Origin of the sequence: Streptomyces sp. A0958 (assembly GCF_004795035.1) — a bacterium.
Taxonomy (GTDB): Bacteria; Actinomycetota; Actinomycetes; order Streptomycetales; family Streptomycetaceae; genus Streptomyces.
In genome coordinates this window covers 173015-286086 of record NZ_SSBK01000002.1, presented here as the reverse complement: position 1 = coordinate 286086, position 113072 = coordinate 173015, and the positions used below count along the sequence as shown (strand labels likewise).

The window sequence follows — 113072 nt, the reverse complement described above, 5'->3', positions numbered from 1 at the left end:
GAAACCGCGGATGACGCCATTCGACTGAAGGCGGTCAAGACGCGCCTGCACCGTCCCGCGCGCCACGCCCAGCCTGCGCGACGCCTCCAGGACCCCGATCCTGGGTTCACGCGCCAGCAGCACGATGAGCCGCCCGTCCAGTCGGTCGATCGCCATGCACGGCCTCCGAGGGGTCAGTGTGATGGGCACCATGTACAGATAGCCCGCTCATCATGGGCAGGTGCTGGGCAGATTGACCAGTGATCGCGCGAACTGTTGCGCACCTTGCGGAGCGGCGGGAACCTTCGGACATGACAGAGACGATGCACAGCACCCCCGAGACGTCCCGGCAGGCCGATCCCTTCCCGGTCAAGGGAATGGACGCCGTCGTCTTCGCCGTCGGCAACGCCAAGCAGGCCGCCCACTACTACTCGACGGCCTTCGGCATGAAGCTGGTCGCCTACTCCGGACCGGAGAACGGCAGCCGCGAGACCGCCAGTTACGTCCTGACCAGCGGCTCCGCCCGCTTCGTGTTCACCTCCGTCATCAAGGCGTCCACGGACCACGGCCGCTTCCTCGCCGAGCACGTGGCGGAGCACGGCGACGGCGTGGTCGACCTGGCCATCGAGGTCCCCGACGCCCGTGCCGCGTACGCCTACGCCGTCGAGCACGGCGCGACCGGCCTGGACGAGCCGTACGAGGTGAAGGACGAGCACGGCACCGTCGTCCTCGCCGCCATCGCCACGTACGGCAAGACCCGCCACACCCTCGTCGAGCGCGGCGGCTACGAAGGCCCCTACCTGCCCGGCTTCGGGGCCGCCGACCCGATCGTCGAGCCGCCGGCCAAGCGGTTCTTCCAGGCCATCGACCACTGCGTCGGCAACGTCGAGCTCGGCCGGATGAACGAGTGGGTCGCGTTCTACAACAAGGTCATGGGCTTCACCAACATGAAGGAGTTCGTGGGCGACGACATCGCCACCGAGTACTCCGCGCTCATGTCCAAGGTCGTCGCCGACGGCACGCTCAAGGTCAAGTTCCCGATCAACGAGCCGGCCGTCGCCAAGAAGAAGTCCCAGATCGACGAGTACCTGGAGTTCTACGGCGCCGCCGGTGTCCAGCACATGGCGCTCGCCACGAACGACATCGTCGCCTCGGTGAAGGCGATGCGCGCGGCCGGTGTGCAGTTCCTCGACACCCCCGACTCGTACTACGACACGCTGGGCGAGTGGGCGGGCGAGACCCGGGTGCCCGTGGAGACCCTGCGCGAGCTGAAGATCCTGGTCGACCGCGACGAGGACGGCTACCTGCTCCAGATCTTCACCAAGCCGGTCCAGGACCGGCCGACCGTCTTCTTCGAGATGATCGAGCGACACGGCTCGATGGGCTTCGGCAAGGGCAACTTCAAGGCCCTGTTCGAGGCGATCGAGCGCGAGCAGGAGAGGCGCGGCAACCTCTGACGGCTGCGGAACGAGCGAAGGGCGGCCCGGAATCGGCCCGCCCTTCGCCCTGTGCCGTGCGCCCTGTCCGTGCTGCGCCCCGCGCCCTGTGCCGTGGGTCAGCCGCCTGCGGCCGACGGTCCGGCGGACGGCTGCGCGGCTGCCGTCGGCTGCGCCTGCTGTCCCGTCTGCTGCCCGGCCCGGGGCCCGGCTTGGGGCGCGGCCTGGGGCCCCGCCGCCGGGGCCGGGGCGCCACCGGGGGCCTGCGCCGCGTCCCCGCCGGGCCCGGCCGGCTCCGGCTCGGGTGCCGGTGGCTCCGGGGCCGGGGCCGGTTGCATGTCCCGCGGGCCGCCCGCCGGGGGCTGCCCCAGCGTGTCCAGGGCCTCCTGCGCCAGCGGCGCGTCCAGCGGGGAGAACTTCGGGTTCGTCCGCAGCGCCCCCTCCAGATGGCGGCGGGCCGGCCCGAAATCGTTCAACGCGCGCTGGACCATGCCCAGGTGGTACGCGTACGAGGCGTTCTGGCCGCCCGTGTCGACCGCCCGCTCCGCGTACTCCAGCGCCCCGTCCGAGTCACCCGACCGGTGCAGCGCCCAGCCCAGCGCATCGGCCACCGCCGCGCTGCGGTGCCCCCGGCCCCACTCGGCCCGCAGCAGCTCCACCGCCGCGTCCGCGTCCCCGTGCGCGGCCTCGAACCGGCCGAGCAGCAGCGACTCGTCCACTCCCCGCGCCTCGCCCAGGTCCAGCGCCGCGCGGAGCTTCTTGTACTGGTCCACCGAGTCGCCGTCGAGCCCCAGCGACTCGTACAGCTCGCCCAGCTCCAGCAGGTACGCCGGGCGCGGCGACTTGGCCAGCGCCGCCTGGTAGTCCCGCAGCGCCTCGTCGGTGCGGCCGAGGGCCGCCAGCGCACGCGCCCGCCCCGCGAGCGAGGGGTGGTGGCCCTTGTCGATCCGCAGCGCCGCCCCGTACTGGGCCACGGCCTCCTTCGGCTCGCCCCGTTCCCAGGCGAGTTCGCCCAGCCGTGCCAGGCAGGCGGCCTTCTCGGCGGGCGCCGTCGCCCGGTTGGCCGCGTCCTGGGCCGTGGCCAGCGCGTCCTCGCGCCACCCCCGGTCCCGGTACATCTCCGCCGCCCGGCCCAGCGCCGGCACCCCGGCCCGCAGCGCGGTGAACTTCTCCACCGCCGTGATCGCCGACTTCTGGTCGCCGAGGCCGTTGTACGCGTCGATCAGCTCCGGGTAGACCGTCCACTCCTTCGGCTGCCGCGCCCGTACCGTCTCGCCCCACTTCTTCGCCGTCACGAAGTCGTGCCGGGCGTTGGCCAGCGAGGCGAGGCCCACCCAGGCCGCCGTGTTGCCGCTCTCGCCGGGCCGCACGTCCAGCGACCGCTTCAGCGCCTGCTCCGCCCGGGTGTAGTACGCCGGGTCGGCGGCCCGCCGCCCCCACTCCACGTACGCCGTCCCGAGCACCGCCCACGAGCCCGAGTCCGACGGATGCGTGCCCACCCACTTCTGCCGGTCCCCGATGAGCGCGGTCAGATCGGAGAGCGAGGCGGGGGAGCCGGCGGCCGTCGCGGTCATCGCGCGCGAGACCGGGCCCGGCACGGGCGGCGCCGCGTCCTTGTCCTCGTCCGGCACCGCGACCACCGCACCCGTCACCAGCACCGCGCCCGCCACCATGCCGAACGCGGCCCTGCGCAGCGTCGTACGCATCGATGCGGGCGGCGGCTCGGCCAGGGACACGGGGTCCGGCGGCGGCCCCGGCGGGGATTCGTCGGGCAGGGGCCAGTCGGCGTCGGGGGCGTACTCCGGCCCAAGGGCCGTCGGTGGCTGCTGAGGCGTGACGTCCATGCCGATCACTGTGCGTCAGTACGAAGAACACACCGCGCCTTGGGAACGCCGCGGCAGACGGGTTCACACCAATGGGCCCGGGTGCCACGCTTGGATCATGGACGATCTCCTCGAACTCCTGCGGGCGGGCCTCCCGGCCGACGCCCTGATCACCGATCCGGACGTCACCGCCTCCTACGCCCACGACATGGCGAGCTTCTGCGAGGCGGGCACCCCCGCCGTCGTCGCGCTCCCGCGCACCGTCGAGCAGGTCCAGCACGTCATGCGCACCGCCACCGCGCTGCGCGTCCCGGTCGTCCCCCAGGGCGCCCGTACGGGCCTGTCGGGCGCGGCCAACGCCACCGACGGCTGCATCGTGCTCTCCCTGGTGAAGATGGACCGCATCCTGGAGATCAGCCCCGTCGACCGCATCGCCGTCGTCGAGCCCGGCGTCATCAACGCCGTGCTGTCCCGCGCGGTCGACGAGCACGGCCTGTACTACCCGCCGGACCCCTCCAGCTGGGAGATGTGCACCATCGGCGGCAACGTCGGCACCGCGTCCGGCGGCCTGTGCTGCGTGAAGTACGGGGTCACCGCCGAGTACGTCCTCGGCCTCGACGTCGTCCTCGCGGACGGGCGCCTGCTCACCACCGGCCGCCGCACCGCCAAGGGCGTCGCCGGGTACGACCTGACCCGGCTCTTCGTCGGCTCCGAGGGCAGCCTCGGCATCGTCGTGAAGGCCGTGCTGGCACTCAAGCCGCGGCCGCCCCGGCAGCTCGTCCTGGCCGCCGAGTTCCCCAGCGCGTCGAGCGCCTGCGACGCCGTCTGCCGGATCATGGAACGCGGACACACCCCGTCACTCCTCGAACTGATGGACCGTACAACCGTCCAGGCGGTCAACCGCATGGCGAACATGGGCCTCCCGGAGACCACCGAGGCCCTGCTCCTCGCCGCCTTCGACACGCCGGACCCCTCCGCCGACCTCGCCGCCGTCGGCGAGCTGTGCACGGCCGCGGGCGCCACCGGGGTCGTCCCGGCGGACGACGCGGCCGAGTCCGAGATGCTGCTCCAGGCCCGGCGGATGTCGCTGACCGCGCTGGAGACCGTCAAGCCGGCGACGATGATCGACGACGTGTGCGTCCCGCGCTCGCGGCTCGGCGCCATGCTGGAGGGCACGGCGGCCGTCGCCGAGAAGTACGGCCTCACCATCGGCGTCTGCGCCCACGCCGGCGACGGCAACACCCACCCCGTCGTCTGCTTCGACCCGGCCGACGCCGACGAGTCCCGGCGGGCCCGGGAGTCCTTCGACGAGATCATGGCGCTCGGCCTCGCCCTCGGCGGCACGATCACCGGCGAACACGGCGTCGGCGTACTGAAGAAGGAGTGGCTCGCCCGCGAACTCGGCGAGGTGAGCGTGGAACTGCACCGGGGCATCAAGCAGGCCTTCGACCCGCTGGGGCTGCTCAACCCGGGCAAGGTGTTCTGACCGGGCCCCGGCCACGCCCCTCAACCCTCCCCGTCCTGCGACTCGTCCGAGGGCCACGGGTCGCTCATCCACAGATCGTCGGCCGGCAGCGGCGCGAGCAGCTCCGCCAGGCCCTCGTCGATGCCGAGCCGCTCGGTCTCCGTACCCGGAGGCACCACACGCAGCGTCCGCTCCACCCACACGGCCACCGCCGCGGACGGTACTTCGAGCAGGGCGTTGCCGTCGGGAGACGTCAGCGCCACGCAGATGACGCTGCTCCCGTCGAACTTCGTCGGCCAGATCCGCACGTCCCCCTGCCCGCACGGCCGGAACACCCCTTCCACCAGCAGATCGCGGGCGAACGTCCAGTGCACCGGCGAGTCGGAGCCGATGTGGAAGGTGATGTGTACGGCGTACGGGTCCTCGGTCCGGTACGTCAGCCGGGCCGGTACGGGGATGCTGCGCTCGGGCGACAGAACCAGCTTGAGCTCCAGCTCGCGTTCCACGACGGTGTGCATGAGGCGTCCTTTCGTTGCCTGGGTCCGGTCCCACGACCGGCCCGCACAGGCAGAGAGCGCCTACCCCGTCATCCATTACGCGACTTCGCGAAAAAAATCCGCGTGACCGGAAAGTGGTCCAAACACCAGGACCGGCCCGGGGGTACGCGGCTGTCTGATAGATGTGGACCCTTGTATTGAGACCGACCCAACCCCGATGGCCCGTCGGTCTGAGGCCTCGAAGAGATACGGGACCACGGTGATGAGCGCCCCAACCCCGGCACCCGGTGACGAAAGCCCCCGCGAGGGGTACTACCCCGACCCGTCCATCCCCGGATACGTCCGGTACTGGAACGGCGCCTCCTGGGTGCCCGGCACGAGCCGACCGGCCCCGGCGCAGGGCGAGACGCAGGGCGAGGCTCGGCCCGCGGCCGCCGCCGGCGGGACGGCGCAGGCACCCGCTCCCCCTCCCACCCCCGCCCCCGCGTCCGTGGAGGAGACCGGTCCGGTCTTCCTCGACGAGGAGCCGTACGAGGCCGGCCGCCCCGAACCCGCCACCGCCTGGCAGGCCGACGCCTCCCGCCAGGCCGGCTTCGGCGGCGACCACGACCGCCGGGTCTCCTGGGGCGGCAGGGGCGACGAAGCGGACGCGGACGCGACTGCGGACAGGGACGCCGGTACAGGCGCGGGTGCGGGTACCGGTTCCGCGCCGGGCGCCGCCTCCGCCACCCCGTCCGCCCCCTCCGCCGAGCTCGCCCCCCGGGGCCCGGCCTCCGCCGAGGTGGCCCGCCGCGCCCCGGCGGGCGGCGAACCGGCCGACCGCGCCCCCACGGACCCGCGCCGACCCTCCGCGCCCTCGGCACCCTCCGCGCTCTCCGCACCTTCCGCCCCCTCCGCGCCCGAGCCGGCCGGTGGTGTGGTGCCGGGCATGCGGGAGGGCGGGGCCCCGCAGCCCGAGAACACCGTCGCCATCCGCGTCAACCGGCCCGGCCGCGCCGGCGCCCCGAGCGGGGACACCGCGCGGCCGCCCGCCGAGAACACCGTCGCGCTCAGGCCCCTGCGCCGCCCAGGTGGCGGTCAGCAGCCGCCCGGAGCTGGTCAGCGGCCGCCCGCCGAGGGCACGATGACCATCCGTGCGATCGGTGCGGGCATCGCCCCCGCCGCCGATCCGCAGGCCCCGCCCGCCCCCACACCCCCGCGGCAGGCCGCCGAGCCCGCCGCCCGCCCCTCCCGGCAGGCCGGACCGGGTGCCGGCGCCGGCCTCTCCGTACGCCCGGCGCCCGCGCAGCCCGCCTTCCCGCAGCAGGGCAGGCCCGACGAGCCGGTCGTGCCGTGGAAGCCCCCGGTCGACGACCACTTCCAGCAGCTCGCCGCGGCCCGGACGGCCGGGCGCCCCGCCCCGCTCGGCAAGCGGTTCGCCGCCCGGCTCATCGACACCGTCGTCCTCGGCGCGCTCACCGGCGCGGCCTCCGCGCCGCTCGTCGGCCGGGCCGCCGACCACGTCAACGACAAGATCGACGCGGCCAAGCTGTCCGGCGAGACGGTCACCGTATGGCTGCTGGACTCCACGACGGCCGCACTGGCGGGCGCGGTGCTGGGTGTCTTCCTGGTGCTGGGCGTCCTCCTGGAGGCGCTGCCCACCGCGAAGTGGGGCCGTACGCTCGGCAAGAAGCTGTGCGGGCTCGACGTACGGGACATCGAGTCCCACGAGGCGCCCGGCTTCGGCGCCGCGCTGCGCCGGTGGTTGGTGTACGGGGTGCTGGGCATCCTGGTGGTCGGGGTGGCCGATGTGCTGTGGTGCCTGATCGACCGGCCGTGGCGCCAGTGCTGGCACGACAAGGCGGCGCGCACCTTCGTGGCGGGCTGAAGGCCGTCCCCCGAACGCACCCGAGCCGTTGCGGGGGCCCGGACAGCAGGATGCACTGGCCTCCATGAGCAACGATCAGCCGCCGTCCGGTCCGCCGCCCGATGACGACCCGTTCCGCAAGAGGCCGCCCGGTGACCAGCCGCCGCCCTCGGGCTCGCCCTACGACGCCGCACCGCCTCCGCCGCCGTACGGTCCGGGCCCCTACGGGGGCGGCGGGCCGTACGGCGGGGCGGACCCGCTGGCGGGGATGCCGCCGCTCGCGGAACCCGGCAAGCGCGTCCTGGCCCGGCTGATCGACTTCCTGATCATCTCGATCCCGCTGTACCTGATCTCGCTGCCCTGGGGCGGGGCGGTCGGCGGGTCGGACAGCAACGGCAACGACGACAACGTCGGCGACATCTTCGCCCAGACCTACAGCGGGCATCAGCTGCTCTGGTCGCTGATCGGCCTGGTGCTCTACGTCGCGTACGACACGTACTTCACGCACAAGGACGGCCGCACCCTCGGCAAGCGGCTGCTGAAGATGCGGGTCGCGATGCTCAACGACGGCCGGGTGCCGGACACCGGGGCCGCGTTCCTGCGGGCGGTGGTGCTGTGGCTGCCGGCGCTGTTGTGCTGCCCGTGCCTGTGGTGGCTGATCAACATCGTGCTGATGTTTACGGACAAGCCCTATCGCCAGGGGCTCCAGGACAAGGCGGCCAAGACGGTGGTGGTGACCGTCAACTGAGGCCGCACGGCCGGGGCGGCCGGCCGGTCAGTGCCTCAGCGAGTGCTCCCCGACCCGCCGCGCGGCGGCGCGTGCGGCGGGAATCCTGCTCTGTACGGGGGCGGGGGCGCGGCCCTCGTCCCCGGCGGCGGGGGCGGTGCCACGGTGTGCGGACGCCGGGGCGCCCGGCGCCGCCGATTTGGCCGTGTGCCGGCGGGCCGGCGCGGGTACGGTGACGGACACCAGCAGCCCGAGAGCGAGCGCGGCCGTGCCGACGGCGGCGATTCCGATGCCCGAACCGGTGCGGAACAGCAGCAACATGGCCAGGGTCGAGAAGACGACGGTGACCGAACCGTAGGAGAGCTGTGCGGCAGTGGGACGCGGCATGGCGTTTTCCAGTCCTCGGGACGTCGGATGGGCGGTCTCTCAACACGGTCGCGCTGTCGAACGACTCTACGACGGTGGATGCCCGCGAGGAACGGCCAGTAAGCGTAACCTAACCCACAGTGCCGATGCATGGGGGGCGCACGGAGTCATCTCACGCGCCCCCGCGGGAGTCTGACGCGCCGGTGGGTCGCGGACGCCTCGTCCGGATACCGGAATGGTGCTCCTGCATAGTGCACTTGCTCTGTTCAAGTCAAGGTCTGTCTTTTCTTCCGTAACTCCGGTCGAATGTCGTCACTTGTGACGCGTTTCCGCGCGCGGCCTCTCCACACTCCCGGGCCGTCGCCGCGGGCGCCGGGGAGGACTGCATCACGTGATCATTAAGAGACGGGCGCTTCGCACCGGAGCGGTTGTCGTGGCCATGGCCGCGACCGCCGCTGCCGCATCCGCCTTCGCAACCGCTCAGGCGGATGACCAGGCGTCAGGCACCCCTGCCTCCATCGACCGCCGGGACCCGGGGTCGGCCGAGGGCAACGCACATAACCTGGAGGGCCCGTTCAGCAAGCAGCAGGACGCTCAGCGTCAGGCAGCTCTGGAACAGGTCATATCCGGCGACAAGAAGGTGTCGTCGCGCGGTGGCTCCAACGTCGTCAAGCTCGACGACAACAAGTACGTCGAGCTCGGCCGCGAGAAGACCGACAAGATCTTCACCATCCTGGTGGAGTTCGGTGACCAGGTCGACAACACGACCATGTACGACCCGGACGGCGAGGGGCCCAAGCCCCCCGTCAAGAAGTACGGCGGCACGCCGGGACCGGCGCACAACAAGATAGCCAAGCCGGACCCCAAGAAGGACAACAGCACCGCCTGGCAGGCCGATTACAACCAGGCCCACTTCCAGGACCTGTACTTCGGTAAGGGCGCGGGCAAGAACTCCCTCAAGACGTACTACGAGAAGACCTCCTCCGGCCGCTACTCGGTCGACGGAGAGGTCTCCGACTGGGTCAAGGTCCCCTACAACGAGGCGCGTTACGGCTCGAACTACTGCGGTTCGAGCAACTGCGCAAACGCCTGGGACATGATCAAGGACGGCGTGAACGCCTGGGCCGCCGACCAGAAGGCCAAGGGCCGCACCGCCGAGCAGATCAAGGCGGACCTCGCCGAGTACGACCAGTGGGACCGCTACGACTACGACAACGACGGCGACTTCAACGAGCCCGACGGCTACATCGATCACTTCCAGATCGTGCACGCGGGTGAGGACGAGTCCGCCGGCGGCGGCGTCGAGGGCACCGACGCCATCTGGGCGCACCGCTGGTACGCGTACGGCACCAACGCCGGCGCCACCGGCCCGGCCGACAACAAGGCCGGCGGTACCGAGATCGGTGACACCGGCATCTGGGTCGGCGACTACACCGCGCAGCCCGAGAACGGCGGCCTGGGCGTCTTCGCCCACGAGTACGGCCACGACCTCGGTCTCCCGGACCTCTACGACACCACCAACACCGCCGAGAACTCGGTCGGTTTCTGGTCCCTGATGTCGGCGGGCTCCTGGCTCGGCACCGGCAAGGACAGCATCGGGGACATGCCCGGTGACATGACCGCCTGGGACAAGCTCCAGCTGGGCTGGCTCAACTACGCCGAGGCCAAGGCCGCGACGAAGTCCACCCACAAGCTGGGCGTGTCCGAGTACAACACCAAGGACAAGCAGGCGCTCGTCGTCAAGCTGCCCGAGAAGCCCGTCACCACCCCCGTCACGACGCCCGCCGAGGGCGCCAAGCAGTGGTGGAGCGACATGGGCGACAACCTCAGCAACACGCTGTCCCGCCCGGTCGACCTGACCGGCAAGTCCAAGGCGACCCTGGACCTCCAGGGCTGGTGGGACATCGAGGCCGACTACGACTACCTCTACACCGAGGTGTCCACCAACGGCGGCACCAGCTGGACCGCGATCGACGGCACCGCCGACGGCAAGGCCATCCCGCGCGACGCCAGTGACAAGCCGGCCCTGACCGACGTCTCCGGCAAGTACAAGAAGCTCTCGTACTCGCTGGACGCCTACGCGGGCAAGAAGATCGACATCCGCTTCCGCTACGCCACCGACGGCGGCGCGGGCGGCGTGGGCTTCACGGCCGACACCATCTCGGTCACCGCCGACGGTGCCGCGCTCTTCACGGACAACGCCGAGGGCGACGACAACGGCTGGACCAGCAAGGGCTTCTCGCGGGTCGGCAAGTCGTTCACCAAGGACTACCCGCAGTACTACATCGCGGAGAACCGCCAGTACGTCAGCTACGACGAGACCCTCAAGGTCGGCCCGTACAACTTCGGCTTCTCCACGACCCGTCCGGACTGGGTCGAGCACTTCCCGTACCAGAACGGTCTGCTCGTCTGGCTCTGGGACACCTCGCAGAAGAACAACAACGTCTCGCAGCACCCGGGCCAGGGCCTGATCCTGCCGGTCGACGCGCACGCCAAGCCGCTGACGTGGTCGAACGGCACGATCATCCGCAACAAGATCCAGCCCTTCGACGCCCCGTTCAGCTGGTACCCGACGGACGGCTTCACGCTGCACAACGCCGACGTTGCCACGAAGATCAAGCCGCAGCTCGGCGTGCCGGCCTTCGACGACCACAAGGGCACCTACTGGTACAAGGAGAACCCGACCGGAAGCGTCAAGGTTCCTGACACCAACACCAAGATCACGATCGTCAGCGAGCCGCTCAACGGCTCCACGATGACCGTCCAGGTGGGGACCTCGCACAAGTAATCCAGTATCACCGCAGGTCACAGCATGATCGGCCGTCGCCCTCTAGCGGGCGACGGCCGATCGTGTTTAGGTGCCTCTTGTTCACTTTCTTATTGACACGATGTCTCACGGGGGAGCGCGGAAGCATGGCAGGCGGAGGATTCAGCAAGTTGCCGAACGGCAGCGTGGTCGTCGCGATCACCCTGCCGAGCCCGGCGGAGAGCGCGGGACCGGGCACCCCGGTCCGCGTCCTGGTCCACGCGGGCAACCGGGCCCGGGCCCTGACCCGGCTGCGCAACCTGGGCCTGCGCGCCGTGTACCTGCGCGGCAACGCCGAGCCGCCGACCCCGGACGAGATCACCGCCGTCCTGCACCACCCGGACGGCCTCCTGTGGCGCGCGAGACCGGAGCGGGCCCAGGAGCTCTGGCACCCCATCCGCGCCCTGCTGAGGCCCGCCGTGGCGGCCGGACAGGGCTGAGGAGGCCCCGAGGGGCCGTACAGGGCTGAGGGGGCCCGAGGGGCCGTACAGGGCTGAGAGGGCCCCAGGGGCCGGGCAGGGCCGAGGGGCCCCGGGGGTCGGGCAGGGCTGAAGGGGCCCGGGCGCCGGTGCGGGCCTCGGGGGTGCTCAGACCACCGGCTTGCCCGTCAGCGCCACGCCCGCGCCGCGCATCTCGGCCAGCGCCCGGTCCGTCGTCGCCTCGGCGACGCCCGCGGTCAGGTCGAGCAGCACCTGCGTGGCGAAGCCCTCACGGGCGGCGTCCAGCGCGGTGGCCCGCACGCAGTGGTCGGTCGCGATGCCGACCACGTCGACCTCGCTGACCTCACGTTCGCGCAGCCACGCGGCGAGCCCCGTGCCGTTCTCGTCCAGCCCCTCGAAACCGCTGTACGCGGCCGCGTGCGCGCCCTTGTCGAAGACCGTGTCGATCGCCCCCGAGGCGACCGCCGGGGCGAAATTGGGGTGGAAGCCCACGCCCTCCGTACCGGCCACGCAGTGCGGCGGCCAGGAGTGCTCGAAGTCCGGCGCCGACGAGAAGTGGTCACCGGGATCGATGTGGTGGTCCCGGGTGGCAACCACGTACCGGTAACCGGGCCGGCTCTCGCCGATCAGGTCCGTGATGGCGGCGGCGACATCGGCACCCCCCGCCACGGCGAGGCTCCCGCCCTCGCAGAAGTCGTTCTGAACGTCCACGACGATCAAGGCGCGGTGCATGCTGGGTGTCCTTCGGTGGGGGAGTGAGCGGTGGTCACTGCGTGACGGGGGTGGCACCGAGCCTAGAGACTCGGCTCGGCGTTAGGGAGGGGGTGCCCACGCGAATCAAGCCCGTCCGGGCAAAATCAAGCGCGTCCGGGCAAATCGAGCCCGTCCGGCGATTGAGGGCGGAACGGCACCTCGGACGCACCCGGCAGCCGCTCGCCGCCTCACACGTACTCCGTGGGAATAACCGCCTCGCCCCGCGACAACTGCATCGCCGACAACGGCAGCCCCGCCCGCGCCGCGATGTGCCGCTCCCGGGCCGCGTCCAGCGGCTCGCGCGCGACGACCTCGCCGCCCCGGACCAGCTCGACCAGCAGCTGCCGGCCGGCCAGCTCCTCCGGCACCGGGCCGGTGCCGATCACCTCGGCCTCCGCCACCCCCTCCTCGTCCAGCCGGCGCGCCGCCCACTTGCGGCCGCCCTTCGAGGACTTCGCGCCCATCGACTTCTTCGCCACCGGCCGCAGCTCGTCCGCCGGATCGGCCGAGGCCGCGCGGGCGACCAGCTTGTAGACCATCGAGCAGGTGGGGTGCCCGCTGCCGGTCACCAGCTGGGTGCCCACCCCGTACGCGTCCACCGGCGCGGCGGCCAGCGAGGCGATGGCGTACTCGTCCAGGTCCGAGGTCACCACGATCTTCGTCCCGGTGGCGCCCAGCTCGTCCAGCTGCTGGCGCACCCGGTGGGCCACCAGCAGCAGGTCGCCGGAGTCGATCCGTACCGCCCCCAGCTCGGGACCGGCGATCTCGACCGCCGTACGGACCGCCGCGGTCACGTCGTACGTGTCCACCAGCAGCGTCGTGCCGCGCCCCAGCGAGTCGACCTGGGCCTGGAACGCGTCGTGCTCGGAGTCGTGCAGCAGGGTGAACGCGTGGGCGCTCGTACCGACCGTCGGGATGTTGTAGCGGAAGCCGGCGGCCAGGTCGGACGTGGTGTCGAAGCCGCCGATGTACGCGGCCCGGGCCGAGGCCACCGCCGACAGCTCGTGGGTGCGCCGCGCGCCCATCTCGATCAGGCCGCGACCGCCGGCCGCGGCCGACATCCGGGAGGCCGCGGCGGCGATGGCCGAGTCGTGGTTGAGGATCGACAGGATCACCGTCTCCAGCAGCACGCACTCGGCGAAGGAGCCCTCGACCCGCAGGACCGGCGAGCCCGGGAAGTACACCTCGCCCTCCGGGTAGCCCCAGATGTCGCCGCTGAAGCGGTAGTCGGCCAGGTAGTCCAGGGTCGGCCCGTCGACGACGTCCTGGTCGCGCAGGAAGCCGAGCATGTCCTCGTCGAAGTGGAAGTTCTCCACCGCGTCCAGGACCCGCCCGATGCCCGCGACGACGCCGTAGCGCCGCCCCTCGGGCAGCCGGCGGGTGAACGCCTCGAAGACCGAGCGCCGGTCGGCGGTGCCGGCCTTCAGTGCGGCCTGCACCATCGTGAGCTCGTACTGGTCGGTGAAGAGCGCTGTCGACGGCACACCGACCCGTCGCCCAAGGTCCGCAGAGTTCATGCCGGGGATGCTACCCCTATTTCGTCAAAGTGACGAGATGGGGTCTCCGGGCCCGGCGCGGCGCGGGGGCCGTTTGTGCGATGGGCCCTTGTGAGTGGCAGCATGGGGTAGGTGAGCGTCGCCCCCGTAGAGATCGAACGTCCCGAATCGGCCGAGGACAGCCTCGTCGTCCCCGAGCCCGACGTCCCCTGGGTGACGCTGGTCCACAACGACCCGGTCAACCTCATGAGCTACGTGACCTATGTCTTCCAGGCCTACTTCGGCTACTCCAAGGACAAGGCGCACAAGCTGATGCTCGACGTCCACCAGAAGGGCCGCGCCGTCGTCTCCAGCGGCAGCCGCGAGGAGATGGAACGCGACGTCCAGGCCATGCACGGCTACGGGCTGTGGGCCACGCTCACCCAGGACCGCAACTGACCCGCTCCGCACCGCTCCCGTCCGTCCCGCCCGAACACCATCGGAGTCAACCCATGGCCGGCCACTTCGAGGCCACCCCCGGCGGCGGCGCGGCCGTCGCGCTCGACGAGGTGGAGATCGCGATCCTGCGCTCCCTCGCCGTCCAGCTGCTGGAGCTCATCGGACCCGGCGAGGAACCCGCCGAGGGCGACGACCCGCTCGCCGCCCTGTTCGCCGAGGGCCCCAGCGAGCCGCCCGAGGACCCGGCCCTGGCCCGCCTCTTCCCCCAGGCGTACGGCGACCGCGACGACGAACTGATCGCCGCCTCCGCCGAGTTCCGCCGGTTCACCGAGAACGACCTGCGCACCCGCAAGCGCGAGGACGCCCTCGTCGTCGTCCGGACCCTGGACGCGCTCACGCCCGCAGGCGATGGCGCCGCCGTGCTCACGCTCACCGCCGACGAGAGCCGCAGCTGGCTCGGCTCCCTCAACGACCTCCGGCTCACCATCGGCACCCGCCTGGAGGTCTCCGACGAGGACGAGGGCGAGGAGGGCTCGCTCTACCGGCTCCCCGACAGCGACCCGCGCAAGCCCATGGTCATGGCCTACCTCTGGCTCGGCGCCCTCCAGGAAACCCTCGTCGAGACCCTGATGCCCTGACCGGGTGCGCCAGGGGGTGTTCGCTCAACGGACACTTAAATCCGAATAACGATCGCATCACCTGAACGGCCTTTTTTGCAGCGCCCGGACCGCCTTGTCCGCTTTTACTTGTGGTGTGCGCCACAAAACGTCCGCTGGATCATCGTCGTGCCCGTGATAAATCTTCACGACCACCCGGGGACGCCACCCATGTCCCCGGGTAGGCGCTGTCAGCCGGTGACCACCGGCGGCACTCCATCCATATCCGGGGGGATCAGGACCTGATCCGCGGCCGAAAGGCGCGGATCGGCGTGGAGAAAGGCGCGACCACATGACATCGGCGCAGATCGACGACAAGGGGCAGGACGGCCCGCACACCGAGGCCGCGGACGCCACCACCTCCGCCGAGGGATACCAGAGAGCGCTCGGCGCCCGCCAGATCCAGATGATCGCGATCGGCGGGGCCATCGGCACCGGCCTCTTCCTCGGCGCCGGCAAGGCCATCTCCAAGGCCGGACCCAGCCTCATCCTGGCCTACGCCATCGCGGGCCTGGTCATCTTCTTCATCATGCGGGCCCTGGGCGAACTCCTCATGTACCGCCCGGTGTCGGGCTCCTTCTCGGAGTACGCCCGCGAATTCGTCGGCCCCTTCGCCGGCTTCGTCACCGGCTGGACCTACTGGCTGTTCTGGGTCGTCACCGGAATCACCGAAGTCACCGCCGCGGCCCAGTACATGACCTTCTGGTTCACCATTCCGCAATGGGTCTCGGCCCTGATCTTCACCATCATTCTCTACGGCGTGAACCTCATCTCCGTGAAACTCTTCGGAGAGTTGGAGTTCTGGTTCTCGATGGTCAAGGTCACCGCCATCGTCGGCATGATCCTCATCTGCGCCGGAATCCTCACCGTCGGCTTCTCCGACGCCGGAGACACCGCGAGCGTCACCCATCTGTGGTCCGACGGCGGCTTCTTCCCGCACGGCGTCAAGGGCACCCTGATGACCCTTCAGATCGTGATGTTCGCCTTCCTCGCCGTCGAACTCGTCGGCGTCACCGCCGGCGAGTCCAAGGACCCCAAGACCGTCCTGCCCAAGGCCATCAACACCGTGCCCTGGCGCATCGCCGTCTTCTACATCGGCGCCCTGATCATGATCCTCTCGGTGGTGCCCTGGACCGAGTTCTCGCCCGACGTCTCCCCGTTCGTCGAAGCCTTCGAGAAGATGGGCCTCGGCCTCGGCGCGGGCATCGTCAACTTCGTCGTCCTGACCGCCGCGCTCTCCTCCTGCAACTCCGGCATGTACTCCACCGGCCGCATGCTCCGCGACCTCGCGCTCAACGGCCAGGGCCCGAAGTTCTTCACCCGGCTCACCAGGAGCGGCACCCCGCTCGTCGGCACCACCTTCTCCGCCGCCCTCATGCTCGTCGGCGTCTGGGTCAACTACCAGTGGCCCGGAGACGCCTTCACCTACGTCGTCTCCTTCGCCACGATCTCCGGCATGTGGGCCTGGATCATGATCCTGACCAGCCAGATCCGCTACCGCCGCCTGGCCGACCGCGGAGCCCTCCCGCAGTCCACCTTCCGGGCCCCCGGAGCCCCGCACACCAGCGTCTTCGCCCTCTCGTTCATCGCCATGGTCGTCGTCATGATGGCCATCGACAAGGACACCCGGATCTCCCTGTACTGCGCCCCGCTCTGGGCGCTGGTCCTCGGCGTCTCCTACCTGGTCCTGAAGTCCCGCAACCCGCAGGGCAAGGCGTTCGCCCGCCGCTGAACCACCGGCCCCCACCAGGGCGATTCCACGATGCGGGCCCCGGCGTACCACTCCTCGGTACGCCGGGGCCCGTCGTCCTATCCTGGGCGCCATGCTGACCATCACCCAGACGCTCTACGACCAGATCGTGGCGCACGCCCGCGCCGACCACCCCGACGAGGCGTGCGGCGTCGTCGCCGGGCCCGCCGGCTCCGGCCGCCCCGAACGCTTCATCCCGATGCTCAACGCGGCCCGCTCGCCCACGTTCTACGAGTTCGACTCCGCCGACCTCCTCAAGCTCTACCGCGGCATGGACGACCGCGACGAGGAGCCCGTGATCGTCTACCACTCTCACACGGCGACCGAGGCCTACCCCTCGCGCACCGACGTCACCTACGCCAACGAGCCCGGCGCCCACTACGTCCTCGTGTCCACCGCGGACACCGACGACGCGGGCCCCTTCCAGTTCCGCTCGTACCGCATCGTGGACGGCGAGATCACCGAGGAGGAGGTCGCGGTCGTCGCGGCGTACCCCACCGCCTGACCCCGTTCGCACCGCCTCCGCAAGGCCCGGACAGGGCCGCCCACCCCGGCCCTGTCCACCTGGCGAACACCCAACGTCCACCAGGCGAGATCACACTCCGAATCCCCGACCGGGAATCGATACGATGACCGCATGGTTCCCCATGACGTGAGTGACAAGACGCCGGGCACGCTGCTCGTGGCGCGCCTGCACGTCGACCTGTGCCGCCTCTCCAGCGCCATCTGTACGAACCACCGGTCCGCCGGCCGCGAGGTCTGAGCCCGTCCCGGCGCCGCCCGGCCGGGCGCCACGCACCACGCACCGACCCCCGCGCGGGGGCAGAGCCGCGCGCCCCACGCCCACCGCCACCACTCCGCTTCGACAGGAGCCCACGCCATGGCCATCGAGGTCCGCATCCCGACCATCCTCCGCACCTACACCGACGGCGCCAAGGCCGTCGAGGGCAACGGGGACACCCTCGCCGACCTCTTCACGGACCTGGAGAGCCGCCACACCGGCATCCGTGAGCGCATCGTCGACGGCGAGCAGCTGCGCCGCTTCGTCAACGTCTACCTCAACGACGAGGACGTCCGCTTCCTCGACGGCATCTCCACCAAGCTCAACGACGGCGACAGCATCACCATCCTCCCGGCCGTCGCCGGCGGCATGAACTGATGCGCTTCGACAGCCCGCTCGCCGCGGTGGGCAACACCCCGCTCGTCCGCCTGCCGCGGCTGTCACCGTCGGACGACGTCCGCATCTGGGCCAAGCTGGAGGACCGCAACCCCACCGGCTCGATCAAGGACCGCCCCGCGCTCCACATGGTCGAGCAGGCGGAGAAGGACGGCCGGCTCACCCCCGGCTGCACCATCCTCGAACCCACCAGCGGCAACACCGGCATCTCGCTCGCCATGGCGGCCAAGCTCAAGGGCTACCGCATCGTGTGCGTGATGCCGGAGAACACCTCCCAGGAACGGCGCGACCTGCTCGCCATGTGGGGCGCCGAGATCATCTCCTCGCCGGCCGCGGGCGGCTCCAACACCGCGGTCCGCGTCGCCAAGGAGCTCTCGGCCGAGCACCCGGACTGGGTGATGCTCTACCAGTACGGCAACCCGGACAACGCGGGCGCCCACTACGCCACGACCGGCCCGGAGATCCTTGCCGACCTCCCCTCGGTCACCCACTTCGTCGCGGGCCTCGGCACCACCGGCACCCTGATGGGCGTCGGCCGCTACCTGCGCGAACACGTCGAAGGCATCAGGATCGTCGCCGCCGAGCCGCGCTACGACGACCTGGTCTACGGCCTGCGCAACCTCGACGAGGGCTTCGTCCCCGAGCTCTACGACGCCTCCGTCCTCACCACCCGCTACTCGGTCGGCTCCGCCGACGCCGTCACCCGCACCCGCGAACTCCTCCAGCAGGAGGGCATCTTCGCGGGCGTCTCCACGGGGGCGGCGCTGCACGCCGCGATCGGGGTCGGCGACAAGGCCGTCAAGGCCGGCGAGACCGCGGACATCGTCTTCGTCGTCGCCGACGGCGGCTGGAAGTACCTGTCGACGGGCGTGTACACCGCGCCGACGACGGAAGCGGCGATCGCTACGTTGCAGGGGCAGCTCTGGGCGTAGTCCTTGCGTCGTACGCCCCTGACGCCGGGGCCGGACCGTAGTGGTCCGGCCCCGGCGTCGTCGTTTCCGGGGGCGCGGGGCGGAGCCCCGAAGACCCAGCCGCTCCGGCGCTTGAGGAGCGGGGCCCGGGGCAGCGCCCCGGTTTCGGGAAGGGGCGGGCAGGGGAACGCCCGCCGCAGGCGCCACCCCCACCCCTGCGCCCGTCACTCCTTCCATCGAACCGGTGACAGCACAGGTGAGTTCCCCCACAACGACACGCCCCGAAGGAGCGACCGGCCCCTGCGCGCCTTACGCTCAACAAACCGCTCAACGATCCGCACGAATCGCACCGCACGAATCGCACCGCACGAATCGCACCGCACGAACCCTCCCCGTTCCCACGTCTCGGAGGTTCACGCTCCATGAAGCTCACCGTCGTCGGCTGCTCCGGCTCGTTCCCCTCCGCGGGATCGGCATGCTCGAGCTACCTCGTAGAGGCCGACGGCTTCAGGCTGCTTCTCGACATGGGCAACGGAGCCCTCGGCGAGCTGCAGCGTTACGTCGGTCTGTACGACCTCGACGCCATCTTCCTCAGCCACCTGCACGCCGACCACTGCATCGACATGTGCGCGTACTTCGTCGTCCGGTACTACCCGCACGGCGGCGACCGCCCCGCCCGTATCCCGGTCTACGGCCCCGACGGCACGGAGCAGCGGCTCACCACCGCGCACGCGGACACCCCGTCCGACCACGCGATGAGCGAGGTCTTCGACTTCCACACGCTGAAGCCGGGCTGGTTCGAGATCGGCCCCTTCTCGGTGCGTACGGAGAAGCTGTGCCACCCCGTGGACACGTACGGCATCCGCATCGAACACGGCGGCGGCTCGCTCACGTACTCCGGGGACACCGGCATCTGTGAGGCGCTGGACGAGCTGGCCGAGGGCGCGGATCTCTTCCTCTGCGAGGCGTCGTTCGTGCACGGCAAGGAGGACATCCCGGACCTCCACCTCAACGGCCGCGAGGCCGGCGAGCTGGCCGCGCGGGCGGAGGTGGGCCGCCTGGTCCTCACCCACATCCCGCCGTGGACCGACGCCGAGCGCAACCTCGCCGACGCCCGCGAGGTCTTCACCGGGCCGACGGAGCTGGCGGCGCCCGGCGCGGTCTACGAGGTCTGAGCCGCCCCCCCGCACGCGCACGACGAAGCCGACGAAGCCCCTCACCTTCCCGTCGGGGAGGTGAGGGGCTTCGTCGTGTACAGGTCGCCGACCAGGGGCTACTTGGTCAGGTCCTCGATCTCCTCCTCGGGCTCACGGCCCGGGGTGGTGAGGTTGAACTTGGTGATCGCGAAGCGGAAGACCACGTAGTAGATCACCGCGAAGACGAGACCGATCGGGATGATCAGCCATGGCTTGGTCGCCAGGTTCCAGTTCAGGAAGTAGTCGATGAAGCCGGCCGAGAAGGTGAACCCGGCGTGCACGCCCAGCGCCCAGGTGACGGCCATCGAGATCGCGGTGAGGACCGCGTGGATCGCGTAGAGGAGCGGCGCGATGAACATGAACGAGAACTCGATCGGCTCGGTCACACCGGTGACGAACGAGGTCAGCGCCAGGGAGACCATCATGCCCATCACGGCCTTGCGGCGCTCCGGGCGGGCGGAGTGCGCGATGGCGATGGCGGCGGCCGGGAGACCGAACATCATGATCGGGAAGAAGCCCGACATGAACTGACCGGCGGTCGGGTCGTGGACGAAGAAGCGGTTCAGGTCACCGTGCACGACGGCGCCGGTGGCGTCCGTGAAGTCACCCAGCTGGAACCACGAGACCGTGTTGACGAACTGGTGCATGCCGACCGGGATCAGCGCGCGGTTGATCAGACCGAAGAGGCCGGCACCGAAGGAGCCGAGACCGGTCATCCACTCGCCGAAGTTGGATATGCCGTCGCCGATGGGCTCCCAGACCAGGCCGAAGAAGACACCGAAGATCACGCCGACGAAGGCCATGATGATCGGGACGAGCCGGCGGCCGTTGAAGAAGCCGAGCCAGTCCACCAGCTTGGTGCGGTGGAACTTCTGCCACAGGATCGCGGCGACGAGACCCATCAGGATGCCGCCGAGGACACCCGGGTTGTTGTACGTCGCGGCCGTGTCCTCGCCCTTCTGGATCACCGCTTCGGTGACCGGGAAGGCCTTGAGCACGTTGCTGTACACCAGGAAGCCGACCAGGCCGGCGAGGGCGGTCGAGCCGTCCGACTTCTTGGCGAAGCCGATGGCGACACCGATGCAGAAGAGCATCGGAAGGTTGTCGAAGACCGCGCCGCCTGCCGTGGCGAACACGGAGGCGACCTTGTCCCAGCCGAGGCCGTCGTCACCGAAGACGTCGGGCTGGCCGAGACGGAGCAGGATGCCCGCGGCCGGCAGCACGGCGATCGGCAGCTGAAGGCTGCGACCCACCTTCTGCAGGCCCTGGAACAGGCCGGAGCCCCGCTTCTTCGCGGGGGCCGCCGTAGCGGTGGCCGTACTCATCAACTTCCTCCAGTAGGCAAGGCGCCGCCAGGGACAGGGGGTTTCGGGTGGGCGACGACTCGAGGAACGTGACGGGGGAACGTCACATGGTCTGGACCACTGAGTGGTGTAGACCAGTTGTAGCACGGTGAGGGTTAGATAAGGAACCTGCAATTTCCGACTACTTCGCAGCAGCTGGCGCATACGCACCGTGACATGCGAAAAGCCCCCGGACCGCAGGGTCCGGGGGCCGCGCTCACAAGGTCAGTGACCTTGCGTAAAGGCTACTTCGTGAGATTCTGCTCGGTCTCCTCCTCGACCTCCTCGGGCTCGCGGCCCGGCGTCTGGAGGTTGAACCTGGTGATCGCGAACCGGAAGACGACGTAATACACGACGGCGAACGCCAGCCCGATCGGGATGATGAGCCAGGGTTTCGTCGCCAGGCTCCAGTTGATGACGTAGTCGATCAACCCCGCCGAGAAGCTGAAGCCGTCCTTCACGCCCAGTGCCCACGTCACCGCCATCGACACACCGGTGAGCACCGCGTGGATGGCGTACAGGATGGGTGCGACGAACAGGAACGAGTACTCGATCGGCTCCGTGATTCCCGTCACGAACGACGTCAGGCCGACCGAGATCATCATGCCCGCCACCGCCTTGCGCCGGTGCGGCTTCGCACAGTGGTAGATCGCCAGCGCCGCCGCCGGCAGCGCGAACATCATGATCGGGAAGAAGCCCGTCGTGAACTGACCGGCCGTCGGGTCGCCCGCCAGGAACCGGTTGATGTCACCGTGCACGACCGTCCCGTCCGGCTTGGTGAAGTCACCGAACTGGAACCAGACGAACGTGTTCAGGAACTGGTGCATGCCGATGACCAGCAACGCGCGGTTGGCCACACCGAAGATGCCCGACCCCAGCCAGTTCAGGTCCACCAGCCACTTCGAGAAACTGGTCAGACCGTCACCGATCGGCTGCCACAGCCAGGCGCACAGCGCCGCGAAGAGCAGACCGACGAACGCCATGATGATCGGGACGAGCCGGCGGCCGTTGAAGAAGCCCAGCCAGTCCACCAGCTTCACCCGGTGGAACCGCCGCCAGAACCAGGCCGCCATCAGGCCCATCACGATCCCGCCGAACACCCCCGGGTTCTGGTACGCCGCCGGCGTCACCGTCGCGTCGCCCGCGACACACGTACCGAACCAGGTGCCGCCCGAGACGAACGTCGAACCCTTGTCGCAGTCCACCGGGAACGCGTGCAGCACCGCGTAGTACACGAGGAAGCCCGTCACGGCGGCGAGCGCCGTCGAACCGTCCGCCTTCCGCGCCATGCCGATCGCCACACCGACGCAGAACAGCAGCGGAAGCCCGAGCCCCGAGTCCAGCAGCGCACCGCCCGCCGCCGCGAACACCTTGGCGACATTGGTCCAGCCCAGACCGTCGTCACCGAAGACGTCCGGCTGGCCGAGCCGGTTGAGGATACCGGCGGCCGGCAGCACGGCGATCGGGAGCTGAAGGCTGCGCCCCATCTTCTGGAGGCCCTGGAAGAGGCCGTTCCACCACCGCTTCTGTGGGATGGCGGCTTCGCTGCTGGAGCTCATCGGCGTCCTCCCGGAACAGGCCACGTTTGATGGGTGTTGCAGACTGGTGTAGACCAGTTGCGGTACGGTGCGGAGCCCGCCGGAAGGCAGGGCGCCGGTGATCGTCATCATTGGTGACGGCCGGAGCGCTCGCTAGCGAAGTTGGGCCAACCGTGCGTTACCGTGACGAAACGGACCCAGGGTGGGCCGTCGCATGTACATGAAGAACCAGGGAGAAGGCCATGGCCAGCAAGGCTGAGAAGATCGTCGCCGGGCTCGGCGGAATCGAGAACATCGAAGAGGTCGAGGGCTGCATCACCCGCCTGCGCACCGAGGTCGTCGACCCGAGCAAGGTCGACGAGGCCGCGCTCAAGGCCGCCGGCGCCCACGGCGTCGTCAAGATGGGCACCGCGATCCAGGTCGTCATCGGCACCGACGCCGACCCGATCGCCGCCGACATCGAAGACATGATGTGACGCACCGCTGAACCCGTCGGGCCTCCTCGGCCGACACCCGCCCGACCCCGTCGGCCCCTCGGCCGACACCCGCCGGACCCCGCCGGACATCCTCCGGCCGACACCCGCCGGACCCCGTCGGCCCCCTCGGCCGGCACCCCGCAGGCCCCGCCCGACCAGGGCGGGGCCTGCCGCGCGTCCGCCCCACCGGGGTCCTCCGATGGGGCACCCCGCACACCGGCGGGCACGGGCTTCGCACCGGGGATTCCCGGGTCTCGCGCACGCCGGCACCCACGGCCCCGCGCCCAGGCAGGCACCGCCTCCTCGCCGGGAATCGCCCGGCCCCGCACCCGATAGGCTCGACGCCATGTCTCGTATCGACGGCCGCACCCCCGACCAGCTCCGCCCCGTCACCATCGAACGCGGATGGAGCAAGCACGCCGAAGGTTCCGTACTCATCTCCTTCGGCGACACCAAAGTCTTCTGCACCGCCTCCGTCACCGAAGGCGTGCCCCGCTGGCGCAAGGGCAGCGGCGAAGGCTGGGTCACCGCCGAATACTCCATGCTGCCCCGCTCCACCAACACCCGCGGCGACCGCGAATCCGTACGCGGCAAGATCGGCGGCCGCACCCACGAGATCAGCCGCCTCATCGGCCGCTCCCTGCGCGCCGTCATCGACTACAAGGCCCTCGGCGAGAACACCATCGTCCTCGACTGCGACGTCCTCCAGGCCGACGGCGGCACCCGCACCGCCGCCATCACCGGCGCCTACGTCGCGCTGGCCGACGCCATCGCCTGGGCCCAGGGCAAGAAGATCATCAAGCACGGCCGCAAGCCGCTGACCGGCACCGTCTCCGCCGTCAGCGTCGGCATCGTCGACGGCACCCCGCTCCTCGACCTCTGCTACGAGGAGGACGTCCGCGCCGAGACCGACATGAACGTCGTCTGCACCGGCGACGGCCGCTTCGTGGAGGTCCAGGGCACCGCCGAGGCCGAGCCCTTCGACCGCACGGAACTCAACGCCCTCCTCGACCTCGCCACCGCCGGCTGCGTCGACCTCGCCCGGTTCCAGAACGACGCCCTGGCCGCCACCCTCGGCGCGTAGGGCAGACCCCGAGAGCAACCAACTCCCTCTCCCACGGCGTCGATACGCATACGGGCGCACGGGTCGAACCGTGCGCCCGTCCGCGAATCCGCACCCGTGGAGGGCCCACACCATGGCCGCGCGCCACCGGCACCACCGCACCGGCCGTGGAGATCGCCAAAGTCTGCACCCCGTGACCCACCGGGGCGGGCGCGGCGATAATCGACCCATGACCCGTCTCATCCTCGCCACCCGCAACGCCGGGAAGATCACCGAACTCCACGCGATCCTCGCCGACGCGGGCCTCACCCACGAACTCGTCGGCGCCGACGCGTACCCGGAGGTCCCCGACGTCAAGGAGACCGGCGTCACCTTCGCCGAGAACGCCCTCCTCAAGGCCCACGCCCTCGCGCAGGCCACCGGCCACCCCGCCATCGCCGACGACTCCGGCCTCTGCGTGGACGTGCTCGGCGGCGCCCCCGGCATCTTCTCGGCCCGCTGGTCCGGCACCCACGGCAACGACCGCGCCAACCTGGACCTGCTCCTCGCCCAGCTCTCCGACATCGACGCCCCGCACCGCGCCGCCCACTTCGCCTGCGCCGCAGCCCTCGCCCTCCCGGACGGCACGGAACGCGTGGTCGAGGGCCGCCTCACCGGCACCCTGCGCCACACCCCCGCGGGCGGATACGGCTTCGGCTACGACCCGATCCTCCAGCCGGACGGCGAGACGCGCACCTGCGCGGAACTGACCCCGGACGAGAAGAACGCGATCAGCCACCGCGGCAAGGCGTTCCGGGCGCTGGTCCCGGTGGTGCGGGAACTGGTGGGGTGACGCCCTTTGTGAACGCGGCAGGCCCGACTCGTCGCTGATGCGAGTCGGGCCTGCCGATGGGGTGCGCGAGGAGGGACTCGAACCCTCACGCCGCTAGGGCACTGGTACCTAAAACCAGCCTGTCTCACCAATTCCAGCACTCGCGCCTCCCCGGCAGTCTACAAGGGGAGGCGCCGTCGGCCCGAGGGTTTAGGGCGTGCTCGTCTCTTTGGCGCGCCGGTTGCGACACCATGTCTCGGTGAACGCATGGCAGTTGGGGCACAGGTAGCGAAGGTTCTCGGCCCGGTTGTCGAGCCAGTCGCCGTTGATGTGGTCGATCTGCAGCGTGAAGGACTGCCTCAGCCACTTCCCTCTGTTGCCGCAGGACGCGCACCGGTAGGCGACGCCGATCTCCTGCAGAGCGCGGTGAAGCCCTTCCCGGTTCGTGCGTCCCGACCCCGGCGGTCTGATAACCAAGGTCGTCGGCGCGATCGTCCTGGGCTTACGCGTTTGTGGCACTGCCCAGGTGCGGCGCTTGAAGTGGCTCGTGTCGAGCTCCAGTCGCAGAACCATGCGTCGCACGCGGCGGTGATTCGTGTCGTTGACCTCAAGACGGAGCGCGCGCATGACGTCCGCGTAGCTCGTGGCTTGCGGGATGGCGCTCCTCAGGGCGGCCTCCGGGATGGCAAGACGTGCGTTACGGAAGTGGGAGGTGTCGATGCCTCTTCTGCGGAGCAGGGCCGCCAGTGCCGAGCGTGACTGGCTGTCGTCGCCCATTCCGAGGTTCGTGGCCACCCCGCGCACGCTGTCGGCGGCCAGCGCGGCGACCTGCAGTTCCTCCGTGGTAAAGAGGAGATCGAGGTGTGGGCGGTTCATACCGGGAAAGTGGCTGACATCGATTCCGGCCGCCGTGATGCGGCGGCTTATGTGGGACAGCGTGCCGGTGGCCGGCGGCGCGCCAAGTTTGATCACGACCTCACGCAGTGACGAGGACGATGCGACAGCCTCAGCGATCGCCGCGTCCGCGTACTTTCGCCATGGGCTGCGCTTCGTGAAGTGAGCTGTGTCCAGCTTGTGTCCAGCTACCTTTTCCTGGAGCACACGCCGCTGGCCGCCGCTCTTCTTGAGTCCGAGCCGACGCATTAGGTCCGTCCAGTTCGTCGCCTCGGCGACAGCATCGGTGAGCCGTTGCCGCTCGTACACGTCAGACATGTCCCTCCCCCGTTGCAACGCAACCGTGCGCTGATCCAGCGCGTTGCGGACGCTGACGTTCGACAGTCCGCCTGTGTACAGAACTCGCACGTTCCCCTCCGCATCCGGCCGCCCGTTCGCGGCCTCGTACGGAGTAACGAACCGACTATCGGAGGGTCACGTCCGATATCCGACAAGATGCGGAACGACCCGTACCGCTTCGAGGGGAAGCCGTACGGGCCGCAGAGGGGGCCGAGAGGGTCAGAACTTCGGGTCCGGGGTCTGGGAGTGGACCAGTTCTTCCGCTTCCGCCGTCGTTTCCACCGAGGGCGGGGAGCCCGCCAGGGGCTTGTTGGCGGTTTCCTTCATGCAGGCCACCGCGATCACGCCGACCAGGGCCGCCGCCATCGCGTAGTACGCCGGCATCAGGTTGGTGCCCGAGAGGCTGATCAGGGCGGTGATCACCAGCGGGGTCGTACCGCCGAAGAGTGACGCGGAGAGGTTGTAGCCGACCGAGAGGGAGCCGTAGCGGACGTTCGTGGGGAACAGGGCCGGGAGCGCGGCGGACATCGTGCCGAGCATGCAGACCAGGGAGAGGCCCAGCAGCAGCATGCCGATGGTGATGGCGGGGATGCTGCCCTGGCGGATGAGGAGGAAGGCGGGGAGCGAGAAGATCAGGAAGCCCAGCATGCCGGTCATCAGGAGCGGCTTGCGGCCGAAGCGGTCGGAGAGCTTGCCGACCTGGTTGATGATCAGCATCAGGAAGACCATGACGGCGAGCAGGATGAGCAGGCCGTGGGTCTCGCTGTAGCCGAGCTCGTCGGAGAGGTACGTCGGCATGTACGACAGCAGCATGTAGTCGGTGATGTTGTACGCGCCGACCAGGCAGATGCAGAGGATCAGCGTCGGCCAGTAGTCGCGGAAGATCTTGGCGAGGTCGCCCTTGGCGGTCGTCTCGACGCTGTCCGCCGCCTCCGTGGCGTGCGCGGTGCCGCCCTCCAGCTTCTGGAAGGCCGGGGTCTCGTCCAGGCGCAGTCGCAGGTAGAGGCCGACGAGGCCGAGCGGGCCCGCGACGAGGAAGGGGATGCGCCAGCCCCAGGAGTCCATCTGGGCGTCGCTGAGGAGCGCGTAGAGCAGTGTGACGAGGCCGGCGGCGCCCACGTAACCGGCGAGGGTGCCGAATTCGAGGAAGCTGCCGAAGAAGCCGCGTCGCTTGTCGGGGGCGTACTCGGCGATGAAGGTCGAGGCCCCGCCGTACTCGCCGCCCGTCGAGAAGCCCTGGAGCATGCGGAAGAAGATCAGCAGGACGGCCGCCCAGATGCCGATCGACTGGTGCGAGGGGATGAGGCCGATCGCGAAGGTGCCGATCGCCATCATGATCATGGTGAGGGCGAGGACCTTCTTGCGGCCGATCTTGTCGCCCATGGGCCCGAAGAACATGCCGCCGAGGGGGCGGACGAGGAAGGCGACCGCGAAGGTGGCGAAGGAGGAGAGGAGCTGGGTCGTGTCGTTCCCGGACGGGAAGAAGACATGGCCAAGGGTTCCGGCGAGGTAGGAGTAGATGCCGAAGTCGAACCACTCCATGGCGTTGCCGAGTGAGGCCGCCTTGACCGCGCGCTTGACCGCCTGGTCGTCCGTGATGGTGATGTCCGTACGGCGCAGCTTGGGGTTCTGGCGCTTTCGGATGGCACGGAAGAGGGCAGGGTGGCGTTTGACCGCTTCCGGGTCGGCCGCCTGGTGGGGGTCGGAGGCCGCCATGGCCGGTTCCTTTCCTCGGCGAGTGTTTCAGGAAAGGCTTCTGCGCGGACATGGCGGTCGCAAACCGATTCGGCGAAGGATTGGGATGTCCCCCACACGATTTCGGCCGTTCGGCCCAACGGTCGGCTGATTTTGGACTGCTCCGGGCGAGCGGGCGGACCTCAGATCTTGAGGTCCTTGATGATCTTGGCGACGTGGCCGGTGGCCTTCACGTTGTAGAAGGCGTGGGCGACCTTGCCGTCCTCGTCGACGACGACCGTGGATCGGATGACGCCCGTCACCGTTTTGCCGTAAAGCTTCTTCTCGCCGTAGGCGCCGTACGCCTCCAGGGTCTCCTTGGCGGGGTCGCCGACCAGTGTGACCTTGAGGTTCTCCTTCTCGCGGAACTTCGCGAGCTTCTCCGGCTTGTCGGGGGACACGCCGATCACGTCGTAGCCGGCCCCGGCGAGGAGGTCGAGGTTGTCGGTGAAGTCGCAGGCCTGCTTGGTGCAACCGGGGGTAAGCGCTGCGGGGTAGAAGTAGACGATGACCTTGCGGCCCTTGTGGTCCGCGAGCGAGACGTCGTTGCCGTCGGCGTCGGGGAGGGTGAAGGCGGGGGCGGTGTCGCCGGGCTTGAGGCGCTCGCTCATGGTTCTCCTCGTTGGTACGTGGGGTGTACGGGACCGAGGGTAATAGGGGTGCCGCCGGGTGCGGGGGCGGTGGAACTGACAGACTGTCGATGAAGGTTTACCGGACGAGGACCACGGAGGCGGCGCGGTGTCGGATGCCAGGACCCCTGCGCAGATCGAGGCGGACATCATCAGCAGGCGTGAGCAGCTTGCGGTGGTACTCGATGAGATCGGGGTGCGTGTGCACCCGAAGACGATCATCGGTGACGCGAAGGCGAAGGTGGCCGGGACCGTGGACCGGACGGCCGGGCGGGCTTACGTCGCGGTGAACCGGGCGGTGTCGGACGTGAAGGCGCAGTTCGTCACGGCGGAGGGTTCGCTCCGGCTGGAGCGGGTCATTCCGGTGGCGCTGCTCGCGGTGGGCGTGGTGGGCCTGGTCGTGGTGTCGGGGCGGCGCGGGAAGCGTTGACGGGCCCTCGCGCGCACGGCTGTCCGGCGGCCCGGTAGGTTGCGGGGCGTGAGCGAGAACACCGACGACAAGCTGCCCATCCGGATGCTGCACGACCGTGTGCTGGTCCGGTCCGAGTCGCCCGAGGGCGAGCGGCGTTCCGGCGGCGGCATTCTGATTCCCGTGACGGCCGCGGTCGGCCGCCGGCTGGGGTGGGCCGTGGTGGTCGCGGTGGGGCAGAACGTGCGGACGGTCGAGCCGGGTGACCGGGTGCTGTTCGACCCGGAGGACCGGGCGGAGGTCGAGGTGCGGGGCGTGGCGTACGTGCTGATGCGCGAGCGCGATCTGCACGCGGTGGCCGCGGACCGGTTCGAGGGTTCGGAGGATTCGACCGGGTTGTATCTGTAACCCGCGCCGATGGGTGTACGGGGGGCCCGGTGACTGCTGTCACCGGGCCCTTTGCTCGTTCTTTGCTACGGTGGAATCACCCCGACGAGACGCGCCGTACCGGGTTTCGCAAAGACGACGCACCCGTGTTGTTCGCGTGTTCTGTCTCGTCGGAGGTGCTGTCGTGGCGTGGGTTCTGCTGGTGGTCGCGGGTCTGCTGGAAGTGGGCTGGTCGATCGGGATGAAGTACACGGAGGGGTTCACCCGGCTGTGGCCGAGTGTGTTCACGGGCCTGGGGATCGTGGCGAGCATGCTGTTGCTGTCGCATGCGGCGCGGACCCTGCCGATCGGTACGGCGTACGGGGTGTGGGTCGGGATCGGTGCGGCGGGTGCGGCGGTGCTGGGCATGGTGGTGCTGCACGAGCCGGTGACGGCGGCGCGGATCTTCTTCGTCTGTCTGCTGCTGGTGGCCGTGGTGGGGCTGAAGGCCACGTCGGGTCACTGACGCGGCGGCTCGGGGGCGTCTGAAGGCCACGTCGGGTCACTGACGCGGCGGCTCAGCGGCGGCTGCTGGGCGTCGGCGCCCTGGTGCCGCGGGGCCCTTCGAGGAAGCCGCCGGTGTCTCCGTCGCCTCCGTTGTCGTTTCCGCCGGTGTCCCCGCCCCCGTCCTCGCCGCCGGTGTCCGTCCCGCCGCCGGTCGTGCCGCCGTTGCCGGCGCCTCCGACGGGGGTGTCGGTGGTGCCGGGTGTGGTCCGCGGGGCGGACGGGGTGCGGGACGGGGTGCTGGAAGGGGTGTGCGCGGGGGTGGTGGAGGGGCGCCGGCCGGTCTCGCCGGGGGCGGTGTCCTCCTCGGTGGGCAGCGCGGTGTCGTCGGTGCCGCCCTCCAGATCGAGGTCGAACTTCTGTACGGGGGTGCCGCGCAGGGCGGCGCCGGTGTACTGGGCCCAGGTCTCGGCGGGGGCGCCGCCGCCGTTGATGCGGGGGAGTCCGAGCGCGTTGTAGAGGGGTTTCTGGGCGCCGGTGTCGGGGTTCTGGCCCATGACTGCGATGACGGTGGCCAGGTCGGGGGTGTAGCCGGCGAACCAGGCGGCCTTGTCCTCCTCGGCGGTGCCGGTCTTGCCGGCGGCGGGGCGGCCGGCGGCCTGGGCGGCGGTGCCGGTGCCGCCGTCGACGACGCTCTGGAGGATGGAGGTGGTGGTGTCGGCGGCTTCGCGGCTGACGGCCTGTTTCACCGTACGGCCGGGCAGGGTGACGCTCTCGCCGTTCTTGGTGACCTCGGTGACGAGGACGTGGGCGCCGTGCTTGCCGTGGTTGGCGAGGGTGGCGTAGGCGTCGGTCATGTCGAGGACGCTGGCGGTGGCGGGGCCGAGCGCGATGGAGGGGGAGGCGGTGAGGTCGGGGGTGTCCTTGGGGATGCCGAGGTCGATGGCGGTCCGGCGGACCTTGTCGGGGCCGACGTCCTCGGCCATCTGGGCGTAGACGGCGTTGACGGACTTGTCGGTGGCGGTGCGGACGGTGATGGGGCCGTAGCTGACGTCGTCCTCGTTGGACGGGTCGTAGCCGGTGGGGCCGTCGGGGCCCTGGACCATGCGCTTGTTGGTGCCGTCGTAGATGGTGCTGGGGGTGATGCGGCGGCCGTCCCGGGTGGTGGAGTCGTTGGCGACGGCGGAGGTGAAGACGAACGGTTTGAAGGTGGAGCCGACCTGGTAGTCGCGGCGGGTCGCGTTGTTGACGTACTGCCGGGTGTAGTCGATGCCGCCGTAGAGGGCGACGACGTGACCGTTGGCGGGGTCGACGGAGGCGCCGCCGACGCGGACGTTGCGGTCGGCCCCGCGCTCTTCGTCGGTCTTGGACATGACCTTGTCGTTCACGGCCTTGACGAGGGCGTCCTGCTTCTTCTTCTCCAGCGTGGTGGTGATGCGGTAGCCGCGCGTGGCGATGGTCTTCTCGTCCAGGATGTCGTGGGCGACGAGGTAGTCCTCGACGGCCTGGACGATGTAGCCGCGCTGCCCGGAGAGGCTGTTGGCGGGCTTGACGGGGCCGGGTGCGGGGAAGGTCATGGCGGCGCGTTCGCCGGCGCCGAGCCAGTCCTTCTTGACCATGCCGTCCAGGACGTAGTTCCAGCGGGCGACGGCGGCGGCCTTGTTCTCGGGGTGGGTGACGACGTCGTAGGCGCTGGGGGCGTTGAGCAGGGAGGCGAGGTAGGCGCCTTCGGCGGTGGTGACGTCGCCGATGTCCTTGCCGTAGTACGCCTGGGCGGCGGCCTGGATGCCGTAGGCGTTGCGGCCGAAGTAGCTGGTGTTGAGGTAGCCCTCGAAGATCTGGTCCTTGGACTGTTCGCGGTTGAGCTTGATCGCGATGAAGAATTCCTTGATCTTGCGGACGACGGTCTGTTCCTGGCCCAGGTAGTAGTTCTTGACGTACTGCTGGGTGATGGTCGAGCCGCCCTGTTTGCCCTTGCCGGTGAGGGTGTTCCAGCCGGCCCGGAACATCGCCTTGATGTCGACGGCGCGTTCGGAGTAGAAGTCGCGGTCCTCGGCGGCGAGGACGGCGTGCTGGGCGGTGCGGGGGACCTGGGCGAGCTTGACGTTCTCCCGGTTGACGTCGCCGTCGCGGGCGATGACGCTGCCGTCCTCGTAGAGGTAGACGTTGGACTGGGCGGTGGCGCTGGCGTTGGCGGCGGGGATGTCCACGAGCTGGTAGCCGGCGATGAAGCCGCCGACCAGGATCACGGCGATGAGCAGGACGCCGCCGAGGACCATGCGCCAGGTGGGGATCAGCCGACGCCAGCCGGTGCGCTTGGGGCGCTTGGCCTTGGGGGGCTTCTTCCCGCCGGTGCCGGCCGGGGCGCCTTGGCCGTCGGGGGCGGAGCCGGGGGCGGCAGCGTCGGCGGGCAGGTCCTTGGGGGCCCAGCCCCCGGGGGTGGGGTCTCCGTTCTGCTGCTGTGGCTCGTCGCTCATGTCGGTGCAGACTCCTCGGCCGCGGTCGGTTCCCCCATAGTGCCCCTTTCCGTCGCATAACCCTCGGATCGACCACCGAAAAGCGGTCGCGGCGACCGCCCCGGCGGGACTAGGCTCCTGCGCTTTGGTGTCCACGCCCGGTGCGGCACCCGTGAACGGGGGAGGCGGTTTGCTGTGCGGGTCTACGCGGTGGTGGCGGCGGGCGGTTTCCGCCGTTATGCCACCTACCGGATCGAGACGGTCGCGGGGGTGTTCACCAACACCGTCTTCGGCTTCGTCCTGGCCTACACGTACACGGCCCTGTGGGACGAGCGGCCCCGGCTGGGCGGTTACGACATGCCGCAGGCGCTGACGTTCGTCTGGCTGGGCCAGGCCCTGCTGATGACGTGCGTGATGATGGGCGGCGGCTTCGAGGACGAGCTGATCGAGCGCATCCGTACGGGCGACATCGCGGTCGACCTCTACCGGCCGGTCGACCTGCAAATGTGGTGGCTGGCGGGCGACTTGGGCCGGGCCGCCTTCCATCTGCTGGGGCGCGGCATCCTGCCGATGGTCCTCGGCGGGCTTGCCTTCGACCTGGCGCTCCCGGCGTCGGCCGGGACCTGGCTGGCGTTCCTCGTCGCGGTGACGCTGGGCGTGGTGGTGAGCTTCGCGATCCGCTACCTGGTGGCGCTGTCCGCCTTCTGGCTGATGGACGGCGCGGGCGCGGCGCAGGTCGCGTTCCTGGCGGGGCTGTTCTTCTCCGGGATGCTGCTGCCGCTGACCCTGTTCCCGGGGCTGCTGGGCGAGGTGGCGCGGATGCTGCCGTGGTCGGCGCTGCTCCAGGTGCCGGCCGATGTGTTCCTCGGCAAGCACACGGGCTGGGGTCTGGTGCGGGTGTACGTGTTCCAGGCGGCCTGGGCCGTGGTGCTGTTGCTGGCGGGGCGGATGGTGCAGTCGGTGGCGACGCGGAGGGTGGTGGTCCAGGGTGGCTGACGTGGTGGAGGGGGCCGTGGCGGAGTCGCCCGGGGCGGTGTTCGCCCCGAGGCCGCGGCTGGTCGAGGGCGTGCGGGCGTACGGGCTGATCGTCGGGATGTGGCTGCGCTCGACGATGGCGTACCGGGCGTCGTTCCTGATGACGGCGTTCGGGAACTTCACGGCGACGGCGTTCGACTTCGTCACGATCGTCCTGATGTTCGCGCACGTCGACGCGCTGGGCGGCTACACGCTCCCGGAGATCGCGCTGCTGTACGGGGCCGCGGGGACGGCGTTCGGCCTGGCGGACCTGCTGATGGGGTCGATGGACCGGCTGGGCCGCCGGGTGCGCGACGGCACGCTCGACACGCTGCTGGTGCGGCCCGTCCCGGTGCTCGCACAGGTGGCGGCCGACCGTTTCGCGCTGCGCAGGCTGGGGCGGATCACGCAGGGGCTGCTGGTGCTGGGCTACGCGCTGGTGGCCCTGGACATCGAGTGGACCGTGGCGAAGGCGGCCGTGGTGCCGCTGATGGTGCTGAGCGGGTCGGTGATCTTCGGGGCGGTGTTCGTGGCGGGCGGGGCCTTCCAGTTCATCGCGCAGGACGCGTCGCAGGTGCAGAACTCCTTCACGTACGGGGGCAACACGCTGCTCCAGTACCCGCCGACGATCTTCGCGAAGGACCTGGTGCGCGGGGTGACGTTCGTCGTGCCGCTGGCCTTCGTGAACTGGCTCCCGGCGCTGTACGTGCTGGACCGGGACTATCCGCTGGGGTTGCCGCGCTGGGTGGCGTTCCTGCCGCCGGTGGTGGCGGCCGTGTGCGCGGCCGGGGCGGGACTGGCGTGGCGGGCGGGGCTGCGGGCGTACCGGAGTACGGGAAGTTGACGAGGAACGGGCGGGAAGGGGCAGCGGCATGAGCACGGAGACGGGCGCGGACAGGGGGACCGGGACGGCCTTCATCGAACTCGACCGCCTGGAGAAGGTCTTCGACGTCCGCCGCAGGACGGGTTTCCTGCGCGGCGAGCGCCGCCAGGTGCGGGCGGTCGACGGGATCAGCTTCCGGGTGGAGCGCGGCGAGATGGTCGGCTACATCGGGCCGAACGGAGCCGGGAAGTCGACGACGATCAAGATGCTGACCGGCATCCTCACCCCGAGCGGCGGTTCGCTGCGGGTGGCGGGCATCGACCCCTCGCGGGAGCGTACGAGGCTGGCGCACCGGATCGGCGTGGTCTTCGGGCAGCGCACGACGCTGTGGTGGGACCTGCCGCTGCGCGACTCGTACCGGCTGATGCACCGGATGTACCGGGTGCCCGACGCCCGGTTCCGCGCCAACATGGACCGGTGCGTCGAACTCCTGGACCTGGGCGAGCTGCTGGACGTACCGGTACGGCAGTTGTCGTTGGGGCAGCGGATGCGCGGCGACATCGCGGCGGCGCTCCTGCACGACCCGGAGGTGCTGTACCTGGACGAGCCGACGATCGGCCTCGACGTGGTGTCCAAGGCCAAGGTGCGGGGTTTCCTGCGGGACTTGAACGCGGAGCGCGGGACGACGGTGCTGCTGACGACCCATGACCTCACGGACATCGAGCAGTTGTGCCGGCGGGTGATGGTGATCGACCACGGCCGGCTGATGTACGACGGTGCGCTGGCCGGGCTGCACGAGGTGGGGGAGAGCGAGCGGACGCTGGTGGTGGACCTGGAGCGTGAACTCCCGCCGATCCGGCTGGAGTCGGAGCCGTCGGTGCGGACGGTGAAGGTGGAGGGTCCGCGGCAGTGGCTGGCGTTCCCCGCGTCGGCGTCGGCGGCGCCGCTGGTGGCACGGATCGCCGCGGATTACCCGCTGGTGGATCTCTCGGTGCGGGAGCCGGACATCGAGGCGGTGATCGCGAAGATGTACGCGTCGGCTACCGCCCTGTAGGCCGGTGACGTGAGCATGCGCGTTCAATAGGCTGCTCGGTATGACAAGCGAACTTCCGGAGATGCGGGCCTCCGACGCGGAGCGTGAACGTATTGCCGAGATCCTGCGCGAGGCGGTGGCCGAGGGCCGGCTGGAGATGGAGGAGTTCGACCAGCGCCTCGACCGTGCGTACAAGGCCCGTACGCACGGGGAGTTGGAGCCGCTCGTCCGTGACCTTCCGAGGGCCGGTTCGTCGTCGGCGCCGGCCGCCGTGCAGCCCCGGTCGGGTTCGGCGGCCCGTTGGCCGGAGCGGATCGGCAGGCCGGCCACCTCGGGCGGTGCCTTCGCGTTCTGGGGCGGGTTCCGCCGCCGGGGCAACTGGACGGTCGGCCGGGTCTTCACCGCGTTCGCCATGTGGGGCGGCGGCGACATCGATCTGCGCGAGGCGAACTTCGAGGACCGCGAGGTCGTCATCCGCTGCTTCACGATCATGGGCGGCATCCATGTGACGGTCCCCCCGGACCTCAACGTGGACGTCCGGGGCATCGGCATCATGGGCGGCTTCGGGGAGCAGGCCAAGGACGACGCGGTCCCCGCGCCGGACGCGCCCCGGGTCCGGATCACCGGTTTCGCGCTGATGGGCGGCGTCGGCGTGGAGCACAAGCGCAGCAAGGCGGAGAAGCAGCGGCTGCGCGAGGCGGAGTGTGAGCGCGGCCGGCTGGAGAAGGGCGACGGGCGCGGCGGACGGTAGGGCCCCCGCCGCCCCCGCCCCGGTGTCAGAGCGCGTCGGTCGTGGCCCGGGTCTTGGTCCCGAGCAGCGCGTCGACGTCCATCAGCGCCCCCAGGCGCGCGTACCCGGCGTCGTTCAGGTGCAGGTGGTCGCCGGAGTCGTAGGCGGCCCGCAGCCGCTGCGGGTGGGCCGGGTCGCGCAGCGAGCGGTCGAAGTCGAGGACCTCGTCGAAGACGCCGCCCGCCCGGATCTCGGTGTTGACGCGCTCACGCACCGCGTTCTGCGTGGGCGTCCAGTTGCGGGTGCCCCGGTACGGCATGAGGGTCGCGCCGACGACCCGCAGGCCGCGCGCGTGGGCCCGCTCGGTGAGGGTGCGCAGGGCGCCGGTGATCCGCATGGCGTCGGTCTCCCGCGGGAACGCCTGGACGTCGTTGATGCCGAGCGCGATGACGACCGTCTTCACGCCGGAGACGCCGAGGACGTCGCGTTCGAAGCGGTCGAGGGCGCGCGGGCCGATGCCGTCGCGCAGGAGGCGGTTGCCGCCGATGCCCTGGTTGACCACCGCGTACCGGCCGCGCAGCCGGTCGGCGACGGTGTCGGGCCAGCGGGTGTTCGCGTCCGTGGTGGAGCCCGTACCGGCGGTGAGCGAGTCGCCGAACGCGACGAGCGTCGCGGTCGCGGCGCCGCCCCGCACGTCCACGCCGGTGAGGTAGCGCCACTGCGTGGTGCTCCAGGTGCCCTGCTCGTCCTCGGTGTAGGAGGTCTGGTGGCTGTTGGGGTGCGAGGTGACCGGGCCCTGGGCGGTCGGGGTGCGCAGCGTCACCACGAGGTCGGAGTCTGCGGCGACCGGGACGACGACGGCGTCGCTGACGCTCTGCCGGCCCGCCGGGACCGTGACCGACGAGGCGCCGTCGAACGTCACCGGGCGGGTGTCCACGGTGACGTGGTCGATGAGCAGCGGGCGCGTACCGAACAGGTTGGACAGGGTGAGGCGGGCCTCCTTGCCGCCGATGCTGGTGTGCACGACGTTGCGGATGGTGCGCCGGCTCTGGTCCCGGGCCTGGGCCGGGTCGTTCACCCCGAGGACCGGCGCCGCCGCCCAGGTGGCGAGCCAGAGGCCGGAGGAGTGCGCCGGTGCGGCCGGGGTGGCCACGCCCTGCGGGGCCGTGGCGCCGGCCGCCGTCGCCCGGGGCCCGGAGAACAGCAGGGAACCGGCGAACGCCACGGCGGCGGCGAGCGTGGCGGTGCCCGCCACAAGGGCTATGAGCAGGGCGTACCCCTGGCGCCTGGGCATCGGCGGTGTGTCTCCTAGCGGGCAGAAGGAAGGAGGAGGAAGGAAGGAGGGAGGGAGGGAGGGAGGTCCTGGGAGCGTCCCGGTTCCCATGATGCGGCAGGGCGCGGGGAACCAGGCATGCGGCCCAGGAGTAGATCAGGCAGGGACAATGCGTACGGGGCGCCGGGGGCGACGCCTACGCGGACGGGTGGAGCGGATGGAACGGAACGACGGTGCCGGGCGGACCGAGCGGGGCGAACTGCCCCCGGGGCCCGGCGGACAGGCGCGGGGCGCGGGCGCGCGGGAGCGGCCCGGGGGCCTCGCCTCGTTCGCGTACACCGCCGCGGACGAGGAGAAGCGTCGCGGCGTACGGCGTATGAAGACCACGGCCACCGGCCTCCTTCTGCTGGTCGCGCTCGTGTACGTCCTCGCCACCTGGGCGAAGAACGAGGGCGTGAGCGGCTGGCCGGGCTTCGTCGCGGCGGCCGCCGAGGCGGGCATGGTGGGTGCGCTGGCCGACTGGTTCGCCGTCACGGCCCTCTTCAAGCGTCCGCTCGGTCTGCCGATTCCGCACACCGCCATCATTCCCACCAAGAAGGACCAGCTCGGGGCCTCGCTCGGTTCCTTCGTCGGCGAGAACTTTCTCTCCGGGGGCGTCGTACGTGACCGGATTCACTCGCTGGGCATCGGCGGCCGGGTCGGTGCGTGGCTCGCGGAGCCGGCCCACGCGGACCGGGTCACGGCCGAGCTGGCGACCGCGCTGCGCGGGGCGCTGACGGTCCTGCGGGACGCGGACGTGCAGGCCGTGGTCGGTGAGGCGATCACCCGGCGGGCGAACGCGGCGGAGGTCGGCCCCGGCCTCGGCAAGATGCTGGAGAAGGTCGTCGCGGACGGCGGCCACCGCAAGCTCGTGGACCTGGTCTGTGCCCGGGCGCACGACTGGCTCGTCCTGCACGGCGACTCGGTGATGGACGCGGTGCAGGGCGGCGCGCCGGGGTGGACGCCCCGGTTCGTCGACAAACGGGTCGGTGAGCGGGTCTACAAGGAGCTGCTGCGCTTCATCACCGAGATGCGGGACATGCCGGGGCACCCGGCGCGCGGCTCGATCGACACGTTCCTGTCGGACTTCGCGGCCGACCTGCAGACCGACTCGGAGACCCGGGACCGGGTGGAGCGGCTGAAGTCGGAGATCCTGGGGCGCGGCGAGGTCCAGGACGTCATCGCCTCGGCCTGGGCGTCCGTGCGCGCGATGGTGATCGCGGCGGCCCAGGACGAGCAGAGCGAGCTGCGGCTGCGGGCGCGGGCGTCCCTGATGTCGCTGGGCGCCCGGCTGGCCACGGACGACCGGCTCCAGGCGAAGCTGGAGGGCTGGCTGGAGGACGCGGCGGTGTATGTCGTGACGACGTACCGGGCGGAGATCACGTCGCTGATCAGCGACACGGTGGCCGGCTGGGACGCGGACCAGACCTCGCGGAAGATCGAGGCGCACATCGGGCGTGACCTGCAGTTCATCCGGATCAACGGCACGGTGGTGGGCGCGCTGGCGGGCCTGGCGATCTACACGGTGTCGTGGGCGCTGTGGGGGTGAGCGCGTCGCCATGGCCCGGAGACCCGGGACACGGTGTCGTGGGCGCTGTGGGGGTGAGCGCGTCGCCATGGCCCGGAGACCCGGGACACGGTGTCGTGGGCGCTGTGGGGGGGGCGTCCCTCATGGCCCGGGGCCGGGCCCGGGCCATGAGGAGGGCTTCGCTCAGGCGGATCGGCGGGTGACCGCCCAGGACGCGGCGGCCACGGTGCCCGCCACGGTGAACACGGCGGGCCAGGCGCCGACCTTCTTGGCCAGCGGGTGCGAGCCCGCGAAGGCGGCCACGTAGGCGGTGGTCAGGGCGACGGCCGCGCGGGGGCCCGCCTGCCGGTTCCACTCGTACGCGGCCACGCCGCCCGCCGCCGCGAGCGCGACCCCGCCCAGCGGCCGCTTGCGGGTCCACCGCGCGACGGCGTAACCGCCGACCAGTCCGCCCGCCGCCACCGCCGCTGCCGGCACCTTCGCCATCGCAGCCACCTCCGCCTTCGTCAACGTCATGGGGCGCGCCGGGCGCACTCCGTCGCGCCCCGCGCCCAGCGCCGCACCGGCGCCCGGATCGAGGCTAACCCGGGCTTCCGGCCTCCCGTCGCCGAGGGGGTGCACAGGCGTTTACCCTGAAGGTGAACAGCTGTGCACCCCTGCACCCATCCCCGTAGTCGACCACCGCAACGGAGAAACATGCCCGCGGACATACCCGCCCCCGCCGCCCCCACGACCCCCGCGGTCCAGGCCCCGCACCCGCGCTTCGCGGTGGGCGTGCTGGCCTTCTGCGGGGTCGTCGTCGCGGTCATGCAGACGATCGTCGTCCCCCTGCTCCCGCACATCCCCGCACTGACCGGCGCCACCCCGGCCGCCGCGAGCTGGCTGGTCACCGTCACCCTGCTCACCGGCGCGGTCTTCACCCCGGTCCTCGGCCGGGTCGGCGACATGTACGGCAAGCGGCGGGTGCTCGTCGCCTCACTCGCCGTCCTGGTGGTGGGCTCGGTGCTCTGCGGGGCGAGCTCCCACATCGGCGTGCTGATCACCGGCCGCGCCCTCCAGGGCGCCGCCATCGCCGTCGTACCGCTGGGCATCAGCATCCTGCGCGACGAACTGCCGCCCGAGCGCGTCCTGTCCGCCGTCGCCCTGATGAGCTCCACCCTCGGCATCGGCGCCGCCGTCGGCCTGCCGATCGCCGCGCTCGTCGTGGAGAACTTCAACTGGCACGCCATGTTCTGGGTCTCCGGCGTTATCGGCCTCATCGACATCGTGCTCGTGCTGGCGTTCGTCCCGGAGTCCCCGCTGCGCACCCGCGGCCGCTTCGACGCGCTCGGCGCCCTCGGCCTGTCCGGCGCGCTGGTCTGCCTGCTGCTCGCGGTGACGCAGGGCGGCGACTGGGGCTGGACCTCGGGCCGGACCCTGGGCCTGCTCGTGGGGGCCGTGGTGGTGGCGCTGGTGTGGGGGGCGTACGAGCTGCGCGTCACGACGCCCATGGTCGACCTGCGGATCTCCGCCCGCCCGGCCGTCCTGCTCACCAACATCGCCGCCCTCCTGATCGGCTTCGCCTTCTACGCGAACTCGCTGGTCACCGCCCAGATGGTGCAGGAGCCGAAGGCCACCGGCTACGGGCTCGGCGCCTCGCTCGTCGTCAGCGGACTGTGCCTGCTGCCGGGCGGCGTGTCGATGGTGGCGCTCTCGCCCGTCTCCGCCCGGATATCCGCCAAGCACGGCCCCAAGGTCAGCCTTGCGCTGGCGGCCGGAATCATCGCCGCCGGTTACGGGGTGCGGTACTTCACCAGCCACAGCCTCTGGCTCATCATCGTGGGCGCCACGGTCGTCGCCTCCGGCACGGCCATCGCGTACTCGGCGCTGCCCGCCCTCGTGATGCGCGGAGTCCCGGTCAGTGAGACCGGGGCGGCCAACGGTCTGAACACCCTCATGCGCTCGATCGGCCAGGCCTTCTGCAGCGCCACGGTCGCCGCCGTCCTGGCCAACATCACCTTCCAGGCCGGGGGCAGGACCGCCCCGACCCTCCACGCGTACCAGCTGGTCTTCGTGATCGCGGCGGGCGCGGCACTCGCCGCCCTGGCCGTCACGCTGTTCCTGCCGGGCCGGAAGCCGTCCGGGGCGGGTACGGTCGAGGGGAGCCGCAAGGCGCCGGGCACCCGGAAGGGCGGTGCGCGGACGGCAGGAATCCAGGAGGGCGCATGACCGGCGGCCAGGCCACCACGGCGACCCCGGCCACGGACACCGGCACGGGGCGGGGCGCCATCCTGCGTGCGGCCCGGCGGGCGTTCACCCAGCGCCCGTACGCGGAGGTGACGATCCGCCGGATCGCGGCCGACGCCGGGGTGAGCCCGTCCCTCGTGGTCAAGCACTTCGGCCGCAAGGAAGAACTCTTCAACACCGTGGCCGACTTCGGCCCGGCCGCCGCCGAACTCTTCGACGCCCCGCTCGACGTACTGGGCCGCCACATGGTCGTCACCCTGGTGACCCGCCGCCGCGCGGCCCAGTCGGACCCGCTGCTGCGCGTCGTCTTCTCCCTCGGCAACCAGGACGAACGCTCCCTGCTGCGCGACCGCTTCCACGAACAGGTCACCGACGCGCTCACCGCCCGCCTCCCCGGCACGGACCGCGCCCTGCGCGCGGAGCTCCTGGCCGGCCACCTGCTGGGGCTGGGAGCGACGTTGAGCCTCCACCGCGAGGGCGCGGGCGCGCAGGCGACCCCGGAGCACATCGCGGACCTCTACGCCCCGGCGCTCCAGCGGCTGATCACGGGCTGAGGCTTACGGGGGCGCCGGCCCCGGGGGCCCGTTCCGCAAGCGCCGAAGGGACTCGACGGGTCAGCCCGCCGCAGTGCGCCGATCGTCGATGCCGACCGCGATCTCGGACCCCGCGGTCGAGCTGAAGGCAGCGACGTTCCCGAGACCGCGCTCCACGTACGAGCCCGACACACTCCGCACCGCCTAGAGTCATGACCATGAACGGCCCCTACGACGCCTCTCACGAGACCCCCGACACCGACGCCCGCCTGGCCGCCTTGGAAGCCTCCCAGGCCCGCATGACCGAGGAGATCGCCCGGCTGCAGGCGGAGTTGCGCAGCCGGAAGAATCCGGGCATCGGGTTCATCCTGCGGGTGGCCGTCGGCCTGTTCGCCCTGTGGGTCGTCCTCCAATTCGTCCCCGCCCTGGTGTTCCTGGCCGGCTCGGCGCTCTACGACCACGGCGGCCGGGCCGCCGTCTGGTCGGTGGTGCTGGTCCTCGCGGCGGCGGCGGCCTGCGCCTTCTACGTACGGGCCCGCCGCGCCGGCACCCGCCGCACACCCTGAGCCCGGCGGCCCAGCGGCCCGGCGGGTCCAGCCGGCCGCGTTGCGCCGGACCGTCATGCCGATCGTGATGTAGTCGCTGGGCGAGTCCTCGGGGGAGCGGCCCTGGTACGTCATGAGCGCCATGTGCCCCGTACCCGTGGTGACGCAGACCTGCCGCCCCCTGGGGGGCTTGTCCACGTAAATGTGCGCTGCTGCAGACACGGCACTCTATCCAAATCCCGGTGGGTTGGGACCTGTCGGAGGAGGCTGGTCCAACGGGACGGGGAGAACGCGGACCGGACTGCACCGCCGGAGCGCCGGCGGCGGCGCCGAGTCCCCGGCCGACCTGGCCTACCGCGTGTTCGCGGTGATCGCCCCGGCGCTGTACGCGGTGGTCCGGGACACCCCGTAGGACCTGGCCTTCGGCCCCGGAGGGCGTGATTCCCGTTGCGCGTCCGGAACGCCTCGCCGACCATGGCGGCCGACGGCCCCGACGCGCGGAGGCCGCCACCGGACGAAAGGCCGTACGTGCGCAAGCTCGTGTACTTCATCGCCGCCACCCTCGACGGCTTCATCGCAGGCCCGGACGGCTCCGATCCCACCGGACCGGACGGCTTCTGGCCCATTCCGGATGACTACCTGGGGCACCTGATCGCCACGTACCCGGAGACCCTGCCCGGCCCGGCACGGGCCGCGCTCTCCGTCACGGCGGAGGGCACGCACTTCGACACGGTCCTCGAAGGCCGGCGGTCGTACGAGGTGGGTCTCGACGCCGGAGTCACGGACGCCTACCCGCATCTGCGGCACCTGGTGTTCTCCCGCACCCTGGGCGAGAGCCCCGACCCCGCCGTGGAGATCGTCGCGGGCGACCCGGTCGCGAAGGTGCGGGAGCTGAAGCAGGAGGACGGCAAGGACCTCTGGCTGGTCGGCGGCGGCGAACTGGCCGGTGCCCTCTACCCGGAGATCGACACGCTGATCATGAAGCTGAGCCCGACGACGATCGGCGCGGGCATCCCGCTGTTCGGGCGGAAGGCCACGTTCGACCCGATGGCCTGGTCCCTCACGGACCATACGGTTCTGGGCAGCGGGGCGGCGTTCCTGACGTACGAGTGCGCCACCACGACCGTCACCGTCACTGTCACCGACTGACGGCCGACGCGCGTGCCTCCGCAGCGCCGCGGCTCTGCCGACGTGCGTGCCTCCGTAGCGCCGCGGCTCTACGGAGGCACGGTGTCGACTCAGCCCGCGGTGCAGGCGGCGCCGCTGAGGGTGAACGCGGCCGGCGCGGCGTTCGTACCGTTCTGGTTGCCGGTGAAGCCGACGGTCACCGAGCCGTTCGCGGCGATCGCGGAGGTGTACGAGGCCGGCACGACGCTCACCGAACCGCCGGTCTGGGTCGGCGTTCCGCCCCACATGTTGGTGATGGTCTGGCCGTTGGCGAAGGCGAATCCGAGCGTCCAGCCGTCGATGGCCGCGGTGCCGGTGTTGCGGATGGTGATCTCGCCCTGGAAGCCGCCCGGCCACTCGCCGACGACCTTGTAGCCCACCGAGCAGCTGCCGGCCGGGGCGGTGGGGCCCTTGTCCGTCGTGACGCTCACGGCGGCCGAGCGCGCCGAACGGTTGCCGGCGGCGTCGCGCGCGTAGACCGCGAAGGAGTACGCGGTGTCGGCCGTGAGGCCGGTGACGGTGACGCTGGTCCCGGCGGAGGCGGCGACGGCGGTCGCCGTGGCACCGCTGACGCGGACGACGTCGTACCCGGCGACGGCAACGTTGTCGGAGGAAGCGGCCCAGGTCAGGGTCACGGAGGTGTCCGTCACGGCGGAGGCGGCCGGGGTGCCGGGGGCGGTCGGGGCCTCGGTGTCCTCGGAGGCGCCGCCGAAGACGGTGGCCTCGCGGGAGGTCTGGGCGATGCCGTTGGCGCCGTGGAAGACGCGCTCGCCCCAGGAGCTGAGCCGCGTCGGGTCGAAGTCGATGGTCAGGTCGAGGACGGGGTCGGTGTTGCCGCTCCAGGACCAGGCGATGTAACCGAGCCCGAGCTGCTCGGCGTCGGCCATCATCGTGTCCTCGTCCGGGTCGCCGTACTGGTCGGCGGGCCCGCCGAACTCACCGATGACGAGCGGGAGTCCGGCGTCGACGAACGCGTTCAGGTAGTCGGTGACCTTCTGGGCGGTGTCGTAGACGCTGTACATGTGGATCGAGAAGAGGAGGTTGCCGGTGGAGTCGGCGTCGTAGATCGCCTGGGCGTTGTCCCGCATGACGCCCTGCCAGTCCTGGCCCCAGTTGGGCGCGTCGATCATGATCGTGTGCGCGAACCCGGCGGCGCGCAGCTTCTGGATCGCGGCGGTGGTGGGCGCGGTCCAGCCGGCCGGGTCGGTGTTGCCCCAGGGCTCGTTGCCGATGTCGATGATGACGTAGTCCTGCTGGCCGGCGAGGACGTCCTTGAGGCTGATCCAGTAGTCGGCCGCGTGGTCCAGCGTGCCGGCGGCGGAGTCCTCCCCGTACCCGGTGGTGTCGTGCACCTCCAGTACGCAGATGAGCCGGTTGGCCTTGCACTGGGCGATGACGGCCGCCACGTCCTCGGGGCTGTTCTTGCTCCAGCGGTAGCCGTCGGACAGCACGACACGGACGGTGTTGGCGCCGGTCGCCTTGATGTCGGCCAGTGACTGGGTCTCACCCGGGTACCAGGCGTGGGCGTGGTTGACCCCGCGCATGACGAAGTCGTTGCCGTTGCCCTCGACCAGCCGGCCGTCGCTGATGTGGAGACCGGCGGCGGCGGAGGACGCGGCCTGCGCCGGGGCGAGGCCGCCGAGGGCGAGGAACCCGAGGAGGGTGGACAGGACGGTGAGGATGACGGAGGCGGTGCTCTTCGCTGTACGTCTCGCTGTTCTCACTGCGGCTCCAGAAGTGGGGAGGAGATGGGGGAGGAGAAGGGCGGATCGCTGCGAAGTGGGAGCGCTCCCACTATGGTGCGCTCCCATGAAGCCATTCAGTCAGGGGCACGTCAAGGGAGCGGGCGGCTCGGGTTGGGTCGGGAGCCCGGCGGGTGTGGGGGAGTTGTCAACCGGCGGCCGGGGGTGAGGAGTTGACAATGCCTGGTCAGGGGCGGGCGAGACGTTTCGTCCGGACAGGACCGGGCCGGACAGGACCGGGCCGGGCAGGGTCGGGCAGGGTCGGGCCGGGCAGGGCCGGGCAGGGCAGGGCCGGGCAGGGCCGGGCAGGGCCGGGCAGGGCCGGGCAGGGCCGGGCAGGGCCGGGCAGGGCAGTCCCCAACCGGACCCGACCGGACCGGACCCGACCGGACCGGACCCGACCGGACCGGACCCGACCGGACCGGACCCGACCGGACCGGACCCGACCGGACCCGACGGGCCGAACCGGCCCGCCCGCACCCGGCCCCACTCCGCCCGGCGCCCCGCCCGCACCCGCCCGGAATCGCGGCGGCAGCCACGCGCCCCCGCCCGTTTCGGCGTCGGCGGGCAGGGCGAACCGCTCCAGCAGCTGGGCGGGCGTCGGCCGGTCCGCGGGACCGCGGACCAGGCAGGCGGCGATCGTCGGCCGCAGGCTCTCCGGGACGGCGGCGAGGTCGGGCTCGTTGTGCATGACCCGGTAGAGCATCACCTGCGCGTCACCGCCCTCCCCGAAGGGCGCGCACCCGGCGGCGTGGCCGAGGACGTGACCGAGGCTGAACACGTCGCAGGCGGGCCCGATCTCCCCGCCCGCGATCTGCTCGGGCGCCATGTAGCCGGGGGTGCCGACGACCACCTGCGTACGGGTGATCGCGGTCCCGTCCAGGGCCCGCGCGGTGCCGAAGTCGATGACGCGGGTACCGTCGTCGGCGAGCAGGACGTTGGACGGTTTGAGGTCGCGGTGGACGAGCCCGGCGGCATGGATGGCGTCCAGGGCCTCGGCGAGCCCCGCGCCGAGCACCCGCAACGCCGACTCGGGCAGCGGCCCGTGGGCGGCGACGGCTTCGGCCAGGGAAGGCCCGGGGTTGTAGGCGGTGACCAGCCAGGGCGGGTCGCCCTCGGGGTCGGCGTCGACGACCTGGGCGGTGTGGAACCCGCCGACCTGCCGTACGGCCGCCGACTCGTGGATGAAGCGCCTGCGGAACTCGGGGTCGGCGGCGAGCTCCCGGTGCACGCACTTCACGGCGACCAGCCGCCCGCCCGGCGACCGCCCCAGGAACACGGTGCCCATCCCGCCGCTGCCCAGCCGCCCGAGCAGCCGGTACCGGCCACCGACCACTCTTGGATCAGCGGCACGCAACTCCTGCATGGCAGCCCCCCGTTGAGCCGACACATAGCGGTCGATCCCGCCGTGGAGTGAGCCCACGACGAGTCCCGCCCATCCCATTGGGCGCCGCAGCATGCTGTCAAGCGGGCAGCGGGCAGCGGGCAGCGGGCAGCGGGCAGCGGGCAGCGGGCACGGGCGGGCGGGCAGCGGGCAGCGGGCACGGGCGCAGGCAGCGGAACCCGTGGGGGCCCGCCGCCTACCAGGCGCCGTGGTGGAGCACGCCGAGCGTCAGTGCGGCCACCGCCGTGGCGAGGAACACGATCCCGCCCACGATGTTGCGGGAGCCCACCCGCAGATGGGCGATGATCGCGCCGATGAAATACAGGATGAGGCCGGAGGCGGCGAGGGTGCCGAGGAGCGGTATGGCGAGCCCGGCCAGCAGTCCCACGGTGCCTGCGGCCAGCAGCATGCCCAGAACCGGGACGTACTTGCGAGGGATGCCCTTCATGTCCGCCTGGGACTTGGGGTATTCGTGGCCGATCAGGTAGGTCACGGCCGCCGCGCCGTTGAAGAAGACGCCGAGGACGGTGACCGTGAGGTATGCGGTGCGCATGAATCTTCTCCGCTTCTGAGGGGGGAAGTGCCGCTGGTCGCCCCGAGAAGGGACGTCGCTCTCCCGACCTGACGATCGAGGCCCCTGTTCCGTGAGGTCGCGGGCCGGCCGGGAGGTTGTGATCACGAACACACCTCGGGCAGGACCGCGCGAGCCGCCCGCCCGAATCCGACGAAGTCAGGCCCTACGGCCGGTCGGTGAGCAATTCCGCCAGCCGGTCCGCGAACGCGGTGATCCACTCCAGCTCCGGCCCGCCCCGCGCGACCCGGAACCCGTGCCGCCGTGCCCAGAACGCGGCCTGCACGGCGTGCAACTGCGCCCAGCGCCGCACGCGTTCGCGATCGAGCTCGGCGGCGTCCGCGAACACGTCCACGATGCGGTGAACGGCCCTGCCCAGGTCATCCGCTTCCGCGAGGCTGAAGGCCCGGGACTTCAACAACGTGCCACCGTCGTAGGCCGGGTCGCCCGCATACCCCTTGGGATCGACGGCCAGCCACGGCTCCCGCTCGGCCCGCAGGATGTTCCGGCCGTGCAGGTCGCCGTGCACAAGGGTGTCCGGCTGGTCCCGGCCCAGCTCCCGTACGGTCGCGTGGGCGGCCTCCAGCACCGGCCGAGGCAGCGCGTGCGTCAGCTCGGCGGCGTCCTTCCGCAGCTCCTCCTCCCATTCCCCGGCCCGGTCGCTCAGCCGGGGCAACCCGGCCGGCGCGGGCACGGCCAGCCGCCGCCCGAGCCGCGCGGCAACCGTCACCACCTCGTCCCCGTCCGCCACCTCCGCCAGGGTCTGCGGCCGGGCCCGCTCCAGCAGCATCGCGTACCGCGCGTCGTCCCTCTCGTACAGCGCGACGGCCCCACGCCCACCCCACGCGGCGAACGCGTCCGGTTCATGGTCATTACCGGGATGCGGAAAGGACACCTTCAACACGGCGGCCGGAGTCCCGGGCCGCCGCACGGGAACGATGAGCCCGACACCCCCGTACATGACCTCACCGTCCGGCACACACGCCCACCGCCCGACCAACTCCGCCACGATGCCGGGCAGTTCTCGGAGCCACGCGGCCCCGACCTCGCCCTCCCGCTCGACGGTGGTCCGCGCGAACTCCTCCGGAATCACAATCATCCGGGCACCCTACGCGCGGCCCGGGCGACGTCAGACGGTGCCGGCCCGGACACCTGCGACGAACGAGGAGAAGGCATCGGCGGAGACGTTCAGGACGGGGCCGTTCGCCTGCTTGGAGTCACGGACGGGAACGATCCCGGACGTGGCGGCGAGGTTGGCGGCGACCTCGATGCAGTCGCCGCCGTTCGAGCTGTACGAGGACTTGTACCAACGGGGGGATTCATTCGTCATGGGGTACCCCTTCGCAGACGGCCATCTCGACACTGGCGCCGATGGTAGGCCGCGAGGGCAGGCATAGATGGGGGTTCCCGTACACAGTGCCCGAACGGGCAACAAGACGCCCCACCGTGCTGGGCAAGGTGGGGCGGATGCTGGAACGGTCGGACCGGCTCAGACGGTGCCGGCCCGGACGCCCGCGACGAACGAGCAGAACGCGTCGGCGGAGACGTTCAGGACGGGGCCGCTCGTCTGCTTGGAGTCACGGACGGGAACGATCCCGCGCGTGGCGGCGAGGTTGGCGGCCACCTCGATGCAGTTGCCGCCGTTCGCGCTGTACGAGGACTTGTACCAACGGGGGGATTCGGTCGTCACGGGGAGCCCTTTCGCAACTGGCTGATCTTGGCCACTGACGCTGCCTGAGACAGCGCCTCGCCCTGGAGTTGATGGTAGGCCATGAGCATGGGCATCACGAGCGATGATTCCCGCTCGACGCGCCCCTGCGCCTGCGATTCCGCGTACGCGACGACGGAGCGATCGGCCAGTGTGAGCACGTTGACGGGCAGGTAGAAGGACCTCCGTGCTCCTATGTCGAACGGCGATACGTGGACGAACCAGTTGGGGAGCGAGGCCATCTCCACCACCCGCTGAAGCTGGGCATCCATGACCTTCGGACCGCCAACGGCCTGGTGAAGGCAGCTCTCGTCCATGACGACGAAGATCATGGGTGGTCGTGGCCGGACCAACGCTGCCTGCCGCTCCATCAGGAACGAGACGCGCTCCTCGGCCTGTTCGGCGGTGATGGACCCCCTTTGCACATCACCGTCGGCCACAGTCCGCGCGTACTCCGGGGTCTGCATCAGACCGGGGATGAGCCCGATGTCGAACAGCCTGATCTCGACCGCCCGACCCTCGTACCCGACGTACTCGGGGAAGCCCTCCAGCAGACTGCCGTGCTTCATCTGCCGCCATTCGCGCTCGAACGATTCGGGAGTACCGACGAGGTCCAACGCGACGTCAGCCTTGCGCGAGAACGGCAGGGTTGGCGGCTTGCGACCAGTTTCGATCGCGGAGATATGCCTTCCGGAGCAGCCGACGAGGAAGGCGAGGTGATCCTGAATCCAGCCGCGTTGCTCGCGCACGCTGCGTAGACGGGCACCGAAGGCTGCCTGCGGTGAGCTGTCGGGATTCAGCTCCTTGATATTGACCAACATGCCCTCCCTGTATGCCACGTTGCTGACCCTGCGAGGCTAGGCCACGCTGAGTGCTCTTGGTAGTGAAACCGCTACGGAGGGACACAAAAGCGTGCCTGTCGAAGAGCATGGAACCGCACCGGCCCCTGGACCGCTTACCATCCGGGCCGGCGAAGACACCCCGAGCCGCGACCTGCGGAAAGGGCCCGACCTCACGCGCTACGCATCGCTCGCGGACTTCCCTCCGTGCCGGTGCGGGGCGGACATCTGCCCCGACGGACCGTCTCCGTCTCCGTCCCCGCCGGAGGTGACGGGATCGCCGGACGGCATCCGCGAACGTGTGCGAGAGACGAACACCATGCGCGCCCGTTACCGCTTGTAGAGGCGCGCCCCGAGGACGACAACACTCATCGAGAGGACGGAACAGGTGAACACGATGAACACGAGGAACGCGACGAGCAACACCACGGCCTTCGCGGACGGCGGCGGCGGGGACGGTCTGCCCGGCACCCCGTGGCCCGGCCCGCAGGACCCGCCGACGCCGGACGGCGGGCCCGGCGTCCCCAACCCGCCGAAGTCCGTGTCCGAAGCATGAGCGGGAAGACGGCGACGGCGTACCCCACCCGCGAGGAGGTGGGGTACGCCCTCGCAACCGCCGGCGTCCTGAAGACGGCATGGCTGGACGCGTACGCGCACGTACCCCGGGAAGCGTTCCTGCCGGACAGCATGTGGCCGTTCGACATGGCGACCGGGAAGACGGTCCACGTGTCGCGGACCGACGACGTGGAGGCGTGGCGTGGGTACGCGAACGCCGACGTGCCGATCGTCACCCAGTGGGACGACGGAGACCACGAGGGCGGCGAACCGGGACGCATGTCGACCTCGTCCGCCTCCATGCCGAGCGTCGTCTTCCGGATGCTCGACGCGCTCGCGGTGGACGACTACTGCCGCGTACTGGAGATCGGTACGGGGACGGGCTGGAACGCCGCCCTCCTGGCCCACAAGGTGGGTGAGGAGAACGTCGTCAGCGTAGAAGTGGACGAGGCGGTGGCCGTACGGGCACGGCGTACCCTGGCCCACTTCTTCGGGGCCCCGATGGAAGTGATCCACGGCGACGGCTACGCGGGCGCGCCCGGGCACGGCCCCTTCGATCGGGTCATCGCCACGTGCGGAGTCCGGGTACTCCCCTCCGCCTGGGTCACGCAGACCCGCCCCGGCGGAATCATCGTCGCCCCGTGGGGAACGGACTTCACGAACGCCGATGGGATCGTCAGGCTCAGGGTGGACGAGCAGGGAAACGGTGCGAGCGGTCGGTTCACGGGCCCCGTCGAGTTCATGAAGCTACGAGCCCAACGGGCGGCCCCGATCGACCACGAGGCGTACGCGCCCCGCCCACCGGACTCGCCCCCATCGGTGGAATCGGGCCCCGCCCCGGCCGACCTCGCGGCCGGCGACCGCTTCAGCGCCCTGACGTTCGCGCTGGGCCTCCGCGTACCCGACTGCACGTACATCGCCGCAGAGAAACAGAACGGCGCCCAGCCCCACTGGTTCTACAGCCGCAACGACCGCTCCTGGGCCTGCATCCTGGTCCAGGACGGCGAGGACACCGCCCGCGTCTGGCAGCACGGCCCTCGCCGGCTCTGGAACGAAGTACGAGCCGCACACAACTGGTGGACGACCCAAGGCTGCCCGGACTGGCCCCGCTTCGGCCTCACGGTCACCGACACGTGCCAACGCCTGTGGCTGGACGAGCCGGGGAACTACCTTTAACCGTCCGGTGATACCGCGTTCGGCGGTACGGGGCGCAACACGCACCCGAGGCGGTCCGCTGACACGACGGCGGGCCGCCCCGCACCGGCGGAACGGGTACGGCCGCTGGGGTTGTTGGCTTAAGCTGCCGCGCATGCCCGTCGTGGGAGCCTTGAGGCAGCTATGCCGGACTACGCGAAAGCGGCCAGAAACCCGACCCCCGTGAGGCAAAGCCCCAGCTCGCACAGCCTGCTCCCCGCACGCGCGGGGATGGTCCCCGGTCAGAGTGGTGGGGCCCGTTCCACGACGCCTGCTCCCCGCACGCGCGGGGATGGTCCCCGCGAAGGCGTCTACGTCCAGCTGACCCGCGGCTGCTCCCCGCACGCGCGGGGATGGTCCCGATGCAGAGGAAGGCGAGCAGGACGAGAGCGACTGCTCCCCGCACGCGCGGGGATGGTCCCCGCGAAGGCGTCTACGTCCAGCTGACCCGCGGCTGCTCCCCGCACGCGCGGGGATGGTCCCCTCGGCCACTGCATCGGGCACCCCTATGAGGCATGCTCCCCGCACGAGCGGGGATGGTCCCCCTACCAGCGAGGGCGCCCGGTGAGCACGACCCTGTTTCCCGCACGCAGGCGGGCACGCCCGGCTACGGTGGCCCCGCATGACCCACAGCCGCACCCACACCGGCATCGAGATCACGGCCGACCTGATCCGGGACCTCCTGCGCGACCAGCACCCGGACCTGGCCGACCGGCCCCTGAGGCTCGGCGCCCGGGGCTGGGACAACCAGCTGTGGCGGCTCGGTGACGGCCTCGCCGTACGGTTGCCGTGGGCGACGGAGTCCGCGGACGATCTGCTGCTCAAGGAACACACCTGGCTGCCCGCCCTCGCCCCGCGCCTTCCGCTGCCGGTCCCCGTCCCGCAGCGCCTGGGCGTACCCACCGCACGCTTCCCACGGCCCTGGCTCGTCACCACCTGGGTGCCGGGCGAGCCCGCCGACCGCGCCCCGGCCATGCGCGGTGAGGAGGCGGCCGACACCTTGGCCGCGTTCCTGACGGCCCTGCACCGCCCCGCCCCCGCCGGTGCGCCCGCCGGGCGGGGACGCGGCGGCCCGCTGGCCCCGTACGCGGAACACTTCGCCCACGGCCTCGCCGCAGTCAGCGAGAGAGGTCTGATCCCCGACCCGGACGGTGTCCGCGCGGTCTGGGAGGACGCGGTCGCCGCCCCGGACTGGACGGGCCCGGCGTTGTGGCTCCACGGCGACCTGCACCCGGCCAACGTACTCACGGCGAACGGCACGTTCTGCGGCGTGATCGACTTCGGCGACCTCTTCGCGAGCGACCCGGCCTGCGACCTCGCTTCGGCCTGGACCCTGCTCCCGTCCACCGCCGTGGACCGCTTCCACGCCGCCTACCGCCCGGCCCCGGACCCCGCGACCCTGCGTCGCGCCCGAGGATGGGCGGTCCTGCGCGCGCTGGCCGCCCTCCTCATCGCGGACGACGGCGACCGAGGCCTCCCCAACGGGAAGCCCACGTGGGGGCCGCCGGCGCGGGCCGCGCTGGGGCGGCTTGTCGGGTCGGTGGGGCGCTGACGTACGGCGGCGGGCGGGGGTGCGGCTCGCTTGCGTACGGCTGGGGCGGGGGGCTCAGCCCCCGTACGGCCCCATGCCCTGACTCTGCGCGTGGCCGGTTGCCAGCCCCTGCGCAAGCCCCTGCTCCGCCGCCCCACGCGCCGCAGCACCACGCTCACCGGCCCCGCCCCGGCGCCGGAGGGCGACGAGACATGCGGCTAGGGCCACCACGAGCACGACCACGATAGAAACGATCAGGACCATGTTTCCCCCATTTCCCCGAAGGCCAGTACGGCCCGCCGCCGCGCGTTCCGGGCGAGGCGGGACGCGACGCCTAATCCGATGAACACGCTACTCCTAATGAGCCGTATGCACGATATGGCCTGTGTGAAAGGCGAGTTGCTGTGCTCTGGGGCGCGCGGCCACGGCGTGCTCGGCGCCGGCGTGGACATCAGCACTGTCTTCATCGGCGCCGCCGCAAGGGCGACCTCCTACCGCTGCCGTAACTGATCCAGCAGTCAGGGGACTTGGGGTGTGACGTCGTGCCATGAACCAGACGAGCACTGTGACGATCCCCAGGATCACTTCGAGGTCACCACCCTCATCAGCGGCATCTTCCGCACGATGGACGAGCCGCGTTTCGACGAGGGCTGGGCCAAGGCCTGAACGTCGCGGACCCGACGACGCGCGCCACTCCTGCGGGCATTGGTCCTTGAGCGGCGCGTCGCCCGGTCGCCCCCCGACGCGGGCCCGATGAGGGCTCGGTCAGCGCAGTGCCTCGTGGAAGAACCCGATCGACGGGTCCTCCGGTGTTCCGACCAGCAGCGCGCGGTCGAGCAGGCCGTTGTTGTGCTCGCAGCTGGTCTCGGGCAGCAGGACGCACGCGTGGCAGGCGGCGAGGTTGATTCCGCCCACGCCGCTCCCGGTGGACTCCATGCAGAGCGGGTCCGCCGAACACCACTGGGCCCTGCGGAGCGCCGAGTGCAGAGCGGATTCGAGGCGGTCGGGCTCCCCCTGGGCGACCAGGCCGCCGAGACTTCCGGCGGAGTCGCTGGTGGCCGTACAGATGAGGAGGCCGGCCATCGACTCGTCCGCGTACAACCGCTCCCGGAGCGAGGCGGCCGGGTAGCCGCCGTCGAGGCTCCACTCGTTGATCAGCGTGTGCGACAGCGTGTGCAGGAGCACCATGCGGGCGTCCGCCGGTGAATCCGGTACGGAGGCGGGGTCCTGGGCGCGCTCGCGGAGCATGCGCAGGTGGTTGGCCCGGATGCGATCGGCTCGGGCGGCCACCCCCGCACTGTGCGCCCAGTCGTCGAGGCGCTGCTCGTCCAGGCGCAGGAAGACGCCCTCGCCCTGGACCTCCATGGCCGGGAGCCAGTCCATCGGGGCCGCCGACAGGGCCGCCTCGTGGACATCCGTGTGCGTTTCGGGTGTATCCACGCGTGAGAAGGCCTTCAGGGCACGCACCTCACGCAGGCGCTTCACCAGCATGGGTCCTGTCACCCCATAGGAGGCCAGGCCGGCGGCGGAAGAGCGGGGCGACTCGCAGACGAACTGGTCCTCGTGGTCCGTCTCGCTCTCCGGACGACCGGCGACCAGCCGTTCGTACTCCTGCTTGCGCAGAGCGAGATAGGCGCTGTCGGAGCCCTTGTCCTCGTTCGGGGCGGTGTCCTCGTGGTTCTCCGCCTCCAGAAGGCCCATGACCTTGTCGATGGAGAACTCGTAGTTCTCCGTCAGCGTCAGGGCCTTCAGATACGCCTTCATCTCGTTGGGGTTGTCCTTCATCTCGCGAAGGGAGTCCCAGTGCGGTTCCAGGCGGGCCGCGTGCCCGTCGCTCCACGGTGGGATCGACAGGGCCGTCTTCACAATGGGCTGCCAGGCGGCGGACGAACCGCGCTGGAGGGTGCGCGGCTTCTCCGTGCAGTGCTCGGCGGGCGTGTTCCCGAGCCAGGGGCGCCGACCGTTGCAGTAGACCTTCAGGTCCGACAGGGCGGCGCGGCGGAACGCTCCCTCCATGGAGACCTCGGGAATCCCGCAGGTGCAGGAGATCAGGATCGACCGGAGCGACGCGGTCCTCCCGCTGGTTCGCAGCCGCATCTCACCGCCGCACAGCCCGGCATCGCCGTCCTGTCGGTTGTTTCGGTGCGCCCACTTCCAGTACGGGAAGTCCTCGATGTGTCCCTTGGCGCAGGCCATGACGAAGCGCGAGGGCACCAGCTCCTCGTCGCAGTCCCCGCAGACGTTCTTTCCCGGCGGGGAGTTGAACCGGCTCACATGCTGAAGGACGTTGCAGCCGGGGCACGAGTGCCACAGGGGGAAGCGCCGGACACGGACCCCGTCCTTGCTGGTGTCGTCGGAGGCCGGGGGGAGGCGGAACGACTTCACCCCGAGCACGCGCGCCAGGCGGTGCTCGAAAATGGTCGGCGCTTCGCCGACGTTCCACGAGTCGATGCCGCTCACCATGAACGACTCGTTGTCGACGGCGACGATCGATCCGACACCGTAGGTGGTGATCATCTGCGCACGACGCACCGAACCCCGTCGCGGGTAGCTGCGCTCGGGTGCGCCGGCCCGGCGGCGGCGGGCGGGGGGCGGGGTCATCGGGATGCCTCCATGAACAGGGCCGATTCGGCGTCGACGTCGCGCAGGCTCCACAGTGTCGGCCACGCGTTCTCGTCCTCGCTGTCGAACGCGCTCAACAACGACGGTGTCCTGCTGCCGCGCTTCGGCTCGTAGAGGAGCCCGCCGCGCTTTACGGCTTCCTCTTCCCACAGGTCGACGAACTCGTCGAAGGCGTCGGCGGTCGCCCGGTACTCGTCCGGGGCGACCGACTGGACGCGGGCCAGGAGCGTGGTGCGGACGACCTCCTCCAACTCCTCACGGAACTCTCCGATACGGCCCGCGCCGTCGTTGGGTCCAGCCGCCGGGATCAGGATGCGCGCGAGGGCCACGACGACCGCGTGCAGCCCCCGGTCGCGCGCACGGGACGAGAAGGGCGTCACGCTGGTCGATTCCACCTCTCGGTACAGCGCGGAGTGGAAGTGCTGGAAGCTTTCGTAGTGCGAACGGTCGCGGGACCGTGACGAGTTCAGCATCACGGCGACCAGGCCGGGGTGGCGTCGCCCGACGCGGCTGGTCGCCTGGATGTACTCGGCCGTGGTCTGCGGCTGACCCATGACCGCCATCAGCCCGAGCCGATCCACGTCGACGCCGACCGAGATCATGTTCGTGGCCAGCAGGACGTCCACCACGTCCGGGTGCGGCAGACGCTGTTCCATCTGCTTGAGACGCTTCGGGATCTCGCTGGAGTTGGCACGGCTCGTCAGCTCGATCTGCTCCTGCACCTTCCGCTTCGGTCGGTCGTCGCGCGAGGCCAGGTATCCCAGGTAGGCGTCGACGTCGTCGTGGACCTGGAGCTCGGCCGCGGCCAGCAGGCGAAGGCTGTTGAAGTAGCCGACGAGCGTCCAGTACGCGTCGCGCACACCCTCGTCGACATCGGCGAGCGCGGCCCGGTGGAGGAGATTCGCGTAGGTGCGGATGAGCAGTGTCGACTGGCTGGTGCTGGGGGTGAGGAGACCGACGTACTGCCGGCTCGCCTTGCGCTCCTTCGGAGTCTCCACGGCGAACCAGGAGTCCCGGGCGTCGATCCCGGCCGGCGGGAACTGGGCGACCGCGCGGTCGAACAGCATCCTCCCCTGGTCCGCCGCACGGCGGATCGTGGCGGTCGAGGCGATGACCTTCGGGCTGCCCGCCAAGAGGTCCACCGCGGTCTCGTACAGACCGGTGAGGGTGCCGAGCGGGCCCGAGATGAGGTGCAGCTCGTCCTGGACGATCAGCTCGGGGGGAGGGGTGCCGTCCGCACGGTCCCGGTTGAAGAGAGCGGCGGTCTGCACACGCCACGGCATCGCGGCGAACTTGTCGACGGTGGCGATCACCAGGGCGGGCCGGGCGTCGTAGACGGCCTCGTCGACGAGGTGCACCGGCAGACCGTCGCGGAAGTCGCACCAGTCGTCGGGGCAGCGGACGTACATCCGCTTGGCCTCCTCGTCCACTTCGTACTGGTAGGCGTCCAGACGGGTGCCGCACCAGGGGCAGGCGTGCAGTTGAACGGGGTTCCGCTCCTGGAGTTCCTTCTCCTTGCGCAGCTCGACCAGGCTCTTCTCCGCGTCCGAGAGCCGGTTGGGGGTGGCGGACTGGCCGACCCACATGCCGATGGAGATCGGCTCCGTGCCGATCGTCCCTTCGTTGTCGAGCCGGATGCGTTCCATGGCACAGATGAGGGCGGCGGCCCGCTCGAACTGCTGCAGGGTCAACAACCGCAGTGTGTAGCGCATGAGTACGGTCACTCCGGCTCCTCGCTCCTTCAGGCGCAGGCGCCGCAGGAACGTGGTGAAGGCGATGAGACCGAGATACGCCTCGGTCTTGCCGCCGCCGGTGGGGAACCACAGCAGGTCCGCGACCGCTCGGTCCTCGTGTTCGGGGTCGACGATGCCTTCCAGGCAGAGCAGCATGAAGGAGATCTGGAACGGACGCCACCGCCCACGCGTCTCGTCGGGTGCTCCGTCACGTCCGTTCCGCACCCACTCGCCGCGAGCACGCTGGTGTGCCATGGCGCGGTTGGCGAGACGGAACGCCCGCATCGCGTCCGCATTCTCACCGAGCGCCCGGATGCCCCGGCGCATCCGGGCCAGGGCGGTGCGGCACTGTTCGATCTGCGCCCGCGCCGGGGCCTCGTACGACGTGCCCCGGAAGGCCTCGGACTCCGCCTCCTTGCGGTCGATCCACTCCGCGTAGTCGGCCATCAGCTTGTTCAGCGCGGCCAGGACCTCGCTCTCCGGACGTGTCGCCAGGCCGTGCATCGTGAGGGCCGAGTCGTCGATGTCCGGGTTCGAATCGGTCAGCAACACCTCGTGGGCCGGCAGGAACTGCGTGCGTACGGTGGCGATCGCGGCGCGCGAGTTGGCGGGGATACCGATGGGCGGCGGAGTCCAGTCCCACTCGGCCGCGCAGCCGTGGCCCATGGCGAAGGTGGGCGCGTGGCGGTGGAGCAGCCGGCTGGTCGCCACTTCCTGGTCGACCGCGCGTCGCTCGGCGGGTCGCTCCACGAAGGCGGGCGCCCCCGAGGGCGTCGTCACGGTGAGACGGGGCTGGTAGAGGCAGTACGCGTCCTGGAGCTCCCGCTCGCTCACCGGGTGGGTGTTGATCAAGGTGACGGTGACGGTGACCGGTTCGGCGGCCGGGGCACGGACGAGGATCTCGACGGCCACTCCGTCGTGCAGCGGCGGCGGCCGGTGCAGCTTCGGGGTTGTCACGTCGATCGTCAGCGAACTCAGGTCCAGGGGGCGCCGGCGCCAGTGCTCCTTCTGGTCCGAGGTGCTGCGGGCCTCGGCCCGCGTGGCGGAGATCGGCCGCCCCCCGGGGTCGATCGGGTCGTACATCGCGGCCTCCGTGTGCACGACGATGCTCGACGCGACCGAGGGGTCGACGGCGAACGTGATCCCCATGGAGGACGGGCGACGGTCCCCCGTTCCGGAGGCGCCGAGATCCGGAGCCGCCTCCTCGACGTCCCCGCGTCCCCGCATGAGGGGGGCGTCGTCCAGCCCCTCCGTCTCGGCCTCGTCCTCGTCCAGAGCCTGTTCCGCGCCCTTGTCCGAGGGCCGGGGGAACAGCACCCCGATGGGATAGGCCGTGATCGGCGGGTCCTGCGTCAGGATCTCGTCGGAGGCCCCGGGGCCCATCAGATCCCGCCGGAGCTGATCGACGAGATCCTCGCGCACCGCGTAGTGGGCGGCATGCGGGTTCGACGCATTCCTCATCGGTCGCTCTCCTCGTATGTGTGCGTGTCGGTCCACCTGTAGCGACCGAGCCCCGACATGCGGGGCACCATCCAGACGCCGTGCTCGCCCAGCCCCGCACGGGCGCCGGAGGCCGTGCTGCCCGCCACGCTCTCCAGGCAGTCGACGCGGAAGCCCTCGACACTCGTGGGCCAGTTGACGTCCCAGGTCCTGCTGATCTTGAGCGAGGTGTACAGGTCCTGCCGGAACCTCTCCGAGACGACGGCGACCGGGCGGTCCCGGTGGAACACCGTGTACGGCGGGCTCTGGTCCGAAGCCAGGGGCATCGCGTGCTGCAGACGGAGTTCCAGGGCGTCGCCCGGGGCGACCGACGCGGCGAGGTAGTCCTGCACGGCTCCGGCGTCGTGCTCGAAGCCGTCGGTGCCGGGCGGGTGCTCGCGAGAGACGTCCGCGTTCGCGGCCGAGAGGCCGTAGCGCTGGTAGGGCTTCCACCCGCCGGCGTAGTGCCGGCCGGTGCGCCGGTCCCTGCGGACCAGCGCGGTGTCCGGTGCGTCCATGCGGAACAGGTCGTCCCTGGGGCGCGTCATCGCGACGTAGAGGGCGCGGGCCTCCGCCGCCGGGTCGACATGGGTGTGCTGCTTGCGCAGCTCCGCCGTCGAAGCGGGTTCGACCACGATCACCCGGTCGAATTCGAGCCCCTTGGCCCGGTGGACGGTCGACACCACGAGATCGGCCGGTTCGACCGCAGCCAGGTCGTCGGGAAACCTGCCCTGGGCCACGGCCCGCCGCACGGCGGCGACGTCCAGCAGCCCCCGGGGCGCCCGCGCCGCGCCGCGCAGCGACCGCCAGATCCTTCCACGATCACCGACGGGCGAGATCGGGCCCGAGCCGAGCAGATCCAGGAAGCGGTCCTCCGTCAGTGTGGTCGAGCCGGTGCCGCGCAGCACCGGGGCCACCCAGGCCGGCACCGGGCGGTCCTGGAGATCCCGCTGGAGCCGGTGGTGGACCCCGTGGGCGAACAACGTCTCCGACAGCACCAGGGCCTGCCGGTTGTCCCGGCAGAGAATCGCGCACGTACCGCGGAAGTCCCTCAAGGAATCGAGGGTGAACGTGTCGTCGACGGCGCCGAACGACGGGCAGGTCCGGAGCAGGTCGATCAGGCTCCGACGGATCTCCTCCCCGGCGGCGTCCGAGGCCGCGCCCTCGGACGGCAGACGCTGGAGCGAGGCCCCCAGGGACAGTGCGACACCCGCCTCGGCGGTACGCGCCCGGAAGTTGGCGGACAGATGGAGCTCCACCAGGTCGTCCGGATAGGAGGCCCGCAGCCAGTCGAAGAAGTAGTTCGTCTCCGACGCGCGGGCATCCTCGTCGGACACCTGGAACCCGTAGATCGCCTGAGCTCCGTCACCGACCACGGTGAATCCACAGTTCTCCTGGAAGCGGTCGAGGAGCGTCTCCACCATGTCCCGTCGATCACCGACCAGGTCCTGGACCTCGTCGATCACGACGTGGGCGGGCGCGCCCTGCTCGCTCTCCTCGACGGCGCCGCGCAGGATCGCCTCCGTGGCCTCGCCGATCCTCTCGTCGAAGCGCAGCGCGCTCCAGTCCCGGTCGGGCTGCTCGCTGCGCAGGAGGGCGTAGGCCCAGGCGTCGAAGGTCTGCACCCTGACCCGGCGGGCCTCACGGGCATGGAGAGCGATCCGTTCCCGTAGCTCCCGTACCGCGGCCCTGGAGAAGCTGAGCACCAGGATCTCGCGGGCTTCGAGTGCTTCCTCCTCGTCGCCCATGAGTGCGTCGAGGCGGCGGACGAGCGTGTGCGTCTTGCCGGCGCCGGCGCCGGCCGTCACCAGGAGCCGGGTGTCCCAGGGCTGGTCGACGACGGCCTGCTGCTCCTCGGTGAGGGGCGGGCTGTCGAGGTAGGCGTCGGTCACTTGGCCCTCCACAGGTGCTCGAACTGGGTGAAGGCGAGGGCCTTGTCGTAGTTCGTGATGTTGTCCCGGACGTTGAGGATCAGGCACTCCTCCTTGCCGCCGTTCCCGGGCCCCCGGAGACCGCGACCGATCATCTGCTGGTAGACGTTCGGGCTGTACGTCGGGCGGGTGATGACGACCGCCCTCGTCGCCGGCGCGTCGAAGCCCTGCGTCAGCACCCCGTAGTTCGTCAGCACTCGGACGCGACCGCGACGGAAGTCGTCGATGCTCCGGCGGCGCTCGCCGGCGGACGTGGCCGAGTCCACCGAGGCGGCGGTGATGCCCAGGTCCTTCAGCTTCGCGGCCAGGAACTTGGCGTGGGCGACGGACGTGGCGAAGACCAGCACGGGCCAGTCCTTCGGCATGGCGCCGATCTCCTCGATGATGCGCTTGTTGCGGTCCTGGTCGTCGGCCAGGCGCTGCTCGGCCGCCTTCGACAGCAGGCTCATCTGATCAGCCCGCGCCTTCTCGTCGGCGTCCAGTTCGATGGTGCCTCCGAGGAGTTCCCGGTGCGTGACCTTCGCCAACATGCCGAGTTCCTGCAGTTCCGCGTACGGATCGCCGGACGGGAAGACCCCGTCGTCGAGCCGCGTGGCACCGAACCGCTGGACGAGGCGCTTGGTCTCCGCGTCGTTGGTGTTGCGGAACGGGGTGGCGGTGAGACCGAGCAGGTGGCGCCGCGTCTCGTACGCCGTCAGCCCGAGCTGCGCCAGGATGTCCGTGTACTGGGGAGAGATGGCGACATGGGCCTCGTCGACGATGACCAGGCTGGCTTCTCGAAGCCACGCATAGCCCTCGGTCCCCAAGCAGTTGCGGAGTTTGGCGTCCGTGGCGACGACGAGGTGAGGGCGGTCCGTGACGGGGCCGGCCTCGTTGGTCGTCCACAGCCTGCTGATGGTCAAGGGCGTCTCGGCCCCGACCTTCGACCAGACGAAGCTCCAACTCTGCACGGCCTGCTCGCAGAGTTCCTCGGTCTGCGCGATCCACAGGATGGGGCCGCTCAGCTCGCCCACCTGTTTGATCCAGCGGATGACGGCCTCGGCCGCCACCCGCGTCTTGCCCGCGCCGGTGGGCAGGGAGAGCATGCCGCGCTGCGGGGTGAAGCGATCGAGCATCGCGAACACCTTCGCCGCGAGCCGCTCCTGGTAGTCGTGCAGACGCGGGAACTCCGACGGACCCGCGACCTCGATGCGAGGCGGCAGCGACGGCGTCCGCGCGCCCGCGAAGGAGTCCGGGAAGCCGAACTCCGAGACGAACTTCACGGCCGGCGACGCCCCGGTGAAACTGGAAGGCGCATGGCTCGGATAGGCGAGCTGCAGATCCCGGGCGTGCACCTGGAGCACACCGTCGCCGTGGGCGTTGTAGGCCAGGCGCGCGATGCGACGAGGGGACGGCTCACCGCCTCCCGGCTCCGGCGGCTCGCTCTCCAGCAGGCCCGGCGGGAGACCGGCACGCAGTGCGGTCGCGCCGATGAGCAGTTCCAGTTTCTCCTCGACGCTGTCCGCCTGGCGGACACGTCGCAACGCAGCCTGAAGCTCCTGGTCCGCCTCCTGTCGTGCCTGCGCGTCGAGGACCGCTCGGCACCCCGACTCCTTGAGTCCCCAGCGCAGTTCCCGGTCCGCGGCGACCAGCGTCGCGAGGCGATCCGCGGAATCCAGCACCAGGACGGTGGTGCCCTGCACCGCACTGTCGAGAGGGGTCGTGTCGGAGCCCTTCGGCGTCCGGAGCACCTCTTCCAGCTCCGAACAGCGCAGTAGACGGTGGTTGTTCACGGCAGGGCCCAGCCGCTGGCGAAGCGTGGGGAACTCGTCCTGCAGGAGGACGGGCTCACCGACCCCGACGTATCGGATCTCCTTGCTTATGACTTCGGCGTAGGGACGCATCTTCCACGTATCGACCAGCAGCTCCGCGTCCTCCGGCCCACCGGCCAACAGCGCGGGGATCTGCTCGGCGCGCAGCGCCCGGTACTCGGCCTCGGTGGCGGCCACCGCGATCTCGCTGTCCTCGCGAGTGCCCCACTCCGCCCCCACACGGCAGCGGGTGAGCTGATCCGGGAAGTCCACTTCGAGGCGGGTCAGCATCACGTAGGTACGCCCGACGAAGACGTCGTCGTCACTGTCCCGGAGCTGTTCGAGGAGGCGGTCCCACTGCTTGGCCGGAACCTCGTCGACGAGCACGGGAAGGTGGAGCTTGCGCGCCTTCTCCGCACTGATGTCGGCGACGGGAAGAACGTCCGCGTAGGCGTGCAGTTGCGGGCCGACGGCACTGGCGATCGGGACGATGCCCTGTGATGTGGACACCCGTCCGTGACGGCGCAGCATCCAGCGCAGCGGCGAGTGGATCACCTTGCGTGTCGAGGCCTGGACGCCCACCTGCAGGGTCCAGGTGTCGATGACGCTGTCGTCGGGCAGCGCCTTGACGAACGCCGCGCGACCTTCTTCCGACAGCAGCTCCAGAAGGTGAAGGGGGCCGCCGACGGGGGAGCCCTCCAGCTTGATCCGGGACAGGGTGGGGCGCGCGGCATTGCTGCTCAGGGTCTTGCAGTAGCTGTCGTGGATCGCGGCGCGGTAGTCCTCGAACCAGGGCTCATTCGTCGGCCTGTGTCCGTGTGTGGGCCTGTCCCGCATGCCGAACTCGCGCAGGACGTGCAGGTCGTCCGAGTGGAAGGACGGGTCCACGGCGACCGACGCGTCCCGGGAACCGTCACCCGGCACGACCGGGCCCGGAAGCAGGCACTCCCGCATCCGGTGGAACCGCCCGTCGACGGTGCGCACGAACAGGGTGCCCGACGGGTCGGGCACCCGCGCGGTCACCTCGCCGCTGACCCGGCTGCCGCCCGCGCTGTGGAACAGCTCCCAGAACCGGGTCCAGTCCTGGGGGCCGTAGTTCTCGACGCCCTGCTCCAGTACACCGATGAAACGCCCTCGGGGGTCCGCCTCGCGAATGCCGATCTCGTTGAGATCGCTGATCAGGGACTCGTCCTCCGACAGCCTCGGATCGACGTAGGTCGTCCCGTCGCGCAGGCCGTCCTGCACCGTTCGGCGGTAGACCTTGCCCACGACGGGGGCCACCAGCCCGCTTTCCTCGGTCAGCACGATCCGCGCGGTGCGAGCCTCGGCCGCGAAGGGGGAGGCCTCGCGGATCATGGCGGCGAGGATGCGGATCGCGACGCCGGAGGCCTCGACCGTTTCCTCGGTCACCAGCGCTTCCAGCCATTCCCGAACGGTCGCGCGGCGCTGCTTGGTCTCCTCCAGGATGTGTCCGACCTTGCCCGCGCGGAATTCGGCGGCCTCGACGGAGGGGTGGATCCAGTTCGCCGGGCGCCCGGGGCACGCGCTCCACATCCGGAGCCACTCCTGCTTGAGCGGCACCTTGTTGAGCGGGGCGGGGTGCACATGGACGTCCCGGGGCGCCCGCAGCACACCGTCCTGGTCGGGGAGGGAAGGCCGTTCCGCCGCGAGCCTCCAGATCTGTTCCGTCAGGTATTTGTCCGCCCAGTTCAAGGTCTCCGAATCCTTGTTCCGGCCGGGTAGCAGCGGGAGGTAGGCGGCCGGGTCCTGGGGGGGGACCAGATGGGGCAAGGAGTCGACCACGAGCCGGGCGGCGACACGGATGATCTCCTGGTTGAACGGGCTGGAATCCAGGAGGTTCTGTCGGTCCTCATTCGTCTTCCAGGCACCGTTGAGCGCTCCTCGCAGCGTCATCGGGTACTTCGTCGGGAAGAACGACCAGAATTGGCCTCGGCCCCGAGGGGTGGTGAGCACGGTCTCACCCGTGTATTCGGGCACGGCCCACGAAATGTCGATGGTGCCCCGGTCGTGCATCTCGCCGGCGCTCGCGCGGGCGGCCTCGGACGGCCGGTGGGCCTGTGTGAACACCTTCCACGCGGAATTGGACTCCGGCCGGCCCGTGCGCGTCTCGTGGATCGTGTGCTGGAAGCCGTCGTGTTCGACCGTGATCTCACGGCGGATCGGCGGCTCGAACCGGCTGTCCTCCAAAATCACGGTCCCGACGTGATGGGAGAACAGCTGGAACCTGGCGGGGAACTCCCGCTTCTCCTCGGTCCTGCTCGCGGAGTCGTGGATGTCGTGACCGAGCCGTTCGGCGGCGCCCGGGAGGAGGGGGAGCCGCACGACCGTGGTGGCCCAGCCGAGGAGGTCGTTCAGGACGGGGTCCGCCAGCCGCTCCTTGTCGGCGTCCAGTGGGCGGGCCATCCGCAGTACGGGTGCCTCGAAGTCCTCGTCGGTCGAGGCGCCCCGGGCCTTCCTGATCTCCTCGTGCGACCACTCCCGGTCGAAGCCGAAAGCGCCCGAGCGGCTGAAGAACTGGGGCGTGTTCGTGACGGCCAGGATCGACTTCACACCTACGCCGAACCGACCGATCTGGCCCCCGCGCTTCTTCGACACACTCATGCGGAGGATGGTCTCCGCGCCCTCGGGCGTGACGGGTGTCCCCTCGTTGGCGCAGTAGAGGTGCGTCCCGGTGAGGACGACGTGCACCTTCCCGCCGGGAGCGGAGGCGATCTCGTCCGCCGCGTTCTGGACGAGCTCGAACAACTGACGGTCTCCGTAACCGCCTTGGGTGATCCTTCGCTCGCCGTTGGCGTGCTCCAGGATCAGCCCGGGGTCCACGCGGTACGTCTCCAGGACGCGCGTCGACTGTTCGAGGATCTTCTGGATGACGGGCGAGGCTCCCGAAATACCCGTCACGTCGCTGTGGTTCAAGGTGTTCCCGTTTCATGGCCGTGAGATGAACGTGGGGGAGCGGAGGCCGGCCGCTGCGGGGGTGCGGCCGACCGACGAACTCAACGATAGGTGGCGGACGTCCGGCGGGACGCCGGGTTCAGTCCAGCCCGATGACGACGATGACGAGCACGACGGTGCGGGGGCGACGGCGCCGGGACGCGTACCGAATGTCGGTCCGGTTCGAGGGATGCGTACCGACCACCCGGGGGCGGCGGGGCGAACGCGAACGGCCACGACGCGGCTCGCCGTTGCGGCGCGAGGATTCCGAGGCGTGCTCGGCCGTTGCCCTCTTTGCTTCGCGGGCGGCGTCGCGGCGGGCCCGGAGGGCGTCGATGTAGGGACGCGTCCTGCCGATGGTCTCGAGGAAGCCCGACCGGGACCACGGGTCCTCGAAGGAGTCGTACTGGTCGACGAGGACGAATTCGTCGTAAGGGTCGTGCTTGCTCGGCTTCATGATGGTGGGCCCCCTGCTCTCGTGAAATGTCGGTTGAGTGATGCCGGTGTTCGGAAACGCTGATGGCGCACGTGCAGAGGGCTGAATACACACGAGGTGGGGGAGGTGAATTCGGCAGGCAAATGGTTTTTTCGGGTGAATGGGACAAGTCGGATCGGAGGAAAGGTGTGAGAATGGAACCGCGTTTTTCGGATACGAGCAAGGGGTTTCGTCGATCCGATGAAATCCGGTGGACCGGACGTGGGAGTGGCGTCCAGGCGCAACGAATAAGGCACTTGTGGAAACGCGCCTTTCGAGCCCGGTCGGGGCTCAACCGTTTTCGACGCTACATGCCCACCCGGGGCCACCACAAGAGGCTTTCGGCACAACAGATGCGGCGAACGGGGCGTCGTTTCGAGGCGCAATTCGGACTGAATGGGCGATGGGTGGCAAGTCGGATTCGGCTACCCGATGCAGGACTTCCAGTGCATTTGGATCGAGGAAGCGATGAACGTTCCAACCGCCTCGGAGGGGTGTCAAATTTCGTTGTCGCCCGTCGAAGAGTGTCAAATTTCGGGTACGGTAGCCCCCATGGTCGTCGTGGCAGCCGAGGAGTGGTGACGTTGGACAGCGGCATGGATTTCGGTCCCTGGCTGGCCAGGCAGCTGAAGCAGTCGGGCATGAGTCAGGCCGACCTCGGCGAGCGCATCGGGATGACGCGGGCCGCCGTATCGGCTTGGATCACCGGGCGGGCGACCCCCCGCGGGGAGACCATCGCCAAGATCGCGGCGGCGCTCGGCACCGACCTCGGTACGATCCACACCCGCACCGCGGACACCTTGGCGGGTCTGCCCGTCTCCTGGTACCACCGTCCCGGATACGCCGACGGTGGGCGCGACTTCGGCAACGCGGCCGCCTTCGCCTTCGAGGCCGATGTGGAAGCGCTGGCGCGCGAGGCGACGCAGAACAGCCTCGACGAACGTCTCGACCGCAGCCAACCCGTCCGCGTGCGCTACACATTGCACGAGTTGACCGGCGAGGCCCTGGCCCGTTTCCGCGAGGAGATCCGCTGGGACGAACTCCTTCCGCACTACGAGTCGGCGGCGTCCCAGGACCAGAAGGTCGGGCGGGTCATCGCTGCCGGACTGCGCGACATGTATGAGCGGGACCGGCTGGTCCTGTTGCGCGTCGACGACTACAACGCCTCCGGCCTGACCGGAGACGACTACGAGACCGGTCGATTCGCCGCCGTGGTGCGTCGGCAGCTCGACAGCCACAAGACGGTGAGCGGGGCGGGCGGTTCGTACGGTCTCGGGAAGGCCACGCTCTGGGCGACGAGCCGCCTCGGCCTCGTCCTCATGAACTCCACTCTCTCCGAGCCGCACGAGGGGCGTACCGAGCGACGTCTCATCGGCCGGCTCGATCTTCCCTGGCGCGAAGTGGACGGCCTTCCCTGGGCGGGCCCCGCCTGGTTCGGCCGTCCCGACCCGGACGCCGACAGTTCGGACGTGGCTCGTTCGTGGTGGGCCGACGAGGAGAAGGTCGAGCGGCTCCACCTGACTCGGGAGAGCGACGAACCGGGCACGTCGTTCCTGATCGTGGGCGCCCACGACGTGGCGAGTCTCGTCGAGGTCGACCCGGATGCCGATAGCAACGGTGTGGAGGACGACGACAGCGTGCACCGGATGCACAAGCGCCTCGTCCAGGCCCTCGGCCGGAACTTCTGGGCGGCCATGACCGTGGGCGAGACCCGACGACCGCTGTTGGAGGCATCCGTCAGGACCCTCCGCAACGGCACGGAGATCATCAAGGAGGAACGGGTCGATCCCAGGACCACGCAGCCGTCACGCACCCGTGCCCTGCAGGCCTTCCTCGACGGCACGACCGTGGAGCGTCTGACCGAGTCCGGCCAGGTGGCCATGGCGACCGTGGCGCTCAACGTGCCCGCCCTCGCGGGGCGGAAGGAGAGCACGGAACACCGGGCCGTCGTCCTCGTGACGGAGGCCGACGACGCCGACGACGACAAGCCGAACAACGTGGTCATGATGCGGGGCAACCGTATGACCGTCAGGACGGCCAAGGTCAGGGACCTGCCCGTGGGGACCAACCCCTTCCAGGCGGTGCTGCTCGCGGGTCATGCCGCAGGTGAGGACGCTCCCGGCGCCGACGCGGCAGAAGTCTTCCTCCGAACCTCCGAGCCGCCCGAGCACAACAAGTGGGGGCAGACGGAGGAGCTACGGATGCTGTACTCGCCGTCCGCGTACCGTCGGATCGCCAAACTCACCACCGACACCAACAAGGCGGTGCGTGAACTCGTCGCCGTGCCCAAGGCGAAACGGTCGGGCGGAGCCGATCGGCTCCGAAAGAAGCTGACGCTGGGCGGCAAGAGGGCACCTCGGCCCGCCGGCCCGGCGGCGCTGCCGACGCTGGAGGAACTCGACGCCTTCGTCGATGCCGGCGGCGCGTGGTGCGTCACCGGAGAGGTGAAGATCCCTTCCGGCGGTGACTCCTCGCGGCCGAGCCCCGTGGCCAAGCTGGACGTGCGCTCGGGCCCGCGCCCCGTACTGGCGTGGTCGGAGCTCGTGGCCGTTCACAACTGCGAAGTGGTCGACGGGGCGCTGCACTTCGCGCCCGGCGCCCGCAAGGCGACCTTCAGGGGCACGACCGACGTGTCCACGCACCCCGTTCGGGCCGTCTTCACCGGCCTGGTCGTCGAACTCGGCACCGACAAGGGAGGCCAGGCATGAGGGGCTATCCGTACAAGCGGCTTCCCGGCACCGTGACCCTCCGGGTGACCTCTGTCGAGCTGCGGGGCCCCGGCGAGGCCCGGGAACCGCTCGACACGAAGACGTTCTCGACCATCGAGCAGGTGGTCGCCCTGGGTCTGGCCGAGCGGGACGACTGGGAGAAGGCCCGGTTGACGCTCACGGCCGTCGTCCCGGGACGCGCGACCGACCCCGACGGGCCCTGGTCCGACGTGTCGGTCGTGGTCGTGCTCACCGAGGGAGCCACCAACACCCGGACCACCGTGTGCCTGGAGCCCCGTGCCGAGGGCGGCCGTGAATGGGCCGGCCACCTGGATCTGTGGCGAGCCGATCACCTCGACCGCGCGACGATGACCGTTCACGTGATCGCCACGGTCGACGGGGTGCGAGGTCGCATGATCGCCGCGTCGGAGAAGGACTGGATCGTCGATCTGAAGGCCGACACCCCTCTGCGCGAGCGGGAACTGGAGGTCTCGGAGGTCGGGTTCCGTGAGGGCCCCGAGTGGTTGCGCCCCTTCGGGGACGTGCCGTGGACCATCGACACCTCCGGCGACGTGCCCACCGTGCACGTCAACACCGATTTCGAAGGCATCACCGAACTGGTCGACGGCAACGGCACAGCGGTCGAGGGCCTGGTCAGGGATCTCCTCATCGCCCAGATGTGCACGGACGTGTGGACGGCCGTCTTCCACACGGCCATCGGCGACCTGGAGGTCGAGGACGACGGCACCCCGCTCTTCCCGCACGACTGGCGGGGTGAGGTGCTGCGCGAAATGCTGCCGGACGTCGTGCCCGGTCGACCGCTGGGGGACGCGCTCCGGGAAGTCCACGGACGGAGGACCGGGGCGTCGGGATGGACCGATCTCCAGCCGCGCATCCATTACGCCGCGACGCGCAGGGCGGACGTGCCCAAGGCGTTGACCGCGACCATCCGAGGCCTGGACCGACTCGACCGGGGGACCGACGCGTGACCGACAAGCCCAGCCACCTGCCCGAACGCCTGGCGTTCCTCGCGGATCTCAACGCCGCCCGGTACCTCACCGAAGGCCTGCTCACCGGCAAGGAGGATGTCCCGGCCATAGCGCTCAACAAGATCACCGAGCCCCTGCCGGGTGACGAGGCCAGAGGGGAGCTGATGCCGGTCCGTGATCTCGTCGACGACGCGATGCACGCGTTCCGCGACGAAAAGGTCACCGCCGCCGATGCCTGGTTGGCTCCTCGGCTCCACGCGACTCTGCGGCTCACGCGCCGCGAAGCCGCCGATCGCAGGCTGTGGAACTACCTGGCGCTGGGAGTCGCGCCCGACTACGTCGTCTGGCGACACATGCCGGAGCCGAAGAAGGAGAGCCCGGGGAAGGCGAGGCGCGTCGCCGCCACGCGCTTTCGTGGTGCGTCCTACACCCAGGCGTTCGCCCGCCTCTGGTGGGCCGCCGAACTCTTCCGGAACGGCCCCGACTACGGCCCGGTGGTGACCGTCTGCGCACACCAGGACGTGCTCAACACCGGGCTGAGACTCGACGCGATCGATCATCGGCCGACGGCCCAGGCGCTGGCACGTTTGATCGAGCGCGGCACAGTCACCACCGGCAGGGAGATCAACGCGCTCGCACGGGTGGTCAACGCGTCCGCGGCGACGCTCATGTACGACGTCGTGGCGCCCGACGTCGAGCGGGACGGCCGGCCGACGGAGCAATGGATCGCGGCCGCGGAATGGGCACCGGCGGTTCAGCGAAGAGCCCTCCCGGAAGGACCGGACGAGGAGAAGGCACCGGAGGACTCGGTGGCCGCCCTCGCCGACCACTTCGCGAAACTCTTCGCCGAAGCTCCCGTGCGCGGGAAGAAGACCGAGGACAACGAGGCGGACTGACCGGGACAGGCCCGAAGGCCCCGCCGTCAGGGGCCTTCGGTGTCCCCCTCCGTGGAGCGGGGCTGCGGCTCCCACTCCTTGAGCTGGGTGAACCACTCGTCCTTCGGCCGCTCACGCAGCAGCGCGGTGCTCAGGATGTGGAGGGAGAGTCGCGGCGGGACGGCGTTGCCGATCTGCTGGGCGACATCGGTGGACTGCCACGGGTAGCGAGCGGGGAACGACTGGAGAAGCCCGCCCTCCTCGGGCGACAGCCGGTCCAACTCCTCGCCGACCTCCTTCTCGCCCGACTCGTTCTCCTTCAGGAGGAAGAGCCGGTTGCGGCGGAACTTGCCGGTGATCGTCGCGGCCGGCTCCTGCGAGGTTCGGCGCCCTCGGTTCTTCGGGTCGCCGCCCGAGCCGTAGTTGGAGACCAGGACGAAGTCGCCGGTCCGCGTGGCGCCGAGAGCATCCCCCACCGACACCCAGGGCTCCACCTTCTTGGGCTCCTTGGCGCTCCTCGGCGGCGCGAACAGGGAACCGTCCTCCCGCTCGGTGGCCGTGCTCTCACGCGTAACGGGCAGCAGGCGCTCGATCCCCTTGCGGTACCGCTGATGGGTCGCAGGGGGAAAGTCGACACGCCTCCCCGTGTTCTCGGGGTTCCACTGGGCGATCAGCACGGCACGCCGACGCGTCTGCGGGACGCCGAAGTCCTCGGCATGCAGCACATGAGCTTCGGCCGCGTAGCCGATTCGCCTGAGGAGTACGGCGTAGTGCTTCCATACCGGCAGCACGGTGGGTACCTGCTCCAGTACCACCACCTCATAGGGCCTGCCGCGCCTGAGCTTCGCCTCCATGATCCAACGCAACGGCTGGAGAACGAAACCCGTACGTGCGTCGGACATGGAGTCGGTCTCGGCCTTGACCGCATTCCAGGCGGCCTTGAAGGATGCGAAGTCCTTGTGACCGACCAAGCAACCGGCGAGCCGCTTCACGTCGTCCAGGGCCTTGTGGCCCTCCCGGTTGCCGGCCACGGAGAACGACTGGCAGGGCGGGCCGCCGGTGAGGACGTTCGCGTCCTTCACCTGGGGGTCGCACGGCCCGAGCGCGGCGACGTCCTTCTCCCTGGTGGTACGAAGGCCGGCCGCGGCGCGCGTCGCACGGGTCGGGTCGTCCCACTCGACCCCGATGCTCTCCACTCCCATGATCGTGGCCGCGATGTCCAGGCCCCCGGGGCCGGCGAACAAGTCCACGATGCGGAAATCCGCAGGTAGAAGTGGTGAGTGAGGTGCGTGGGTCATGGGATTGAAGTGTAGCCGGCCGTTCAAGATCAACTAACCCTCGTGTTCGGACGGCCTCGCGCGCTCAACCACGCAACGCCTCCGCGACGGCAAGGCCCAGCGCCTTCCCCACCGGCGGCGGCGAGGCATGGCCGATCTGACGGTACCGAGCCGTCTTCCGCCCGGCGAACAGCCAGTCGGCCGGGAAGCCCTGCAACAGCGCGGTCTGCGCGTCCGTAAGCTTGATCAGGCCCGCGCTGCTGTTGTCCTCGGGGCCCGGAACCTCGTCGGCCAACGCCCCTCCGTTGACCCCCATCCGTGCCCAGGCGGCCTTCGTGCCCGTCGGGCCCAGGTCGGCGCCCCCTCGGTTGTCCGAGCCACCGACCAGAGTCGGCGCCACGGCGACCGCCTGAGCCGCCCAGGCGTCTGCGCCGCTCCACCCACGAGCAGCCATGGAGCGCCGCAGCGCCCTTCCCACCGACACGTGATCCTGCACCGTGGGCACCGGCGGCCGGAAGCGGTCGAAGTACCGCTCCTTGAGAGCGACGAGCACTCCCTGCTTACGGTCCTGCGGCACACCGAAATCCGCCGCGTTCAGGACGAACCAGTGCAGCCGGTAGCCGAGGTGCTCCAGTTCCTCCCGGACGAACTCGCGCAGGGGCTCGAAGGCGCCGGCGTCGACCAGGCCCGGTACGTTCTCGATGAGCACGGCGCGCGGCTGGATCGAGTGGGCGAGGAGGACCGCCGCCTTCAGGAGCCCTTCCTCCTCGTCGGTCTCGGCTCTCGCCGCCGTCGCGCTCGACTTCACGCGAGGAAGCCCCGCGGACAACAGGTCGACGTCGTACGTGTGCGGGTGCTCGTCCGGAACGAAGTCCAGCAGGTCCATCCGCAGGACCTTCCAGTGCGGTCGGTTCATGCCCAGCGTCTCGCAGGCCACGGGCTTCTTGTCCAACAGCAGCACCGGATCGAACCCGGCCTGTTCCAGCCCGAGGGCCAGCCCTCCGGCCCCCGCGCACACGTCCACGAACCGCGAACCGCTCACGAGCTCCCGCACCCCCGTCCTGTTGTCCGCCTCGCGGACTTCTTCCGATCGACGGCTTCCGCCACCTTCTCCGCGACCTGGGCCGGCGCCTGATGTTCCCAGAAGCGCATGACCGTCCACCCCTCGGCGACCAGGTGTGCCGTTGTCTCGGCGTCCCGCGCCATGTTGCGATCGAGCTTTTGCCGCCACCACTCGGCGTTCGACCTCGGTTGCGTCGCGTGTTCGGGACAGCCGTGCCAGAAGCATCCGTCCAGGAACACCGCCACCTTCGCCCGGGTGAAAGCGATGTCGATCGTCCGCCGGGACATGTGGGGCACCCGCTCGTTGAGGCGGTACCGGTAGCCGGACGCGTGCAACAGCTTCCGGACCGCCACTTCGGGCGCGGTGTCGCGGCTCGCCTGTCGGCTCATGCGGGCGGACACGGCCGGGGAGGAGGGTCTGGCGGTACTCATCACTGCCAAGTCTCCTACGCCCGACCCCCTTCGCGATCAATGACGGCGAAATCACCCTTGCTCGAATCGATGGCACGGAAGCGGACCAGATTCCGCTGTCCCGCGGTCGCCGAGGCGGGGGCGACCAGGCAGAAGGCCATGACGACGTCTCCCGGGTCGATCGTGCCGTCGGGGCCGAGCCGTGGCTCCGCCTCGACCAGCGGGTAGAGGACCACGACGCCCCGCCGCTCACGGACGAGGGATTCGACCAAGGGATCGCCGGAGCCCTTCAGTGCGCCGGCGATCCGCAGGGCGACCCCGCGGTGCTTCGGCTCGCTGATCGCCCCGAAGAGGTCGCCGCGCCGCCGGGTACGACGTGCCATGGAGAGAGGCCCGTAACCGAGAACGTTCGCCTCCACCCTCCGTCCGGATGTCTGCTGCGGGGCTATCACCAGCCAGTCGTCGATGCCGTCGCCGGTCTCGCCCGCCGAGACCAAGGACTGGAGGTGCGGCGTGAACTGGCCGGGAACGGACCACTTCAGGTCCCACAGGATGCCGACCAACGTGCTGTGGTCGATCGTGCCCAGCACCGCCTCGTAGCTGTCGTCCCGACCGGTCTCGGCGGCGGCACAGCGCAGGGTGACGGGTGTGCGGTCCAACGCCCCGAGCGCCGCCCCCCACGCCTCGACGTTCCCCCGCAGTTCCTCCGCCCTCACCGGGTACGCCGTGGGTTCCACCCACTGGCCCGGGGAGCGGATCTCCACCAGCTCGGCGTTGAACATCTTGTTGCGGGCCGAGGGCTTGATCCAGGAGAGGTGCTGGGAGACCAGCGGGGGGATCTGGGCCGGGGTGACCTGGGGCTTGCCGTCCACCAGGGTGGCGTAGCGGGTGAGCTGGGCGCGGAACGTTTCTTCGTCGCGGCAGATGGCCTCGAAGGCCTCGTACAGGTCGACCGTCTTCGTCTTGCCCAGCGGTTCCTCGCGGCCGATGTAGAGGCGGACCAGGTCGCGGTAGCCGGGGCGGAAGCCGAACCAGCGGCCCATCTGCATCAGTGTGTCGGCCTGCTGGGTGGTGCGGCGGTAGTAGGTGACCGTCAGGCCCTCGATGGTGAAGCCGCGGGAGAGCTTGGTGCCGCCGACCAGGATCTTCCACACGTTGGGGGTGCGTTCGAAGTCCAGGTCGGGCTGGTCGTAGTCGCGCTCGGTGTCGCCGTTGACCACCAGGACGGGTGTGCCGCCGGCGTTGATGAGCTGGCGGGCGCGGGAGACATAGCTCCTGAGCTTGTCGTACGACTCCGGCATGGGCAGGCCGTCGTCGGCGAAGCGGTGGAAGTCGGAGGCGAGGAGGTCCGCGAGGCGTTCGTGGCCCTGGCGGCTCGTGTACGCGGCCCGGTGCCACATGGAGTTGATGCGCAGGGCGAGGGCCGTGTGCTCGGCCATCCGTACGGACTCGTGGACGAGCATCGTGTGGTGGCGGAACGGTCCTTCGGGTACGCCGCGGTCGGCGCGGTACAGCTTGAGCGCGCCCGTCAGGACGAAGGCGTCCAGGGCTTCCCGGAGGCGGTCGCCCGTCTCCTCGTAGATGCCGCGGATGTGCGTCTCCTCGGCGGACCCCTCGTCCGTGTCGAGGTCGTGGAAGTCCTGGACGCCCATGTAGCCGGCCGGGCGGGGCAGCGAGATGAGGAAGTCGCGCGGGAAGATGTCCTCACCGTCGCCCGGGTCGACGAAGACGTTGGCGAACGGGGTCGCGGTGTAGCCGACGTACTGGGCGCGCGGCAGGAGGCCGAGCAACTGGGAGATCTGGCCGTTGATGGCCGTACGGGCGACCTTGCCGTCCTCCCACTTTTTCGGGTCCGTCGTGTTGACCGACGCCTGGTCCGACTCGTCGTCGATGATCAGCGCGGGGATCTCGGAGAGGATAGGGCCGATCTTCTTGAGGTCCTTGATCAGCTTGTCCAGCACGGACTTGTTCTTCTTCACGACCATGACCCGGGCGGCCGCGTGGTGCAGGTTGGCCGGGGCGTACAGCGGCTCGGTGCGGGCCTGCTTCTCGAATTCGAGGGCGCGGATGCCGTTCAGCAGGCTCTTGTAGTCGTCGTCGCGGGTCGTGAGGCGCTCGATGTCGAAGGCGCCGAGGGCGGAGGGCCGGCCGCCGTGGCTGACGAACTTCTCCGGCCAGTCCGCGTCCTCCTGGTAGTCGATGCCGACCAGGGAGTCCGGGTCCGCCGGGTCGGCGCCGCGCAGGATGTTCTCCTGGCCGATCAGCTCCATGTCCAGCCGGCGCTGCGTCTGGCCCCGGAGCAGGTTGAGGGTGCCGCCGAGGACGATGACCAGGCGGTACCCGGCGTCGATGGCCTTAGCGGTGACGCCGGTGAAGTTGGCGGTCTTGCCCGACTGGACGTAGCCCACCACCAGGCCGCGCGCACCGTAGGCCTCGGGGCGGGTGGGGTCGGAGAGGCGTTCGACCACGGCATGGCTCGCCTCGTCGAGCCCGGAGACCGCCGCGTCCGGCCAGCCCTTGCGCCGCAGGAGCCGTTCGTAGGCGGTCCAGTAGAAGGAACGCGCGGCGGCCGCGTCGCGCGAGTACCAGGAGACGAACTCCTTGCTGATGACCGTCGGCCCGGGCTCCTTGAAGACCGGGACCGCGCTGTCGAGCGCCTTGCGCAGACCGGCACCGAAGCCCAGCCGGTCGTACGTGTGCGAGCGGCGCGCCTCGGTACGGGCCGGTGCCGCCGACCAGTCCGCCTGCTCCACCAGGTCCCAGGTGGTCAGGGTGCGGTGCCACAGGGCGATCAGACCGTCACCGGGGTCGGCCGCGAGGACACGGTCCCGGAAGTGGGAGAGCCTGGTGTCCACCGCTTCCTCGTCCTCGGAAAGTGCGAGGACGAGCTTGGCGAAGGGCTTGGGGCCCCGTCGCATCGCGGCCAGCACATCGCCGTGCAGGGTGAACAGATGGTCGGTCATGGCGGGGCGGCTCTCTCGGATCGGGGCGAGGACGGGGAGACGAGGACGGGGAGGCGGGGGTGGGGAGCGAGGACGGGGAGGGGCAGGACGGTGGTTCAGCGGTCGAGTTCGCAGCGCGCCGCCGTGACCAGGACGCTGTTCCACAACGCGACGTTGTCGGTGTGGACGGCCCGGACCCGTTCCTTCTGGAAGATCTCGTTGACCATCAGGTACAGCATGCTCTTGATCACCGGAGCGTCGTTCAGCCCCCCGCGCCGGCCTCCGTTCAGCACCTGCCGGTACGCCTTGTTGAGCCTGACCTCACGGTTCTCCCGGTCGAGCTCGAAGAACACGTCCGACGGCAGGCTGTCCCAGCGGAACGCGATCGGGTCCTCGCCCTCCAGCTCCGGCAGCTCGTCGCGCAGCGTGCGCCGCAGCTTCGGGTCCATCCCCTTCCCGGCCGGGAGGACGGCCTTGCGCTGCGGCTCGGTGGCGCGCCTGGCCGCCTCCCGGTACGTGAGCGCCGCCTCCTGGACATACGAGGCGAAGCCGTGCCCCGTGGCGTCCACGGCCTGCTCCAGACCTCGGGCGAACGCGGGGGTGACGGTCACGCCGTCCTTCTTCACCGTGAGGTTGAAGACGTCGTTCGGCGCGGACGGCAGGTCTACGGCGATCCGGGCGAGCGCGAGGTGGCCCTCCGGGCTGCGGGTGCTGTTCCAACCGCCCGCCTGGACGAGGCGGTCGTTGCGGTAGATGTAGAAGCCCTGGCGTTCGGCGAGCGGACCGATGCCCCGGAAGCTGACCAGCGGTGACTTCGGCGGCCAGATGTGCGCGGTCAGCGCGACCTCGCCGACGCCCTCGACCGGCGCGGTGTACGTACGGGGGAAGCCGGTCCGGCCGGGCACCCGGTAGCCGAACGGGTCGATGGGTTCGACCCCGCGGTGGTCCAGCTCCTCCTTGGTCCGCACGTCCTCGACCACGATGTCGATGTTGAAGCCGTCGCGGGCCAGGAAGCGGTGGAGGTAGAGCCCGAGGTGGGTCTCCAGCTTCTCGATCGCGTCGTTGAGGTAGCGGTCGGCCTGACCGGCGGTGATGGTGTCGAAGGCGCGGACCCGGTCCCAGCGCACGATCGTGCCCTGCCACTGGATGACCCCGTCGTAGCGGTCGACCAGGTCCTGGCAGTACCCCGGGTCGACGATGTCGCAGGTGAAGTCCGCCTGGGCGCGGGCCGTCAGCCAGCGGCGGCCGGCGGACGGGCTGCGCTTGGTGCGGCTGACCACGGTGAGCGAGTCGGCGTGCGACAGGGACGCCGCCTTGAGACCCGCGCCGAAGTGGCCGAGCGCCGCGTCGTCGTAACCCTGGCGGCCGCCCACCGTCATCGCGGTGTCCAGGGCCGCGTCGTCCATGCCGCGGCCGTCGTCTATGACGAGCAGGCTGACCAGGCGGTCCTCGTCGCGCAGGAGGCTGACGACGACGTTGCGGGCGCCCGCGTCGATCGAGTTGTCCACGAGGTCGGCGATGGCCGCCTCGAATCCGTACCCCTGGTGCGTCAGCGACTCAACGTAGCGGGCGGCGGGCGGGAGCCGCTTGCTGCCGGTGGTGGGGACCTCGAACTGCCAGTCGGCAGAGGGCTGATACGGCGGCATGAAGCCTTCCTCGCGCGCACACAGAGCTGGGACCTGGGTGGGGAGGTGCGGCCCTGGGATGAGTAGGTGGGTTGTGATGATATTGCAAAGGTGGGACAGCGGGGAATCCCGGTGACAAATGCTCCCCCTCACGCCTGCCCCGCGCCCGCCCCCACCCCCACCCCCAGCTCCCGCGCGTACCCCGCCCCCCGCTTCCCGTTCAGCACCACGTCCTCGCCCGTCTCGACGAACCCCGTCCGGGTGAGGACCGACCGTGAGGCGGTGTTGGTGTTCGCGGCCCTCGCCCGTAGCGTCGTCAGGCCGTACGTCGTGCGGCACAGCTGGAAGAGTTGGCGGATCGTCTTCGTCGCCAGACCGCGCCCCGTCGCCTTCTCCGCGAGGCGGAAGCCCAGTTCGGCGGAGCCGTCGGCCACGTCCACCAGGTTGAAGCGGCCCAGTACCTCGCCCGTCCCCTCCGCCACCAGGACGTGGAAGTGGCAGGCGCCCGTGGCCTGCTCGGCGAGCAGCGCCGCGTGGCGGGCGGGGAAGCGGGTGAAGTAGTCGTCGCCCCGATCCGGGATCGAGGCCGCGAAGAAGGCGCGGTTGGCGTGCTCGAAGGCGAGGACGGCCGGGGCGTGGTCGGGACGTAGGCGCTGGAGCTCGGGCATGGCGGCAGGGTACGGAGGCGAGGTGCGGGTCGGCATCCGTAATACCGGCCACCGCCCCCTACCGAGCCGCCCAGCCCCGAGCCGCCCAGCCCGAGCCGCCCGGCCCCGAGCTGCCCAGCCCCGAGCTGCCCAGCCCCGAGCCGCCCAGCCCGAGCCGCCCGGCCCCGAGCCGCCCGGCTACCGACCCACCAACCCACCGACCTATCGAGCTACCAACCCACTGGCCCACCACCAACCCACCGACCTACCCCACCGCCCCCCCATGGCACTCCCGGTACGAGGCCCCCGAGCCGCACCAGCACTCCGCGCTCTTCGCCGGCGGCCAGGGGACCGCGCGGCCTCGGGCGGCCAGGGTGGTGGCGTACTGGGGGAGCAGGTCCGGGTCGGCGGGGGAGGCGGCCTCCGAGGCGGCGAAGGCTTCGTAGGAGGGGACCGTGGCCGTGACGATGCCGAGGTTGGGGGTGCCCGTGGCGTGGAGGTCGCGCAGGGCGGCCTCCAGGCGGGACAGGTGGTCCGGGTGGGAGGTGTACTCGCTGCCCAGGCTCGGGTAGGCGGTGAGGAGTTCGCGGAGTTCGTCCGCCGGCCAGTGCAGCACCGCCACCGGGAACGGGCGCGACAACGCCGTGCGGTAGGTGCCCAGTTCGGCGCGCAGACGGGTGATCTCGGCCCGCAGCTCGCCCGGGTCCGAGGAGCCAAGGGACCACAGGCGCTTCGGGTCGTGGAGTTCGTCCAGGGGGACCGCCGCCGTGTGCAGCGTGTCGGCCAGCTCGTCCCAGGCGTCGTGCGTGACGCCCATCAGCCGGCGCACCCGGTGGCGGCCGGTCAGCAGCGACTGGGTGGCGTACGGGACCTCCTCGCCCGGCGCGATCAGCAGGCGCAGGGCCGTGGAGAAGACGTCGTGGGCCGCTTCCAGCTCGTCGTGGGCCTCCAGCGTCTCCGCCGCGATCTCCCAGGGGGCCGCCTCCTGCGGGGCCGCCGCGCGGATGCCGTCGATCAGCGCGCGGGCCTCCGCCTCGTGGCCGTACTCCCACAGGTTGGCGGCGTTGAGCGCCTTCACCAGGTGCGGGTGTTCGGTACGGGGGTCGCTGAGCAGTTCGTCGTAGAGCGTCGTGGCGCGAGCGCGGTCACCGGCGAGTTCCAGGTGGGCCGCGGCCTGGAGGAGCAGGGGCTCGTGGTCCTCGGGGTACTGCGCCGCGGTGCGGAGCAGGCGCTCGGCTTCGGTGGTGTGATCGGCAGGGGTGTCGGGGCGCATGGACCACACCGTACTGCTGTGCGGGCGCGGGGCGAGGGCGTGTCCGGGGCCCGGGGGAGTGAGCCTCGTCCTGCCTCTGGAGTGTTGCGGTACGCGGGCTTATCGTGCGGGCCGTGGTCAAGCGGATACCGGTGGTGGTGCAGCGCGACCCGCGCCGCGGGCGTCTCGTCGCGCGCGGGCTGTGGACCGGAGCGGAGCTGGTGGTGACCCTCGGCGTCGTCCTGCTGCTGCTCGTCGCCCACCAGCTGTGGTGGACCAACCGCCAGGCCCGCGCCGACGCCGCCCGTACCGTCCACCGGCTGGAGCGGGACTGGGGGGCGCCTCGGGAACAGCCGGATGCCGATGCCGATGCCGATGCCGATGCCGGTGGCGGTGCGGATGAGGGCGCGGATGCGGATGCGGATGTCCTGCCCGGGGCCGGGCCTTCTCCGGGGGGCGGCAGCCCCTCCCCCAGGAGCCCGTCGGCGTCCGAGCCCGCCTCCGCCACCCCGGACCAGGCCTACGCCGTCATCCGTATCCCCCGTATCTCCCTCACCGCCCCGGTCGCCCAGGGCATCAGCAGGCGTGCCGTCCTCGACCAGGGGTACGTCGGGCACTACCCGGCCACCGCCCAGCCCGGCGGCCGGGGGAACTTCGCGCTCGCCGGGCACCGCAACACCCACGGCGAACCGTTCCGCTACATCAACCGGCTGCGCGCCGGTGACCGGATCACCGTCGAGACCCGGGACGCCGTCTACACGTACACCGTCGACAAGACCCTCGCCCGGACCACCCCCGGCGACAGCGGGGTCGTGGCCGCCGTGCCGCGCAGCAACATCGCGCCGTACCCGGGGTATCACCGGGCCGGGTCCTATCTGACGCTGACCACCTGCACCCCCGAGTTCACCTCCCGCTACCGGCTCGTCGTGTGGGGGAAGCTGACCGGGGTGCGGGAGCGCTGACCGCCGCGGGGCCGAGGTCGTAAGGTTTTCCGACGTGCTCAGACGACGTCCGCAGTTGTTGTGGTTGCTGGTCCCCTACGTGCTCCACCTCGGGGCGCTGCCGTTCGTGAACCGGGTCCGGCCCGTCGTTCTCGGGCTGCCGTTCCTCTTCCTCTGGCTGCTCGGGGCGACGCTGCTGACCCCCCTCGCCGTATGGCTGGCCCGGCGGGGTGACCGCCGGTGAACGCCGCCGTCGCGACCTCCGTCTTCGGGGTCTTCATGGTCGCCACCGTCGCCCTCGGGCTGCTCGCCGTACGCGGCCGGCGCGGCGGGGAGGGCGGGGGCGGGCTCGCCGAGTGGTCGGTGGGCGGGCGCAGCCTGGGGACCGTGTTCATCTGGGTGCTGATGGCCGGTGAGGGCTACACCAGCTTCAGCTACCTCGGCGCCGCCGGCTGGGGCTACGACTACGGGGCGCCCGTCCTCTACGTCGTCGCGTACATGTCCTGCGGGTACGCCGTCGGCTACGTCGTCGGGCCCATGCTCTGGGCGTACGCGCGCAAGCACGGACTCGTCGGGATCACCGACATGGTGGCCCACCGCTTCGGGCGGCCCTGGCTCGGCGCGCTCGTCGCCGTCCTCGCGACCGCCTTCCTGCTCCCGTACATCCAGCTCCAGATCACCGGCATGGGCGTCGTCGTCTCGACGATCTCCTACGGCGCGATCAGCCTGAACTGGGCCTACTTCATCGCCTTCGCCGTCACCACCGGCTTCGTCGTCGTCAGCGGGCTGCGCGGCAGCGCGTGGGTGTCCGTGCTGAAGGACGTGCTGGTCATCGCCACGCTCGGCTTCCTGGCGATCTACGTGCCCGTGCACTACTTCGACGGCTACGGGCCCTTCCTCGACCGGCTCGTCACCGAGAAGGGCGAGTGGCTGACCTTCCCCGGCCACGGGGACAGCGGGCTCGGGCAGGCATGGTTCATCACCACCTCGTTCCTCAACTCGCTCACCGTCGTGATCTTCCCGACCACCGTCGCCGGCTACCTCGGGGCGAAGAACGCCGACGTGCTCCGCCGCAACGCCATGTGGCTCCCCGCCTACAACGTCCTGCTCTTCGTCCCGATGCTGCTCGGCATGGCGGCCCTGTTCGTGGTGCCGGGGCTCGTCGGCGCCGAGTCCAACCTCGCCCTCTTCAAGCTCGTCGTGGACTCGCTGCCCGCCTGGTCGGTCGGGGTCATCGGGGTCGCCGCCGCGCTGTCCTCGATCGTGCCCATGGCCGTGTTCATGCTGGTCATCGGCACGATGTGGGGCCGCAGCGTGCTCTCGCTCGTCCCGCGCTGGGAGCGGCGGCAGAAGGGCGCGGCCCAGTTGGTCGTCGTGGTCGCGGGGGCCCTGGCGCTCCTGCTCACGTACACCGCCCCCAACACCCTCGTACGGCTCTCGCTCATCTCGTACGAGGGCATGGCGCAGCTGCTCCCCATGGTGCTGCTGGGGCTGATGTGGCGGCGGCTGACACTGCTCGGGGCGATGAGCGGGCTCGTCGTCGGGGTCGGTGTGGTGTGCGGGTTCGTGTTCACGGAGAACGATCCGGTGTGGGGTGTGAACGCGGGCATCGTCGCCCTCGGCGCCAACCTCGCCGTCGCGCTCGCCGTGACGTACGCCGGTCCGCGCGAACGCGACGAGCGGCCCGACGACGAGGTGCTGGCCCGGGACGAGCTGGACGCGTACGCCGGGGCCGCCGAGGCGGGGCGTTCACCTGCTGTCAACGGCCGTTGACCCCGTCGGCCCATCGTGTATAACGGATGGACCGGAGGAACGAGTGAGGGAAGGAGGGGAGTGAGCACGTGGACACCAGCGCCCTGAACCGCGTACGCCGTGGTCTCTCCCGCGTCCTGCGCCCCGCCGGACTCCTGCTCTTCCTCCTCACCGAAGTGCTCCTCGCCGAGGGCGGCAGCCTCTCCGCCGCCGTCGCGCTCGCCGCCACCGCGGCCGCTGGCACGGCGCTCGTCGCCTGCGCGGTCATCAGCGCCCGCTGCGCGACCCCGGTGCCCCGCACCCGGGTCCGTACCGCCATGCGCGACCGGGAGAAACGCACCGCGTTCCTCCCCCAGCGGGACCCCGACGCCCAGGGGCGCCGCCGTCCCCGAGCCCCGGGCCGTGCCCTCCTGACGGCCGCGTAGGGCACACCCCCGCCTCCCCTTTCCGTGGTGTGGGCGGGCTCTCGCGGACCGTCATGCCGAAGTAGTAAGCCCCTTCACTTCCGGCACGACGAGACCCCCGGAGGGCTCAGCCATGTCCGCCTTCATGTCCGCTTTCGCCAGCCTGGTCGGTGCCCTCGCCGACCTGCTCCACCCGCTCTTCCAGAACGCCTCCACCGCCGCCGCGATCATCCTGTTCACCGCGCTCGTCCGGCTCGCCGTGCACCCCCTGTCCCGGGCCGCCGCGCGCGGGCAGAAGGCGCAGCGCCGGCTCCAGCCGCAGATCGCCGAGCTGCGCAAGAAGCACGCCAAGAACCCCGACCGGATGCAGAAGGCGCTCATGGAGCTGCACCGCGAGGAGAAGGTCTCGCCGCTCTCCGGCTGCCTGCCGAGCCTGTTGCAGATGCCGGCCTTCTTCCTGCTCTACCACCTCTTCTCCAGCCAGAAGATCGGCGACGAGGCCAACGCGCTCCTGGGCCACCAGCTCTTCGACGCCCCGCTCGGCGAGCGCTGGCACGACGCCCTGTCGCACGGCGGGATGTTCGGCGCGCAGGGCATCGTCTACCTGGGACTCTTCGCGATCGTGGCCGCCGTCGCCACGTTCAACTACGGGCGTACGAAGCGTCAGATGGCCGCCAGCCCCGTCACCCCCGCCAGCGGGCCCGACGGGCAGCCGATGCCGGGCCTGGGGGCCATGAACAAGCTCATGCCGCTGATGTCCTTCTTCACCCTCTTCACCGTCGCCTTCGTGCCGCTGGCCGCCGCGCTGTACGTGGTCACCAGCACCACCTGGACCGCGATCGAGCGGGCCTACCTGTACCGCGACATGCCCGCCCCGGGCGCCGCCGTCGCCACGGCGGCCTGATGCCGGCGGAGCGCGTGGCGGTCCAGTGCGTGAACAGGGTCTTGCGGATTGATCGGATGTCTTGGAGGATCGGACAAGCCTGCGATGGCCGCCACCCATCCGACGGGCCTGATCCCGACCGAGGAGAGAAAGACTCTTGAAGCTGCTTCGTGTGGGTACGGCGGGCGCGGAACGACCGGCGCTGCTGGACCAGGACGGAACCCTGCGCGACCTGTCGGGCGTCGTCCCCGACATCGACGGCGCGCTGCTCGCCGACGAGGACGCGCTCGCCCGGGTGCGGGCCGCGGCGGCCGCCCCCGATGGGCTGCCCGCGCTCGACGCCGAGGGACTGCGGGTGGGCCCGCCGCTCGCCCGGATCGGCAAGATCGTCTGCATCGGGCTGAACTACCACGACCACGCCACGGAGACCGGGGCGCAGATCCCGGACGAGCCGATCCTGTTCTTCAAGGCGCCGGACACCGTCGTCGGACCCGAGGACACCGTGCTCGTACCGCGCGGCAGCGTGAAGACCGACTGGGAGGTCGAGCTCGCCGTCGTCATCGGGCGCACCGCCCGCTACCTGGAGACCGCCGAGGAAGGGCTCGCGCACGTCGCCGGCTACGCGGTCGCGCACGACGTCTCCGAGCGGGAGTTCCAGATCGAGCGCGGCGGCACCTGGGACAAGGGCAAGAACTGCGAGACGTTCAACCCGCTGGGCCCCTGGCTGGTGACCGCCGACGAGGTGGCCGACTCGCAGGCGCTCCCGCTGAAACTCTGGGTCAACGGCGAGCTGAAGCAGGACGGCACGACCGCCGACCAGATCTTCCCGGTCGGCGAGGTCGTCCGGTACCTGAGCCGGTTCATGACGCTCTACCCGGGCGACGTGATCAACACCGGGACGCCGGCTGGCGTGGCGATGGGGCAGCCCGAGCCCAAGCCGTACCTGCGGGCGGGCGATGTCGTGGAGCTGGAGATCGAGGGCCTGGGGCGGCAGCGGCAGGAGCTGAAGGACGCGTAGAGCCTTGATCCGCTGAGCGTCTATACATCGGAGGGGTGGGGGCCGCGCCACGCGGGCCCCACCCCTCCGCGTGCGTCAGTCGCCGATCCTCGACGCGAACTGCTCCAGCGCCTCCACCACCAGCGCGTGGTCCTCCGCCTGCGGCAGACCCGACACCGTCACCGAGCCGATCACCCCCGCGCCCTCGACCGCGATCGGGAACGAGCCGCCGTGCGCCGCGTACCTGTCCGGGTCGAGCCGGGACGCCTCGTCGAACGTCGTCCCCTTCGCACGGAACCGCGTACCGACCAGGTACGAGCTCTCCCCGTAACGCTCCACCACGCGGCGCTTGCGGTCGATCCACGCGTCGTTGTCGGCGCTCGAACCCGGCAGCGCGGCATGGAACACCTGCTGCGCCCCGCGCCGGATGTCGATCGCCACCGGGGCGTGCCGCTCCCGGGCCAGGGCGACGAGCAGACCGCCGAGCGCGTAGGCGTCGTCGTAGCCGAAGTGCGGCAGGGTCAGCCGGCGCTCCTGGGCGATCAGCTCGGAGATGGTCGGAGCGGTGGGGTTCATACGGGCTGCTCCTCGGAGGCGTGGGCGGAGGCGTGAGCGGGGGAGGGGGCTTGCGCGCCGGCCGGCCGCAGGGTGACGGTGACACCCTCGCGGGCCGAGCGGCGGGCCGCCTCCAGGACGTCCAGCGCCTCGGCGGCCTGAAGGGCGGTCACCGGATTGTCGCCCTTCCCGCGCAGCGCGTCACCGACCGCCGCGTAGTACGCGGGGTAGTCGCCCGGCAGCGTGCGGACCGGGGTGCCGCCGCCCGTGAGCGGGGACTCGCCCGAGCCGAGCCGGCCCCACAGCTCCTCGGGCTCCTCGCCCCACGGCCCGTCGTCCGTGGGGCGCGCACCCTCGCGCAGGGCGGCCTCCTGGGGGTCGAGGCCGTACTTCACGAATCCGGCCGCGGAGCCCAGCACCCGGAAACGCGGGCCGAGCTGGGCCGTCGTCGCGCTCACGTACAGGTGCGAGCGGACCCCGGAGGCATGCGTGACGGCCACGAACGTGTCGTCGTCGGCCGCCGCGCCCGGACGCCGCACGTCCGACTCCGCGTACACCTGGACCGCCGGGCCGAACAGGGTCAGCGCCTGGTCGACGACATGGCTGCCCAGGTCGTACAGCAGCCCGCCGATCTCGCGTGGGTCGCCCGACTCGCGCCAGCCGCCCTTCAGGCTGGGGCGCCACCGCTCGTAACGCGACTCGAAGCGCCGCACCTCGCCCAGCGCGCCGTCCGCGAGCAGCGCGCGCAGAGTCAGGAAGTCGTTGTCCCAGCGGCGGTTCTGGAAGACCGAGAGGAGCAGCCCGCGCTCCTCGGCCAGCGCCGCCAGCTCCCGCGCCTCGGCCGCCGTACCGGCGACGGGCTTGTCCACGACCACCGCGAGCCCGGCCTCCAGCGCCGCCCTCGCCAGCGGTACGTGCGTCCGGTTCGGCGACGCGACGACGATCAGGTCGAGCTCGTCCGCCCGCTGCCACAGCTCGTCGGGCGACGCGGCGAACCGCACGCCCGGGTACGCGGCGCGGGCCTGCGCGCGGCGCTCCTCGTCCGTCGTGACGACCGTGTCCAGCACGAGGCCGTCGGTCGCCGTGATCAGCGGGGCGTGGAAGACGGACCCCGCCAGGCCGTAGCCGACGAGTCCGACACGCAGGGATGAGCCGGACGGCCCGGAGGTCTGGTGGATCGCGTGGGCAGTCATGACCCCACTTTGGCAACGCTGTTGCCAAAGTGCAAGCGCGGGGGACAATGTCCCCGTGAACAGGAGCAACAGCGGCGCCAACCTCCCCACCCTGCGCAGCCACAACGCGGCGCTCGTGCTGGACCTGCTGCGGGTGGCCGGCGAGCGCGGCATCAGCCGGCTCGAACTCGCCGAGCGCACGGGGCTCACCCCGCAGGCCGTCAGCAAGATCACCGCCCGGCTGCGGACCGAGGGCCTGGCCACCGAGGCGGGCCGCCGCGCCTCCACGGGAGGCAAGCCCAGGACCGTGCTGCGGCTGGTACCGGAGGCCGGGCACGCGGTGGGGCTGCACCTGGACCGCGACGGCCTGACCGTGGTGCTCGTGGACCTCGCGGGCGCGGTCGCCGCGAGCCGTACGGCTCCGCTGGACTTCGGTGCCCCGGCGGACGAGGTGCTGGCGGCGGCGGCCGGGGCGGTCGCCGCCGTGCGGGGGGACGGCGCGCTGCCGGTGCTCGGGGTGGGCGTCGCCGTGCCGGGGCCGCTCGACCACCGGGGCGGGGTGCTGCACCGGGTCACCGGGTTCCCGCGGTGGGACGGGTACCCGCTGCGGGACGCCCTGGCCGGCCGGACCGGGCTGCCCGTCGTCCTCGACAAGGACACCAACGCCGCCGCCCTCGGTCTGGCCCTCCGGGCGCAGGAGCCCGCCGACTTCGCGTACCTCCACCTCGGCACCGGCCTCGGCGCGGGGCTCGTGCTCGGCGGGGCGGTGCACCGGGGGGCCCGGACGGGGGCCGGGGAGTTCGGCCACCAGACCGTGCAGCTGGACGGCGTCCGGTGCGACTGCGGCGGGCGCGGCTGCCTGGAGGCGCTGTGCCTGGCCGCCGCCCGCCGGGGCGATGTGGCCGAGGCCGCCCGGGTGCTCGGCACCGGAGCCGCCAACCTCGTCGGGCTGCTCGACATCGGCCGGGTGGTGCTGGGCGGCCGCACCGTCGCCGCCGACCCCGACGCGTACGTACGAGGGGTACGCGCCGTGCTCGACGAGCGGGCCCGGCGCGACGGGGCCGACGGCGTCCCGGTGCCGGTCGTCGCCGCCCGGGGAGGCGACCGGCCGGTAGCGGAAGGGGCGGCGCAGCTGGTCCTCGCCCCGCTGTTCGGGCGGGTGGGCGACGCGGAGCCGGGCGGGGTGGCCCGCAAGGAGCCGGCCCCCGCGCGACTGGGCTGATCGGGCGGCGCCGGGCGGCCGTCCGGGCTGACCGGCGGCACGCCTGCGCGGGCCGCCGGGGAGAGCGTGGCAGCGTCGCCGGCCAGGGCGTGTTCCGAACGCAGCGCCGTTGGCCCGGCCGGCGGGCGCGACCGGCGGAGCACGACCAGACCGGTGAACTCCGGGCCCGGGGCGAGCCGACCGTTTCCGCGCGAAGTGAAGGGCTGCCCCGCCATGCCCCCCGAATCACCTGAGGCCCCTGAGGCCCCCGAGTCCCCCGAGTCCCCCGAGTCCCCCGAGTCCTCCGGAGCCGGCCGGCCCCGGCACGGTTTCGCGCTCGGGCTGGCCGCCGCGAGCGTCATGCCCGTGGTCCTCGGCGGGGCGACCGCGTCCGCCGCGCCCCAGCGCGACCCCGCCGCGAGCCCCGCCACCCGCCTGACCCCGGCGGCCCCGTCCGGCTCCGTCACCGCCGACCAGCAGCCGGCCTGCGGGAGCCCGGGGGAGACCGAGTTCCCGATCGACACCCGTATCCACGGCGGGCCCGACACGTACGCCTCCGGCGGCGGCTACGGCACCTGGTTCCTGGACCTGACGAACACCACCAAGGAGTCCTGCCGCTCGATCCACCCCGTGCTCGTGCTCACCGACGAGGACCGGGCCCTGACCTCGGACCAGATCCAGCTGGAGTTCTCCGAGCGCGCCCACCCCGGCGTCGAGCACCGCGTGACCTGGGAGACGACCGACCGGGACGAGCACATCGGGGTCTTCGGCGGGGACGGCGACGACTCCTTCCCCGGTTTCACCGTGCCCGCCGGTCACACCGTCACCGTCCAGGTCCGGCTGGCCTTCACCTCCGACACGAGCCCCGGCCGGATCACCGCGAACGCCGCGATCGTCCAGCGCCGGGGCGCCGAGAGCGGTACGGACTCCACCGGCAAGGCGTCGAAGGGCGGCGACGGGGAGTGGGTGGGCGAGTCCGAGGACTACCCGTTCACGGTGGTCGAGGACGACACCGAAGGGGACGGGACCGACAGTGGCGTGACCGGTGAGACGGACGGCGACCGCGAGAGCGCGGAAAGGGAGAACGTGGGCGGCATCGGCCAGGAGCAGGGGAACGGCACGGTCAAGGGCAAGGGCGAGGAGGGGTACGCGGACCCCGGCCGCCGCCCCGGCGGGACCGACCCCACCCGCCCCGGCGGGACCGACCGGCCCGTCGCGCCCGGCACCGACCCCGCCGGTGTCCCGGAACTCGCCAGGACCGGCATCCCCGTCCCCGTACCGCTGCCCGCCCTCACCGTCTCCGGCTTCCTGATCGGCGGCGGGGCGATGGTCCTGGCGACCCGGCGGACCCGCCGCGCGCAACGCTGAGCGTCTGCCCCGGTCAGGCGCCGTGCGCAGCGCTGACATCCGTCCCGGTCAGGCGGTACGCGCGGCGCTGAGCGTCTGCCCCGGTCAGGCGCCGTGCGCAGCGCTGACATCCGTCCCGGTCAGGCGGTACGCGCGGCGCTGAGCGTCTGCCCCGGTCAGGCGGTACCTCCACGTCGAACAGTCGGCCTAAACTCGGGGGCGTCGGCGCTGCACAACGCGGTGCCGCCGGCGTCCCCGCACCTGGCGTACGGCAACTGGAGTCCCACATGGCAGAGCGCAAGCCGATCTCGTCCTGGCTCACCGACATGGACGGAGTCCTCATCCACGAGGGCACGCCGATCCCCGGTGCCGACGCCTTCATCAAGCGGCTGCGCGACTCGGGGCTGCCCTTCCTGGTCCTGACCAACAACTCGATCTACACCGCCCGCGACCTGCACGCCCGCCTCCAGCGCATGGGCCTGGACGTGCCCGTCGAGAACATCTGGACCTCGGCGCTCGCGACCGCCCAGTTCCTGGACGACCAGCGGCCCGGCGGCACGGCGTACGTCATCGGCGAGGCCGGGCTCACCACCGCGCTGCACGACATCGGCTACGTCCTCACCGACCACGACCCCGACTACGTGGTGCTCGGCGAGACGCGTACGTACTCCTTCGAGGCGCTCACCAAGGCGATCCGGCTGATCAACGGCGGGGCCCGCTTCATCTGCACCAACCCGGACGAGACCGGCCCGTCCGCCGAGGGCCCACTGCCCGCGACCGGCTCCGTCGCCGCCCTGATCACCAAGGCGACCGGCAAGGCCCCGTACTTCGCGGGCAAGCCCAACCCGCTGATGATGCGCACCGGGCTCAACGCGATCGGCGCCCACTCCGAGTCCAGCGCCATGATCGGTGACCGGATGGACACCGACGTGCTGGCCGGTCTGGAGGCGGGCATGCAGACGTTCCTGGTGCTCACCGGGCTCACCACGGTCGCCGACATCGACAAGTACCCGTTCCGGCCGTCCACGGTGGTCGACTCCATCGCGGACCTGGTCGACCTCGTCGACCTGGGCTGACACCGGATTCCGGTGGGGGACGGGCACGACCGCGCCCGTCCCCACCACACTCCACCGGCCCAGCGCCCCCGCGCTGCGGATGCGGAAAGTGCCCGCGCGCGTGAACCTGCCATCAGGAGGTTCACGATGCGTCCCATACCCCTCACGTTCTGTGCCGCCGCAGTGGCCGCGGCGACCCTGGTGCCCGTCCCGTCGGCACTGGCCGAAGCCGGTTCCGGCCACGACGACTCGCGGTCCCGGGCCACTCTGTCGGCCAGCCCCTCGTCCGTCGCCCCGGGCGGTGAGGTCGACCTGAAGGTCACCGGCTGCAAGGGCAAGGAGGCCAAGGGGAACTCCGACGCCTTCGTCTCGGAGGCGCGGTTCTCGCCCGGCGAGGACCACACGCTCTTCGCCGAGGCCCGCATCCGCTCGGACGCCGAGCCCGGCGACTACGACGTCCAGGCCCTCTGCAAGGACGACAAGCACACCAAGGTGTCCGCCGTCGTCACCGTCGTCCACCGCAACCGGCCCATGCCCGTCGCCCCGGTCCGCGCCGGCGGCGGAGGCGCCGCCGCGCTCGCGGGCGAGGCCACCGAGCAGGCCGGTCCCGGCACCGTCCACGAGGTGATCGGCCTCGCCCTGGCCGCCGTCGCGGCCGTCGCCGTCGCCTTCCGCAGCGTGCGCCGCCGCCGCCCGGCGGCCGACTGACATGTCTGGCTCGGAGGACTCGGCGGGCCACGGCAGGCTGCTCACCGGAGTGGCCTGGGCCGTCCTCCTGCTGGGCCTGTGGCTCTGGGGGCGCGGGATCACCGACGGGTCGGGCATCGGCTCGGCCCCGACCACCGGTGACGTCGCCGCGGTCGGGCGCCCGCTCGGCGTGCCGCTGCCCCCGGCGCACGAGCCGATCGCCGGCGCGGCGCCGCAGAGCGTCGAGATCCCGTCGCTCGGCATCCGGGCCCCCGTCGTCTCCCGGGGCCTGGACGCCGAGGGCGCGATCGAACCGCCGTCCTTCGACACCCCCCAGACCGTCGGCTGGTACGGCGGCGGCACCGAGCCCGGCGCCAAGGGCCCGGCCCTGTTCGTCGGCCATGTCGACACCGAGACCAAGCCGGCCGTCTTCTACGGGCTCAGCGCGGCCCGCCCCGGCGCGAAGGTCGACGTGACCCGGACCGACGGCACGGTCGCCGAGTTCACCATCGACGACGTCCAGGTCCTCACCCGCGAACGGTTCGACGCCCAGAAGGCGTACGGCCCCCGCAAGGACGGCCGGGCCGAGCTCCGGCTGATCACCTGCGGCGGTACGTACGACCGCGTGTCGCACTCGTACACCGCCAACGTGGTCGTCTCGGCGTACCTCACGGCCGAGAAGAAGACGCGGGCCGGGGCCGTCTGAAGCCTTCGGTACGCGGCCCGGTCCGCCGCCCGTGTGCGGGGCAGCGACCGGGCCGGTCCTCGACCGCGGTGCGCGGGCCGCGGGAGTGGCCCGGCGCGGACACGGGAGGTCGGTGGCGTCCGGGTCCGCCGCACGCCCCACTGTAGGGGGACGAACTCCGCCCGCCCAGAGGGTTTCTGACGGTAAGTCGATAACAGGTCACCCTCCGCAGGCAGCGAAGCGGGGCAGAGTGCGGTGAAACCGCCGTAACGGCTCGGCGGCGAAGCCGTACGAGGCCCGGGCCGCTCGCGCACGCTGTGCCAGGATGGGCCGCGATGCGACAGGGCACCGCCCTCGCACCCGAGGGGGAGTGGATGTACGGCAGTCACAACGGCCGGTTCGGCGTGCGCGGGGTGGCCGCGGCGGCGGGCCTCCTGCTCCTGCTCACCGGCTGCTCCGCCTCCGACGACGGCAAGGGCGACGGCAAGGGCGACGGCGGCCGGGCCGGTGCGAGTGAGGGCGCGGACGGGACCGGTGGCGGCAACCCCGCCGGTATCGGCCAGCGGCCCGCCGACACCGTCCCGTACTGGGTGAACCCGGACGGGACCGCCGCCCGCCAGGTCGCCGCGTACACCAAGGACGGCAACGAGGAGGCCGCCGCCCTGATCCGCCGGATCGCGGAGCAGCCGGTCGGCGAGTGGGTCGGCGCGGAGAACCCGGAGGCCGAGGCGAAGGGCTACACCGAGGCCGCCGCGAAGGCGGACCGGCAGGCGCTGCTCGTCCTCTACAACATCCCGCACCGCGACTGCGGGCAGTTCTCCAAGGGCGGGGCGGCCGACGGCGACGCGTACCGCGCCTGGGTGGAGGCCGTCGCGCGCGGCATCGGGGACCGCGGTGCCACCGTGGTCCTGGAGCCGGACGCGGTGGTGCACCTGGTCGACGGCTGCACCCCGCGGCAGCTGCACGAGGAGCGCTACGACCTGCTCAGGGGTGCGGTGGAGCGGCTGAAGAAGCAGCCGGGCACCCGCGTCTACCTGGACGCGGGCAACGCCGGCTGGCGCACGGCCGACGCGCTGTTCGACCCGTTGCGGCGGGCGGGCATCGAGGGGGCGGACGGCTTCGCGGTCAACGTGTCCAACTTCCAGACCACCGCCGACAGCACGGAGTTCGGCAGGCAGCTGTCGGCGAAGGTCGGCGGCAAGCCGTTCGTCGTCGACACCAGCCGCAACGGCAGCGGCCCGTACACCGCCTCCGATTCCGAGGAGACCTGGTGCAATCCGCCGGGCCGGGCCCTCGGTGAGCCGCCGACGACCGACACGGGCGACGACCTGGTCGACGCGTACCTGTGGATCAAGCGCCCCGGCGAGTCCGACGGCGACTGCCGGGGCGGCCCGAAGGCGGGCGAGTGGTGGCCCGCGTACGCACTGGACCTGGTCCGCGCGGCGAAGAAGGGTTAGCCGGGCGGGGGCGGCGCCCCCGCCCGTACGGCCGTCGTCCTACGGCACCTCCACCCACGTCCCCTCGGACGGGGTGCCCTTGTCGTCGGTGACGAAGAGCATGTACCAGCCCGACGGCACCAGCGCCCGGTTCTTCGGGACGGTCACCGAGATCCCGCCGTCGGTCTGCTTCAGGTCCAGGGCCACCGAGCGCTGGTCGGTGTCCGTGACATGGGTGACCGCGCTCGGCCGCATCAGCTTCGCCGTCTTGATGGACGAGGCCTGGAGGCTGGTGAAGACCGCCGTGGAGCCGCGCTCGATCTTCTTCGGCCCGGCCGTCAGCTCGGGCCGCGAGTCGCGGTAGAGGTAGGGCGGGGTGTAGATCTCGATGCGCTGCTCGAAGGTGCCGGGCCGGGTGTTGGCCTTGTCGGCGTAGAGCGAGTCGGAACCGAAGATCATGACCCGGCCGTCCGGCAGGAGCACGGACCCGGAGTGGTAGTTGCGCCCGACCGCCGGGTCGGCGACCCGCTGGTACGTGTCCGTCTTCGCGTCGTACAGCCGGGCCTGCAGCACGTTGGAGTCGCTGCGGCCCCGGTAGTCGTTGGAGCCGCCGGTGACCAGGACGGAGTCGTCGGGGAGCAGGGAAGCGCTCGGGTAGCGGGTGCCCTCGTCCAGGGAGGCGCCGTCCTGGAACTCGGGGTCGGGGTCCTTGAGGTCCACCAGCCGGGACTTCTCGCTGGACTCATCGGACTCGCCGACGCCGCCCCCGCCGATCACCATGAACTTCTCGTCCTGGGCCGGAGGCAGCCGGACGGTCGCGGAGGTCTCCATCTTGTCCGGGTCGCTCAGGCCGGGGATCTTGGTGAACTCGTTCGTCGCCAGGTCCCAGACGCCGGGGTCGCGGCCGACGTCCGCGGGGCCGTAGCCGGCGTTCGAGCCGGAGTAGAAGAGCTTGCCGTCGTCGAGGAGGAAGACCGCCGGGTAGGTGGGGAACTTCCGGACGATGCCGGTGTACTTCCACTCCTTGGTCCCCGGGTCGTAGATCTCGTCCTTGCCGGGGACGATCTGCCCGATCTCGTCCAGACCTGACAGGGCCAGGACCTTGCCGTCCTCCAGTGTGGTGAGCGTCGGGTACCAGCGGGCCTCGTTCATCGGGTCGACGGTGATGTACTTCTCCGCCACCGGATCGAATTCGAAGGCCTCCCGGATGCCCTGGAAGTCCTTCTTGTCGAGCGCGAGCTTCTGGGCGATCCCGTAGACGTTGTGGGTGTCGGAGCCGGTCAGGCCCTCGACGCGGTAGTTGTCCTCGGCGCCCGTCTCGTACTGCGTACCGGACTTCTCGGCCTCCACGTAGATCCGGCCGTATCCCGGGTCGTTGCGCAGGAAGGCGCCGGTCTTCTTGTCGAAGACCTTGGTGGCCTTCTCCACCAGGACCGGGTCCTTGGTGACGAAGGTCTTGCCGTTGCCCTTGCCGGTGAAGCGGGTGCCTGCGGGGAGCGTGATCGGCTTGTCGGGGTCCTCGTTGTGCACGATCATCAGGCCGCCGGCCTTGGTGACGTCGCCCTTGAGCTTCTCGTACCGTCTGGTGCCGCCGGCTATGAGGAGCTTGCCGTCGGGCAGTTGGGTGTGGCCGGCGCAGAACATGTCCTTGGGCGTGGGGATGTTCCGATACGCGTTGGTCTTCGGGTCCCACAGCACCGAGCGGAAGCTCTTGGCGTCGAAGTTCTTCTGGTTGTTGCCCGAGCCGGCGACGAGCAGCACCTTGCCGGTGTGCAGGAGCGCGGCGTGGATCGTGTTGATCCGGAACTCGGAGGGGACGTCCAGGAAGTCCCAGTGGCCGTTGTCCGCCTTGTAACCGGCCTGGTTGATCTTGTAGTCGTGGTAGTGCTCGGTGCCGAAACGGTACAGCCACGGCCCGTTCGCCCCCGCGAGCGCGAGAACCACCGCCGTACTGATCGCCATGCGGCGGGTACGGCGGCTCGGACGGTACTTCATTTCTTACGACCCCCCAGGGCGATCTGCATGGTGTCTTCGTTGCCGGGCCAGTGCGCCCGGGCCGGTGCCGCTGCCTGTGCCGGTGTCTGCGCCTGTGCCTGCGCCTGTGCCTGCGCCTGTGTCTGTGCCGGTGTCTGTGCTTGTGTCTGTGCTTGTGTCTGTGCCGGTGGTCGCGTCTCCGGCTGGGGCGGGGACGCGGGCGGTGGCGGGTCCGCGCGGCGCTTCTTCTTCTCCGCGCGCACGGTGTACTGCCAGCCGATGACCGGCGCCGCCGTGATCAGCAGGGCCAGCGAGGCCCAGGTGACCATCGCCGGGTGGCTGTGGCCGAGCACGTACGACGCCACGATGGAGCCGCCGAAGACCGCGACGAAGAAGAGGTGGATGCGGAACGTGCCGAACAGTGTGTCCGGGCTGGAGGAGTCGCCCTTGGGCGTCACCACGAAGGAGCTCTTGCGGCGCAGCACGGCGTCCATCAGGGAGCGGGCGTAGACCGGGGCGGAGAGCGCGGACATCACCATGCCGGCCAGGCCGCCGGAGCCCTCGGGCTCGTGCGGCGAGACGTTGTGCCGGCGGTTCCAGACGTACAGGCCGATCTGGAGCGCGGAGGCGTTGCCGTAGAGCATCATCCAGACCGTCGGGTCGATCTGTACACCCGAGGCACCCATGCCCAGGAACAGCGCGCAACTGAGCGCCGCGAGTATCCAGTTCATGGCGGACATCGGGTAGAAGATGATCATCATGGTGTAGTTGAAGAGCTTGCCCGCGGGCAGCGAGCCGAAGCCCCTCCAGTACTGCTTGAGGATCGTCTCGTACGTGCCGCGTGACCAGCGCAGCTGCTGGGTGAAGAAGTCCGTCCACGCGGTGGGCCCCTCGCCCACGGCCAGCACGTCCGGGGTGTACACGGAGCGCCATTTGCGGCCGGTGCGCGGATTGCGGGCGCGGTGGATCTCGAAGCCGGTCGCCATGTCCTCGGTGATCGAGTCGTACAGGCCGCCGATCTGCTTGAGGGCCGAGATCCGCACCGCGTTGCTGGTGCCGACGAACATCGGGGCGCCGTACCGGTTGCCCGCGCGCTGTATCAGCGCGTGGAAGAGGAACTGCTGCGACTCGGCGGCCTTGGTGACGAAGGTGTCGTAGTTGCCGTAGACCTGCGGGCCGATGACGAAGCCGACGTCCGGGTCGCGGAAGTAGCCGAGCATCCGCTCCAGGTAGTTGGGCATCGGCACGTGGTCGGTGTCGACCGAGGCGAAGAAGTCGTACGCGTCTCCGTGCGCGTCGAGCCAGGCGTTGTAGTTGCCGTGCTTGGTCTTCGCCCGGTGCGGGCCCTTGGCCTGGTTCCAGCGCGCCACGCCCTTGCGGGAGAAGTGGTGGACGCCGAGCCGCCGGCAGACCTCCTTCACCGCCGGGTCGTCGCCCTCGTCGAGCAGCCAGACGTGCATGAGTCCGCGGTGGCGGATGCGGACCGCGGCCTCCAGGGTCTTCGTCACCATCTCCAGGGGCTCCTTGCCCGGGACGAAGGAGGTGAGGAAGGCGACCCGGGTGCCGCTCTCGGGTACGACCGGGACCGGGTCGCGGGCGACCAGCGTGGCGTGCGCGTTGGACAGGACGTTCATCGTGCGGAACAGCTCGATCAGACCGATCGAGACCAGCATCACGGCGTCCAGGATCAGCAGCGTGTCGTTCTTGAGGTTCGGGTCGCGCTGGGTCCAGTGCTCGGGCTGCATCAGCCAGACGAAGAGGCCGAGGGAGACGAGCGGGGCCGCGCCCAGCAGGAGCGCGGCGCGGACGCGGTGCGGCTCCTGGGAGAGGAGCGAGCGGTACTTCACGGTGTACGGCTTGGCCGGATCGGGCTGGGTCAGTGGCCCGGCCAGGCGGCTGTAGTGCTCGTAGTCGTACCGGGGCAGCGGCTTGGGCTGCCGGCGGCGGTGCCCTCCGGGGCGCAGCGGCCCGAGTATGCGGAGCTGGGTGGTCCGGGAGGGGTCGTCGTCCTGCCGGGGTATGCGCAGCTGCGTCGTCCGGGAAGGGTCGTTGTCCTGCCGGTCACCCGGCGGCGTCGACGTCATGGGTCGTCCCCCTGCACGCAGGCGGGGCTGCGTGGTCGCTCGTTCGTTTCGTCCGCCGCGTCTCCCCCTGAAACGCGGCCGACGGGCTCAGAGCATGATGCCTGTTCGACTCCGGCCCCGTACAAGGGCCCCGTCCCGCGGCGGCCACGACCGGAATCTCCCGGTGTCTCCAACTGCTGGACATGACGATGCGATTGGTCATGGGCGCGGAGCCGGGCACACGAAAAACATCAAAGCCCCCTCACGCTGGGTGAGAGGGCCTTGACTGTGCGTGCGCCGCCAGGGACTCGAACCCCGGACCCGCTGATTAAGAGTCAGCTGCTCTAACCAACTGAGCTAGCGGCGCCTGCTGACCTGGAGAACTCTACCCGATCCCCAGTGGTGCTCCTGACCATTTCATCTCTCTCACGGCCTGTCGGATGGTCGTTTTTTCTCTTCTATCCGTCAAAATGAGATATGTCAGGACAGTTGAGACACTGACGCCCGTGCAGATGCGCCCAAAGATCTTGACGACTGCGGAGGGAATCGCATGACTGTGCCGGCCTTCGAGGAGTACGTACCCGCCATCGACTGCCCCTGCCCGGGCTGCGCCGCCCAGCGGCGCACCGCCGCCGGGGGCCTGCCCACGCGGCACGGGGGGAACCCGGCCGCGCACGGCGCGCGACGCGCGATGGTGCTGGTCACCACCGCCGGAGTGGTGCTGGGGGCCGGCGTGGCGGAGTCCGCCGGAGCGCTCGCCGACCCGGCCCCGGTGCCCGGCACGGGAGCGCTGATCGACCTGGCCGCCGGCCCGCTGCCGGACAGCCCCCAGGGTCGGCCCGGCCCGCTGCGGGGGTCCGGCGCCCAGGGGGCGCCGGCGGCCCAGGCGGCGGCCGCGCCCGTGCTGCGTCCGACGACCCGGGCCGACATCATCAACCGCGCGAAGGAGTGGGTCACCGCCCAGGTCCCGTACAGCATGGAGAAGTACTGGTCGGACGGGTACCGGCAGGACTGCTCCGGCTATGTGTCGATGGCCTGGAACCTGGCGGGCAACGAGTGGACCGGCAGCCTCGCCACGTACGGCACCCGCATCGCCCGCGAGGATCTGGAGCCCGGCGACATCCTGCTCTTCCACAATCCGGCCGACCCCGCGAAGGGCTCCCACGTCACGGTCTTCGGCGGCTGGACCGACTACACGCACACCTATTACACGGCGTACGAGCAGACCAAGCCGTACACCCGCAAGCAGACGACGCCCATGGCCTACTGGACCAACTCCGCCAGCTATGTCGCCTACCGCTACAAGGGGCTGACCTCGGGGAACTCCGGCAGCGAGGCCGCCGCGACCCCGTTTCCCGGCGCGGCGAAGTTCGGCCCCGGCGCGAACAACGCGTACGTCACCCAGCTCGGCACCCTGCTCGTCAGCCGGGGCGGCAAGCGCTTCTACAAGGTCGGCCCCGATCCGGTCTGGACCGACGCCGACCGGAAGGCGACCCAGGCGTTCCAGCAAGCACAGGGCTGGAAGGGCGCCGAGGCCGACGGCATCCCCGGCCCCGACACCTGGGAGCTGCTGGTGACCGGAACCGGCCACGACATCCCCGCCGCGAGCGGCCAGAACGGCCCGGCGGGGGTTCCGGCCTTCCCGGGGCGGGGCTATTTCCGGCCGGGTCAGTCCAACACCCATGTCGACAGGCTCGGCAAACAGTTGGTGAAGAAGGGATACGGCACGTACTACCTGTCGGGCCCCGACCCTCGGTGGACCGAGGCGGACCGGCGCAATGTCGAGGCCTTCCAGAAGGCCCAGGGCTGGCGGGGCGCGGAGGCCGACGGCTATCCGGGCCCGGAGACCTGGCGGCGACTCTTCGCGTGACACGACGACGCACATGACGGAGGCGGTAATGCGATCCACGGTGTCGGACAGCTCCGGGAACCCGGAGCACGGGCAGGAGCCGGAGTACGGGGAGGAGAGATACGGGACGGTCCCGGTACGGGAATGGGTCGGCCCCGGTGGAGCCGGCAGCGTCACGGACGCCTGGGCGGCGGCGGGGGAGCGGGCCGCGAGGGGAGAGGCGGCGAGAGCGCCGGACCCGGAGCTGGTGGTGGACGCGCTGCCGGTCAGGGATGCGCTGCCGGTCAGGGACGCGGTGCCGGTGCTGGACGCGGTACCGGTCGCGGACACCGCCCTCGTCCCGCCCCCGGTCTTCGCACCGGTCTCGGTGTCGGTGCCCGCCGGGGGCGAGGTGGTGGTCGACGTGCCGGGTGGTGACGAGGACGATTGGGTGGAGCCAGGGCCGCGCCCGGGCGCCGCGGCGGATGCCCGTGTGGATGATGTCGGTGCGGGTGCGGGTGCGGGTGCGGGTGCGGGTGCGGGTGCGGGTGCCGGTGCCGGTGCCGGTGCCGGTGCCGGGGCCGGTGTCGGTCCTCGTCCGGACGCCGATCCTCGCTCCGGGGCCGATCCTCGCTCCGGGGCCGGTTCTCGCTCCGGGGCCGGTTCCGAGGCCGGTCCCGACTCCGTGGTCGATCTGGTGCTCGATCTCGTGCCGGGTGAGGACGACCGCCGGGGGCCGCTCGGCGCGACCTCGGCCTCGGTTTCGGTGCCTGCGGGCGCGGAGAAGGAAACGGTCGCGGACGAGGTGGGCGCGGAGAAGGAAACGGTCGCGGACGAGGTGGGCGCGGAGAAGGATGCGGGCGCGGACGAGGTGGGCGCGGAGGCGGTGGCCGACACGCCGCCGGCCCTGCCCGTCCCCGATCCCGCGCCCGAGCCCGGCCCTCTCCCCGTACCGGCTGCCGAGGCCCCCGCCTCAGTCCCCGTACCGGCTGCCGAGGCCCCCGGCCCTCTCCCCGTACCGGCTGCCGAGGCCCCCGTTCCCGAGCCCGTCCTCGCCGGGCCGCGTACCGACTCGGCCTGGGACACCGGCCGGCACCAGGCGGTCATCGCCAACGAGCGCACCGCCTCCATCCCCGTGCACCTCCTCTTCCGCGATGACCAGCAGGCCGGGGCGGACGCCGCCGCCGCGCCCGAGAGCGCCGTGCGGCGGGCGGGCGGGGGCGAGCCCGGGACCGGTGTGCGGCGGCCGCCGGTGCCGAGGACGCCGCAGGTACGGCCCTCGATCCGGCCCTCGCCCGACGCCGACCCCCGGCTGCACGAACGGCCGGGCCCCGCGCTGCCCGGCTGGGCCGCCCTGCTCACCGGCTTCGGCGGGATCGCGGCGGCCGCAGGTGCCCTGTGGTGGACGGGCGCGGTGCCGGACGCGCTGCTCACCAGGGTCGGGCTCGGGCCACGGCCGTACGACGGGCTCGGCGCGGGCGCCTGGGCGGCGCTCGTGGTCCTGGCGGCCGTGGTGCTGTTCGCCTTCGGCGGCCTGAGCCGGGGACGGGTCGGGTGCGCGTGGGTGCTCACGCTCTTCGGCCAGTACCGGGGGAGCGTGCGGCGGACCGGGCTGATGTGGGTCAGCCCGCTGCTGCTGCGCCGCCGGGTCGACGTACGGCTTCGGCACTGGCGCAGCGAGCCGCTGCCCGCGATGGACGCGAACGGTACGGCGCTGCGGGTCGTCGTCCTGGTCGTGTGGCGGGTCAAGGACACCGTGCGGGCGGTGCTGGGGATCGAGGACCACGAGGCGTACCTGCGCGAGCAGGTCGAGGCGGCGATGGCCCGGGTCCTGTCCCAGCTGCCCGCCGACGCCTTCCACGAGGACGCGCACACCCTGCGCGACGCGGAGGCGGTGGGCGACGCGCTGACGCGGATGCTGAAGGGGGACTGCGAACCGGTCGGCATCGAGGTGTACTCCGCCCAGCCGATCGGCATCGAGTACGCGCCGGAGGTGGCGGCCGCGATGCAGCGGCGCCGGATCGCGGCCATCGACGCCAAGCACCGGGACAGCGTCCTGACCTCGGTCGTGGACGCGGTGGACGACACCGTGAACCGGCTGACGGCCCGGGGCCTCGTGGAGCTGGACGACTACGAACGCAAGTCGCTGGTCAAGGACTTGACGGTGGCCTTCTACACCGGGCGGGCCGGGGGTGACGGCGCCTGAGGAGGGGTGGGGGGAGCTCTCGGGGCAACCGGAATCCCGCGCTCATTGGTCTGGACATGTTCACGCCGCGTCAATAATCTAGGCCTTGGTCTAGACCGCAGGACACACGCGCGCAGCAATGCTCATGGAATCCCCCCTCCCCCCACGCATCCGAGGAGCGACAGCAATGCGTATGAAGGCAAGTGCGGCCCTGGTGGGCCTTGCGGTAGCGGGCGTCTCGATGTTCGCGACCAGCAGCGCCAGCAGCCACGGCTACACGGACAACCCGATCAGCCGTCAGAAGCTGTGTGCCAACGGCACGGTGACGGGCTGCGGCAACATCCAGTGGGAGCCGCAGAGCGTCGAGGGCCCCAAGGGCTTCCCGGCGGCCGGTCCCGCCGACGGGGCGATCTGCTCCGGCGGCCACGGCGAGTTCGCGCAGCTCGACGACCCGCGCGGTGGCAACTGGCCCGCCACCAAGGTGTCGGCCGGTCAGGGCTTCAGCTTCCGCTGGCAGTTCACCGCCCGGCACGCCACGTCGGACTTCCGCTACTACATCACCAAGGACGGCTGGGACCCCACCAAGCCGCTCAAGCGTTCCGACCTGGAGCCGCAGCCGTTCATGACGGTTCCCTACGGTGGCAAGCAGCCCCCGGCGACCCTGACCCAGCAGGGCACGATCCCCACCCAGAAGTCCGGGAAGCACATCATCCTGAGCGTCTGGAACGTCGCGGACACCGCCAACGCGTTCTACGCGTGCTCCGACGTGCAGTTCTGACCGTTCGCGCAGTTCTGACGGTTCGTACGGTTCTGACGGCCCGTGCAGTTCTGACGGCCCGTACAGTTCTGATCGTTCCGACGTTCCGCCGGCTCCCGTACGGCGTAGCGGACGTGCTGCCGGCGGGCAGCACGACGAACCCCGGGGTGGTGTGGGACACCGCCCCGGGGTTCGCCCTGTCGCCACCGGCGAGGGCATGATCAGACCCGCGCGGGGGCCTGGGGCGCCTCGGCCGCCTCGGCCGCCGGTGCCTCGGCGGCGGGTGCCGGACGGGTCGCCCGGCGCAGCAGGGTCGCGGCCAGCACGGCCCCCGTCAGCAGGATCAGCGAACCGGTCACCGAGGCGTACCGCATGCTGTGCACGAAGGCCTCCCGGCCGATCGCGATCAGCGAGTCGTCACCGGTGGTCAGCGCACCCGCCAGGGTCTTGCGGGCCACGTCGGGGGCCGAGGCGGGGATGTCCGCCCGGTAGACCGCGGTGGCGACGGCGCCCAGCAGGGCCATGCCCATCGCACCGCCGAACTCCTGCCCGGTCTCCAGGAGCGAGGCGGCCGCACCGGCCTTCTCCGGGGGGCTGGAGGTCATCGCCAGGTCCGAGACGATGGCCATCACGGCGACGATCCCGCTGCTCATCACGCCCGATCCGATGAGCAGCAGGGCCAGCGAGTCGGTCCCGGCCAGCGTGAAGAGGCCGAAGCCGGCCGCCCCGACGACGAACCCGCCGCAGACCACGTACGCACGCTGGGTCCGCTGGCCGATCGCGGTCGCCGCGGGCGCCGCGGCACCCACCGCCAGGGACGGGGCCAGGCTCCACAGCGCGGCCTCCAGCGTGCTCATGCCGAGCACCGACTGCAGGTACTGGGTGGTGAAGAAGGCCGAGCCCATCATTGCGAAGGCGGCCAGGGCGTTCAGCCCGATCCCGACGCCGAAGCCGCGGCCCCGGAACAGCTCCCGGCTGATCATCGCGTCGGACCGGCTGCGCTGCCGGTGCACGAAGACCCAGCCGATGGCGAGCCCGGCGGCGATGATCAGGGCGCGCCCCGCGTCGAGCCCGTGGGCGGCGCTCTCCTTGATCCCGTAGACCACCGGCAGGACGGTACCCATCGACAGCGGCACGCTCAGGAAGTCGAAGCGGCCGGGCTTCGGGTCCTTGAACTCCGGGACCAGCAGGGGGACGAGCACCAGCAGCAGCGCCATCGCGGGCACGTTGATCAGGAAGACCGAGCCCCACCAGAAGTGCTCCAGCATCACACCGCTGAGCACCGAACCGAGCGCGACCCCGCCGGCCATGGCGCCCGACCAGATGCCGATGGCCTTCGCGCGCTGCTGATCGTTGCGGAACATGTTGCGCACCAGGCCGATGGTCGAGGGCATCAGCGTCGCCCCGCCGATCCCGAGCACCGCGCGGGCCGCGATCAGCATCTCCGGGCTGTTGGCGTAGGCGGCGCAGACCGAGGCGGCGCCGAAAGCGACGGCCCCGATCAGCAGGAGCTTCCGGCGGCCGATGCGGTCGCCGAGGGAGCCCATCGTGATGAGCAGGCCTGCCAGGGCGAAGGCGTACACATCGAAGATCCACAGCTGCTGGGTGGCGCTGGGGGCGAGGTCCCGGTCGATGGACGGGATCGCGAAGAAGAGGACGGACACGTCCATCGAGACCAGGAGGAGGGGGAGGAGCAGGACCACGAAGGCGGTCCACTCCCGACGGCCGGCGAGGTCGCCGGATGCGGCGGCGGTGGTGCTCGGAGGATTCGTCATGCCAAGGAATATACGGCTGTTTAAAACAGCTGTCTAGTACGTCCGTGTAAAACAGACGTACATGCCTGAGGGCAGCGCAGAACGCACGAGGCGGTCTCCGTGGATACGGAGACCGCCTCGTGCGTTGTCTGTGCGCCGCCAGGGACTCGAACCCCGGACCCGCTGATTAAGAGTCAGCTGCTCTAACCAACTGAGCTAGCGGCGCTTGCTGACTCGAAAATAATACCTGGTCCCGAGGGGTGCTGATGACACACCCGGCTCGGGCTCTACAGCGCCAGCGACAGCAGCACCGGGGCCGCGCGCCGGTTCAGCGTGTCCGCCGCCGCGCGCAGCCGGTGCGCGTCCTCCACCGGCATCGACAGCGCCAGGCAGCCCGCCGCCGATCCGGCGGTGAGCGGCACCGCCGCGCACACCGTGCCGACCGCGTACTCCTGGAGGTCGAGCACCGGGACCGTCGCCGGCTGGCTGTCCAGCTTGGAGAAGAGGACCTTCTCGTTGGTGATCGTCCGCGAGGTCAGCCGGGCCGTCTTGTGCCGCGCGATGTGGTCGCGCCGCCCGTTCTGGTCGAGCTGGGTGAGCAGGCACTTGCCGATCGCCGACGCGTGCGCCGCCGACCTGAAGTCCACCCACTCGTTGACCGCGGGGGCGTGCGGGCTGTCGGCGTACTGCGTGACGCGGATCTCGCCGTCCACGTACCGGCTGATGTAGACCGCCGCGCCGACCGAGTCGCGCAGCTGGGCCAGGGTCTGCTGGAGCTTGACCTCCAGGGCCTGGCGGCGGGCCGCGCCCGAGCCGAGCAGCAGCAGCGAGGCGCCGATCACGTACGCGCCGTCGGTGATCTGCTCCACGTAGCCCTCGCGGCGCAGTGTCAGCAGCAGGGCGGAGAGGTGCCCGACGGGCAGGCCCGTCTCGCGGGAGATCTGGGTGTCCGTCACGCCACTGCCGTGCTTGGAGACCGTTTCGAGAACGCGAAGGGCGTACTGCACCGAGTGGAACGGCGCGGTCGGTTCGGGCTTCAACGGCACGGTTTCCCCCCTACCAGGTGTGACCGGAGGCCGGCTTGTCGGCCGGAGGCACGCCACCACGATAGCCGTCCCGGCCCTGTTCAGGGGGTGGTCTCACGGACTTGTGGGTGCGCCCCGGTGCTGTCAGCAGGGGCGCACCCGTCCGGCATATGCCAACGTCATGAGCGGACGACGGATGCCGAGGTCACAGCACCGCGTTGAGGAATTCGCGCGTGCGTTCGTGCGAGGGATCGGAGAAGATTTTCTCCGGCGAACCGGACTCCACGACCCGTCCGGCGTCGAACATCAGCACCTTCTCCGAGACGTCCCGGGCGAAGTTCATCTCGTGCGTCACGCAGAGCATCGTGATGTCGGTGTTCCTGGCGATGTCGCTCAGCAGCTCCAGCACCCCCGCCACCAGCTCCGGGTCGAGCGCCGACGTCACCTCGTCCAGGAGCAGGATCTCCGGCTCCATCGCCAGCGCCCGGGCGATCGCGACGCGCTGCTGCTGGCCGCCGGAGAGCTGAGAGGGGTGCGCGTCGACCTTGCCGGACAGGCCGACGAGGTCCAGCAGCTCGCGGGCCCTGGTCTCCGCCTTGTCGCGGTCCATGCCGAGCACGTTGACCGGCGCCTCGGTGATGTTCTGGAGCACCTTCATGTTCGGGAAGAGGTTGAACTGCTGGAAGACCATGCCGATCCTCCGGCGGGCCACCCGCAGCTGCTTCTCGGACGCCGGCTTCAGCGAGCCGTCCGCCGCCCGGGTGTGCGTCAGCGGTTCGCCGTTGATCCAGATCACGCCGTCGCTGACCCTCTCCAGGGTCATCAGCAGCCGCAGGATCGTCGTCTTGCCCGAGCCGCTGGGCCCGATCAGGGTGACGTGCTCGCCGCGCTCGACCGTGAAGTCCAGCTGGTCCAGGACGACATGGTCGCCGTAGCGCTTGACGACCTTGTCGAAGCGGACGAGCGGGCGCCCGTCGTCCTTGGAGGTGTCGACCGGCACGACGGCCTCGGAGGCCGCGGCCGCGTTCTTCTGCAGGGGGTCAGTGGCCAAGGCGCTTCTCCAGCTTTCTCATCAACAGCGAGGTGGGGTAGCTCGCCACCAGGAAGATCAGTCCGGCGAGGGTGAACACCTCCGTGTAGCGGAAGTGCTCGGTCCCGTAGTTGCGGGCCTCGAAGACCATTTCGTGCACCGTGATCACGGCGAGGAAGGGCGTCTCCTTGAACATGGAGATCGCGTAGTTGCCGAGCGCGGGCAGCACGTTGCGCACCGCCTGCGGCAGGATCACCGCCTGCCAGGTCCGCCGGGGCGTCAGCGACAGCGCCCGGCACGCCTCCCACTGGCCCTTCGGCACGCCGTCGATCCCGGCGCGGTACACCTCGGAGGTGTACGTGGCGTAGTGGACGCCCAGCACCACGATGCCGATGGTCAGCGGCTCCACCGAGGTGAACAGCGCTGCCGCGCCCACCAGTTGGACCAGCAGCGGGGTGGAGCGGATGAACTCCATCACCACCTTGACCGGCACGGTCACCAGCCGGGACGGCGCCCGCCCGGCGACCGCGATGGCCAGCCCGAGCACCGCGGCGACCAGGGTGCCGAGCACCGTGGCCAGCAGGGTCGTCTCGAACCCCTTGAGCAGCAGGGGGAACGCGTCACCGACGGCGCCCCAGTCGAAATCGCTGTTCACCGCGCACCTCCGGTGGCCTGGGCGGTCACGGCACTGCGGGACTTCAGCAGGCTCTTCCCGCCGGCTGCCAGCCCGAGCCGCCGCTTGGCGGACCGCTCCAGCAGGTTCATCAGCAGGGTCAGCGCATAGGCCAGGACGAAGTAGCAGGCCAGGAGCGTGACGTAAGCGGTGAGGGTCTCACCCGTACGGCTGCGCAGCTTCTCGATGGCGGTCATCAGGTCCGCCGCCGAGATCAGCCACAGCAGCGGGGTCGCCTTCAGCAGCTGGATCAGCAGGTTGGTGAACGACGGGATCATCTGCACCCACGCCTGCGGCAGGATCACCTTGCGCATCCGGTGCAGCGGCGACATGTTCAGCGCGAGCGCCGCCTCGTACTGCCCGCGCGGTACGGAGTTGATCGCGCCGCGCACCACTTCGGCGCCGTACGCCCCGTAGTTCAGACCGAACGCCAGCACCCCGCAGACGACCGGCGACAGTTCGTACCCGGTCAGCGGCGGCATCGCGTAGTACAGCCAGAACAGCTGCACGTACAGCGAGGTGCCGCGGAAGAACTCCACGACCACGCGGGAGACGCCGCGCGACAGCAGGAGCCGGCTGAGCGACATCAGGCCGAGGACGAACGACAGGAGCAGGGCCAGCAGCGCGCCCAGGACCGTGGCCTCCAGGGTCACCCACAGGCCGGACCGCAGCTGCGGCAGATCGTCGGCGAAGGCCGAGAAGAAATCATTCATGCGGTGGGTACCGTCCCTGTCAGCCCTTGCACAGATCGGCCGTCTTCAAGGTCGCCGGCGGAAGCTCGGTCGCCCCGAAGCCGTAGTCCCGAAGCAGCTCCACATAGCGCGACTTGTCCGCGACGATCTTCTTCAGCTCGCGGTTGAAGGCGTCCCGCAGCTCCTCGTTGCCCTTGCGGAAGACGGCCCCGCCGGGGCTGTACTGCTTCGTGCCGTCCAGCTCGGGCAGGAACGCCTCGGTGACCTCGGTCCCCGCGTTGGTCTTGGCCAGCCAGCGCAGCGAGATGCCGGTCAGCAGGAACGCGTCGACCCGGCCGCCCTTGACCGCGTCCGCTCCGTCCTGCGGCTTCTGCAAGGTCTTGATCCTGCCCTCGGGGATGCCGGCGCCCTTGGCGTACGAGCCCTCGACCGCGCCCGCCATCACACCGATGGTGATGCCGGCCTCCTTCGCGGACGCGAGGTCGGTGACCTTCTTCGGGTTGCCCTTCTTGACCATCAGCGCGGTCGGCGAGATGAACTCGGGCTCCGAGAACAGGGCGTTGGCGCAGCGCTCCGGGGTGATCGCCATGCCGGCGCTGACCACGTCGTACTTGCCGGCCTGGAGGCCGGGGATCAGGCCGTCCCACTCGGAGAGGGTGGGCTTCAGCTCGTCGACGCCCAGCGCCTTGAAGATCTCCCGGTGCAGCGCGGGGGCCTCGCCCTTGAGCTCCTTGCCCTCCATGTAGCCGTACGGGGCCTCGTCCGCGTACGCGACCCGCACGAACCCCTGCTTGCGGAGCTTTTCGAGCGCGCCCTCGCCGTCGGCGGAGTCGGAGCCGGTCTTGCTGCACGCGGCGAGCAGGCCGGGGACGACGAGCAGACCGCCCACCGCTGCCGATCGGTTGAGAAATCCCCGGCGGGACAGGTTCGGGAAGTCAGCCATGGTTCGCAATCTCCTGAAGGGGTCGAACAGTCCGGACAGGCTTGGCGCCTGCCCGATCCCGTGCGTCTATGCAGGAAGAAAGCGCATGTAATCGAACGGTGGCCGGAGGGTGACCTTCCCGTGTCCGGTGGCAGGCCGATAGGCGGGGTTTACGCCGGATGTCCGCTACCCCGTCCCCGTACCGCGACGGCTTCCCGCCGGGCCGCCGTTCATGCGCCCGGCGGCGTGTCCGGCTGCCGGCCGGTCCGGCCCGAGGCGATATCCGGGGCGGATGGCGGAATACTGGAACAGGAGCGGGGAAACCGGTCAGTGCCGCCGCGGGTTCACGCGGCGGGCGCGACGGCTGACCCGCCGCAGCGCAGGACCAGGTGCAGAGAAAGGGTGGACATGACGACCGTCGGATTCCTCTACCCGGGCCACTTCGCCGAGGACGACTACCCGCGCATGGAGATCCTTCTCGACAGCACCATCAGACTCGTCGTCCACCACACCGAGAGCCCGGACGGCGCCTACCGCGAGGACGCCCTGCGCGAGCTGGGCACCTCCGGCCGGCTCGCCGCCGGGATCGAGGAGCTGCAGCGCTCCGGCGTCCAGTCCATCGTCTGGGCCTGCGACGGCGGCAGCTTCCTGCACGGGTGGCAGGGCGCCCACGACCAGGTCGCGGGCCTCGCCCGCGCGGCGGGCGTGCCCGCCTCCAGCACGTCCATCGGCTTCGTCCACGCGGTACGCAAACTGGGCGCGGAGCGCGTCGCGGTCGCCGCGACCTACCCCGAGGCCGTCGCCGCGCACTTCACCGGCTTCCTCCGGGAGACCGGCATGGAGGTGGTCGCCACCCACGCGGCGGGCGTCACCGACGCCGCCGAGGCCGCCGCATGGGGCCCGGAACAGCTGCGGGAGCTGGCCGAGGCGGCCGACCGCCCCGAAGCGCAGGCGATTCTGCTCCCCGACACGGCCCTGCACACCGTCGCCCACCTGCCCGAACTGGAGGAGGCGCTCGGCAAGCCCGTCCTCACCGCGAACCAGGTCGCGGTCCGCGAGGCCCTGCGCCTGGCCGACCGCCCCGCCTTCGCCGCGAGGCTCGGCGCGCTCTTCGCCGACCGCGAGGAGCCCCCGGCCCCGGTGAGCTGGGGCAGCGGACGCGCGTACGCGCACGGGAAGAAGGGCTGAGGGGCCGAACACCGGCCCGCGGTGGCCGGCCGTCGGCCGACCCCATCGGCCCGCGGCGTGGTCGGCCGTCGGCCCGCGGCGGGGTCGGCCAGGAATAAACGGAGCCATCCTCCTGTTGGTGCTCAGCGGACATACGAGGGACCGAAGCGCACCACCGGAGAGGCCAGGACGTGGACGAGATTCGAGGCGACGAGATCCAGGGCGACGAGATCCGCGGCACGGCCCGGGGCACTGCCCCCGTGCCGCTGTCCGTGCTGGACCTGGTGACCGTGGGCCACGGCCGCACGGCGGGCGATGCCCTGCGCACCGGCGTGGAGATCGCCCAGCTCGCGGAGCGCCGGGGCTACCACCGCTACTGGGTCGCCGAGCACCACTCGATGCCGGGCATCGCCTCCTCGTCCCCGGCCGTGATCCTCGCGCACACCGCCGCCCGCACCGAGCGCATCCGGCTCGGCTCGGGCGGCGTCATGCTGCCCAACCACGCCCCGCTCGTCATCGCGGAGCAGTTCGGCACGCTGGAGGCCATGGCCCCCGGCCGCATCGACCTGGGCCTGGGCCGCGCCCCCGGAACGGACGGCGCCACGGCCGCCGCCCTGCGCCGAACCGACCGGCTCCACGAGGGGGCGGACGACTTTCCGCAGCAGCTCATGGAGCTGACCCGCTTCCTGGACGACGACTTCCCCGACGGCCACCCCTACGCCCGCATCCACGCGGTCCCCGGGCCCGTCCAGGCCACCTCCGAGGGCGGCGTCCAGTCCCCGGCGCGCCCGCCGCTGTGGCTCCTCGGCTCCTCCGGCTTCAGCGCCCGGCTGGCCGGCATGCTCGGGCTGCCCTTCGCCTTCGCCCACCACTTCTCGGCCCAGAACACCGTGCCGGCCCTTGAGCTGTACCGCGAGTCCTTCAAGCCGTCCACGGTCCTGGACGCCCCGTACGCCCTGATCGGTGCCGCCGCCCTGGCCGCCGACGACGAGCGCGAGGCCCGCCGCCAGGTGCTGACGGGCGCCCTGTCGATGCTCCGGCTGCGCTCGGGGCGCCCCGGTCTGGTCCCGACGCCCGAGGAGGCGGAGGCGTACGCCTTCTCTCCGATGGAGCGCGAATTCGTCGACAGCTGGCTGGTCAACATCGTCCACGGCACCGCCGACGAGGTCCGCGCCGGTCTGGACGACCTGGCCAAGCGCACCGGCGCCGACGAGCTGATGATCACCGCCAACGCCCACGGCGGCGAGGCCCGGCTGCGCAGCTACGACCTCATCGCGGACGCGTACGGGCTGCCGGACGCCTGAGCCGGGGACGCGTGAGCCGGGCGCGCTCGTGAGGCGGGGAAGCGTTACGCCTCCAGCGCGCGCGTCCCGATCAGTTCGGCGATGCGCTCCGGGGAGACCGCGCGCGAGTAGAGCCAGCCCTGCCCGGTGTCGCAGCCGATCCTGCGCAGCCGCTCCGCCTGGCCGGCCGTCTCCACGCACTCCGCGGTGACGGTCAGGCCCAGCCGGTGGGCGAGCTGGACCATGGCCTCCACGATCGTCTCGTCGGCGGGGCTGGGGTGCGTGCCGTCCTCGTAGCGGAAGCCGCGTACGAACGCGCCGTCCAGCTTCAGCACGGACACCGGCAGGCGGCTCAGGTAGGCGAGGTTCGAGTAGCCGGTGCCGAAGTCGTCGATCGCGATGCGCACGCCCATGTCGCTGAGGGTCTGCAAGGCCCTCAGCGGCCGGCCGGCGGAGCCCATCACGGCGGACTCGGTCAGCTCCAGTTGCAGCAGCGCCGGAGCGAGCCCGGTCTCCGCCAGGATCTCCGCGACATCGGTGACCAGGTCGGAGTCCCAGACCTGGCGCACGGCGACGTTGACGCTGATGAACAGCGGCGGCTTCGCCGGGTGGTCGAGCTGCCAGCGCCGGGCCTGCCGGCAGGCCGAGCGCAGCACCCACCGGCCCAGCTGCACGATCGAACCGTCCTCCTCGGCGATCGCGACGAACCGATTCGGCGAGAGCATGCCGAACTGCGGGTGGTTCCAGCGCACCAGCGCCTCCACCCCGCGCACCATCCCGTCGGCCATGCCGACCAGCGGCTGGTACTCGATGGTGAACTCGCCGCGCTCCACGGCCGGGCGGAGGTTGGACGAGAGGGCCTGGCGGGTCATCCGGTGGGCGTTGCGCTCCGGGTCGAAGAGGGTCCAGCGGGCCTTGCCGTCGGCCTTGGCCCAGTACAGCGTCGTATCGGCGGCCTGCATCAGGCCGGTGGCCGACGTGCCCGCGACGGGCCGCTCCACCACCCCGATCGACGCCGAGACCGAGAGCCGCCGGCCGGCCAGGTCGAAGGGCTGCTGGAGCGCGCCCAGCACCGCGCGCGCCAGGTCGGTCAGCTGCTCGGTGCCGGTGGAGTCCTCCACCAGGATCGCGAACTCGTCGCCGCCGAGCCGCGCCACCAGCGGCGCACCGGCCGGGTACGCGGCCTCCTGCTCGGCGCAGTCCGTGAGCCGGGCGGCGACGGCCGCCAGCAGCCGGTCGCCGATCCGGTGCCCCAGGGTGTCGTTGACGGCCTTGAAGCCGTCCAGGTCCAGGTAGCAGAGCCCGACCCGGCCCCGCTCGGGCTCACTGTCGTCCTGGTACGGCGGGGTCCGGAGCACCGTGGAGAGCCGTTCGAAGAACAGCGTCCGGTTGGGCAGCCGGGTCACCGGGTCGTGCATCTGGAGGTGGTGCAGCCGCTTCTGCAACTCGCGCCGGTCGCTGACGTCAGCGACCGAGAGCAGTACCTGCCCCGGCGCCCCGCCACCCTCCGGCTCCTGGCCGCCGGGCATCGGCACGACGGTGATCTCGGCCCACAGCGCGCGCCCGTCGGGGTGCTTGAGCCTGCGGGTGCAGCGGAAGCGTGAGCGCCGGCCGTGCAGCACCTCGCGGTACGCGTGCCAGGCGCGGGCGTCCGCGGCGAGGTCGACCAGATCGGACGCCGACTGCGCGGTCAGCGCCGCCGCACCGACGCCCGCCAGGGCGCCCAGCGCCTCGTTGGCCGTGACGATCAGGCCCTCGTGGTCGACGACGGCCATCGGCAGGGCGGCGGCCCGGAACGCGGCCCGGTAGTCGTGCGCCTCGGTCGCCGGCGCACCGGGCGGCCACACCTCGTGACCCTCCGTGACCGGATGCGGTGGTGCGGGGGGTGCTGTGCCTGCCGTGGGCCTCGGCCCTTCGGAGGTTGCGCTCACCGTTCGCTCCCGCCCTGCAGTTCTGTCCCGGACACCTCTGGTCGGACTGGCCCGCCGCGTGGAGCGCCGTGTCGGAGGCGGAAACCGCGCAGGAAAGCGAGGTGAAGCATAGAGGCTGGCGCCTCGGCCGTTCCAGCGCCCCGCCCCTCGCGCACCCCGTATCCGACACGCATGGGCCATTCGCGCACCGATCCGGTTTGTCCCCGACTGATTGTTTCTGCGCGCTTCCGTTCTCTCTCGTTGCGCGGGTGATCGATTGTGACTGTCCGTGAGGCGTGGGGGAGGTGTGGCGGCTGACCCGAGTGGGGCAGTACGAGGTGACGAAACGGACGAAACATCACAAAGTAGACGGGAGGGTTCCGGAGTCCGCACCCCGCACCGGAGGTATCCGCTCCCCGCACGGAGGTAGATGTGCCGCGTCAGCCCGGACCCGGAGGGGTGGAGAGGCCGAGTCCGCGCGCGCTGGCGGCCGGGCTGATCTCCCTGCTGGCGCTCGTCGCCACCTCCCTCGTCACCGGGCCCGCCGCGGCCGCCTCCGGCGACGCCGCGCCCTGTGCGCTGCCCCGGACCATGGCCCACCACTCGCTCGGCGTCGACCGGTGGAACGGCGCCTACCCGCGTCCCGACCACCCCCTGGACGCGGTGATGGTGTTCCTCTCGTTCCCCGACGCCCAGCCGGTCACGACCCCCGCCGAACTCACCGCCGACTACTTCCCGGCCACCACCGACTTCTTCCGGCGCGCCTCGTACGGCAAGTTCATCCTGCGTCCGCACCCGCAGCGGCACTGGATTCGGATGCCGAAGCCGTCGTCCTGGTACGGCATAAAGCGCGACTGGGCCAACGACCGGCGCAGCGCCTACCTGCGCGACGCGATCGACGTGGCCGACCCCCAGGTCGACTTCTCGCGGTACGACATCGTCTACCTCGTCGCGGACCCGGACGCCCCCGGCGTCGACTCCGACGCCACCAAGGTCGTCAACTTCGACCGGCCCCTGCGCGCCGACGGCACGGACATCAGGCGCGTCGTCACCGTCTTCGAGCAGCACCCGCCGGACCGCAACGTCCTGGCCCACGAGACCGGACACGTCTTCGACCTGCCCGACCTCTACCACCGGCCGTCCGACGGCAAGGGCGACTGGGACA

Annotated in this window: 100 protein-coding genes, 3 tRNA genes and 1 riboswitch (2 of these 104 running past the window's edge); of the genes, 56 read left to right on the top strand and 47 right to left on the bottom strand. The window is 71.0% G+C overall.

All coding sequences use genetic code 11. The features are described 5' to 3' along the window. Window positions 1–156, bottom strand: partial view of an Lrp/AsnC family transcriptional regulator gene (locus E6P78_RS03365; RefSeq protein ID WP_136201967.1) — the start only. The gene continues 318 nt to the left of window position 1, outside the view; only the first 156 of its 474 coding nucleotides appear in the window; the start codon lies at window positions 154–156; the stop codon falls past the left edge of the window. Between the two features lie 134 nt (window positions 157–290). Here E6P78_RS03365 and hppD point away from each other — a divergent pair, with 134 nt between their 5' ends. Beyond that, on the top strand, window positions 291–1436 hold the full coding sequence (gene hppD, locus E6P78_RS03360; protein ID WP_136201966.1) for a 4-hydroxyphenylpyruvate dioxygenase: 1146 nt from the start codon (window positions 291–293) through the stop codon (window positions 1434–1436). A 98-nt stretch (window positions 1437–1534) separates the two neighbouring features. Here the strand turns inward: hppD and E6P78_RS03355 are convergent, their stop codons facing one another. Next, window positions 1535–3259 carry a tetratricopeptide repeat protein gene (locus E6P78_RS03355; protein WP_136201965.1) on the bottom strand — a complete coding sequence of 575 codons (1725 nt, stop codon included), beginning with the start codon at window positions 3257–3259 and terminating at the stop codon, window positions 1535–1537. A 97-nt stretch (window positions 3260–3356) separates the two neighbouring features. Between E6P78_RS03355 and E6P78_RS03350 the strand changes: the two genes are divergently transcribed. After that, window positions 3357–4724, top strand: a complete 1368-nt coding sequence (locus E6P78_RS03350; RefSeq protein WP_136201964.1) for an FAD-linked oxidase C-terminal domain-containing protein — start codon at window positions 3357–3359, stop codon at window positions 4722–4724. 20 nt (window positions 4725–4744) lie between these two features. On the opposite strand, the gene E6P78_RS03345 is transcribed toward E6P78_RS03350, so the two are convergent. Then, window positions 4745–5221 carry an SsgA family sporulation/cell division regulator gene (locus E6P78_RS03345; RefSeq protein WP_136201963.1) on the bottom strand — a complete coding sequence of 159 codons (477 nt, stop codon included), beginning with the start codon at window positions 5219–5221 and terminating at the stop codon, window positions 4745–4747. 241 nt (window positions 5222–5462) lie between these two features. Between E6P78_RS03345 and E6P78_RS03340 the strand changes: the two genes are divergently transcribed. Both E6P78_RS03340 and E6P78_RS03335 read left to right on the top strand, forming a co-directional pair. Beyond that, complete coding sequence (locus tag E6P78_RS03340) at window positions 5463–7067, top strand: RDD family protein (RefSeq protein WP_136201962.1); 1605 nt, start codon at window positions 5463–5465, stop codon at window positions 7065–7067. Window positions 7068–7131: 64 nt separating this feature from the next. After that, window positions 7132–7794, top strand: coding sequence for an RDD family protein (locus E6P78_RS03335; RefSeq protein ID WP_136201961.1), 663 nt, complete (start codon window positions 7132–7134; stop codon window positions 7792–7794). Window positions 7795–7821: 27 nt separating this feature from the next. Here the strand turns inward: E6P78_RS03335 and E6P78_RS03330 are convergent, their stop codons facing one another. Continuing rightward, entirely contained in the window at window positions 7822–8160 is a 339-nt protein-coding gene (locus E6P78_RS03330) for a hypothetical protein (RefSeq protein WP_136201960.1), read from the bottom strand. A 370-nt stretch (window positions 8161–8530) separates the two neighbouring features. Between E6P78_RS03330 and E6P78_RS03325 the strand changes: the two genes are divergently transcribed. Both E6P78_RS03325 and E6P78_RS03320 read left to right on the top strand, forming a co-directional pair. Continuing rightward, window positions 8531–10927 (top strand): immune inhibitor A domain-containing protein, encoded by a 2397-nt coding sequence (locus E6P78_RS03325; RefSeq protein WP_206307709.1) that lies wholly within the window; start codon window positions 8531–8533, stop codon window positions 10925–10927. A gap of 125 nt (window positions 10928–11052) precedes the next feature. Beyond that, window positions 11053–11385, top strand: a complete 333-nt coding sequence (locus tag E6P78_RS03320; protein ID WP_206307708.1) for a hypothetical protein — start codon at window positions 11053–11055, stop codon at window positions 11383–11385. Window positions 11386–11532: 147 nt separating this feature from the next. Here the strand turns inward: E6P78_RS03320 and E6P78_RS03315 are convergent, their stop codons facing one another. Together E6P78_RS03315 and E6P78_RS03310 are read right to left on the bottom strand one after the other, a co-directional pair. Beyond that, a complete protein-coding gene (locus E6P78_RS03315; protein ID WP_136201959.1) occupies window positions 11533–12117 on the bottom strand; it encodes an isochorismatase family protein in 585 nt (194 codons plus the stop codon). A gap of 209 nt (window positions 12118–12326) precedes the next feature. Continuing rightward, window positions 12327–13655, bottom strand: coding sequence for a nicotinate phosphoribosyltransferase (locus E6P78_RS03310; RefSeq protein ID WP_136201958.1), 1329 nt, complete (start codon window positions 13653–13655; stop codon window positions 12327–12329). Between the two features lie 111 nt (window positions 13656–13766). Between E6P78_RS03310 and clpS the strand changes: the two genes are divergently transcribed. The 8 genes from clpS (at window position 13767) to E6P78_RS03270 (ending at window position 19741) form a co-directional block, all read left to right on the top strand. After that, entirely contained in the window at window positions 13767–14072 is a 306-nt protein-coding gene (clpS, locus tag E6P78_RS03305; RefSeq protein ID WP_136201957.1) for an ATP-dependent Clp protease adapter ClpS, read from the top strand. A gap of 53 nt (window positions 14073–14125) precedes the next feature. Further along, window positions 14126–14710, top strand: coding sequence for a DUF2017 domain-containing protein (locus E6P78_RS03300; RefSeq protein ID WP_136201956.1), 585 nt, complete (start codon window positions 14126–14128; stop codon window positions 14708–14710). Between the two features lie 310 nt (window positions 14711–15020). Beyond that, a complete protein-coding gene (locus tag E6P78_RS03295; protein ID WP_136201955.1) occupies window positions 15021–16460 on the top strand; it encodes an amino acid permease in 1440 nt (479 codons plus the stop codon). Window positions 16461–16551: 91 nt separating this feature from the next. Continuing rightward, entirely contained in the window at window positions 16552–16983 is a 432-nt protein-coding gene (locus E6P78_RS03290) for a M67 family metallopeptidase (protein WP_136201954.1), read from the top strand. A gap of 132 nt (window positions 16984–17115) precedes the next feature. Beyond that, complete coding sequence (locus E6P78_RS33980; RefSeq protein WP_346765549.1) at window positions 17116–17241, top strand: putative leader peptide; 126 nt, start codon at window positions 17116–17118, stop codon at window positions 17239–17241. A 117-nt stretch (window positions 17242–17358) separates the two neighbouring features. Beyond that, window positions 17359–17637 carry a MoaD/ThiS family protein gene (locus E6P78_RS03285; RefSeq protein ID WP_018555889.1) on the top strand — a complete coding sequence of 93 codons (279 nt, stop codon included), beginning with the start codon at window positions 17359–17361 and terminating at the stop codon, window positions 17635–17637. Next, window positions 17637–18587 carry a cysteine synthase gene (locus E6P78_RS03280; RefSeq protein WP_136201953.1) on the top strand — a complete coding sequence of 317 codons (951 nt, stop codon included), beginning with the start codon at window positions 17637–17639 and terminating at the stop codon, window positions 18585–18587. Before E6P78_RS03285 ends, E6P78_RS03280 begins: the two co-directional genes overlap by 1 nt. A 401-nt stretch (window positions 18588–18988) precedes the next feature. Further along, window positions 18989–19741, top strand: a complete 753-nt coding sequence (locus tag E6P78_RS03270) for an MBL fold metallo-hydrolase (protein WP_136201952.1) — start codon at window positions 18989–18991, stop codon at window positions 19739–19741. A 98-nt stretch (window positions 19742–19839) separates the two neighbouring features. On the opposite strand, the gene E6P78_RS03265 is transcribed toward E6P78_RS03270, so the two are convergent. Then, on the bottom strand, window positions 19840–21087 hold the full coding sequence (locus tag E6P78_RS03265) for a PTS transporter subunit EIIC (RefSeq protein WP_136201951.1): 1248 nt from the start codon (window positions 21085–21087) through the stop codon (window positions 19840–19842). A 263-nt stretch (window positions 21088–21350) separates the two neighbouring features. Further along, window positions 21351–22664 carry a PTS transporter subunit EIIC gene (locus E6P78_RS03260; RefSeq protein ID WP_136201950.1) on the bottom strand — a complete coding sequence of 438 codons (1314 nt, stop codon included), beginning with the start codon at window positions 22662–22664 and terminating at the stop codon, window positions 21351–21353. Between the two features lie 221 nt (window positions 22665–22885). Here E6P78_RS03260 and E6P78_RS03255 point away from each other — a divergent pair, with 221 nt between their 5' ends. From E6P78_RS03255 to rdgB, 3 genes are all read left to right on the top strand, one after another. Continuing rightward, complete coding sequence (locus tag E6P78_RS03255) at window positions 22886–23119, top strand: PTS glucose/sucrose transporter subunit IIB (protein ID WP_018105617.1); 234 nt, start codon at window positions 22886–22888, stop codon at window positions 23117–23119. 346 nt (window positions 23120–23465) lie between these two features. After that, on the top strand, window positions 23466–24203 hold the full coding sequence (gene rph / locus E6P78_RS03250; RefSeq protein WP_136201949.1) for a ribonuclease PH: 738 nt from the start codon (window positions 23466–23468) through the stop codon (window positions 24201–24203). A 208-nt stretch (window positions 24204–24411) separates the two neighbouring features. Continuing rightward, complete coding sequence (rdgB, locus tag E6P78_RS03245) at window positions 24412–25014, top strand: RdgB/HAM1 family non-canonical purine NTP pyrophosphatase (RefSeq protein ID WP_136201948.1); 603 nt, start codon at window positions 24412–24414, stop codon at window positions 25012–25014. A 62-nt stretch (window positions 25015–25076) separates the two neighbouring features. Here rdgB and E6P78_RS03240 read toward each other — a convergent pair. The 4 genes from E6P78_RS03240 to bcp form a co-directional block, all read right to left on the bottom strand. Further along, window positions 25077–25160 (bottom strand) — tRNA-Leu (locus E6P78_RS03240). Between the two features lie 43 nt (window positions 25161–25203). Then, window positions 25204–26205: an HNH endonuclease gene (locus E6P78_RS03235; protein ID WP_136201947.1), complete on the bottom strand. Its 1002-nt coding sequence runs from the start codon at window positions 26203–26205 to the stop codon at window positions 25204–25206. 240 nt (window positions 26206–26445) lie between these two features. After that, a complete protein-coding gene (proP, locus tag E6P78_RS03230; protein ID WP_136201946.1) occupies window positions 26446–27942 on the bottom strand; it encodes a glycine betaine/L-proline transporter ProP in 1497 nt (498 codons plus the stop codon). 161 nt (window positions 27943–28103) lie between these two features. Continuing rightward, a complete protein-coding gene (gene bcp, locus E6P78_RS03225; protein ID WP_136201945.1) occupies window positions 28104–28571 on the bottom strand; it encodes a thioredoxin-dependent thiol peroxidase in 468 nt (155 codons plus the stop codon). Window positions 28572–28698: 127 nt separating this feature from the next. Here bcp and E6P78_RS03220 point away from each other — a divergent pair, with 127 nt between their 5' ends. From E6P78_RS03220 to E6P78_RS03210, 3 genes are all read left to right on the top strand, one after another. Continuing rightward, entirely contained in the window at window positions 28699–29019 is a 321-nt protein-coding gene (locus E6P78_RS03220; protein ID WP_136201944.1) for a DUF3618 domain-containing protein, read from the top strand. A gap of 48 nt (window positions 29020–29067) precedes the next feature. Then, a complete protein-coding gene (locus tag E6P78_RS03215; RefSeq protein ID WP_136201943.1) occupies window positions 29068–29406 on the top strand; it encodes a co-chaperone GroES in 339 nt (112 codons plus the stop codon). Window positions 29407–29458: 52 nt separating this feature from the next. Further along, a riboswitch (guanidine-III (ykkC-III) riboswitch) is annotated at window positions 29459–29530 on the top strand. A 39-nt stretch (window positions 29531–29569) separates the two neighbouring features. Then, window positions 29570–29890, top strand: a complete 321-nt coding sequence (locus tag E6P78_RS03210) for a multidrug efflux SMR transporter (RefSeq protein ID WP_136201942.1) — start codon at window positions 29570–29572, stop codon at window positions 29888–29890. 52 nt (window positions 29891–29942) lie between these two features. Here E6P78_RS03210 and E6P78_RS03205 read toward each other — a convergent pair whose 3' ends face one another. Further along, a complete protein-coding gene (locus tag E6P78_RS03205) occupies window positions 29943–32345 on the bottom strand; it encodes a transglycosylase domain-containing protein (protein WP_136201941.1) in 2403 nt (800 codons plus the stop codon). Window positions 32346–32519: 174 nt separating this feature from the next. Between E6P78_RS03205 and E6P78_RS03200 the strand changes: the two genes are divergently transcribed. The 4 genes from E6P78_RS03200 to E6P78_RS03185 all read left to right on the top strand — a co-directional run bounded on the left by E6P78_RS03200 (window position 32520) and on the right by E6P78_RS03185 (window position 35945). Further along, window positions 32520–33320 carry an ABC-2 family transporter protein gene (locus E6P78_RS03200; RefSeq protein WP_136201940.1) on the top strand — a complete coding sequence of 267 codons (801 nt, stop codon included), beginning with the start codon at window positions 32520–32522 and terminating at the stop codon, window positions 33318–33320. Beyond that, a complete protein-coding gene (locus E6P78_RS03195) occupies window positions 33313–34182 on the top strand; it encodes an ABC transporter permease (protein ID WP_136201939.1) in 870 nt (289 codons plus the stop codon). Before E6P78_RS03200 ends, E6P78_RS03195 begins: the two co-directional genes overlap by 8 nt. 28 nt (window positions 34183–34210) lie before the next feature. Then, the gene (locus tag E6P78_RS03190) at window positions 34211–35215 is read left to right on the top strand and encodes an ATP-binding cassette domain-containing protein (RefSeq protein ID WP_136201938.1); all 1005 of its coding nucleotides are present in this window, start codon (window positions 34211–34213) and stop codon (window positions 35213–35215) included. Between the two features lie 61 nt (window positions 35216–35276). Then, a complete protein-coding gene (locus tag E6P78_RS03185; RefSeq protein ID WP_168712552.1) occupies window positions 35277–35945 on the top strand; it encodes a DUF1707 domain-containing protein in 669 nt (222 codons plus the stop codon). Window positions 35946–35970: 25 nt separating this feature from the next. Here E6P78_RS03185 and E6P78_RS03180 read toward each other — a convergent pair whose 3' ends face one another. Next, the gene (locus tag E6P78_RS03180; RefSeq protein ID WP_136201936.1) at window positions 35971–37218 is read right to left on the bottom strand and encodes an SGNH/GDSL hydrolase family protein; all 1248 of its coding nucleotides are present in this window, start codon (window positions 37216–37218) and stop codon (window positions 35971–35973) included. A gap of 196 nt (window positions 37219–37414) precedes the next feature. Between E6P78_RS03180 and E6P78_RS03175 the strand changes: the two genes are divergently transcribed. Continuing rightward, the gene (locus E6P78_RS03175; protein ID WP_240799023.1) at window positions 37415–38785 is read left to right on the top strand and encodes a DUF445 domain-containing protein; all 1371 of its coding nucleotides are present in this window, start codon (window positions 37415–37417) and stop codon (window positions 38783–38785) included. Between the two features lie 162 nt (window positions 38786–38947). On the opposite strand, the gene E6P78_RS03170 is transcribed toward E6P78_RS03175, so the two are convergent. Beyond that, a complete protein-coding gene (locus tag E6P78_RS03170; protein WP_136201935.1) occupies window positions 38948–39280 on the bottom strand; it encodes a hypothetical protein in 333 nt (110 codons plus the stop codon). A gap of 180 nt (window positions 39281–39460) precedes the next feature. On the opposite strand from E6P78_RS03170, the gene E6P78_RS03165 reads away from it, so the two are divergent. The 5 genes from E6P78_RS03165 (at window position 39461) to E6P78_RS03150 (ending at window position 43217) form a co-directional block, all read left to right on the top strand. Beyond that, window positions 39461–40972 carry an MFS transporter gene (locus E6P78_RS03165; RefSeq protein ID WP_136201934.1) on the top strand — a complete coding sequence of 504 codons (1512 nt, stop codon included), beginning with the start codon at window positions 39461–39463 and terminating at the stop codon, window positions 40970–40972. Beyond that, the gene (locus tag E6P78_RS03160; protein ID WP_136201933.1) at window positions 40969–41544 is read left to right on the top strand and encodes a TetR/AcrR family transcriptional regulator; all 576 of its coding nucleotides are present in this window, start codon (window positions 40969–40971) and stop codon (window positions 41542–41544) included. Before E6P78_RS03165 ends, E6P78_RS03160 begins: the two co-directional genes overlap by 4 nt. A 197-nt stretch (window positions 41545–41741) precedes the next feature. Continuing rightward, entirely contained in the window at window positions 41742–42089 is a 348-nt protein-coding gene (locus E6P78_RS32650) for a hypothetical protein (protein WP_168712536.1), read from the top strand. Between the two features lie 226 nt (window positions 42090–42315). Then, complete coding sequence (locus E6P78_RS32645) at window positions 42316–42480, top strand: hypothetical protein (RefSeq protein ID WP_168712535.1); 165 nt, start codon at window positions 42316–42318, stop codon at window positions 42478–42480. Window positions 42481–42596: 116 nt separating this feature from the next. Then, window positions 42597–43217 (top strand): dihydrofolate reductase family protein, encoded by a 621-nt coding sequence (locus E6P78_RS03150; protein WP_136201931.1) that lies wholly within the window; start codon window positions 42597–42599, stop codon window positions 43215–43217. Between the two features lie 89 nt (window positions 43218–43306). On the opposite strand, the gene E6P78_RS03145 is transcribed toward E6P78_RS03150, so the two are convergent. The 7 genes from E6P78_RS03145 to E6P78_RS03115 all read right to left on the bottom strand — a co-directional run bounded on the left by E6P78_RS03145 (window position 43307) and on the right by E6P78_RS03115 (window position 49458). Further along, window positions 43307–44959 (bottom strand): cellulase family glycosylhydrolase, encoded by a 1653-nt coding sequence (locus E6P78_RS03145; RefSeq protein WP_136201930.1) that lies wholly within the window; start codon window positions 44957–44959, stop codon window positions 43307–43309. 205 nt (window positions 44960–45164) lie between these two features. Then, the gene (locus tag E6P78_RS03140) at window positions 45165–46343 is read right to left on the bottom strand and encodes a protein kinase (protein ID WP_346765548.1); all 1179 of its coding nucleotides are present in this window, start codon (window positions 46341–46343) and stop codon (window positions 45165–45167) included. Window positions 46344–46557: 214 nt separating this feature from the next. Beyond that, window positions 46558–46914, bottom strand: a complete 357-nt coding sequence (locus tag E6P78_RS03135; RefSeq protein ID WP_136201929.1) for a DoxX family protein — start codon at window positions 46912–46914, stop codon at window positions 46558–46560. Between the two features lie 184 nt (window positions 46915–47098). Then, window positions 47099–48031, bottom strand: coding sequence for an aminoglycoside phosphotransferase family protein (locus E6P78_RS03130; protein ID WP_136201928.1), 933 nt, complete (start codon window positions 48029–48031; stop codon window positions 47099–47101). A gap of 30 nt (window positions 48032–48061) precedes the next feature. Beyond that, window positions 48062–48262, bottom strand: a complete 201-nt coding sequence (locus tag E6P78_RS03125) for a DUF397 domain-containing protein (protein ID WP_136201927.1) — start codon at window positions 48260–48262, stop codon at window positions 48062–48064. Window positions 48263–48421: 159 nt separating this feature from the next. Continuing rightward, on the bottom strand, window positions 48422–48622 hold the full coding sequence (locus E6P78_RS03120) for a DUF397 domain-containing protein (protein WP_136201926.1): 201 nt from the start codon (window positions 48620–48622) through the stop codon (window positions 48422–48424). Then, window positions 48619–49458 carry a helix-turn-helix transcriptional regulator gene (locus tag E6P78_RS03115; protein ID WP_136202054.1) on the bottom strand — a complete coding sequence of 280 codons (840 nt, stop codon included), beginning with the start codon at window positions 49456–49458 and terminating at the stop codon, window positions 48619–48621. The genes E6P78_RS03120 and E6P78_RS03115 overlap by 4 nt, the downstream gene beginning before the upstream one ends. A gap of 418 nt (window positions 49459–49876) precedes the next feature. On the opposite strand from E6P78_RS03115, the gene E6P78_RS32640 reads away from it, so the two are divergent. The 5 genes from E6P78_RS32640 to E6P78_RS33805 all read left to right on the top strand — a co-directional run bounded on the left by E6P78_RS32640 (window position 49877) and on the right by E6P78_RS33805 (window position 53425). Next, entirely contained in the window at window positions 49877–50035 is a 159-nt protein-coding gene (locus E6P78_RS32640; protein ID WP_168712547.1) for a hypothetical protein, read from the top strand. Next, window positions 50032–51210, top strand: coding sequence for a methyltransferase domain-containing protein (locus E6P78_RS03110; RefSeq protein ID WP_136201925.1), 1179 nt, complete (start codon window positions 50032–50034; stop codon window positions 51208–51210). The genes E6P78_RS32640 and E6P78_RS03110 overlap by 4 nt, the downstream gene beginning before the upstream one ends. Window positions 51211–51850: 640 nt before the next feature. Next, window positions 51851–52780, top strand: a complete 930-nt coding sequence (locus tag E6P78_RS03100) for an aminoglycoside phosphotransferase family protein (protein WP_136201923.1) — start codon at window positions 51851–51853, stop codon at window positions 52778–52780. Between the two features lie 339 nt (window positions 52781–53119). Further along, the gene (locus tag E6P78_RS03090) at window positions 53120–53269 is read left to right on the top strand and encodes a hypothetical protein (RefSeq protein ID WP_206307707.1); all 150 of its coding nucleotides are present in this window, start codon (window positions 53120–53122) and stop codon (window positions 53267–53269) included. 24 nt (window positions 53270–53293) lie between these two features. Further along, window positions 53294–53425 carry a hypothetical protein gene (locus E6P78_RS33805; RefSeq protein WP_276607202.1) on the top strand — a complete coding sequence of 44 codons (132 nt, stop codon included), beginning with the start codon at window positions 53294–53296 and terminating at the stop codon, window positions 53423–53425. 99 nt (window positions 53426–53524) lie between these two features. On the opposite strand, the gene E6P78_RS03080 is transcribed toward E6P78_RS33805, so the two are convergent. From E6P78_RS03080 to E6P78_RS03060, 5 genes are all read right to left on the bottom strand, one after another. Further along, window positions 53525–55360: a DUF1998 domain-containing protein gene (locus E6P78_RS03080; RefSeq protein ID WP_136201921.1), complete on the bottom strand. Its 1836-nt coding sequence runs from the start codon at window positions 55358–55360 to the stop codon at window positions 53525–53527. Beyond that, the gene (locus E6P78_RS03075; protein ID WP_136201920.1) at window positions 55357–58575 is read right to left on the bottom strand and encodes a helicase-related protein; all 3219 of its coding nucleotides are present in this window, start codon (window positions 58573–58575) and stop codon (window positions 55357–55359) included. The genes E6P78_RS03080 and E6P78_RS03075 overlap by 4 nt, the downstream gene beginning before the upstream one ends. Next, complete coding sequence (locus tag E6P78_RS03070) at window positions 58572–60485, bottom strand: UvrD-helicase domain-containing protein (RefSeq protein ID WP_136201919.1); 1914 nt, start codon at window positions 60483–60485, stop codon at window positions 58572–58574. Before E6P78_RS03070 ends, E6P78_RS03075 begins: the two co-directional genes overlap by 4 nt. Then, the gene (locus E6P78_RS03065; RefSeq protein ID WP_136201918.1) at window positions 60482–65248 is read right to left on the bottom strand and encodes a DEAD/DEAH box helicase; all 4767 of its coding nucleotides are present in this window, start codon (window positions 65246–65248) and stop codon (window positions 60482–60484) included. Before E6P78_RS03065 ends, E6P78_RS03070 begins: the two co-directional genes overlap by 4 nt. A 118-nt stretch (window positions 65249–65366) precedes the next feature. Beyond that, entirely contained in the window at window positions 65367–65723 is a 357-nt protein-coding gene (locus E6P78_RS03060; protein WP_240799022.1) for a hypothetical protein, read from the bottom strand. Between the two features lie 614 nt (window positions 65724–66337). Here E6P78_RS03060 and E6P78_RS03055 point away from each other — a divergent pair. The 3 genes from E6P78_RS03055 to E6P78_RS03045 are packed head-to-tail and all read left to right on the top strand — an operon-like array spanning window position 66338 to window position 70334. After that, a complete protein-coding gene (locus E6P78_RS03055) occupies window positions 66338–68449 on the top strand; it encodes a helix-turn-helix transcriptional regulator (RefSeq protein WP_136202053.1) in 2112 nt (703 codons plus the stop codon). Further along, window positions 68446–69438, top strand: coding sequence for a hypothetical protein (locus tag E6P78_RS03050; protein ID WP_136201917.1), 993 nt, complete (start codon window positions 68446–68448; stop codon window positions 69436–69438). Before E6P78_RS03055 ends, E6P78_RS03050 begins: the two co-directional genes overlap by 4 nt. Beyond that, on the top strand, window positions 69435–70334 hold the full coding sequence (locus tag E6P78_RS03045) for a DUF6339 family protein (RefSeq protein WP_136201916.1): 900 nt from the start codon (window positions 69435–69437) through the stop codon (window positions 70332–70334). Before E6P78_RS03050 ends, E6P78_RS03045 begins: the two co-directional genes overlap by 4 nt. Window positions 70335–70360: 26 nt before the next feature. Here the strand turns inward: E6P78_RS03045 and E6P78_RS03040 are convergent, their stop codons facing one another. From E6P78_RS03040 to E6P78_RS03010, 7 genes are all read right to left on the bottom strand, one after another. After that, window positions 70361–71611: a DNA cytosine methyltransferase gene (locus E6P78_RS03040; protein ID WP_136201915.1), complete on the bottom strand. Its 1251-nt coding sequence runs from the start codon at window positions 71609–71611 to the stop codon at window positions 70361–70363. 64 nt (window positions 71612–71675) lie between these two features. Then, entirely contained in the window at window positions 71676–72644 is a 969-nt protein-coding gene (locus tag E6P78_RS03035; RefSeq protein ID WP_136201914.1) for a DNA cytosine methyltransferase, read from the bottom strand. Next, window positions 72629–73084 carry a very short patch repair endonuclease gene (locus E6P78_RS03030; protein WP_206307706.1) on the bottom strand — a complete coding sequence of 152 codons (456 nt, stop codon included), beginning with the start codon at window positions 73082–73084 and terminating at the stop codon, window positions 72629–72631. Before E6P78_RS03030 ends, E6P78_RS03035 begins: the two co-directional genes overlap by 16 nt. A gap of 14 nt (window positions 73085–73098) precedes the next feature. Beyond that, on the bottom strand, window positions 73099–76026 hold the full coding sequence (locus E6P78_RS03025; protein WP_136201912.1) for a Z1 domain-containing protein: 2928 nt from the start codon (window positions 76024–76026) through the stop codon (window positions 73099–73101). Between the two features lie 95 nt (window positions 76027–76121). Beyond that, the gene (locus tag E6P78_RS03020) at window positions 76122–77651 is read right to left on the bottom strand and encodes an ATP-binding protein (RefSeq protein WP_136201911.1); all 1530 of its coding nucleotides are present in this window, start codon (window positions 77649–77651) and stop codon (window positions 76122–76124) included. Between the two features lie 128 nt (window positions 77652–77779). Beyond that, window positions 77780–78298, bottom strand: coding sequence for a GNAT family N-acetyltransferase (locus E6P78_RS03015; RefSeq protein ID WP_136201910.1), 519 nt, complete (start codon window positions 78296–78298; stop codon window positions 77780–77782). Between the two features lie 244 nt (window positions 78299–78542). Beyond that, window positions 78543–79550 (bottom strand): SEC-C domain-containing protein, encoded by a 1008-nt coding sequence (locus E6P78_RS03010; protein WP_136201909.1) that lies wholly within the window; start codon window positions 79548–79550, stop codon window positions 78543–78545. 104 nt (window positions 79551–79654) lie between these two features. On the opposite strand from E6P78_RS03010, the gene E6P78_RS03005 reads away from it, so the two are divergent. The 6 genes from E6P78_RS03005 (at window position 79655) to E6P78_RS02980 (ending at window position 84527) form a co-directional block, all read left to right on the top strand. Beyond that, window positions 79655–80491 (top strand): class E sortase, encoded by an 837-nt coding sequence (locus tag E6P78_RS03005; protein WP_136201908.1) that lies wholly within the window; start codon window positions 79655–79657, stop codon window positions 80489–80491. 64 nt (window positions 80492–80555) lie between these two features. Further along, on the top strand, window positions 80556–80714 hold the full coding sequence (locus E6P78_RS03000; RefSeq protein ID WP_136202052.1) for a DUF3311 domain-containing protein: 159 nt from the start codon (window positions 80556–80558) through the stop codon (window positions 80712–80714). Then, the gene (locus tag E6P78_RS02995) at window positions 80711–82243 is read left to right on the top strand and encodes a sodium:solute symporter family protein (protein WP_136201907.1); all 1533 of its coding nucleotides are present in this window, start codon (window positions 80711–80713) and stop codon (window positions 82241–82243) included. Before E6P78_RS03000 ends, E6P78_RS02995 begins: the two co-directional genes overlap by 4 nt. Before the next feature lie 68 nt (window positions 82244–82311). Then, on the top strand, window positions 82312–82647 hold the full coding sequence (locus E6P78_RS02990; protein ID WP_136201906.1) for a DUF6412 domain-containing protein: 336 nt from the start codon (window positions 82312–82314) through the stop codon (window positions 82645–82647). A gap of 112 nt (window positions 82648–82759) precedes the next feature. Beyond that, window positions 82760–83530 carry a YidC/Oxa1 family membrane protein insertase gene (locus E6P78_RS02985; protein WP_136201905.1) on the top strand — a complete coding sequence of 257 codons (771 nt, stop codon included), beginning with the start codon at window positions 82760–82762 and terminating at the stop codon, window positions 83528–83530. Window positions 83531–83666: 136 nt separating this feature from the next. After that, the gene (locus E6P78_RS02980; protein ID WP_136201904.1) at window positions 83667–84527 is read left to right on the top strand and encodes a fumarylacetoacetate hydrolase family protein; all 861 of its coding nucleotides are present in this window, start codon (window positions 83667–83669) and stop codon (window positions 84525–84527) included. 75 nt (window positions 84528–84602) lie between these two features. Here the strand turns inward: E6P78_RS02980 and E6P78_RS02975 are convergent, their stop codons facing one another. Beyond that, window positions 84603–85082, bottom strand: a complete 480-nt coding sequence (locus E6P78_RS02975; RefSeq protein WP_136201903.1) for a heme-degrading domain-containing protein — start codon at window positions 85080–85082, stop codon at window positions 84603–84605. After that, window positions 85079–86254, bottom strand: coding sequence for a Gfo/Idh/MocA family oxidoreductase (locus tag E6P78_RS02970; RefSeq protein ID WP_136201902.1), 1176 nt, complete (start codon window positions 86252–86254; stop codon window positions 85079–85081). The genes E6P78_RS02975 and E6P78_RS02970 overlap by 4 nt, the downstream gene beginning before the upstream one ends. A gap of 55 nt (window positions 86255–86309) precedes the next feature. Between E6P78_RS02970 and E6P78_RS02965 the strand changes: the two genes are divergently transcribed. The 6 genes from E6P78_RS02965 (at window position 86310) to E6P78_RS02940 (ending at window position 92665) form a co-directional block, all read left to right on the top strand. Further along, window positions 86310–87455, top strand: a complete 1146-nt coding sequence (locus E6P78_RS02965; RefSeq protein ID WP_136201901.1) for an ROK family transcriptional regulator — start codon at window positions 86310–86312, stop codon at window positions 87453–87455. Between the two features lie 213 nt (window positions 87456–87668). Beyond that, window positions 87669–88802 carry a hypothetical protein gene (locus E6P78_RS02960; RefSeq protein WP_136201900.1) on the top strand — a complete coding sequence of 378 codons (1134 nt, stop codon included), beginning with the start codon at window positions 87669–87671 and terminating at the stop codon, window positions 88800–88802. A 266-nt stretch (window positions 88803–89068) separates the two neighbouring features. After that, window positions 89069–89857 carry an HAD-IIA family hydrolase gene (locus tag E6P78_RS02955; RefSeq protein WP_018555802.1) on the top strand — a complete coding sequence of 263 codons (789 nt, stop codon included), beginning with the start codon at window positions 89069–89071 and terminating at the stop codon, window positions 89855–89857. Between the two features lie 126 nt (window positions 89858–89983). After that, window positions 89984–90544, top strand: a complete 561-nt coding sequence (locus tag E6P78_RS02950) for a hypothetical protein (protein WP_136201899.1) — start codon at window positions 89984–89986, stop codon at window positions 90542–90544. 1 nt (window position 90545) lies between these two features. Next, window positions 90546–91229, top strand: a complete 684-nt coding sequence (locus tag E6P78_RS02945) for a class F sortase (RefSeq protein WP_136201898.1) — start codon at window positions 90546–90548, stop codon at window positions 91227–91229. Between the two features lie 353 nt (window positions 91230–91582). Then, the gene (locus tag E6P78_RS02940) at window positions 91583–92665 is read left to right on the top strand and encodes a glycoside hydrolase family 6 protein (protein WP_168712551.1); all 1083 of its coding nucleotides are present in this window, start codon (window positions 91583–91585) and stop codon (window positions 92663–92665) included. A gap of 39 nt (window positions 92666–92704) precedes the next feature. Here the strand turns inward: E6P78_RS02940 and E6P78_RS02935 are convergent, their stop codons facing one another. The 3 genes from E6P78_RS02935 to E6P78_RS02925 form a co-directional block, all read right to left on the bottom strand. Then, window positions 92705–94639 carry a kelch motif-containing protein gene (locus E6P78_RS02935; RefSeq protein WP_136201896.1) on the bottom strand — a complete coding sequence of 645 codons (1935 nt, stop codon included), beginning with the start codon at window positions 94637–94639 and terminating at the stop codon, window positions 92705–92707. Next, a complete protein-coding gene (locus E6P78_RS02930; RefSeq protein ID WP_240799020.1) occupies window positions 94636–96702 on the bottom strand; it encodes a glycosyltransferase in 2067 nt (688 codons plus the stop codon). The genes E6P78_RS02935 and E6P78_RS02930 overlap by 4 nt, the downstream gene beginning before the upstream one ends. A gap of 272 nt (window positions 96703–96974) precedes the next feature. After that, window positions 96975–97048, bottom strand: a tRNA-Lys gene (locus tag E6P78_RS02925). Between the two features lie 183 nt (window positions 97049–97231). Between E6P78_RS02925 and E6P78_RS02920 the strand changes: the two genes are divergently transcribed. The 3 genes from E6P78_RS02920 to E6P78_RS02910 all read left to right on the top strand — a co-directional run bounded on the left by E6P78_RS02920 (window position 97232) and on the right by E6P78_RS02910 (window position 101472). Further along, complete coding sequence (locus E6P78_RS02920) at window positions 97232–98551, top strand: peptidoglycan-binding protein (RefSeq protein ID WP_136201895.1); 1320 nt, start codon at window positions 97232–97234, stop codon at window positions 98549–98551. Window positions 98552–98579: 28 nt separating this feature from the next. After that, window positions 98580–100715, top strand: a complete 2136-nt coding sequence (locus tag E6P78_RS02915; protein WP_136201894.1) for an SPFH domain-containing protein — start codon at window positions 98580–98582, stop codon at window positions 100713–100715. A gap of 166 nt (window positions 100716–100881) precedes the next feature. Beyond that, on the top strand, window positions 100882–101472 hold the full coding sequence (locus E6P78_RS02910) for a lytic polysaccharide monooxygenase auxiliary activity family 9 protein (protein WP_136201893.1): 591 nt from the start codon (window positions 100882–100884) through the stop codon (window positions 101470–101472). 200 nt (window positions 101473–101672) lie between these two features. Here E6P78_RS02910 and E6P78_RS02900 read toward each other — a convergent pair whose 3' ends face one another. From E6P78_RS02900 to ehuB, 7 genes are all read right to left on the bottom strand, one after another. Next, window positions 101673–103226 (bottom strand): MFS transporter, encoded by a 1554-nt coding sequence (locus E6P78_RS02900; RefSeq protein ID WP_136201891.1) that lies wholly within the window; start codon window positions 103224–103226, stop codon window positions 101673–101675. Between the two features lie 131 nt (window positions 103227–103357). Next, window positions 103358–103431, bottom strand: a tRNA-Lys gene (locus E6P78_RS02895). 61 nt (window positions 103432–103492) lie between these two features. Beyond that, a complete protein-coding gene (locus E6P78_RS02890) occupies window positions 103493–104251 on the bottom strand; it encodes an IclR family transcriptional regulator C-terminal domain-containing protein (protein ID WP_136201890.1) in 759 nt (252 codons plus the stop codon). A 184-nt stretch (window positions 104252–104435) separates the two neighbouring features. Further along, window positions 104436–105281, bottom strand: a complete 846-nt coding sequence (gene ehuA / locus E6P78_RS02885; protein WP_136201889.1) for an ectoine/hydroxyectoine ABC transporter ATP-binding protein EhuA — start codon at window positions 105279–105281, stop codon at window positions 104436–104438. After that, entirely contained in the window at window positions 105271–105915 is a 645-nt protein-coding gene (gene ehuD, locus E6P78_RS02880; RefSeq protein ID WP_136201888.1) for an ectoine/hydroxyectoine ABC transporter permease subunit EhuD, read from the bottom strand. Before ehuD ends, ehuA begins: the two co-directional genes overlap by 11 nt. Next, a complete protein-coding gene (gene ehuC / locus E6P78_RS02875) occupies window positions 105912–106646 on the bottom strand; it encodes an ectoine/hydroxyectoine ABC transporter permease subunit EhuC (protein WP_136201887.1) in 735 nt (244 codons plus the stop codon). Before ehuC ends, ehuD begins: the two co-directional genes overlap by 4 nt. Window positions 106647–106665: 19 nt before the next feature. Then, entirely contained in the window at window positions 106666–107568 is a 903-nt protein-coding gene (gene ehuB, locus E6P78_RS02870; protein ID WP_136201886.1) for an ectoine/hydroxyectoine ABC transporter substrate-binding protein EhuB, read from the bottom strand. 387 nt (window positions 107569–107955) lie between these two features. Here ehuB and E6P78_RS02865 point away from each other — a divergent pair, with 387 nt between their 5' ends. Both E6P78_RS02865 and E6P78_RS02860 read left to right on the top strand, forming a co-directional pair. Continuing rightward, window positions 107956–108735, top strand: coding sequence for an aspartate/glutamate racemase family protein (locus E6P78_RS02865; RefSeq protein ID WP_136201885.1), 780 nt, complete (start codon window positions 107956–107958; stop codon window positions 108733–108735). 170 nt (window positions 108736–108905) lie between these two features. Continuing rightward, entirely contained in the window at window positions 108906–110018 is a 1113-nt protein-coding gene (locus E6P78_RS02860) for an LLM class flavin-dependent oxidoreductase (RefSeq protein WP_136201884.1), read from the top strand. Between the two features lie 44 nt (window positions 110019–110062). Here E6P78_RS02860 and E6P78_RS02855 read toward each other — a convergent pair whose 3' ends face one another. After that, window positions 110063–111844, bottom strand: a complete 1782-nt coding sequence (locus E6P78_RS02855; RefSeq protein ID WP_136201883.1) for an EAL domain-containing protein — start codon at window positions 111842–111844, stop codon at window positions 110063–110065. Window positions 111845–112366: 522 nt separating this feature from the next. On the opposite strand from E6P78_RS02855, the gene E6P78_RS02850 reads away from it, so the two are divergent. Then, a protein-coding gene (locus E6P78_RS02850; protein ID WP_136201882.1) for a M6 family metalloprotease domain-containing protein crosses the window boundary here: on the top strand, window positions 112367–113072 show its 5' portion. It continues 509 nt past the right edge of the window; only the first 706 of its 1215 coding nucleotides appear in the window; the start codon lies at window positions 112367–112369; its stop codon lies off the right edge, out of view.

What these genes read in the sequence shown, in the direction of transcription:
- E6P78_RS03130 (WP_136201928.1), bottom strand. Translation starts at nt 48,031, where the DNA reads ATGATTGTGATTCCGGAGGAGTTCGCGCGGACCACCGTCGAGCGGGAG.
- E6P78_RS03060 (WP_240799022.1), bottom strand. Translation starts at nt 65,723, where the DNA reads ATGAAGCCGAGCAAGCACGACCCTTACGACGAATTCGTCCTCGTCGAC.
- E6P78_RS03300 (WP_136201956.1), top strand. Translation starts at nt 14,126, where the DNA reads ATGGCCGGCCACTTCGAGGCCACCCCCGGCGGCGGCGCGGCCGTCGCG.
- E6P78_RS03295 (WP_136201955.1), top strand. Translation starts at nt 15,021, where the DNA reads ATGACATCGGCGCAGATCGACGACAAGGGGCAGGACGGCCCGCACACC.
- E6P78_RS03055 (WP_136202053.1), top strand. Translation starts at nt 66,338, where the DNA reads ATGGATTTCGGTCCCTGGCTGGCCAGGCAGCTGAAGCAGTCGGGCATG.
- E6P78_RS03330 (WP_136201960.1), bottom strand. Translation starts at nt 8,160, where the DNA reads ATGCCGCGTCCCACTGCCGCACAGCTCTCCTACGGTTCGGTCACCGTC.
- E6P78_RS02930 (WP_240799020.1), bottom strand. Translation starts at nt 96,702, where the DNA reads ATGACGTCGACGCCGCCGGGTGACCGGCAGGACAACGACCCTTCCCGG.
- E6P78_RS32650 (WP_168712536.1), top strand. Translation starts at nt 41,742, where the DNA reads ATGAACGGCCCCTACGACGCCTCTCACGAGACCCCCGACACCGACGCC.
- E6P78_RS03290 (WP_136201954.1), top strand. Translation starts at nt 16,552, where the DNA reads ATGCTGACCATCACCCAGACGCTCTACGACCAGATCGTGGCGCACGCC.
- E6P78_RS03040 (WP_136201915.1), bottom strand. Translation starts at nt 71,611, where the DNA reads ATGACCCACGCACCTCACTCACCACTTCTACCTGCGGATTTCCGCATC.
- ehuC (WP_136201887.1), bottom strand. Translation starts at nt 106,646, where the DNA reads ATGAATGATTTCTTCTCGGCCTTCGCCGACGATCTGCCGCAGCTGCGG.
- E6P78_RS03235 (WP_136201947.1), bottom strand. Translation starts at nt 26,205, where the DNA reads ATGTCTGACGTGTACGAGCGGCAACGGCTCACCGATGCTGTCGCCGAG.
- E6P78_RS03265 (WP_136201951.1), bottom strand. Translation starts at nt 21,087, where the DNA reads ATGAGTACGGCCACCGCTACGGCGGCCCCCGCGAAGAAGCGGGGCTCC.
- E6P78_RS03270 (WP_136201952.1), top strand. Translation starts at nt 18,989, where the DNA reads ATGAAGCTCACCGTCGTCGGCTGCTCCGGCTCGTTCCCCTCCGCGGGA.
- E6P78_RS03345 (WP_136201963.1), bottom strand. Translation starts at nt 5,221, where the DNA reads ATGCACACCGTCGTGGAACGCGAGCTGGAGCTCAAGCTGGTTCTGTCG.
- E6P78_RS03125 (WP_136201927.1), bottom strand. Translation starts at nt 48,262, where the DNA reads ATGACGAATGAATCCCCCCGTTGGTACAAGTCCTCGTACAGCTCGAAC.
- E6P78_RS03165 (WP_136201934.1), top strand. Translation starts at nt 39,461, where the DNA reads ATGCCCGCGGACATACCCGCCCCCGCCGCCCCCACGACCCCCGCGGTC.
- E6P78_RS02910 (WP_136201893.1), top strand. Translation starts at nt 100,882, where the DNA reads ATGCGTATGAAGGCAAGTGCGGCCCTGGTGGGCCTTGCGGTAGCGGGC.
- E6P78_RS03100 (WP_136201923.1), top strand. Translation starts at nt 51,851, where the DNA reads ATGACCCACAGCCGCACCCACACCGGCATCGAGATCACGGCCGACCTG.
- E6P78_RS03175 (WP_240799023.1), top strand. Translation starts at nt 37,415, where the DNA reads ATGGAACGGAACGACGGTGCCGGGCGGACCGAGCGGGGCGAACTGCCC.
- E6P78_RS02915 (WP_136201894.1), top strand. Translation starts at nt 98,580, where the DNA reads ATGCGATCCACGGTGTCGGACAGCTCCGGGAACCCGGAGCACGGGCAG.
- E6P78_RS03355 (WP_136201965.1), bottom strand. Translation starts at nt 3,259, where the DNA reads ATGGACGTCACGCCTCAGCAGCCACCGACGGCCCTTGGGCCGGAGTAC.
- E6P78_RS03090 (WP_206307707.1), top strand. Translation starts at nt 53,120, where the DNA reads ATGAGCCGTATGCACGATATGGCCTGTGTGAAAGGCGAGTTGCTGTGC.
- E6P78_RS02900 (WP_136201891.1), bottom strand. Translation starts at nt 103,226, where the DNA reads ATGACGAATCCTCCGAGCACCACCGCCGCCGCATCCGGCGACCTCGCC.
- E6P78_RS03340 (WP_136201962.1), top strand. Translation starts at nt 5,463, where the DNA reads ATGAGCGCCCCAACCCCGGCACCCGGTGACGAAAGCCCCCGCGAGGGG.
- E6P78_RS02945 (WP_136201898.1), top strand. Translation starts at nt 90,546, where the DNA reads ATGTCTGGCTCGGAGGACTCGGCGGGCCACGGCAGGCTGCTCACCGGA.
- E6P78_RS03170 (WP_136201935.1), bottom strand. Translation starts at nt 39,280, where the DNA reads ATGACGTTGACGAAGGCGGAGGTGGCTGCGATGGCGAAGGTGCCGGCA.
- E6P78_RS03190 (WP_136201938.1), top strand. Translation starts at nt 34,211, where the DNA reads ATGAGCACGGAGACGGGCGCGGACAGGGGGACCGGGACGGCCTTCATC.
- E6P78_RS02950 (WP_136201899.1), top strand. Translation starts at nt 89,984, where the DNA reads ATGCGTCCCATACCCCTCACGTTCTGTGCCGCCGCAGTGGCCGCGGCG.
- E6P78_RS02920 (WP_136201895.1), top strand. Translation starts at nt 97,232, where the DNA reads ATGACTGTGCCGGCCTTCGAGGAGTACGTACCCGCCATCGACTGCCCC.
- E6P78_RS02975 (WP_136201903.1), bottom strand. Translation starts at nt 85,082, where the DNA reads ATGAACCCCACCGCTCCGACCATCTCCGAGCTGATCGCCCAGGAGCGC.
- rdgB (WP_136201948.1), top strand. Translation starts at nt 24,412, where the DNA reads ATGACCCGTCTCATCCTCGCCACCCGCAACGCCGGGAAGATCACCGAA.
- E6P78_RS03140 (WP_346765548.1), bottom strand. Translation starts at nt 46,343, where the DNA reads ATGCAGGAGTTGCGTGCCGCTGATCCAAGAGTGGTCGGTGGCCGGTAC.
- rph (WP_136201949.1), top strand. Translation starts at nt 23,466, where the DNA reads ATGTCTCGTATCGACGGCCGCACCCCCGACCAGCTCCGCCCCGTCACC.
- E6P78_RS03285 (WP_018555889.1), top strand. Translation starts at nt 17,359, where the DNA reads ATGGCCATCGAGGTCCGCATCCCGACCATCCTCCGCACCTACACCGAC.
- E6P78_RS03320 (WP_206307708.1), top strand. Translation starts at nt 11,053, where the DNA reads ATGGCAGGCGGAGGATTCAGCAAGTTGCCGAACGGCAGCGTGGTCGTC.
- E6P78_RS03010 (WP_136201909.1), bottom strand. Translation starts at nt 79,550, where the DNA reads ATGCGCCCCGACACCCCTGCCGATCACACCACCGAAGCCGAGCGCCTG.
- E6P78_RS03260 (WP_136201950.1), bottom strand. Translation starts at nt 22,664, where the DNA reads ATGAGCTCCAGCAGCGAAGCCGCCATCCCACAGAAGCGGTGGTGGAAC.
- E6P78_RS03080 (WP_136201921.1), bottom strand. Translation starts at nt 55,360, where the DNA reads ATGACCCCGCCCCCCGCCCGCCGCCGCCGGGCCGGCGCACCCGAGCGC.
- E6P78_RS02960 (WP_136201900.1), top strand. Translation starts at nt 87,669, where the DNA reads ATGCCCCCCGAATCACCTGAGGCCCCTGAGGCCCCCGAGTCCCCCGAG.
- E6P78_RS03335 (WP_136201961.1), top strand. Translation starts at nt 7,132, where the DNA reads ATGAGCAACGATCAGCCGCCGTCCGGTCCGCCGCCCGATGACGACCCG.
- E6P78_RS03050 (WP_136201917.1), top strand. Translation starts at nt 68,446, where the DNA reads ATGAGGGGCTATCCGTACAAGCGGCTTCCCGGCACCGTGACCCTCCGG.
- E6P78_RS03180 (WP_136201936.1), bottom strand. Translation starts at nt 37,218, where the DNA reads ATGCCCAGGCGCCAGGGGTACGCCCTGCTCATAGCCCTTGTGGCGGGC.
- E6P78_RS32640 (WP_168712547.1), top strand. Translation starts at nt 49,877, where the DNA reads ATGAACACGAGGAACGCGACGAGCAACACCACGGCCTTCGCGGACGGC.
- E6P78_RS02865 (WP_136201885.1), top strand. Translation starts at nt 107,956, where the DNA reads ATGACGACCGTCGGATTCCTCTACCCGGGCCACTTCGCCGAGGACGAC.
- E6P78_RS03255 (WP_018105617.1), top strand. Translation starts at nt 22,886, where the DNA reads ATGGCCAGCAAGGCTGAGAAGATCGTCGCCGGGCTCGGCGGAATCGAG.
- bcp (WP_136201945.1), bottom strand. Translation starts at nt 28,571, where the DNA reads ATGAGCGAGCGCCTCAAGCCCGGCGACACCGCCCCCGCCTTCACCCTC.
- E6P78_RS02985 (WP_136201905.1), top strand. Translation starts at nt 82,760, where the DNA reads ATGTCCGCCTTCATGTCCGCTTTCGCCAGCCTGGTCGGTGCCCTCGCC.
- E6P78_RS03280 (WP_136201953.1), top strand. Translation starts at nt 17,637, where the DNA reads ATGCGCTTCGACAGCCCGCTCGCCGCGGTGGGCAACACCCCGCTCGTC.
- E6P78_RS02940 (WP_168712551.1), top strand. Translation starts at nt 91,583, where the DNA reads ATGTACGGCAGTCACAACGGCCGGTTCGGCGTGCGCGGGGTGGCCGCG.
- E6P78_RS02955 (WP_018555802.1), top strand. Translation starts at nt 89,069, where the DNA reads ATGGCAGAGCGCAAGCCGATCTCGTCCTGGCTCACCGACATGGACGGA.
- E6P78_RS33980 (WP_346765549.1), top strand. Translation starts at nt 17,116, where the DNA reads ATGGTTCCCCATGACGTGAGTGACAAGACGCCGGGCACGCTGCTCGTG.
- E6P78_RS03110 (WP_136201925.1), top strand. Translation starts at nt 50,032, where the DNA reads ATGAGCGGGAAGACGGCGACGGCGTACCCCACCCGCGAGGAGGTGGGG.
- E6P78_RS03030 (WP_206307706.1), bottom strand. Translation starts at nt 73,084, where the DNA reads ATGAGTACCGCCAGACCCTCCTCCCCGGCCGTGTCCGCCCGCATGAGC.
- hppD (WP_136201966.1), top strand. Translation starts at nt 291, where the DNA reads ATGACAGAGACGATGCACAGCACCCCCGAGACGTCCCGGCAGGCCGAT.
- E6P78_RS02935 (WP_136201896.1), bottom strand. Translation starts at nt 94,639, where the DNA reads ATGAAGTACCGTCCGAGCCGCCGTACCCGCCGCATGGCGATCAGTACG.
- E6P78_RS02970 (WP_136201902.1), bottom strand. Translation starts at nt 86,254, where the DNA reads ATGACTGCCCACGCGATCCACCAGACCTCCGGGCCGTCCGGCTCATCC.
- E6P78_RS03160 (WP_136201933.1), top strand. Translation starts at nt 40,969, where the DNA reads ATGACCGGCGGCCAGGCCACCACGGCGACCCCGGCCACGGACACCGGC.
- proP (WP_136201946.1), bottom strand. Translation starts at nt 27,942, where the DNA reads ATGGCGGCCTCCGACCCCCACCAGGCGGCCGACCCGGAAGCGGTCAAA.
- E6P78_RS03025 (WP_136201912.1), bottom strand. Translation starts at nt 76,026, where the DNA reads ATGACCGACCATCTGTTCACCCTGCACGGCGATGTGCTGGCCGCGATG.
- E6P78_RS03075 (WP_136201920.1), bottom strand. Translation starts at nt 58,575, where the DNA reads ATGAGGAATGCGTCGAACCCGCATGCCGCCCACTACGCGGTGCGCGAG.
- E6P78_RS03185 (WP_168712552.1), top strand. Translation starts at nt 35,277, where the DNA reads ATGCGGGCCTCCGACGCGGAGCGTGAACGTATTGCCGAGATCCTGCGC.
- E6P78_RS03205 (WP_136201941.1), bottom strand. Translation starts at nt 32,345, where the DNA reads ATGAGCGACGAGCCACAGCAGCAGAACGGAGACCCCACCCCCGGGGGC.
- E6P78_RS03315 (WP_136201959.1), bottom strand. Translation starts at nt 12,117, where the DNA reads ATGCACCGCGCCTTGATCGTCGTGGACGTTCAGAACGACTTCTGCGAG.
- E6P78_RS03135 (WP_136201929.1), bottom strand. Translation starts at nt 46,914, where the DNA reads ATGCGCACCGCATACCTCACGGTCACCGTCCTCGGCGTCTTCTTCAAC.
- ehuB (WP_136201886.1), bottom strand. Translation starts at nt 107,568, where the DNA reads ATGGCTGACTTCCCGAACCTGTCCCGCCGGGGATTTCTCAACCGATCG.
- E6P78_RS03310 (WP_136201958.1), bottom strand. Translation starts at nt 13,655, where the DNA reads ATGAACTCTGCGGACCTTGGGCGACGGGTCGGTGTGCCGTCGACAGCG.
- E6P78_RS03350 (WP_136201964.1), top strand. Translation starts at nt 3,357, where the DNA reads ATGGACGATCTCCTCGAACTCCTGCGGGCGGGCCTCCCGGCCGACGCC.
- E6P78_RS03015 (WP_136201910.1), bottom strand. Translation starts at nt 78,298, where the DNA reads ATGCCCGAGCTCCAGCGCCTACGTCCCGACCACGCCCCGGCCGTCCTC.
- E6P78_RS03020 (WP_136201911.1), bottom strand. Translation starts at nt 77,651, where the DNA reads ATGCCGCCGTATCAGCCCTCTGCCGACTGGCAGTTCGAGGTCCCCACC.